This is a genomic window from Cupriavidus sp. FW216-B1 (assembly GCF_058789195.1).
Genome location: NZ_JBYTEL010000016.1, coordinates 56,529 through 142,789 on the forward strand (window position 1 = coordinate 56,529; position 86,261 = coordinate 142,789).

The window sequence follows — 86,261 nt, forward strand, 5'->3', positions numbered from 1 at the left end:
CCAGCGCACCGAACCCTTGCCCGAGTACACGCTGAAATGGTTCATCCAGAACCACGTCATCTGCTCGCGCAGTTGCGCTGGCGAGTAGAGCGCGCGCAGCAGATGGCGGCGGCTGGTGTCGAGCAGCACCTCGCTGCCGGCGCGGTTGAGCGCCTCGCGCGCCTTCTGCTTTTCGTCTTCGTCGGCGAGCGCGTTGATGCGCCGCTGCTCGGCGCGCACGCCGCTCAGGCGCTGCGCGCCGCTTTGCTGCGCGATGCTCAGCGCGCCGATGGCGGCGGCGAGCTCGCCGCCGTCCTGCGCCGGCGCCGCGATCTGCTCGTCGAGATAGCGCGCGCGGCCCAGCCTGCGCAGCCGCTCGATGCCGGCCTGGTCGGCGCCGAAGGTCACGCTGTTGAGCCAGTGCAGGTCGGCCGGCCCGAGCGCGGCGGCGGACGCGCCGCCGTCCCGCGGGCCGCCGCCCTGCGCGCAGGCGGCCAGCAGCGCGGCGGCCACGGCCAGGTACAACGTTGTCGTCAGGCGTGGAAAGCGAAGAGGCATGGCGGTCCTGTCTCGGCTCGCGCGAGCGCGTGGGTGACACCGCTCTGACGCGGACGGATGCGGTTCGGTTGACGCGAACGTGCCGTGATTTACCCGGACTTTACGCCCGGAAACGGATCCCGCTCCGCAAGGAAAACGAAAGCCCAGGCCGCCATCCGCGCTCCCCTGGCCGCCGCCAGCTCAGGGCTGGCCTGCCTGCGCGGGCATGGCGCGCAGCGTGAGCGCCCAGAAGACCAGCGCCGCCAGGCTGATGACCGCGCCCAGCACGCACACGCCGCTCCAGCCGGCCCGCGCGTAGACGTGGGTCGACGCGATGGCGCCGGCGCCGCTGCCCAGTGCGTAGAAGAGCATGTAGCAGCCCACCATGCGGCCGTGCGCCTCGGGCCGCACGCGGAACACCAGACTCTGGTTGGTGACGTGGATGGCCTGCCCGGCGAGGTCGAGCACCAGCACGCCGGCCACCAGCAGCCACAGCGACTGCGGCGCCAGCGCCAGGGGCAGCCAGCAGGCGAGCAGCAGCACCAGCGCCACGCCGGTGGTGTGCTGGCCCAGGCCGCGGTCGGCCAGCCGGCCGGTGCGCGCCGCGGCCAGCGCGCCGGCCGCGCCCACCAGGCCGAAAGCGCCGATGGCGGTGTGCGACATGGCATGCGGCGGCGCGCTCAGCGGCAGCACCAGCGTGGTCCAGAACGCGCTGAACGCGGCGAACATCAGCATGGCGAGCACGCCGCGGATCTGCAGCGTGCGCTCGCCGAGCAGCAGCACGAACATCGAGCCGAGCAGGCGCGCGTAACCCAGGCGCGCCGGCGCGATGGCCTGGCGCGGCAGGCGGCGCACCAGCACCGCGAACAGCAGCAGCGCCAGCACGGCCGAGGTGGCGTACACCGCGCGCCAGCCGGCCAGGTCGGCCAGCACGCCCGCCAGCGCGCGCGCCGCCAGCAGCCCCGTCACCACGCCGCCCTGCGCGGCGCCCACCACGCGCCCGCGCTCGTCGGGCGCCGCCAGCGTGGCGGCGAACGCGATCAGCCCCTGCGTCATGGCCGTGCCGAGCAGGCCCACGGCCAGCATGCCGGCCAGCAGCGCGGCGCGCGTGCCGGCCAGGCTGACCGCGCCGAGCGCCACGGCCAGCAGCAGCAGTTGCGCCAGGATCAGCCGGCGCCGGTCCATCAGGTCGCCCACCGGCACCAGCAGCAGCAGCGCCAGCGCGCAGCCGGCCTGGGTCGCCGTCACCACGATGCCCACGGCGCTCTCGGCGAAGCCGAACTCGCGCGCCACGGCGTCGAGCAGCGGCTGCGCGTAATAGACGTTGGCCACGCTGAGCCCGCAGGCCAGCGCGAACAGCCACACCAGCGCGGGGGCCATGCGGGCCGGCGCCGCGGCGGGAGCGCGCGCGCACGGCGCGGCGGCATTCATGGTCATGGAGACTCCATCTGGTTGCGTCAGAAAACCAGATGGAGTCTAGCCAACATGGTTTCCTTAAGCAACCAGATGATGCGCAATACACACGACGGCACGGGAAGTGCGGCAGAAAGCAAGGCAAGCAGCGGCGCAAGAAGCGAAGCGAAAAGCGGCGCAGGAGGCTCCCCAGCAAGGTTGCGATGTATATCGTATAGTTGCGATATTAATTTTGAGAGAAGCGGATATATGTTTCGGCAAAAGACGAAACAGGCCGTTTCCTCCATCAGCCAACCCGCCCCCAATGGACTCCGACGCCATCGACATCGACGCCATCCTCAAGGCCCTCGCCAACCCGCTGCGGCGCAACATCCTGTACTGGCTGAAAGACCCGGAAGCGAACTTCGCCATGCAGGACCACCCGCTCGACATCGGCGTGTGCGCGGGCCTGATCGATGCGCGCACCGGGCTGTCGCAGTCCACGGTCTCGGCGCACCTCGCCACGCTGCAGCGCGCGGGGCTGGTGACGTCGAAGCGGGTCGGCCAGTGGATCTTCTTCAAGCGCGACGAGCAGACCATCCAGGCTTTCCTGGCACGGATGCACCGCGATCTCTGAACCCCGGCGGCGCGCGAGCGCCGCAGTTTTTCCGCACCGATGGTGCCTGTCTACCCTGCTGTCTATCCTGATACCGGACCAATCATGACTACCCTTTTCGACCCGATCCGCATTGGCGACCTCGACCTGCCCAACCGCGTCATCATGGCGCCGCTGACGCGCTCGCGCGCGGTGGGCGACGGCCGCGTGCCCAACGCGCTGATGGCGCAGTACTACGTGCAGCGCGCCTCGGCCGGCCTGATCCTGAGCGAGGCCACCGCCGTCACCCCGCAAGGCGTGGGCTACGCCGACACCCCGGGCATCTGGTCCGACGAGCAGGTGGCCGGCTGGAAGGTCGTCACCGATGCCGTGCACGCCGCCGGCGGCCGCATCTTCCTGCAGCTCTGGCACGTGGGCCGCATCTCCGACCCGATCTTCCTCGACGGCGAACTGCCGGTGGCGCCGAGCGCCATCGCCGCCCAGGGCCACGTCAGCCTGGTGCGCCCGCAGCGCCCCTACGTCACGCCGCGCGCGCTGGAAACCGACGAGATCCCCGGCATCGTCGCCGCCTACCGCCACGGCGCCGAGAACGCCAAGGCCGCCGGCTTCGACGGCGTGGAAGTGCACGGCGCCAACGGCTACCTGCTCGACCAGTTCCTGCAGGACAGCACCAACAAGCGCACCGACGCCTACGGCGGCTCCATCGAGAACCGCGCGCGCCTGCTGCTGGAAGTGACCGACGCCTGCATCGAAGTGTGGGGCGCGTCGCGCGTGGGCATGCACCTGGCGCCGCGCGGCGACGCGCACACGATGGGCGACTCCGACCCGGCCGCCACCTTCGGCTACGTGGCGCGCGAGCTCGGCAAGCGCAAGATCGCCTTCATCTGCGCGCGCGAGGCGCTCGGCGACAACCGCCTGGGCCCGGCCCTGAAGCAGGCCTTCGGCGGCGTCTACATCGCCAACGAGCGCATGACCAAGGCCACGGCGCAGCACGTGCTGGAAGCCGGCGAAGCCGACGCGGTGGCCTTCGGCCAGTTGTTCATCGCCAACCCGGACCTGCCGCGCCGCCTGCAGACCGACGCGCCGCTCAACGCGCCGCAGCCGGAAACCTTCTACCACTCGGGCGCGGAAGGCTACATCGACTACCCCGCGCTCGCCTGAGCGCGGCGGGACTGGCGCCGTCCGGGCCTTGCCGGGCGGCGCCCGCCGGCCGCCGCTTCGCCATGCTCCGGCGGACTTCGCCGGGGCCGGCGCCACTGCGAGCCGGCAGCGGCATGCGGCCCGTCCCGGACAGGAGCGGGCCGCATGCCGTGATTCACCGATAGCCCCCTCCCCCCTGGGCATGGCGTTGCCAGACGCCGCCCCGTCGGCCTTCCCGATATCTCCCGGCAACACGCATGGCACGCCGCCGCGCGTGACACATCGGGGCCGATCTTCCCCGACCAGGGGAAACACCCCCGCGCGCCGCCATGCGCGCCCCCCCCCGCCTGTTCCGAAACCGGTCCGTCACGCCCTCCACACGCCATATTGTTAATGCAGATGGAACACTAATAATCATTGCCAGACAATTATTTTCCCCAAGGCAACCAATATCATGATCTCCGTAGTGCATCCCCCTGAACGAAAAGGAGCAAGAAACCATGTCCGACAAACAGAACGGTATCGCCCTGGTGACGGGCGCCTCGCGCGGCATCGGCGCCGCCATCGCCCGCCGCCTGGCCGCCGATGGCTTCTCGGTTGCCGTGAACTATGTGTCCAACCCCGGTGAGGCCGACAAGCTCGTCGCCGAACTGGCGCAGACCGGTGTCAAGGCCGTCGCCGTGCAGGCCGACGTGTCCAAGGTCGACCACGTGCGCCGCATGTTCGACGAGGTCGAGAGCAAGCTCGGCAAGATCGACGTGCTGGTCAACAACGCCGGCATCCTCAAGACCATGCCGTTCGCGCAGACCACCGACGAGGTGTTCGCCCAGACCTTCAGCATCAACGTGACCGGCGTGTTCAACACGCTGCGCGAAGCGACCGCGCGCCTGAACGACGGCGGCCGCATCATCAACCTGTCGAGCACGACGCTGGCGCTGAACCTGCCGGGCTACGCGATCTACAACGGCACCAAGGCCGCGGTGGAAGCGTTCTCGCGCGTGCTGGTCAAGGAACTGCGCGGGCGCCGCATCACGGTGAACTGCGTGGCGCCGGGCCCGGTGGCCACCGAGCTGTTCCTCAACGGCAAGACCGAAGAACAGATCCAGACCTTCTCCAAGATGCCCCCGCTGGAGCGCCTGGGCCAGCCCGAGGACATCGCCAGCGCGGTGGCTTTCCTGGCCGGCCCGGACGGTGCCTGGGTCAACGGCCAGGTGCTGCGCGCCAACGGCGGCCTGGCCTGAGCACGGCTGCGCGCCCCATGCCGGCAACCCGACACAACGGCGCACAGGCGAAGCCGTGGCGGCCGCGCCTGCGCGCCGCCGCCGCGGTACTGGCATCCGTGCTGTCGCTCGCGGCCTGCAGCCGCGCGCGCATTGCCGATGCGGAGAACAACATGACCATGCGCCCATCCGTTACCTACCTGCACCTGCTGCGGCACACGCCGTTCTTTACTTCGCTGTCGACCGACCAGCTGCAATGGGTCATCGACCACTCGCGCGAGTGGGAGGTCGACGCCGGCGCCGTGCTGTCCAGGCGCGGCCCGCAAGGCCCGACGGATACCGACTACTGGATCCTGCTCGACGGCGGATGGCGCGTCGAGCACGCCGGCAAGTCGTTCCCGAGCGGGCACGCGGACCCGGGCAAGTGGTTCAACACCCGCCAGACGCAGGACAAGCCCGGCGCCCTGGTCGCCACGGAGCATGGCTACGTCATGCGCATTCCCGAGGGCGAGATGCAGCTCATGCTCGACCGGGGCTTCGCCTTCGATGCCCATCTGGAACAGGGGCGGGCGTACTACCAGAAGATCTTCCGGCAGTAAGGCCGCCGCCGTTCCGCGCGGTCGCGCCCGGAACGGCGGCGGGCACGCGGAAGCCGTCTCTCCGGAGACGCTCCGGGAACGCGTCCGCGGCAACAGATAGTCCACTTTCCTGAATTTCCACTCCTAGGGAGACCCACATGTCGCAAATCATCCTCGTCACCGGCGCCTCGTCCGGCTTCGGCCTGATGACCGCCAGGGAGCTGGCGCAAGCCGGCCACACCGTCTATGCCTCGATGCGCGAGACCCAGGGCCGCAACGCCCCGCGCGTGGCGGAGATCGCCCAATGGTCCAGGGACAACAAGGCCGACCTGCGCACCGTCGAGCTGGACGTGCAGTCCGACACCTCGCCCGCGGCGGCGGTCGCCCACATCCTGCAGGATGCCGGCCGCCTGGACGTGATCGTGCACAACGCCGGCCACATGGTGTTCGGCCCGGCCGAGGCCTTCACGCCGGCACAGCTGATGCAGCAGTACGACGTCAACGTGCTGGGCACGCAGCGCGTGAACCGCGCCGCCCTGCCGCACCTGCGCAAGCAGGGCAAGGGGCTGCTGGTGTGGGTGGGCTCGTCGTCCACGCGCGGCGGCACGCCGCCGTTCCTGGCGCCGTACTTCGCCGCCAAGGCCGCGATGGACGCGCTGGCCGTGTCGTACTCCACCGAGCTGGCGCGCTGGGGCATCGAGACCACCATCATGGTGCCGGGCGCCTTCACCAAGGGCACCAACCACTTCGCGCACTCGGGCAAGCCGGCCGATACCGCGGTGGCCGCCGAATACGAGCAGGGCCCCTACGCCGACGTGCCCGGCAAGGCGCTCGAAGGCCTGAAGAGCCTGGAACCCGAGGACGCCGACCCCGCCGAAGTGGCGCGCGAGATCGTCCGCGTGGTGGGCCTGCCGTTCGGCAGGCGCCCGTTCCGCGTGCACGTCGATCCGTCGCAGGACGGCGCGGAAGTGGTCAACGCCGTGGCCGACCGCATGCGCCGCGAGATGTACCTCGCGATCGGCCTGCGGGACCTGCTCTCGCCCGCGGTCAAGGGCTAGCGGGCACGGCATGCCATCGTGCCGCCGTCGGCCAGCGGCACGATGGCGTGCGCGGGCGCGATCGGGAATGGCGCTGGCGGAGAAACAGCGCTCACTGCCAGCAGGAGCCGGGCCGGAGGGAGCCGGACCCGGAGCCGGAGTACGGCACGCCGGCGCCCGCATTTCCATATGTGCTTCGCTGCGTTGGCGCGTCGGCCCGGGCCGCCGTATGATGTGCGGCACCCACCCCCACAACATGGAGCGCCGCATGAACGCCGTCACCGAGCCGCTGCTGGCTTTGCAGGATCTCGAGCTTCCCTCGCTGCATTTCCCCGCCGTGCAGGCCGAAGTCTCGCCGCAGGAATGGGCGGTGCGCGTCGAACTGGCCGCGGCCTACCGGCTCGCCGCGCAGTTCCGCTGGACCGACCACATCTACACGCACTTCTCCGCGCGCGTGCCCGGCCCCGACGAGCATTTCCTGATCAACGCCTACGGCCTGACCTTCGACGAGATCGGCGCGTCCAACCTGGTCAAGGTCGACATCGACGGCGAGATCGTGCGCGACGATACCGGCCTGGGCATCAACCCGGCCGGCTATACCATCCACAGCGCGCTGCACGGCGCGCGCCACGACGTGGGCTGCGTGCTGCATACCCACACCGCGGCCGGCATCGGCGTGTCGGCGCAGCGCGACGGGCTGCTGATGATCTCGCAGCACGCCATGCGCTTCTTCGGGCGGGTCGCGTACCACGACTACGAAGGCATCGCGCTCGACCTCGACGAGCGCGTGCGCCTGGTGGCGGACCTCGGCGACAAGAACGTCTTCATCCTGCGCAACCACGGCCTGCTGACCTGCGCGCCGACCATCGCGCAGGCGTTCCAGGAACTGCACGTGCTGGAACGCGCGTGCGCGGCGCAGCTCGCCGCGCAGTCCGGCGGCGCGCCGCTGATCATCGCGCCGGACGCGGTGGCCCGCAAGGTGGCCGACGTGGCGATCCGCAACACCGGCGGCACGGTCACGCGCAAGCACTGGGCCGCGCTGCTGCGCCAGCTCGACCGCAGCGATCCGTCGTACCGTCAGTAGAAAAAAGCCCGCCAAGAGACGCTATCTAGATGAAGCGAAGCGGTTCTGGCCAGGCGCGCGGCCGCGGACAGTACAAGTAGTGCGGCAAGGCCGCGCAACGACGCCGGAATCATTTTGATGGCGTCTCTCAGCGCCGGTGGTCGAACCGGCGCGCGAGCCGCTCGCCGCCGAACTGCACCAGCGTCACCAGCGCGATCAGGATGGCGATGACGTTGAACATCACGGCGGTCTCGTAGCGCTCGTAGCCATAGCGGATGGCGAGGTCGCCGAGACCGCCGGCGCCGACCGCGCCGGCCATCGCCGACGAGCCGATCATGGCGATCACGCTGACCGTGGCGCCGCCCACGATGCCCGGCAGCGCCTCGGGCAGCAGCACGTGGCGCACGATGTGCCAGCGCCGGCAGCCCATCGCGCGCGCGGCCTCGACCAGCCCCGGGTCGATCTCGTTGAGGCTGACCTGGGCAATGCGCGCGAAGAACGGGATCAGATGCACGCTCAGCGGCACCACCGCCGCCCAGGTGCCCATCGTGGTGCCCACGATCAGCCGCGTGACCGGCAGCATGGCCACCAGCAGGATGATGAAGGGAATCGAGCGGAAGGTATTGACCAGCACCGACAGCACGCGGTGCAGGCGCGGCCGCGGGCTCAGCCCGCCCGGCGCGCTCAGCGTCAGCACGATCGCCAGCGCCATGCCGCACACGAACACCACCAGGCAGGCGGAACCGGTCATCAGCAGGGTCTCGCCCAGCGCCTTCACATACTTGTCAGCCAATGGCGGGAACATGGTCCGCTGCCTCCTCGTGATTGGCGCGCGCGCCGGCGCCGACCGCATTGGCCGCGGGCGCCGCGCCGCCGATGCCCGCCACGCTTGCCACACTCGCCACGCCGCTGGCCAGCCGCAGCGGACGCAGCAGCGCCAGCGTGGCGGCGGCCCGCGGCTGGGCGAACACCTGCTCCACGGTGCCGAGCTCCACCACGTGGCCGTGGTCGAGCACCAGCACGCGGTCGCAGGCCTGGCGGATCACCGCCATGTCGTGCGTGATCAGCACCACGGTCAGGCCAAGGCGGCGGTTGATGTCGCGCAGCAGCGCCAGGATCGATTCGGTGGTCTCCGGGTCCAGCGCCGAGGTGGCCTCGTCGCACAGCAGGATCTCGGGGCGCTGCACCAGCGCGCGCGCAATGCCCACGCGCTGCTTCTGCCCGCCGGACAGCATGGCCGGATAGACCTGCGCCTTGCCGGCCAGGCCCACCAGCTCGAGCAGCTCCGTCACGCGCGGCGCGATCTGCGCGCGCGGCACGCCGGCCACGCGCAGCGGCAGCGCCACGTTCTCGAACACGGTCTTGGCCGAGAGCAGGTTGAAATGCTGGAAGATCATGCCCACGCGCCGGCGCAGCGCCACCAGGCCGTCCTCGTCGAGCGTGCCCACGTCCACGCCGTCCACGCGCACGTGGCCGCCGCTCGGGCGCTCCAGCATGTTGATGGTGCGCAGCAGCGTGGACTTGCCGGCGCCGCTGCGGCCGATGATGCCGAAGATCTCGCCGCGCGCCACGGTGAACGACACCGCGGACAGCGCGGCGGACGGCGCGCCGGGATACTGCTTGCCGAGCTGCTCGAACACGATGTGCGGCAGCGCGGACGGCGCCGGGGAAGGCTGCGGGGGTGCCTGCGACACGGTGGATCCTCCTGGAACGGCAACGGCGGCAAGAGACCGCGGCGTCAGAACGCCGGGATCACCGAGCCCTGGTACTTGCTCAGGATGAACTTGCGCACGTCTTCCGACTGGTAGGCCTTGACCAGCGGCGCCACCCACGGCGCGGCCTTGTCGCGCTCGCGCACGGCGATCACGTTGACGTAGGGGTTGTGCTCCTTCTTCTCCACGGCGATGCCGTCGCGCGTGGCGATCAGGCCGGCCTGATAGGCGAAGGTGTTGATCACCGCGGCGGCGTCCACGTCCGGCAGCGAGCGCGCCAGCACCACCGAGGCGCTTTCCACCAGGTCCAGCTTCTTCGGGTTGGCGGTCACGTCGGCCAGCGTGGCGGTGCCGGTAAACGGATCGAAGCCGTCGCGCAACTTGATCAGGCCGTGGTCGCGCAGGATCACCAGCGCGCGGGTCTGGTTGCTCGGGTCGTTGGGAATGCCGATGCGCGCGCCGGCCGGCAGCGCCTCGAGCGACTTGTACTTCTTCGAGTAGAAGGCGATCGGCGAGATCAGCGTATCGGCCACCGCCACGATCTTGTAGCCGCGCTGCGTGACCTGGTCGCGCAGGAACGGCTTGTGCTGGAATGCGTTGGCGTCGAGGTCGCCGTTGTTGAGCGCCTCGTTGGGGCTGGCGGTGCCGGTGATGACGATGGGCTGCACGTTGAGGCCCTGCTTCCTGGCCACCTGCGTGACGACTTCCCAGATTTCTTCGTCGACACCGCCGCGCACGCCGACCTTGATGGTCTTGTCGGCGGCCAGCGCCGGCGCCGCGCCGATGGCGAATGCCGCCGAGGCGGCCAGGAGCGTGGAAAGGATCTTGCGCAGGGTCATGAGCGGTCTGCCTGGGTGCGGTTCGTGGGTGGCGGCGGCGCGCGCATGGCGCCGCGCGATGCCAGGGGATGCAGTCTAGGCAGCCGCCCGCATCCCGGTCCACGAATATTTCCGCACTAGCAAATCAGGAATTCACGCCCCCTGCGCGGGTGCGGCCCATCGCGCCGGCGACAGCGCGCGGACCGCGATCGTTCCCGCGTCAAGGCTGGTCGTAGACCCACACCGAGCCATCCGCGAGGCGCACAGCGACGCGCAGCTTGCCATTCGCATCGACCGCGCTCGCGAAATCCGCCCCGGTGCCGTTGCCCGGCAGCGCGAGCGTCGCCGGCGTATTGCTGTCCGTGTTGAGGACAGCCAGCGAAGACGCCGCGAGGCCCGTCACGAAATGCGGGATGGCGCTCAGTTTGAGCAGGGGCGGCACCCCGCCGGACACAGTCGCATAAGGGGTATTCGGTCCGGATGTGACAACGATGCCAGTGCCGCTCACGTAGCCGTAGATCGGCGCGTTTTCGTTGGTCGCGTCACCGGAGACAGCGCCAAGGCCAAGGGACGCCTGGGCGCCAAACCACAGGGTCTCGCCGCCACCTGGCGACATTGTGTTGCGCGATCCATTCGCCTGGACCGCCAGGCCGCCACCTGTGGAATACGGCCGCGCGTCCAGGACTGGCGCGTTCCTGAAACTATTCACTGTCGCGCCTCCCCCCACGGGTTGCCACCACCACACCCCTGACGTGACACACCAGCCCGTCGCGATGATGCCGGTGCCGCCGGTTGCCTTCACGAAGGCGCGCCCGGCCGTTGTACTGGCCGCATACTGCACGCAACCCGGCAACGAGAAATCCGTACGCGCTCCGGCGAGCTCCGCATCGACGCTGCCGAACGGCACGCTCGCGCCATCGGCGCCCAGTTGCACCACCACCGCCGAATTCGCCGGGTCCGTGTCCGCCGCCAGCCACACGCCTTGCGCTGCCACCGGCAGCGCCGTGGCGGGCTCGACCGGCCCTTCGCCGGCAGCACCGAAGCGCTCCAGCCGCGCCGGCTGGCTGCCGTTGGCGCTCAGCCGCCACACGCGCGTGCCGTCGATGGCCAGGCTGACGATCGACGGGCTGGCGATGGGCGCGTCCGGCAGGCGGCTCCACATGCCCGGGAACGTCAGCGGCAGCGTGCTGCTGTTGGTGCGGCCATCCGGGTAGGTCGCGGTCAGCGTCAGCGTCGCGGCATAGGTGCCGGTCTGCGCGGCATCGAGGCCGATCGTCACGCTGGTGCTGGTGGGCATGCTGACGATGGAGGCGGCCGTGCCGCTTTGCTGGATCGACCACGCCAGCGTCGCCCGGCCGGCGAGGTCGGCGCCCGGCGCATCGGTCAGCGTCGCCGTCACGGTGCCGGTGCGGCCCGGCTTCACGTACAGTGACGGCACCGAGAACGCGATCGACGGCAGCGCCACCAGCGGCCGCGCCAGCGCCGCGTTGGCGCACAGGCGGTCGCCCGCCGGCGTGCTCGCGCACGCGGTGAGCTGCCCCGTGCCCGCCAGCGTGCCCGTGGTGGAAACCTGCGCCGAATGGCTGTCCGCCGCCGGCGCGGCGGCGAACGTGGCGTTGTCGACCGCCCACGACCAGTTCGTGAGATCGGCCACGCCATCGACGCCGTCCGAACGCCGCACCACCGCGGTGACGACTTGCGCCGCTGCGCCGTAGTTGACCGTCAGCGTGGAGGGCGACAGCGTCAGCGCATAAGTCTTCGCGGGCGCGGCCTGCACCGTCAGGTGCGTGGTGCTGGTGGCCTGAGTACCGTCGGGCAGCGTCGCCGTGGCGACGATGTCGACCTCGCCCGGCGCCAGCATGCGCACCGACACATAGGTGCCCACCGGCTGCATCACGCTGGCCGCCGCCGGCGCCTGGTCGGAAGCCGACGCCACCACCGCGACTGCTTCGTTCGACGACGACCACGCGAACTTTGCGCCCTTGACCTCGAGACCGTCGGCGCCGAGCAAAGTCGCCTTCAGCGTCAGCGTGCTACCCTGCGCGGGCGCGGCCGTGCCGGTGTCGACGATGAGGCGGCTGCTGGGCGCCTGCGTGGTGGCGGGAGAAGAGGGGGCGTCGTCGCTGCCGCAGGCGGACAGCAAGCCCGCGGCGAGGACAAGCGAGAGCAGACCGGCCGCGCGAGACCGCGCGCCGGCATGAAGACCGTGGAACATGTGACCTGACCCGTTTTTATTTGTTGGCAAGCGCACGCCGCCGGCATGCCAGGGTCTGGTTCGGATTGCGGATGCGGCCCGGGCGCGAAGGGTATGCGCGGGCGACTGTAACAGCGGATTTTTGCCCTGTTCAATACCCCTTCGGGGCTATCAAGTTTTGGCATGTGCCGCATACCCGACGACGGCCCGCCCGCGACGGGGCAAGGCAGGCGCCTGTCATGAACCTGCGGCAGCCCGCGGCAACTCGCGGCAAGCGGCTAGACCGCGTTGTGGGTGGTCAGGTATTTCACCAGCCCGTCGATGCCGCCCTTGGCCACGATGTCGGCGAACTGGCGCCGGTACACCTCGATCAGCCAGGCACCGCTCATGTTGATGTCGTAGATGGCCCAGCCGGCCGGCCCGCGCTGAAGGCGGTAGTCGATCTGCACCTCGTCGCCCTTGTTGATGACGCTGGTCTCGATCACGGCATCGTTGCCGCTGGTGCGCGGCGGCTTGTAGCGGAACTTCAGGGCCTGGTCGCGCACCTGCGACAGCGACAGCGCGTAGCTGCGCACCAGCAGGGTCTGGAACTGCTCGTACAACTGTTTCTGCTGTTCCGGCGTCGCGGTGCGCCAGGCCGCGCCGACGGCCAGGCGCGTGGTGTGCTCGAAGTCCGTGTAGGGCAGGAACTGGCGCCGCACGACGGCGGTGATCTTGTCGAGATCGCCGTTGCGGGTGTCGGGATTGGCCTGGATGGTGGCCAGCACGCCTTCCACGGCGGCGCGCACCATGCGGTCCGGCGCGGAGCGGTCGACGGCCGGCGCGACGATGTCGGCGGCGGTGGCGGCCGGCGGCAGCCCCGCGGCCAGCACGAGCGCGACGCAGGCCGCGAGGGCGGCGGCGGGGAGGCCGGCGGCGGCAAGACCGCGGCGGCGAAGACGGCGATGCATCGCGAGTACCTCCCGATGTACGACCATGAACGGAGCGGCCGCGCCCGTCTCCCGGAGACAGGCCGCGACCGATATCTAATGCTAGTGCCTCGGGCACAAAAACCAAATGGCGCCGGCCGCGCGGTCCGGCGGCGCCATTGTCACTTTTACCGCGTCAGTTCCCGGAAGCCCTGCAGCAGGCGGTCGATGTCGTCCGGCCCGATGTTCCCCATCGTGGAGATGCGGAACAGTTCCGCGGACAAGCCGCCCTGGCCGGCGTAGATGACGAAGCCGCGCGCCTTCAGGCCGTCGTGCAGCTGCGCGTACGAAAGCCCGGCGGGCAGGTGGTAGGCGCGCAGCACCACCGACGATTGCGCGGCCGGCCACAGCGCCGGTATGCCCAGCGCCTCGAGCCCGGCGCGGGCGCGTTCGGCCAGCCCGGCATAGCGGGCGTGGCGCGCGCGCCAGCCGCCTTCGTCGGCCAGTTCGCGCAGCGCTTCCACCAGCGCGTAGTACACGTGCACGGCGGGCGTGAACGGCGTGTTGCGCTGGTCCTGCAGGCGCGCCAGGCGGCCCAGGTCGAGGTAGTAGGTGCGGCTCGCGGCCTGCGCCAGCGCGCTGCGCCGCACCATGACGAACGACACGCCGGGCACGCCGTGCAGGCACTTGTTGGCGGTGGCGGCCACGGCGTCGACGTTGCCGCCGAAGTCGATGGCCTCGGCGCCGAAGCTGCTGACGCCGTCCACCAGCAGCCGCACGCCGCGCGCGCGGCACAGCGCGTCGAGCGCCGGCAGGTCGTTGAGGCGGCCGGTGGTGGTCTCGTGGTGGATCACGGCCACGTGCGTGATGGCGGGATCGGCCTCGAGCGCGGCGGCGACGCGGTCCAGGTCGGGCGCCTGCTTCCAGTCATGCGCCACCACCTCATGGGCGATGCGGTATTGTGCGGCGATCTGCGCGATGCGCTCGCCGTAGACGCCGTTCTGCACCACCAGCAGCTTGCCGTTCGCGGGCACCAGCGCGGCGGTCATGCTTTCCATCGCGGCGGTGCCGGAGCCGGTCATCAGCACCGCGGTCCAGGCGGCGGGGTCGAGCCCGTACACGTCGAGCAGCCGCGCGCGCGCTTCGTCCTGCAGGTCGAAGAACTCGCTTTCGCGGTGGCACAGGTCGGGCTGCAGCAGGCTGCGGCGCACGCGCTCGCTCAGCGTGACGGGGCCGGGGTTGAGTAGCAGCATTTACTTGGCTCCTTGTGCGGCGGCGGTGTCGAGATCGGCGCCGATGTCCGCGCCGATATGGCGCGCCAGGCGGGTCCTGACCTCGACCGGGGTCACGGTCGGGCGCGGCAGGCCGTCCGGCGTGCCGGCGCTGATCGACAGCGCCACCAGGCGCGGGCCGGCGCCGGCGGCCGGCCGCGCCAGCACGTCTTCCAGCACGGCGAGGTCGTCGCCTTCGACGGCCTCGGCATAACCGCACGCGGCGGCCACGCCGGCGAACGAGACGTTGTGCGAGACGGTCGCCTGGCCGCCGGTGGAGTCGTGCGCGCCGTTGTCCAGCAGCACGTGGGTCAGGTTGGGCGGGCCGTAGGCGCCGAGCGTGGCGAACACGCCCATGCGCATCAGCGCCGCGCCGTCGCCGTCCACGGCGATCACGTCCAGGTCCGGGCGCGCCAGCGCCAGGCCGAGCGCGAACGGCGTCAGGCAGCCCATCGAGCCGACCATGTAGAGCTGGTTGGCGCGGTCATCGAGCGCGTACAGCTCGCGCCCGCAGAAGCCGGTGGAGGCCAGCACCACGGTCTTGCCCGGCGGCGAATGCGCGATCACGCGCTGCAGCGCCTCGCGGCGCGTGGGCAGCGTCGGCGCGCCGGCCAGCGCGGCGCGCGGCACGGCCTTCGGGCGCGGCGCGGGGCGCGCCTGTTCCTTGAGCGCGTAGGGCGCCACGCTGCCCTTCTGCATCACCAGCGCGTAGGGCCGGCCGGTGGCGTCCATGTGGGCCACCGCGCGGTCCAGCGCCGGACCGATCTCGGCCGGGTCGGTCGGGAAGGTCTCCCAGGGGATATCCATCATCTCCAGCATGGCCGGCGTGACCGGGCCCATCAGCGCGTGCTGCGGCTCGTCGGCCACGCCCGGCTGGCCGCGCCAGGTGACGATCAGCAACTGCGGCAGGCGGAAGGTCCAGGTCAGCGAGGTCAGCGGGCTGACCGCGTTGCCCAGGCCCGAGTTCTGCATCATGGTGATGCCGCGGCGGCCGCCGCGCGCGCCCAGCGTGACGCCCGCGATCAGCGCCACCGCGTCGCCTTCGTTGGCGGCCGAGACGTAGTGCAGCGTGGGGTCCTGCAGCACGTAGTTGATGAACGGCGTCAGGTAGGAACACGGCACGCCGGCATACCAGTCGAAACCGCGCGCGCGCGCGGCCTCGACGAACTGCGCCGCCTCGATCATCGGGCTTCCTCGCCGTCCGTGGTGCCGGCCGCGAACTGCGTCTGCGTGTGGGCGAAATCGCCCGCGCGGCGGAAGTCTTCCAGGTCGTTCACGCCGCGCCAGTGGCCGTGCACGTACTTGACCTCGATTTCCTCGCCGGCGGCCACCAGCGCGTTGAGCAGCGCGGGCAGGTCCAGCGTGTCGAAGTCGTCGCGCGCGCGCAGCTCGCCGATCAGCTTCTGCAGGCGCGCGCGCCCTTCGCCGCGCACGTTGAGCAGGCCGATCCAGCGGCCATTGGCCGGCTGCGCGGGCGCAGCGCCGGCCTGCTCGGCCTTGCTCGACACATGGCGCAGCAGGATCTTCTGGCCGAACAGGTCGCGGTCGTCGGGCGCCGAGCACCAGGCGAAGTCGTGCACGCTCTGGTTGGCCGGCGCGTTCTGCGAGGAATCCACCACCACGCTGAACGGCGCGTCGCTTTCCAGCAGGTCGCGCAGGATGTAGCTACGGAACAGCAGGTCGCCGTAGGCGATCACGGTGTCGGTCTGCAGGCCGTCCACCGCGCACGCCAGCGAGGCCAGCTCGCCGGTCTGGGCGTGGCGCTCGTTGACCACCAGCTTGATGCCGGCGGTGTCGATGGCGCCGGCCTGGTAGCCGCCGACCACGGTGATGTCGTTGATCGACTGCTTCTTGAACGCGTCCACCAGCCAGCGCAGCAGCGGCTTGCCGGCCACCGGCAGCATGATCTTGGGCTTGTCCTCGGTCAGCGCTTCCAGGCCCTTGCCGCGGCCGGCGGCCAGCACCACCGCCGCGCCCGGCACCTGCGCGCCGGACAGGTAGATCTTCTCGGCGGCCGAGTATTCGTCGGCGTCCTGCAGGCGGAAGATCTCGTTGACGGTGGCGATGCGGTCTTCCACGTTGACCAGCGTCTCGCTGTCGTGGATTTCCTTTGCCACGGCCTGCATCGACGAGGCCGCCACGCGGATCAGGTGGTTGGCCCAGATCACCAGGCTGATGCCGGCCTTGCGATACGCTTCGGTCGGCGTGCTGTAGTACTTGGTCGGCACGATCACCAGCGGGCCGCGGCCGGCCCACTCGCGCGCGAACGTGAGGATCTCGTCGGGCCTGGACAGCTTGCTGTGGATCAGGATGGCGTCGGCGCCGGCCTGGCGGTAGGCCTCGGCGCGGCGCAGCGCTTCATCCATGCCCCAGCCGGCGATCAGCGCTTCGACGCGGGCCACGATGGAGAAGTCGTCGTCGGCCTGCGAGTCCTTGCCGGCCTTGATCTTGCCGCAGAACTCGTCGATCTCGGCCAGCGGCTGGCGCTCGCCGTCGATGAAGCTGTTGGTCTTGGGGAACTGCTTGTCCTCGATGCACACGCCGGCGATGCCGCGCTGCTCGAGCTTGCGCACCAGGCGGCGCATGTTGTTGAAGTTGCCGTAGCCGGTGTCGCCGTCGAGCAGGATCGGCAGGTCGCTGGCGTCGGCCATGAACTCGAGGTTGTCGACCACCTGGGTCCAGCTCGCCTCGTTGTTGTCGCGCACGCCGAACTGCGCGGAGATCGCCAGGCCCGAGGCCCAGATGCCCTTGAAGCCGGCCTCGCGCACGATGCGCGCGGACAGGCCGTTGTGGGCTTCCATGATGAATTCGAGCTCTTTGCCGACCAGCATCTGGCGCAGGCGGGCGGCGCGCGTGGCGCGCGGGAAAATCGGGTCGATTGCGTTCATTGTGCTGCTCCCACGAGGCGCTGTAGTTCGGGCAGGACTTCGTCGCGCGCGCGCGCGACGTCGCCAGGAAAATCGATTTCGATCCAGGGCGCGCCGCTCACGTCGGCGGTGTCGAAGACGTGGCCGCCTTCGAGCAGCAGGTCGCGCACCGCTTCTTCGTGCGGCATGTTGGCGCGGCCGCCATCCACGTAGCCCTTGACGATCTCGGCCAGGCGGCGCGCGGTCTGTTCCTGGAAGCGGAAGAAGCCGACGGACTCGCCGATGGTGTCGTACTCCAGGCCCACCGCGAGCTGCTTGCGCAGCTCGACCGGCACGCCGTCCTTCAGGCACAGCTTGACGGGCTCGTCGCCGGCTTCGAAATCGCGGTCGATCAGCAGGCGGTTGGTGGTCTCGCCGGCCACCAGCGCGCGCAGGATGCGCTCGTCGTAGAGCACGTCGGCGTCCATCAGCAGCACGTCGCCGCCGCGGGTGAGCGCGTCGGCCACGGTATGCACGGTCAGCACGCTGCCCAGGTCGTAGCGCGGGTTCAGCACGATCTCCGGATACGGATCGCGGCCCAGGCGCCGCAGTTCGGCCTCCACCTGCTCGGGCTGGAAGCCGAGCGCCAGCACGATCTCGTCGACACCCGCCGCATCCAGCATGCGCAGGTGGCGCTCCAGCAGGGTCATCCCCTCAAAACGCAACAGGCACTTCGGGTATTGCTCCCCGGGCTGTTGCTGCAGTCGCAGGCCTAGGCCCGCGGCAAGAATGATTGCTCGCATTCTTTCTCCGCGCTCATCCAAATAGGTTCGATCAATCGGTAGTGGCCCGCACACTGGCCGCACTGGTGGTGCTGGCCGTGGCACGCCGTCGCTGGAAACGTCTTTCACTCAAATGCAGGTACAGCAACCCCGGCGCGCCGAGGCCGATCTCGCGCGCGCGCTTGGCCAGCGAAAGCGCCAGCGCCGCGTCCGGCGGCAGTCCCACGATGGGCGCCAGCAGCAGGTAGCCGCCTTCCTGCGCGCCCAGCGAGCCGGGAATCGCGAAGGCCGCGCCGCGGATGGCCTGCCCCACGCTTTCCAGCAGCAGGGCATCGAGCCAGCTCACCGGGTGGCCGAGGAAATGCAGCGCCAGCCAGACCTCGCCGGTGCCGACCACCCAGCCGGCCAGGCTCAGCGCGAAGGTCCTGGCGACCCTGGCGCGGTCGCGGTACAGCTCGTGCACGGCGGCGTCCACGGCGTCGGCGCGCGTGGTCAGGCCGCTCCAGTCGCGCTTGCCGAACAGCTTCGACAGCACGCGCAGCACGCGCCCGAACAGGCCGCGCTTCTGCACGTAATAGAACCCCACGATGCACAGCCCCAGCACCGCGGTGACGATCAGCGTGGGCGCGCGCAGGTCGGACAGCGCCTCGTGTCCGCCATACAGGCCGAACAGCGCCAGGCCGGCGAAGGCGAACACCAGCTGCGCCAGCGCCTGCATGGTGGTGCACACGGTGATGGCGGCCGCGGCGTCGCGCATGCGCACGCCGCGCTGCGACAGGAAGCGCACCATCAGCACCGGCCCGCCGATCTGGCCCGCCGGCAGCAGGCTGTTGACGGACTCGCCGGCCCAGCGCGCCAGCAGCGTGTCGCGCAGCGAGCAATGGTCGTCGCGGCCGAACAGCACGCGGATCGCGGCCGCGTCCACCGCCAGCGGCAACAGGTGGAACGCGGCCACCGCCACCAGGCCCCAGCCCGCCGACATGAACGTCGACGCGACCGAGCCGAAGCCCTGCCATGCCAGCAGCGCGACGAATAGCGCCACGCCGACCGACAGCAGGATCATGGCGGCACGGGTCATGCGCGAGGCTTCTTCTTGCCGGACGTCAGGTTCTTGAACACCTGGCGGAAACCGAAATAGGCCACCGCGTCCTTCATGTTGGAGATGAAGCGCAGCCACGGGCGCATGCCCGGATCGGTGACGTACTCGAACGTCAGCGACACGCGGAACTCGTCCTCGCCGGCGGGCGTGACGCGATGGCGCAGCTTGTCGCCGTCGAAGAACACCAGCCCGCCCGGCCCGATCCGCACCGAGCCCGCCTCGTCGGGCACGTCGGGGTTGCGCGTGTGCAGCTCGTAGTCGAGCAGGCAGGTCGACTCGTCGATCACGCCGAGCAGCAGCGTGTAGCGGCGGCCGTCGTAGTAGGAGGTGTCGTAGTGCCAGCCGATGTGGTCGCCCGGGCGCGTGTAGTAGTACAGCGCGTAGGCGTGCGGATCGCTTTGCGGCGACAGCAGCAGCTTGTCGCCGCTGATGCGTTCCAGCCACGAGATCAGCGCGCGCGAGCGGTACAGCTCGGCGATGAACGGCGCCTTCTCGTCGATGGTGTGGCGGCTGACGCTGCCGCCGGCCTTGTGGCCGGGCAGGTAGTTGCGGTTGATGTCCGGCACCAGCGCGCGGGCCGCGGCGATCAGTTGCGCGGTGACTTCCGGCGCGAGGAATTCCTGCAGGTTCAGGAAGGCGTCCTGGCGCTCGAAGTCGGCGCGCAGCTTCGCGCTGTCGAGCCCGGCGATGCGCCCGGCGACGCTGGCGTCCGGGTCGGGCCGCGCGGGCTGGCCCTGGCGCGGCGCGGAAGCGGGCGCCGCCTGCGGCGGCGCGTCCAGGGTGATGTCGTTGGCTGGTTCGCTCATCGTGTTCCTTGGATATTGGCGCGGGCCGTGCGCACCTTGCGCATCACGCGCCAGTAGTCGATCGCCACCAGCACCGCGAACAGCGGCGCGCCGATCGCGGCGGCGGTCAGGAACGGCGCGATGCCGTTGCTCAGCGTGACGATCGGCAGCAGGTACAGCACGTCCTCGGTCTCGAAGCCGGCGGCGGCGGCCTGTCTGGTGCCGCTCTTGCCCACCGCCGATTCGATGCGCATGCGCAAAAAGAAGATCAGCGCCACCGCCAGCCCGGCCAGCGTGCCCTGCAGCACCGGCGAAAAGCTGCCGGCCGCGGCCTGGCCCGCGATCGCCACGCCCATGCCGACGAACAGCAGCACGGTAATGAGCGCATCGCTGGCAAGGTCGTAGAAATGGCCGATCTTGCTGGTCTTGCCGCTGATCCGCGCCAGTTCGCCGTCGGTATGGTCGACGAAGTTGGACAGCACGATCAGGAACGCGCCGTAGTTGGTCCAGCCGTAGCCGCCCTGCATCAGGCAGGCGACGCCGGCCAGGCCGATCAGCAGCCGCACGGTGGTGAGATGGTTGGGAGTGACCCACGAGTCCTTCAGCGGGCGCACCAGCGCACGCGCGAGGCGGGCATCCCAGGTGCGTGGCGGGGGCGGCTCGCCGTGGGATTTCGTTGGAATGTCGTTCATCTGAAATAGATACAGGGCAAGCTACAGGGCCGGCGGGACCCCGGGACGGCTGCCGCGGCGCAGCCGCAAGGCCCGCATACTAGCGCCAGTCCGCGCGCCCTGCATTGCGGGAACGCAACCCGGTGGGGCGGCGCAGCCACGTCAGGTCGATGCGGATGCCGCCGGCCAAACCGATATGGTAAGCGATGTGACCCGCATCGGCACAATCGCCCCGCCGGCGGGAGGCCGGACGGGCGCCCGGGAGGCGAGGGCACCACAATAGTGCGTGCCGGGAGCATGGCCCCGAAGCAACGCCCCGCGGAGTGGGGCCGCCGCCGGCCCGGCGCCGCTCACCAGGCCCGGGTCTCGCCGAAGCGGTGCTGGCGGCCGGCTTCGCGCACCGCGTCCGTCAGCACCTGGGCGGCCGGCGCCCCTTCGCGCACGAAGGCGTAGAAGCGCGCCTTGGGCAGGGCCGGCATGCGGTCGCGGCCGTCCAGCACGCGCAGGCCCTCGCGCACCTGGCTGCGCGCCACCGGCGTGACCGCGAAGCCGGCGCGCACCGCGGACAGGCAGCCGGCCATGCTGCTGCTCTCGAACACCAGCCGCCAGGGCCGCCCGACGCGCGCCAGCGCCGCCACCGCCGACTCCCGGTACACGCACGGCTCGGGAAACGCCGCCAGCTGGACCTCGGCCTCGGGATCGAACGGCGCGTCGGCGGCGTGGACCCACACCAGTTCCTCCTCCCACAGCAGCTCGCCGCCCGTCGCGCGGGAGCACTGCTTGCCGAACACGATGTCGAAGCGCCCGCGCTCCTGCTGGCGCAGCAGGTCCGCCGAGGCGCCGACCTTCAGCTCGACCGACACGTCCGGATGCCAGCGCCGGAACGCCTGCAGCATGCGCGGCAGCCAGGTGCTGGCGAAGTCCTCCGAGCTGCCGACGCGCAGGCGCCCGCGCACGGGCGCGCCGCGCAGCCGCGCGCGCAGCTCGCGCTCCAACGCGACGATGTTGCGCGCATACGCATACAGCAGCTCGCCGTCCGGCGTCAGCGTGAAACTGCGCGTGGTGCGCTCCAGCAGCACCGCGCCGGCGCCCTGCTCCAGCCGCTTGACATGGCCGCTGATGGCCGACGGCGTCAGGCTGAGCGACTCGGCCGCCAGCGCGAAGCCGCCGCAATCCACCACGGCGAGGAACGTGCGCAGCAGGCCGATGTCGAGCGTGGCCGCCGAGGCCGGCATCGCATCCATGTCATGCCCTCCAGATTGATTTCGTAATCTTCACAATCATAGCCAATTCATCACGAATCGGAAATCGCGCGGGTGCTATCGTTTCAAGCTGACCAGGCCGGTCCCCCACTCAACCTGTTACCCACGAGGAGCGCCGCGCGATGACGGCATACCACTTTGCCAGTACCAGCGTGCTGGACATCGGCTACCTGGAATGGAACCCGCGCGGCGCGCGCACCGCGGTGCTCGTGCACGGCTGGCCGGACAGCCCGGAAAGCTGGCGCGGCGTGGCCGCGCTACTGGCCGGGGCCGGCTTCCGCGTGCTCTGCCCGGCGCTGCGCGGCTTCGGCCCGACGCGGTTCCGCGACGGCGCCACCATGCGCAGCGGCCAGCTCGCGGCGCTCGGGCGCGACCTGCTCGCCTTCCTCGACGCGCTGGCGCTGCGCGACCCGCTGCTGGTCGGCCATGACTGGGGCGCGCGCGCCGCCGCCAACGCCTTCGGGCTGCGGCCGCGCGCCGGCTCGCACCTGGTGATGCTGTCGGTCGGCTACGGCACCAACGACCCGCGCCAGGCCATCTCGCTGCAGCAGGCGCGCAACTACTGGTATCACTGGTACATGGCCACGCCGCGCGGCGAGCGCACCGTGGCGCAGGACCGGCGCGCCTTCGCGCGCCAGATGTGGGACACGTGGTCGCCGCTGGGCTGGTACGCGGAACAGGACTTCGACGAAGCCGCCGCGGCCTTCGACAACCCCGACTGGGCCGCCGTGGTACTGCATTCGTACCGGCACCGCTGGGGCTTCGCCGAAGGCGATCCCGCCTACGCCGCCGACGAGCGCGCGCTGTGCCCGGCGCCGGTGCTGGCCGCGCCCACGCTGGTCCTGCACGGCGGGCGCGACACGTGCAACCAGCCGGCCAGTTCCGAGGGCAAGGAAGGCTTTTTCTCCGGGCGCTACGCGCGCCAGGTGCTCGACGGCGTGGGCCACTTCCCGCAGCGCGAAGCGCCCGAGGCCGTGGCCGCCGCCATCCTGCGCTTCTGCGCCCAGCCGGGCTGACCGCATGGCGGGTGCCGCCGCGGGATGTCGGCGAGTACCGCATCATCTGCGCGGTAGCCGGCTAAGCACTCGCTGACGTGATGGTCATCGGCAAGCGCAACGACGATGACGTGTGCAAGCTCCGGGAGCGCATGAAGTAGCACCCACGCAAAGCCCGCAGGGCTTCTTGTCGTGCCCCCGCACTCTGCTCCAGAGCGGATCGTCCGATTGATCCCGGGGTCACAGACGCCGGCCGCTACTGCGCCTGCGCCGCGCCACCCTCGCTGACGCCGCCGTCATTCTGTGCCGGCGCGGGCACGGCGGGCGGCAAACCCGAGACTGGCGCGCCCGCCTGCGGCGCCGCGCCGGCCGGCGCGGGCACCGCGGCCGATGCCGGGGCATCGCCAGGGTACGGCGCGCCGCTGTCGCTGGCGGGCGGCGCCGGAGCAACCGCGCTGGCCTCGCTGGCGGCCGGCGCGCTGCTTTCGGTGGCGGCGGGCCGCGGCGCGCGCCGGGGCTGCGGCAGCGGCGCCTCCGGCTTCGGCGCGCTGCCGAACAGGCGCTGGTACCAGCCGCGCACGGTGCCGGCGATGGTGTCCCAGAAGCCGCTGTCTTCCTGCTCGGCGAAGCGGACGTTGGCGTCGATCAGCCGCGTGCGCAGCGCGCGCTGGAAGACGTCGCCCACCATCGGCAGCGCGCTGTGCGCGCCCTGGCCCCAGTAGTCGCTGCGCAGCGTGATGCGGCTGTCGTTGAAGCCGACCCACGCGCCGGCCACCAGTTGCGGGTGCATCAGGATGAACCAGCCGTCGGCGTTGTCCTGCGTGGTGCCGGTCTTGCCGGCGACGTCGGCGCGGATGCCGAAGCGGCTGCGGATGCTGCTGCCGGTGCCGCGGTCCACCACGCCGCGCATGACGTCGAGCAGCGTCTGCGCGGTGGCCACCGGCAGCGCCCGTTCGGGCGAGGCGTGGCGGAAGGTCTCCAGCACCTCGCCGTTGCGGTCTTCGATGCGCGTGACCATCACCGGCTCCAGGTAGGCGCCCTGGTTGGCGATGGTGCCGTAGGCCGTGACCATTTCCTTGAGCGTGACCGGGCTGGTGCCGAGCGCCAGCGACGGCACGATCTCGAGCTTGCTTTGCCGCACGCCCATGACCCGCGCCAGCCGGGCCACCTTGTCGGGCCCGACGGTCTGCATCAGTTGCGCGGTGATGGTGTTCTTGGAATACACCAGGCCGTCGCGCAGGCTCATGGCGCGCCCGCTGGGCGGGCCGTCGTCCGAGGGCCGCCACACTTCGCCGCCGGCCAGCGGGATTTCCACGGGCTGGTCGATGAAGGTGTCGTCGGGGCTGGCGCCCTGCTCGAAGGCCGCGCCGTAGACGAAGGGCTTGAAGGTGGAGCCGGGCTGGCGCTGGGCCTGCTGCACGTGGTCGAAGGCGTCCTGGGTGAAATCGCGGCTGCCGACCCAGGCCTTGATCTCGCCATTGCGCGGGTCGAGCGCGAGGAAACCGGCCTGGATGCGCGTCTTGGACTGGCGCAGCGCCTGCATGAAGGCGCGGTCCGCCAGCAGCGTCCTGAGGGCGTCCTCGGGCGACTGCCCGGCCTCGCGCGCGGCGCGGAACTCCGGCGTCTCGCGCACGAAGGCCCGCACCAGGTCGCTGCCGGCGGACCAGCCCGAGCGCTGCGACCACGCCGAGTCGGCGATGCCCTGGAGCTGGTTGCCCTGGCGCGCCACGGCCTGCGTGGCCAGCGCCTGCAGGCGCGAATCGATGGTGGTGCGCACCACCAGCCCGTCGGTGTAGATGTTGTAGTCGTTGCGGTCGGCCCAATTGATCAGCCACTTGCGCAGTTGCTGCGCGAAGTGCGGCGCCGGGCCGGGCGGCTCGGTCTGGCGCTCGAAATCGATGCGCAGCGGCCGCTTCTTCAGTTGCTCGAACCGGGCCGGCGCCAGCTTCTCGTACTTGACCATCTGCGCCAGCACGAGGTTGCGCCGCTGCAGCGCGCGCTCCGGGTTGATGACCGGGTTGTAGTAGCTGTTGCCCTTGAGCATGCCGATCAGCGTGGCGCTTTCCAGCACGTCGAGCTGGTCGGCGGACTTGTCGAAATACGTGCGCGCCGCCATCTCGATGCCGTAGGCGTTGTAGAGGAACGGCACCGTGTTGAGATAGGTCTCGAGGATCTCGTCCTTGGTGTAGAGCGCCTCGATCTTCAGCGCGGTGATCGCTTCCTTGAGCTTGCGCGTGAGCGTGGGCGCGCGGCCGATCTCGTCGGGGTAGAGATTGCGCGCGAGCTGCTGCGTGATGGTGGAGCCGCCCTGGCGGTCGCCCGAGAAGGTGCGCAGCGCGGCCGAGCCGAGCCGGCGCCAGTCCAGCCCGAAGTGCTGGTAGAAGCGGTGGTCCTCGGTGGCGATCAGCGCGGCGGTGACGTTGGGCGAGATGTCCGCCAGCCGGACCCATTCGCGGTTGGCCCACTTGTACACGGCCAGTTCCTTGCCGTCGGCCGAGAGCACCTGCGCGGGCTGGTCGGACTTGGCCTTGCGGATGTCGCGGATGCCCGGGGTGAACGGCACCAGCACCACCACGTACAGCAGGAACAGCAGCGGCACGGCGGCCACCGCCCTGAGCACGCCGCGGCGCGTGGGGCGCCGCAGGCGGGAGAGGAAGGCAAGGCGGCCGGCGGCGAAGGTCTTGATCTGTTCCAGATTCATGAAGCGAGCGGCGGACGGCGGCGCGGCCCGGCGCGCGGCCGGCCAGCCGTCAATGGAAAGGCCTGCATCCTACCAAAAACGCACCGCGGCGCAGCGGGGTGGCGCCGGCGCCGCCTAATCGAAGCGATGCTCGACCAGCATCAGGCTTTCGTCCGTCTTTTCCCAGCGCGTGGCATAGGTGGCATCGAAGCGCACCACGCGCCGCAGCTCGGGCGCGTACCACGCCACCGCCGTGTAGAGCACGGAACTCTGCGCGCCGCCGGAGGAAAAGCCGTAGAAGGGCCGCATCACATAACCCTTGTAGCTGATGCGCAGCACGCGAAAGCTGCCCGCCGGCACGGTGATGGTGGACTCGCCGGTGGCCTCGCCGCTGAGTTCGGTGCTCAGCTCGGAGCCGGGCTGCTTGTAGCTGTACTTCCAGCGCTGGCCCGGCTTGACGTTGTCGGGCACCCAGCCGTGCGGCGGCGAGGCGGCATCGAACTCGCCGCCGCTGGGCGTGACGAGCCGCTCCAGGCGGCCATCGCGGCTCTCGATGCGCGCGCCCTGGTTGAAGGTCACGCGCTCGCCGTCGATCCTGTCGACGCGGTAGACCACCTCGCGCCGCTTGCGGGTGAGCTTGTCGAGCAGGTCGTAGCGCCAGACCTCGCCCACCGCCGGCGACTGCTTGCCGGCCACGACGGCGCCCGCTTCGTCGGCGGCGGCCGGGGCCGACGAGGCTACCGGTCCCGGCGAAGCGGCGGGAGCGGCGGGCGGAGGCGACTGCCGGTAGCTGGCCATCGCCGCCACGCCGCGCTCCCTGGCCGCCGCGATCCAGCCCGCGGGCACGGCCTTGAGCAGCTTGTCGCCCGCATCGGCGCGCCCCGCGATCACGCCCACCAGCCGGCCGCTGTCGTCGAACACGCCGCCGCCGGACGAGGCCGGCATCTGCGCCGTGACCTCGATGCGGTCCAGCTTGCCGTCCGCGCCGGCATGCAGGCCCGCCACGCTGCCTTCCTGCAGCGCGACGCCCGCGGCGTCCGGGCTCGCGGCCGCCACCACCTTCTGGCCGAAGGACGGCGCCGCCGCCGTGGAGACGGCCACCGCCGGCGCGCTGAAATTGGCCACGCGCAGCAGGCACAGGTCGCGCTCGACGTCGGGCGCTTCCAGCGTGGCGTCATAGCTCACGTTGTCGCGGCGCACGGCGATGCCGCGCGCGCCGGCCAGCACGTGGCAGGACGTGACGAGCTGCCCGGCCCCGATCACCACGGCCGAGCCCGAGGACAGCGGCGCGTTGTTCTGGCCCGTGGTGCGCACCCCGTAGACGCTGGGGGCGAGCCTGACGAGCAGTTGCGCGCTGTCGAGCGCGTGGGCGCTGGCGGCGGCAAGCAGGAGCGCCGCGGGCGCGAGGGACAGCGCGGCGCGGCGCGGGGTGCGGGTCGTGATGGTCATGGGCGGGGAAAGAGAAAACCGTGGTCCCTGGATGGGAGAAGCGAAGCGCCGCCTCATCGGGCCGGCATCAGGTAGCGCAGGTCGTCCATGCGCACCGTGCCGGCGTCCGCCGGCGCGGAGGGCGCCGAGCGCGCGGGAACGACAGCGGCGGCGACCGGCGCCGTGACAGGCGCGCGGACAGGCGCCGGAATAGGCACCGAGACAGGCACAGAGACAGGCACCGGAACAGGCGCAGCGGGAACCGCAGCGGCAACGCCGGCCCCGGCCGTGCCGGCCGGCGCGGAGCCGGTGGCTGACATCGACACAGGCAGATCGCCCGTGTAAGCCAGGCTGGCCAGTTCCGCGCGCGCGCCGTCGGGATATTCCTCCCGCAGCACCACGTGGCCGGCGAACAGGCCAAAGTCGATCGAGGTGCGCAGATATTTGGTCTCGCCCGCGGCCAGCCGGAAAGACAATGTGGTTTCGACCTCGGTCGTGGCCGAAGCGACGAAGCTGCCGGGCTTGCGGTCGACGAAGAAGAAGCCGCCGGGACGGCTGCGCCCCACGACCTCTTCGTCGATGCGCAACTCCGGCTGGATGGCGGCGCCCATCATCGACGCGGAGCGCAGGAAGAAGTCCGGCCTTCGCCCGCGCGCAGGGGCGGCATGGCCTGTTGCACGTCCTGGAAAGACGGCCCCGAGGCGCAGCCCGACACCAGCCATGCAGCCGTGCCGGCCGCCAGCAATACCCCTTTGATACCCATGTCCCGATACCCGCCCGTCTGGTCTGGTTCTGCGTTTTTCGTTGTGGCCGTATTCTGCAGCGGCCATGCGGATTGGACAAGGGCGCGGCCGGCCGCGGCTGCCTCACTCCCCGGCGAAGGCGGCCTCGGCACGCTGCGCGAGATAGCCGCGCAGGTCGGCCGGCCACGGCGCGAGCAGCTGGTCGAAGCGCGCGCGGTCTCCCGCGAACAGGGCGCGCGCCACTTCCTCGAAATTAGCCTCGCCGCCGGCGGCCGCGGCCATGAAGCGATAGCCGGCCTCCTGGGCGTGGCGGATGCGGTCCTTGCCCGCGCCGGCGCGGCGCGCCTCGTCCACCAGCCTGCGCAGCACCACCGAGGCCCCGCCCGGCTGCGCGCCGAGCCATTCCCAATGGCGCGGCAGCAGCGTGACCTCGCGCGCCACCACGCCCAGCCGGGGACGGCCGGGGCCGCGCGGCGCGCCGGCTTCGTCCGCCGGCGCGACGGCGGTAACGGTGGTGGCGACAGCGGACGCGGCCTGCTCCGCGGCGGCGATGCGCGCGGCCACCTCGGCGGCGCTGCCGCGGAAATCGACTTCCGCCTGCTGGCAGTCGTCGTCGCAAAAGATCAGCACGCCGGCGACCGGCTGGTCCGCGAAACGTTGCCTGACCTGCCGCGCCACATGCGCAAGCGGGCCCGCGGCGATGCGCCGGCTGCCTTCGAAGGCGGTGTACTGGACTGGCTGGTTCTCACTCATGACGGACTGGCGTTGCCGCGGAAGATGGATGATGGCGCCAATATTACCCGGGTGAAATTGGATCGTCAATATTACCCGGGTAAAAATAGAGGGACGGCACGGGTACGCCAGGCCGCACAGGCGGCCACATTCAAATTACCTCAATGACTTGTTGATATTTCCGTCACGCACGCCCGCGCCATCTGCTTAAACTTGCTTTCACCGGCGGGCAACACAGCCAGCCGAAGCCAGATCCCGCAGTTCAAAATTTCGCAATCATCGAGGACATCGCCATGAGCGCCATCGCCACCAAGATCGCCATCGTCTACCACAGCGGCTACGGCCACACCGCCAGGCAAGCCCAGGCCGTCGCCCGCGGCGCCGCCGGCGTGGACGGCGTGGAAAGCCTGCTGATCAGCATCGACGACATCGACCAGCACTGGGACACGCTCGAAAACGTGGACGGCATCATCTTCGGCGCCCCGACCTACATGGGCAGCGCGTCGGCGCAGTTCAAGGGCTTCATGGACGCCACCTCGCGCAACGTCTTCGCCAAGGGCGGCAAGTGGGCCAACAAGGTATCGGCGGGCTTCACCAACTCGGCCTCGCGCTCGGGCGACAAGCTGGCCACGCTGCAGCAGTTGTCCATCTTCGCCGCGCAGCACGGCATGCACTGGGTCAACCTGGGCCTGCCCCCGGGCCACAACAACTCCAAGTCGACCGAGGACACGCTGAACCGCCACGGCTTCTTCCTCGGCGCCGCGGCGCAGTCGAACGCGGACGAGAGCGCGGACGTAGTGCCGCCGCTGGCCGACCTGCGCACCGCCGAACACCTGGGCGCGCGCGTGGCGGAAGTCGCGCGGCAACTGGCCGTCGGCCGGCGCGCGCTGGCGGCGGTCAAGCAGGCTGCCTGAACCTGACGCGCGGGCACCCGCGGGCACGCCACGGGCGCCGCCGCCGCGCATGGCGGCGGTGAAGGCAGGGGCCGGGCACCGGACAATACCGGTGCCCGGCCCCTTGTCCGTTCAGAACAGTTTCGAGAACAGCCAGAACAGGCAGCCCGACAGCAGGATCGCCGCCGGCAGCGTCAGCACCCAGGCCATCATCAGGTTGCGGATGGTGGACATCTGCAGGCCCGAGCGGTTGGCCGCCATCGTGCCGGCCACGCCCGACGACAGCACGTGGGTGGTGGATACCGGCAGGCCGAAGGCATCGGCCGCGCCGATGGTGGCCATCGCCACCAGTTCGGCGGACGCGCCCTGCGCGTAGGTCAGGTGAGTCTTGCCGATCTTCTCGCCCACGGTGACGACGATGCGTTTCCAGCCGACCATCGTGCCGAGGCCGAGCGCGATGGCGACGGCCACCTTGACCCACAGCGGGATGAATTTGGTCGCGGCGTCGATCTCCTGCTTGAACGCGGCCAGGTTTTCCCTGGTGGTGGCGTCGAACTTGACGGCACTTTCCTTCTCCAGCAGGCGGATGGCCTCGGAGGCGAGATACATCTCGTTGCGCACGTTGGCCACCGCGGCGGCCGGTACGCCCGCCAGGCTGTCGTGCGCGCGCACCTGGTCGCCGATCCCGCCGGCGACGACGGCCAGCGCCGGCACCACGCCGGCGTTGAACTCGTGGGTGCGCAGGTAGGTCGACAGCACGCCGCGCGGATCGGACGGCGCCGCCGCCGGCGCGGGCACGCTGTGCCGCAGGGCTTCGCTGGTGACCTGGGCCACGGCGGCGAAACGCGTCGTCTCGTCGACCGGCATGGCGCGGTTGAGCGCATACGACAGCGGCACGGTGCCGACCAGGATCAGCATGATGAGGCCCATGCCCTTCTGCCCGTCGTTGGAGCCGTGCGCGAACGACACGCCGGTGCAGGTGAGCACCAGCAGGCCGCGGATCCACAGCGGCGGCGCCTTGTTGGCGACCGGCTCGGCATACAGCTCGGGGCGCCGGACCAGCGCGCGCAGCAGCAACAGCAGGATGGCCGCGCAGCCGAAGCCGACCAGCGGCGAGAGCAGCAGCGAGTAGCCGACCTTGATCGCCTGCGGCCAGTCCACGCCGCTGGTGCCGTCGCGCCCGTGCATCAGCGCATTGGCCACGCCCACGCCGATGATCGAGCCGATCAGCGTGTGCGACGACGACGCCGGCAGCCCGAGCCACCACGTGCCGAGGTTCCAGATGATGGCGGCAATCAGCAGCGCGAACACCATCGCGAAGCCGGCCGCGGAACCCACCTGCAGGATCAGTTCCACCGGCAGCAGCGAGATCACGCCGAACGCCACCGCGCCGCTCGACACCAGCACGCCGAGGAAGTTGAACACCCCCGACCACATCACCGCAAACTGCGGCGGCAGCGAGTTGGTGTAGATCACCGTGGCCACGGCGTTGGCGGTATCGTGAAAGCCGTTGACGAACTCGAAACCCAGCGCGATCAGCAGGGCAACGCCGAGCAGCAGGAAGGGCAGCCACGTGGTCGGCATCGACGCCGCCGAGGACAGGTCGTGGACCAGGCTCATGCCGGTGTAGGCCACGCCCGCGGCAACCAGCAGCAGGAAGGCCAGGCCGGTGAGCTTGCCGGGCCGGTGGTCCAGGTTGGGGCGCATGCGCCCCGCATCGGCGATGGGCGCCGTTTCGATCGTGTTGCTCATGTTCCGCTCCCCCTTGCGCAAAGATGAAGCGCCATCCTCCTGCCGGAACATGACACTCCCATGACGCGCGTCTCATGCGCATCACAAAGGGGGCGGACTATTTCCAGGCGGAACCGGGTGCGCGGCCGGCCTGCGGCCGGCATTTCCGCGGCGGTTTCAGGGCGTGGGCCCGGGGCGGGCCAGCAGGCGGATCAGCCCGTCGATCTCGCCCGCGCAGGCCTTGGCGGCGCGCGCCTCGGCGGCGCGGTAGAGGCGGATCACTTCCTCGCCGACGGGCGTGAGCACCGTGCCGCCGCCCTGCGAGCCGCCGTGCTCGGAATCGACCGCCGGCTGGGCCAGCGAGCGGTTGATCTCGTTGAGCAGGTCCCACGCCCGCTTGTAGGACATGTCGAGGCGCTTGGCCGCGGCCGAGATGGAGCCGCAGGCGCGGATGGCTTCGAGCAGGGCGATCTTGCCGGGGCCGATGGCGATGGTATCGCCGAGCATGATGCGCATGCGCAGGAGCGCCTGCGGTGCGTCCGGGCTGACGGTGGTACGGGAGCGGGCTAGTTTGACCATGACGCGATGGTAACTCGGCGCGGCCCCGCGGCGGTATCGATGCGCACCCGGAACGCGCCCGCCGCCGTCCCGATATGTGCGCCGCGCGCTATGTTAGAGTCGACATAACGCCGGCCGCGCCCCCGCGAGCGCCGCGCCGGCAGCCGGGAACGCCGCCACGCGGCGCGCCCGCGGAACCACGGGAGGAATCCAGATGCGCAAGCCGAACGGTCCGCTGTCCGCATTGTTGCGCGCCGCCCTCGTGCCGCTGCTGCTGTCGGCATGCGGCGGCCCCAACATCCCCGGCGGCGCGGTGGCGCCACCGGCCCCGGCCGATGGCCAGTTGCAGGTGGCCGGCGCGCTCGACCGCCCGGCAACGCTCACGCTGCCCCGACTCCACGCGCTGCCCGCCGTCACCCAGACCGTCAGCTTCGCCAGCAGCCGCGGCACGCAGACCCATACCTACGTGGGCACGCCGCTGTGGAACCTGCTCGACGGCATGGGCATCCAGGCCGACCCGGCAGCCAGGAACGACGCGCTGGCGCGCTATGTGCTGGCCACCGGCGCGGACGGCTACCGGGTGGTCTTTTCCCTCGCGGAACTGAAGCCGGACTTCGGCAACCGCGCCAGCCTGGTGGCCTATGGCGAGACCGTGGACGGCGCGGCGGCGCCGCTGGCCGCCGGCGGCCCGCTGCGCGTGACCGCGCCCGGCGACGGCGAGGGCGGGCGCTACGTGGCCGGCCTGCGGCGGCTGGAAGTGCGCGCGTCCGGCTCCACGGTGGCCGCGGCGGACGGCGCCCCCTCGACCCGGATCGCGGTGAGCGGGGCGGTCAGGCAGCCCGGCAGCTTCGACCTCGCCGCGCTCAAGGCACTGCCGGCGGTAACGCGCACAGTCGGCGCCCACACCTATACCGGCGCGAGCTTGTGGGACCTGCTCGATGCCCGGGCCGGCCTGGCGCCCGGCGCGGCGAAGAACGGCATGCTGGCGATGTACGTGGTGGCCACCGGCAGCGACGGCTACAAGGCGCTGGTGGCGCTGGGCGAGATCGCGCCCGGCTTCGGCAACCAGCCGGACCTGATCGCCTACGAGATGGACGGCGCGCCGCTGGGCGCCGGCGGCTTTGCCCGGCTGGTGATTCCGGGCGACGGCAAGCCCGGCCGCCACGTCTCCAGGCTGGTCAGCCTGGAGGTGTTCGCGGCGCCGCCCGCCCGCTGAGCCCGCGCCGGGCTCAGGCGCGCACGGCCAGCAGCACGCTGGAGGCCTTGAAGATGGCGACGGCCGCGCCGCCCTGCTTCAGGCCGAGGCCGCCGACGCTCTCGTTGGTGATGATGGCCACGATCTCGCCGCCCTGCGGCAGGCCGATGGCGACCTCCGAATTGACGGCGCCGGTCTTGATGCCCGACACCGTGCCCACGAGCTGGTTGCGGGCCGACAGCAGCGTGCCCGGATCGGGCACGCCGACGATCACCGACGAGGCCTTGATCAGGGCAGTGGCGTCCTTGCCCACGGCCAGCCCCAGCCGCCTGGTGCTCTCGCCGGTGATGCTGGCGACGATGCGCACGCCGCCGGCAATCTCCAGGTCGATCTCGTCGTTGACCGCGCCCTGGCGGATGGCGCTTACCTTGCCGTCGAGCTTGTTTCTTGCGCTGATATTCATCTTCCCCTCGATTGGTCGATTGATCGATTGGTCGTTTCGGCGGCCATCACTCTGGCCGCAAGGACGCCGGCGCGCGCGCCGGCGGTGAGCCGGGCACCCAGCCAGCAGATATTACCGCCTTTGCGCGCGGCTTCCGCCGGTCCGGCGCGGCTCCGCACATCCGTTATATTCAATGGTATATTTCGACGAGACGGCGGGACCCCGCACCTGGCTGCCACGCGGCGCGGTGCCGGGCCTGCCCTTTTCCACGCGAGGTATCGCATGCACGCTCCACCGTTTCGCCTGGCCCGCGCCAACGGCATCGAGACGGCGCTCGGCAACCAGCCGGCGCCCCTGGCCTGCTGCGCGCCGGCGGCGCCGCAGGCACGCCCCGCGCGGCGCCGCGCGCGCCTGGCCGAGCTGGACTCGCACCTGCACTGCTCGATCATCGGCACGTGCATGACCACCGGCGAGCTGCGCAAGCTGGTGCCGCGCTTCGTGGCGCTGGACCGGCAGCGCGCCACCGACCTGGAAATCCACCACGAGGCGGTCAAGCTCGCCGGCGCGGGCGGCGACGGCTGCAAGGCCCTGCAGAAGGCGCTCGACGAGCGCTATGCGCAGGCCCTGCGCCACTTCAACGCGGCGCGCGACGCCGACGCCGTGCTCAAGCTCTGGCAGGAAGCGGTGGCCAGCGGCGACATCCCGCCGGCCTACTGGGCCGTGATGACCCATCCGGAAGCGAGCAGCCCGGTGCGCCAGGCCGCCTTCGGCGAGGTGCACATGCTGTCGCACCTGGTGGGCGCCGCCAACCGCGCCGACATCCGGCGGCTGATGGCGCTGGAGGAAGACAACGCCGCGCTGCGCGCCAAGCTCGAGCGGCAACAGGAACGCCTGCAGGAAATGAGCGCGCGGCATGACGCGCAGGCGCGCGAGCTCGCGGCGCTGGGCGAGCGGCTCGCCCACGCCAGCGCGCGCGCCGGCGCCGAGGGCACGCCGGCGCAGGCGGAGCTGCGCGCGCTGCGCGACGCGCTGGCCGAGCACGAGCGAGCCGCCGCGCTGCACGCGAGCCGCCGCGAGGCCGCGGAGCAGCATGCGCTGCGGGAGCAGGAAGCGGCGCAGGCGCTGCGCGCGCAGCGCGACGACGCGCTGGCGCAACTGGCCGCCAGCCACGCCGAGACGCGCGCGCTGGAACAGGCCGTGCTCGCGGCCGGCGGCCAGGACGGCGAGCCGCGCGGGCGCCATCCGGGGCTGCGCCACCTGGAGGGCAAGCGCATCGTGTACGTGGGCGGCCGCCCCGGCTCCAACAACGCGCTCAAGGCGCTGGTCGAATCGACCGGCGGCCACCTGGTGCTGCACGACGGCGGCATCGAGGACCGCAAGGGCCTGCTGGCCGCGACGGTGGCGCGCGCCGACATGGTGGTCTTCCCGGTGGACTGCATCGACCACGATTCGATGAACATGATCAAGCGCGTGTGCGAGCGCCACCAGGTCGCCTACCATCCGCTGCGCACGGCGAGCGTGGCCAGCTTCGTGGAGCTGGCGAGCCGCGTGGCCGTGCCGCCATCCGGCCACGCGGACACCACCGCCGCGCCGCGCGCCGTGGCGCTTGCCGGCGCGCGCGCACCGTGATGCGTCGCTCGCATCCTTGCTATCCTTTGGGCCGGCGCGCCATGCGCTTGTCCTCTCCGGCCGCGCCGGCGGCCTGAATCCGGCCGACATCCCGGGCCGGCGCGTGAACGCCCGCCTGCGGCCCGCCGCGCACCCGCTTCGCCACACCCGCCCGCGGCGCATGCATTGACGCGCGGCCGGCGCAGCTGGCCGGCGCGCGGCCCCGCCCTCCCCGCTCCGGCGCAGGCCATTCCGAATGGCATCGGCGCGGCGCGCGCCGCGCCGGAATGCGCGAGCTGCCTGCCGTTGGCGGAACGTCCCTCGCCGCGCGCACAGGCTGCAAACAGGGCCTTCGCATTGCGATTGGCCGACATGCCGCGCCGCTGCGCGAGCATCTCGGGAGATTCCTACAGCACAGCAATGTGATTGGGAATTTTCCCCTCCTACATTGGGAAATTTCCCAAAATCATGTCGGAAATGGCGGGATAAAGTCCTGCGTGTTATCGGCATGTTCCGCCCGGACCCGCTCGCGCGCCGTTCTGGCGACCCCACATGACAAGCCACCCGTCCTTGACCGCGCCGCGCAGCCGACAGGCATTGCGTGGGCTTCCGGCGTGCCTGTCCGCCGTCTTTCGCCGGCGAACGCACGAGCCGGCCTCCCACTCCAGGCCGCCGTCGCGCCACGGACGGCCCGGCGGACGTGGCCGGCACATTGCACTGCCCCGGCCACGCCATCGGCAATGACATGTGCTCACGAGGCGCCGTCAGCACAAGTACATAACCGCACCTGAAACAGCACATGCGCATTGACCGACGCTTCCGGCTGGTTGCCGCCTTCATCTTCGTGACCACGCTGGGTCTGGCGGGCTACCTGCTGCTGCTGGAATGGCGGACCTACAACGATGCGCAGGAGACCGGGCCGATGCTGAACCTGTTCCGCGCGGTGCTGGTCGCGGCCGAGAAGGCCTCGGCGGAGCGCGGCCCGTCCAACGCCGTGCTGGGCAGCGACACGCCCGCGCCGGAGAACAAGCTGCACGACCTCGAACGCGCGCGCGCCGAGACGGACAGCGCCATGATGGCAGCCATCGCGGGCCTCGAGGCTTCTCAGTGCGACCATTGCTCGGCCAGCGCCAGGCAGATGCGGCAGACGCACGCGCAACTGCGCGCCGCGCGCGCGCACGTCGACCGGCTGGTGCAACTGCCGCGCCCGGGGCGCTCCACCGACCGGCTGTGCACGGTGCTGAGCACCATGTTCACGGCCACCACCGACATCATGCAGATCTCCGACGAGGTCATGTTCGACCTGATCCGCGCCGAGCCGCTGACCGCCGAGCATGCCGGCATCGCGCGCCTGACCGCCGAGCTGCGCGAGCAGGCCGGCCGCGCCGGCTCCGTGTTCACCCCGGCGCTCACCGCGCGCCGGGCGCTGTCGGTCGACGAGCAGCGCGCGCTGTGGACGGAGACCGGCAGGATCCGCGCGCTGGGCGAGCTGGTGATGATGCGCACGCGCGACGACAAGGCCGCGCGCCGCGAATCGCTGCTGGCCATGCATGAAATGGGCTCGAGCTATTTCACCGATGGCCTGGCCTATCTCAACGAGATCGCCACGCTGCCGCCGCACGACCTGCGCTACCCGACCACCGCGGATTTCGCCGAGCGCTACGTGCCCACCATGAGCGCCATCATCCGCGTGCGCAATGCCGAGCTCGCCTCGGCCGAGCACATCATCCAGGCGCAGGACGCCATCGCCGGCAGCCGGCTGCGCGTGCTGTGCGGCGTCATCGGCATCGCGCTGCTGGCGCTGGCCGTCATCATCATGCTGTTCGCGTACCGCGTGATCCGCCCGCTGTCGGGCGCGACCGACGCCATCCGGCGCATCGCCGGCGGCGACTACAAGGTGTCGCTGCCGTCGGCGCGGCGCAGCACCCAGATCGGCGCGCTGCTGCATTCGGTGCAGGTGCTGCGGCGCGCGGCCATCGCCAAGGACGAGCTGGAGGCCGACCGCGACCTGCTGATCCGGCAGTTGCAGGAAGCCGCCGCGCAGGAGCGCGCACAGGCCGAGGCGCTGATGCAGGCGAGGGATGCCGCCGAGGCCGCGCTGCACGCCAAGGACAGCTTCCTGGCCATGATGAGCCACGAGATCCGCACGCCGATGCATGGCATGCTGGGCCTGCTGGAGATGCTGATCGACACCGGGCTGGACGAGCACCAGCGCCACCTCGCGCAGGTGGCCAACAGCTCGGGCGAGGCGCTGCTGCAGATCCTCAACGACATCCTCGACTACGCCAAGATCGGCGCCGGCAAGATGAAGATCGTCGAGGCCGAGACCGACATGCGCGAACTGGTCGAAGGCGCGGTGTTCCTGCTGTCCGGCAATGCCTACGAGAAGGGCCTGCGGATGAACATCTGCATCGACTCCGGCATCGCGGCGCGCTACCTCGCGGACACCGCGCGCATCCGCCAGATCCTGCTCAACCTGATCTCCAACGCCATCAAGTTCACCATGCAGGGCAGCATCAGCGTGAGCGCCACGCTGGTGGAGAGCGCCGGCGCGCACGAGACCATCGAGATCACCGTGAGTGACACCGGCATCGGCATTCCGGCCGAGTCGCTGCGCCGGCTGTTCGAGCCGTTCGAGCAGATCGACGGCCATTCCACGCGGCGCTTCAGCGGCACCGGCCTCGGGCTGACGATCTGCCGGCAACTGGCCGAACTGATGGGCGGCCAGCTCGAGATCAGCAGCAACGAGGGCAACGGCACCTCGGTGACGCTGCGGCTCGCCCTGAAGGTCGATTGCGGGCGCCATGCGTTCCCGCAACTGGCCGGCCGCGACATCGCCATCGACGTGAGCGACGCGGCCGCGGTGATGGCGCTCAAGCACTATGCCAGCGCGGCCGGCATGCGGCCGCTGCTGACGGGCGAGGCGGGCGCGCACGGCAAGCCGGATGGCCACGACGCGCCGCTGCGCATCGTGGCCGCCCGCGGCGCCCGCGCGCGCGCCGGCGACATCCTGCTGGCCCACCAGGGCAGCCAGCCGGCCGACGCGCCGGACGGCGGCCCGGTGGTGCTGCACGACAACCCCATCGCGTGGAGCGCCTTCGTCGCCGCGTGCCAGGAAGCGCTGCTGCGCGGCAAGGGCGGCAACGCGGTCGCCGCGGCGCCACCGGACAACGGGCCGGCGCCGTCGGACAAGAAGACCGCGCGCATCGTGGTGGCCGAGGACCATCGCGTCAACCAGTTGCTGCTCAAGATCCAGTTGCGGCAGCTCGGCTACGACAACGTGGTGATCTGCGACGACGGCGAAGGCGCCTGGAAGGCGCTGCACGCCGAGCCGGCGGACCTGCTCATCACCGACCTCTACATGCCCGGCATGGACGGCTTCGACCTCGCCCGGCAGGTGCGCGCCACCGAAGGCGGCAGGCACACGCCGATCATCGCGGTGTCCGCGTCCACGCTGGCCGAGGAGGAGCACCGCAGCCGCGCCGCCGGCATCGACATCTTCCTCGGCAAGCCGGCCTCGATGCAGGAGCTGAAGCAGGCGATCCGGCGCGCGCTCGCGCTGCACTGAGGCGACGCGCGCGCGTCATCGCCATCATCGCGCCGCCGTCCTTGCCTGCCCCGCCGCCCTGCCCGTCCCTCCCTATTCGGCCACCGCGCCCGAGAAGCGCGCCGGCATGATCCAGCGCTCCAGGCAGGCGCGCAGGACATGCAGTTGCGCGGGCTTGAACAGGCATTCGTCCATGCCGGCGTCCAGGCAGCGCTGCATTTCCTCCGCCTCGGTGCTGGCGGTGATGGCGACGATGGGCAGGTGGCGCCGCCCCTCCGCGTCGTCGCCCGCTTCGGCCGCTTCCTGCGCGCGCACCCGCCCCGCCAGTTCGTAGCCGTTCATGACCGGCATGTGGCAGTCGGTGATCAGCAGGGCGTAGCTGGTCCTGCCGAGCGCGGCCAGCGCCTCGCCGCCGTCGCCGACCGCGTCGCTGGCGTAGCCGAGCACCTTGAGCTGGCGCTGCAGCAGGATGCGGTTGGTGGGATGGTCCTCGGCGATCAGGATCAGCCGCCCCTGCGCCAGCGCCAGCTCGCGCGACACCGCGGGCACCTGCGCCGGCGCGGCGGCGGGCTCCGCGCCGCGCGCCGCCTGGCTGCCGACGGCGGCCAGCGAGGCCGCGCGCAGCGCGCGCCACGTCAGCGGATTGGCGCTCAGGCGCACGTCCGAGCGCGTGAGCCGGTAGCCGGCCAGCTTGGGCTTGTCGGTGATGCGGATGGCGCCAGACGCGGGCGCCTCCGTGCCGTCGTCCAGGAACAGCAGGTCGAAGCCCGGCTCGCCGGCGCCGTCCGCGCGCGCCGGCTGCCGCTGCTCCACGGTCTGCGCGCCGGCGGCGCGCAGCAGGTGCGCGATGCCGCGCGAGACCTGCGCATCGGCCACGCGGATCGCGGCGCGGCGCCCGGCCAGCGGGCGGACCGTATAGGCCATGTCCCTGACCGGCAGCGCGAGCCGGACTTCGGCCTGCGTGCCCGCGCCCGGCGCGCTGGCCAGCGTGATCTCGCCGTGCATCAGCGCCAACAGCCGGCGGCAGATCGACAGGCCCAGGCCGGTGCCGCCGAAACGCCGCGTGGTCGACGAGTCCGCCTGCATGAAGGGCTCGAACAGCCGCGCCTGCTTGTCCAGCTCGATGCCGACGCCGGTGTCGCTGATGCGGAACACCACGGTCTGCCTGCCGTCGCGCTCGCCGGCCGCCTCCACGGCAAGCGTGACGGTGCCGTGCTCGGTGAACTTGATGGCGTTGCTGAGCAGGTTGAAGAGGATCTGGCGCAGGCGCACGCTGTCGCCCAGCACCACCGCCGCCACGTCGTCGCTGACGTCCAGTCGCATCAGCAGGCCCTTGTCGTGCGCGCGCGTGGCGAGCAGGCCGAGGGCGTTGTCGCACAGCTCGCGCAGGTCCAGCGGCAGCCATTCGATGTCGATGCGGCCGGCCTCGATCTTGGAGTAGTCGAGGATATCGTCGAGGATCTGCAGCAGCGCGCCGGCGGAGTCCTCGATCATGCCGACCGTGGAAGCCTGCTCGCGGCTCAGCTCGGTGTGGCCGAGCAGTTCGACCAGCCCGAGCACGCCGCTCATGGGCGTGCGGATCTCGTGGCTCATCATGGCCAGGAAATTGTCCTTGGCGCGCGAGGCGGCCTCGGCGATGTCGCGCGCGCTCGCCAGCGCGGCGGCGCGCTCGTGCTCCTCGGTGGTGTCGGTCCAGTAGCCGTTCCACAGCGTGGTGCCGTCGTCCTCGCGGCGCGGCACGGCGTGCAGCCGGGCCCACTGGAAGCCGCCGCGGCCGCGCAGGCGGACCTCGTGGTTGACCGCCTGCAGCGCCGCGCCGGCGCGCGTGACCGCCGCGCGCAGCGGCTCGGCGTCGTCCGGATGGACGCAGGCGCGCACGCGCGCGCTGTCGGCCATCATGTCCTCGGCATCGAGCCCGAACAGTTCCTGCGTGTTGCCGCTGACCCAGACGAAGGCGAAATGCCCGTCGCGCGCCTGGCGCATCTGGAACACCGTGGCCGGCAGATGGCGCGTGACATCGGTCAGCCGCGCCTCGGCCTCGCGCGCCTTGAGCTCGGCGCGGCGGATCTCCGAGACCTCCACCGCCGAGAAGATGACGCCGCCCGCCTCGGACTCGTTCGGGGCGAACGGCTGCAGCCAGCACAGGAAGTGCCGCGCGTGCCCGGACGCGGCCTGGAAATCGAGCGCGATATGGTGCATCTCGCCGGCCTGCATGGCGTCGCGGATCGCCTGGTCCAGCGTGGCGCTGATGTCGGCGCCCCACACCGCGGCCTCGTTCTGCAGGCGGCCGACGAGGCGCTCGCGCGTCACGTCCAGCAGCGACAGGAAGGCCGCGTTGATCGCCAGGTAGCGCCCGTCCTTGTCCATGACCGCGATCGGCAGCGGCACGGCGTCGATCAGCGTCGACTGGAAGCGCTGCTGCACCGAGACCTTGCGCTCCACCGCGCGCCGGCCGGCTGCCTCCTTGCGCAGCAGGTACTGCGAGCGCAGCAGGACGGCGACGATGCACAGCAGCGCCGCGATCGGCAGCCCGGCGCGCTCCAGGATCTGCCGCCACGACGGCTCGAGCACGTAGCTGGCCGCCATGTAGCGCTTCTGGATGTCGAGCCGGCGCTGGTCCTGCAGCGCCGACAGCGCGCGGTTGACCAGCGGCAGCAGCCGCTCCGACAGTGTCGGCGACACCGCGAAGCCGATGTCCAGCAGGCGCTCGCCCGAGCCGATCACGCGCAGCTTGCCGGCGAAGCTGCGCTGCAGCTCGACGTCCGCCGAGGCAAGGTCGTCGACGTAGACGTCGGCGTCGCCGTCCGCCACGCTTTGCAGCGCGGCGTGCACGCTGGGCGCGGTGGACAGCAGCGCGCCCGGCACCCCGCGCCTGACCACCCCGCCGGCGCCGCCGGCCGCGGTGACAACCACGCGCAGGCCGGCGAGTTCCCGCAGATGCCCGACCGCGGGCGCCGACTGCCGCCCGACGATCACCACCGGGAACGCGGCGTAGGGCCGCGAGACCGGCAGCCGCCGCAGGCCGGGGTCGTTCGGGGCCGCCACCGCCATCAGGTCGAGCGCGCCGTCGTGCATGGCGTCCACGGTCTTGCCGAAGTTGCCGGACGGCACGCGCTGGAAGCGCAGGCCGAGCGCCTCGCCGAGATAGCTCAGGTAATCGAGCGCGATGCCGCTCGGGCGGCCGCTGTCGTCGAGATAGCTGTAGGGCGGCAGGCCCACGTCGAAGCCCACGCGCAGCGGCGGCAGCGCGTTGAGGAAGGCGCTTTCCTCGGGCGTGAGGAAGAACTGGTCGGCGTCGTCCTGCTGCACCAGGCGCGCGTTGATCCATTTCGCCAGCAGCATGAGGCGGCGCTCGCGCGGCACGCGCGCGAGCCCTTCGTCCACCCGGTCGCGCAGCGCGGTGGCCGCGGGCGGGAAGGCGAAGTGCACGGCGCTGCCCGGTTCGCGATAGGCGTTCACCACCGAGAGCGCGTCGAACTCGCGGCGGGCCAGCGCGTATTCCGCCACCGGCTGCACCGCCGAGTAGAAGTCCGCCTTGCCCGCCACCACCGCGCGCAGGCCGTCGGTGACGTCGCCCACCGGCACCAGCGTGGCGCCGGGATACCGCGCGCGCACCACGCTTTCCATGTAGAACCCCGGCTCGGCCGCGAAGCGGACGCCTTTCGAGCCCGGCGACAGCACGCCGGCCACGTGGTCGGCGGTGCGCCCCACCACCACGGTGTCGCCCTCGAAATACGGCGCGGAATAGAGCAGGCAGCGCGTGCGCGCATCCGTCTTCGCCATGCTGATCAGGAGGTCGATCTCGCCGGCGCAGGTGGCGGCGATCAGCGCCGGGATGTCGGGATAGGCGTGCTCGACCAGCTCGAGCGCCGGGTTGCCGAGCGCCTCGCGCAGCAGGTCGACGCCGTATCCGCTCGGCTGCGCGCCGCGCGCGAACAGGAAAGGCGGCAGGCCCTGCCTGACCGTGCCGATGCGGATGACGGCCGGCACCGGCCCGGGCGCCGCGGCCGGACCGGTCGCGCCAGCGGCCGCAGCCGCCGCGCCGAACGCCGGGCCGGCGCAGCACGCCAGCAAGACAAGATGAACCAGCCACCGCCGCCAGGCCTCGCCCGAGGTCCAGGTTTTTTCCATGAGTCGGTTGTCCTATGTCGCCGCGGCGCGTTGCGCTCCCGCGTGGCCGCCCGCTCCGTGCGCCGGGAGCCGCATGGCCGATGGCTTTGCATGATAGCGCCTCCGCCGCGCCGATGGCCGGGCTTCCCGGCACGGTACGAAGCCGCGCCGGCGCGCCGCGCGGACGCCGTTTGCGGCGGCGGCGGCGCCCGCGATCTGATCTTGCGCAAGGCGCGGGGAGAAAACCGAAGTATTCCGACTTGTTTGCGGAAATTTCCGGGCTCGGTACGAAGGCATTGACGCTACCTTGTACCTCGGCCGCCGGGCGTCATCGCGCATGCGACGCCGCGCGCGGGCCGACAGACTCAGAGGTTGTCTTATATGAAAGTCGCACTACTGGATGCCAACCCGGCAAGCTCGCAGCCGGTCGCCGAGCTGGTGACGGGCGCCGGATTTCCCTGCCACTGCTATGAAGAACGGGCCGCGCTGATCCGCGACCTGCGCGACCACGTCTTCGACATGATCCTGGTCGCCGGCGAGCTGCCGGACGGCAACGGCACCGAGGTCGTCAGGATGATCCGCTGCACCTTCGCCTTCCAGACGCCGGTGATCGTGGTCTCGCCCGGCGCCAGCCACCACGAGATCATGGAGACGTTCGCGGCAGGCGCCGACGACTACTGCTGCGCGTTGCGCCCGGCCGAGCTGCTGGCCCGCATGGTGTCGCACTACCGCCGCCACCACAGCGCGCAGCCCTCCCGCCAGCGCCTGATCCACCTCGGCGACTACGTGCTGAACATCGACCGGTACAGCGCCACGCTGCGCGGCAAGGACATCCGCCTGACGCCCAAGGAATTCGGCCTGGCGTGGCTGCTGTTCTCCTCGCCTTCGCAGGTGCTGCCGCGCAACCACATCGAGACGATGGTGTGGGGCCACGTGCTGCCCGCCATGTCGCGCGCGCTGGCGGCGCTGATCGCGCGCCTGCGCCGGGTGCTGGAACTGCGTTCCGCCAACGGCATCACCATCGCGTCGATCCACGCCCTGGGCTATCGCCTCGACGTCCAGGAGGCGGCTCCGGCCGGATGGCATCCGGCCGGGCGCGGCGCGCCCGGCGACGTGCCGGCGCGCATGCCGCCGCCGACGCCGGCGCCCGGGGAATACGCGCTGCCCGCCGGGCTCGGCGCGCCCGGGTAGCTGGCGCAGCGGCGCCGACAACCGGCGCGGGCGCGCGCCGGACAGAGTTTCTTAACCAAGGGAATCAGCGAGGAAATCAGGAAATGAAGAAGACAATCGTTGCGGCGGCGGCCGCGGTCCTGGCAAGCGGCGCGTGGGCGCAGAGCGCCGTCACGCTGTACGGGGTGGCCGATGCCGGCCTGGAGTTCGTCAACCGGCAGAACGGCAACGGCGACAAGGTCTACCGCCTGCAGTCCGGCAGCGCGCTGACCGGCTCGCGCTGGGGCCTGCGCGGCGCGGAAGACCTGGGCAGCGGGCTGAAGGGCATCTTCGTGCTGGAAAGCGGCTTCGACCTCGACGACGGCAGGGCCGGCGACCGCCTGTTCGGCCGGCAGGCCTACGTCGGGCTGGAGACCCCGCAGGGCACCGTCACGCTGGGCCGTCAGCAGACGCCGATGTACGACTTCGCGCTGCAGTACGACCCGATGGCCGCCGTCAGCAGCTATTCCATCTACGGCATGGACAGCGACTTCGGCTCGCGCGCCGACAACGCCATCAAGTACCGCGGCCAGTCCGGCGGACTGACCGTGTCGGGCCTCTACAGCTTCGGCTACGACGGCCAGGGCGGCACGAATGGCGAAGTCCCCGGCCACTGGAAGGTAGGCCGCGAGTATGCCTTCGGCCTCAACTATGCCGTGGGCCCGCTGGCCGCGGGCGCGGTCTTCGACCAGAAGAACGGCGACACCATCGCCTCGCGCAACCGCCACGACCAGCGCGCCACCATCGCCGCCAGCTATGCCTTCGGCCCGGCCAAGGTCTTCGCCGGCTACCGCTGGCAGCACCTCGGCTTCACCTCGGCGCTGGGCAACGGCACGGCTCACCTGGGCTGGGCCGGGGCCAGCTACCGGCTCACCCCCGCGGTTTCGTTCAGCGGCGCGGTGTACTACCAGGACAACCGCGGCACCAGCGCGGACCCGTGGCTGCTCTCCGCCGGGGGCAACTACGCCTTGTCCAAGCGCACCGACCTGTACCTGAACATGGCCTACGCGCTGAACAAGACCGACCGCTCGCGCGGTTTCATGTCGGACACCAGCGTCAACGGCAACGGCCAGGTCTCGCCGGGCGACAACCAGTTCGGCGCCAGCTTCGGCATGCGGCACCGCTTCTGACGGCACGGCCCCGGCCTGACGGATTGGCGGGGTTGCCGCGGACGCCCCGGTGCGATGCCACGGCATGCACCGGGGCGTGCGGCTTTCGGCGGTCCGGCGGCGGTATCGGCGCCGGCACGCGCAATGCGCGCAACATGCGCCAGCCATCACAGCGGCGGCGCGCGGCATGTGCGCCTTGTCGCCCCGCCCCCTTGCGCCCCCTATCGCTCCGCCAGGCAGTCGTTCATGTGCTCGATGGCCGGCTCGAACAGCGCCAGCAGGGCCAGCACGCCGTCGGCGTCGCGCCGGCGCGCGGCCGCTTCCAGGCGCGCGCAGAGCGACACCACCGCGCGGGACTCGAGGATGCGCGCCGAGCCCTTGAAACGATGCGCCAGCGAGGCGGCCTCGTCCCAGCGGGACGCGACGCAGGCATCGCGCAGCAGCACGAGGTCGTCGCGGTTGGTGTCGACCAGGCTTCTCACCAGCTCCGCGATCATGTCGGGGTCGCCATCGGACAGCGTCTCGATGGCCGGCCAGAATGCGGCCTCCTCCTCGGCGCTGATCGGCATGAGCCGATGCCGCACCAGTTGCCGCACGAGTTCGTGCTCGCGCACGGGTTCCGCCAGCGTGCCGCCGAAGCGCGGGTCGGCCGGCCCCGCCGACACCGCCAGCCACAGGGTCGGCCCGGCGCCGTCCGGGTCCGGCGCCACGCCGGCCGGCAGCGCGCCGTCGGCGGGCAGCCGCACCACCACCAGCCGCCACCCCTCGCCCAGCGGGCCGGGCGAGGACAGCGCATGCGCGGTCGCCTGGAAGCCCAGGCCCTCCATCAGGGTGGCGAGGCCGCTGTCTTCCGCCCAGTCCGTCGTGTCGCCGATTAGCAATGCGCGATGCATGATCCGTAGTCCTTGAAGCTGCGTCGATGAAATTCCGGCACCGTCACGGCACCACATGACAGCGCCGTGCGAAGTCTACCAACTCCACCAGCGTCGCGACACGCAGCTTGGCCATGATGTGGATCTTGTGGCTGCTCACGGTCTTGTTGCTGATGAACTGCAGCTTGCCGATGGCGGCATTCGACAGCCCCCGCGCCAGCAGTTGCAGGATGACGATCTCCTTGTCGGTCAGCTGCTTGAGCCGGTCGTTGTCGTCGCGCAGGTCGGGCGGCACGGCCTCGGCGTCGCCCACTTCCGGCGGGAACAGCGTGTAGCCGGCCATCACGGCATCGACGCAACGCATGATCTCGTCCACGTCCTGCAGCTTGCTGACGAACCCCTTGGCGCCGAGCTGCATGGCGCGCGGCGCGAACGTCAGCGAATCCTGGCCGGACAGCACCAGGATGCGCACGTGCGGATGCATCGCCCGCAGGCGCGGGATGACCTCCAGGCCGTTCACCTTGGGAATATCGAGGTCGAGAATCACAAGGTCGGCCGGGTACTCCTTCGCGATGTCCAGCGCGGACTGACCATTGTTGGCCTCCAGCACCCGGCTCACGCCCAGCACCTGCGAAAGCCGCGTGCGAATGACCATGCGCATCGCTGGATGATCGTCAACTATCAACACCGTTGTCATTGCGCAGTCTCCGTTCAGAAAAATTTGCGCTATCTGCCACGGAAGCACGCGGAATGCGTGATCCTTGTCTTCCGATTCTGCGATAAAGCGCCTGAGGCAAGTATGGGAAACCCCTGCTTTCGCTGCGGAAAGATCGCCATATGGCATGCGGCATGTCGCGTCCGCACGGACGGCGCAGCACTGCGCCGCAGCGGCGGCCGGAAAGCGCCGCATGCCGGCACGGCACCTTCGCCCTGGCCCGGCAGAATCCTCCCGCCTCTGTTCGGGAAATGTCCGAGCCCAGCTGCAAGGCCGCTGCGACATACTTCATCCCTCGACTTTTCACGGCCGCGGGGCGGCCCCATCGCGGCGGTCCCGCCGGACGCCAGACGGCCACCAGGGACGCGCGCACGCGCGGCATGCCCCGGGCCTTTCGAAACGACCGCCAAGGAGCCAGATGAAGAAAAGCAAATCTGCAGGGCCGGGAAACCACGGCGACCCGCTGCGCGCGACCCGCGGCAGCATCTCCGACCTGCGCATGGTGGTGACGCTGCGCCCCGACCAGGAAATGACCATCGACAGCCTGGCCGACGCCCTGCGCCACAACGGCGAGTGGCTGGCGCGCGCCAGCATCTGCCTGGCCGCGTTGCGCGAGGCGAGCGCCGTGCCCGTGCGCGCGGTGATCTCGGACGTAAGAAAAGGGGCCGTCGCGCTCGATTTCTACGTCAACGACGACATCGCCCACTGCGCGCGCCTGACGCGCTCGGTCCACGCCGTGCTGGCCAGGGAATTCAACCGCGTGCTGCCACCATCACTGCTGATCGCGGTGCGGCCCCTGCTGGACGCCGCGCCGGAGCGGCGCCGCGCGCGCAGCCGGCCGGACGAGCTCGCCGCCTCCGCGGTCATGCTGGCCGAATCCGCCTCGGAGGCGAACCGGCGCATGTCGGCCATCTGCGCCTACCTGGCCGCCTTCCACGAGGCCAGGCAGGTCGGCGAGATTGCGTGTCCCGAGCAGCAGAACCTGCTGGCCGACCACCACGAAGCGGTGGACTGGCGCCTGCGCCTGCACCAGTCGGAGCAGGCGCGCTCGCTGGCCGAGTCGCTGGCCTTCCTCCAGCGCACCTACAACGAGGCCGCTTTCGACCTCGACACGCCGTTCCGCGAATACCAGGCCCTGCTGCAGCGGGAAGTGATGCTGGCCTTCCGCGAGGACCTCGCCTCGTTCTCCGCCGGGCAGCGCGCGTAGCGGCGGCGCGGTTGCCGGGCGGCGCCTCTGCATGAGGGCGCCGGCATACGCAGCGCCGGCATTTGTTTCGTTATCGGCACGAAGATGAAATCATTGAGTTAGGAATTTCCCTCAATAACTAGGATAAATCCTATATTTCTAGTGCTTCCCGCAGCGCAATATTTTATTCACACGCATTGCGCATGCGACTTGCCAAATTTCTGCAATGGCTAGCTGAAATCGTTCGCCCCTTTTCCCCCGCCAGCATCCGCCCCTCCCGGGCGGATTTTTTTGAGATTTCCGTCCTTCCCATGACCGCATGGATGGCCTCCTATCCTGTCTCCTGGCGCCGTACGCGCTTTCTCTTGGTTCCGACTTCCGCCGAAATCGCCGCCCCGAAGGCAACGATCTGTCCCAACACAAACCCATCCCATATTTAGTACTTGTACTACGTTTAAAGTCCAAATCTCGTTCTGGTCAGATAGTTCGGAATATTGACTTATCCGAAAATTCATTCAGAGCACCGCAGCAGTACTACCTCTGTACCAAGCGGGGCTTTAACGGGTAGTTCCGGATCTTCCACTTTTCCCATTTCTTGTCATGAAAAATACCCTTCTTGCTTCTGCCATCGCCGCCGCAGCAGCAGCGGCTGCATTCGCCCCGGTCGCCAACGCCTACGACGGCACGATCGAAATCACCGGCAACATCGTCGCCACCACGTGCCAGATCAATGGCAGCAACGGCCCCACCGACGTGACGGTGCCGCTGCCCCCGGTATCGGCCAACGCGCTGTCGACCCAGGGCGCCACCGCCGGCCGCACGCCGTTCTCGATCACGCTCTCCGGCTGCCAGGGGGGTTCTGCCACCAAGGTTTCCACCAGCTTCGAAGCCGGCCCGACGGTCAACAGCACCGGCCGCCTGACCGTGGACGCAGGCGGCGCCAGCGGCGTCGAAATCCGCCTGCTGAATGCCACCCAGGGCGTGATCAACGCGGGCACCGCGCTGACCGGCCAGAACTCGCCGGCCGTGAACATCGTTGGCAATGGCGCCACGCTGAACTACTTCGCCGAATACTTCGCGACCGGCACCGGCACCGTCACGTCCGGCGCCGCGAACTCGCGTGTCCGGTACTCGCTGGTCTACGAGTGATCGACAGCCGGCCGGCGTTGCGCGGAAGACGGTCCGGCGCCTGACCCCGCCGCCGCAAGGCGAGGCCTTTCAAGCCGTCTCGGCAATGCCGAGACGGCTTCTGAGGAAACGTGTTGCCCAAGTAAGCAAATCAATCGGTAGCAAAGATGAAACCCTCCATTTTTCTCGGGCCTCTCATGGCGGCGGCCTTCACCGTGGCGGGCGGGCTGGCCACCCCGGCGCAGGCGAGCGTGGTCATCACCGGCACCCGCGTCATCTTTCCGGCGCAGGAGCGCGAGGTCACGGTCAGGCTCACCAACGACGGCAAGATCCCGGCGCTGGTGCAGAGCTGGATCGACACGGGCGACGCCGACGCCTCGCCCGACCAGATCGACGTGCCGTTCGTGCTGACGCCGGCGATGTTCCGGCTCGAGCCCGGCAAGGGCCAGACGCTGCGCGTGATCTATAGCAAGGAGCCGCTGCCGCAGGACAAGGAATCGCTGTTCTGGCTCAACGTGCTCGAAGTGCCGCCAAAGCCGGAGCTCGGTGAAAACACCAACCGCCTGCAACTGGCCTTCCGCACGCGCATCAAGATGATGTTCCGCCCGGCCGCGCTGGCCGGCAGCGCCGACGACGCGCCGGCGAAGGTCACATGGGAGCTCGTGCGCGGCGAAGGCGGCAAGGGATATGCGCTGAAAGCGACCAACCCGAGCCCGTATGTGGTGAACCTCGGCAGCATCTCGCTCCTGGCCGACGGCCGGGACCTCAACGCCGGCAAGGGCTACGTCCTGCCCGGCGGCTCGCGGACGTTCGCGGTCGAAGGCCTTGCGGCGCCGCCGGCCTCGGCCGTATCCGTCAACTACAGCGCCATCAACGACTGGGGCGGCGCCGTGCAGGGCAAGCAGCCGTCCGCGGTCAGGCTGGCGCAGTAGGCGCGGGCGGGCGGGGCTGGCAACCATGCCAGTCCCGCCGGGACCGCGCGGACCGTTCCCGCTTTCCAAACAGATCCAGTCCGTATCCGCCGCGTGCAGCCAGGGCTTTCGTGAACGGCCCGCACCGGCAGGCGGCGGCCAGGTCCCGGAGGACCCTGGCAAGCCCCGCTCGGCCGTGCATCCGGTCATGCCGGATGCCAACGGCTTTATCAAGGAGCAAGTAGTCATGACCCCCGCCCGCGATGGCGCCTTTCATTTCCGCCTCAAGCCATTGTGCGCGCTGGTGCTGTCGAGCCTGGCCGCGTGGCAGTCCGAGGCACTGGCCGAGGCGGGCGCGCCCGCGGCGAGGCAGGTCGCGCAGGTCGAGTTCGACAGCGGGTTCCTGGTGAAAGGCAACGCCCGGCACGTGGATCTGTCGCGCTTCGAGCACGGCAACGTCGTGCTGCCCGGCGTCTACAGCCTCGACATCTACGTCAACGGCAGCCGCGTGAGCCGCGCCGACGTGCCGTTCAGGCTCCTCGGCGACGGCGATCGCGACGCGCAGGCCTGCTTCGACCACAAGCTGCTGCAAGGCATCGGCATCGATTTCCGCAAGCTGTCGCCCGAAACGGCGTCGCGGCTCGCGGTCGCGGGCGCGTGCCTGCCGCTTGCCGAGGTAGTGCCCGACGCCAGCGTGAGCCTGGACTTCGGCGACCAGCGCCTGGACATCGGCGTGCCGCAGGTTTCGCTGAGCCGCAGCGCGCGCGGCTACGTGAGCCCCGACCTGCTCGACTCCGGCGTGACGACCGGCATGCTCGGCTACAACCTCAACGTCTACAGTTTCAAGAGCCGCGGCGCCAGCATGCAGACGCAGGGCTACCTCGGCCTGAACGCGGGCTTCAACGCGGGCAACTGGCATTTCCGCCACAACGGCTCCTACAACTGGGACGCGAACGGGCGCAGCGTCTACCAGAACGTCGCCACCTATGCCCAGCGCGACCTGACGAAGCTGGCTTCGCAACTGACCATCGGCGAGGCCTACACCAGCGGCGAACTGTTCGACTCGACCGCCTTCCGCGGCGTGCGCATCGCCACCGACGACCGCATGCTGCCCGATTCGCTGCGCGGCTACGCGCCGACGGTGCGCGGCGTCGCCAACAGCAATGCCCGGGTGACGATCCGCCAGAACGGCATGACGATTTATGAGACCACGGTCGCGCCCGGCGCGTTCGAGATCGACGATCTCTACGCCACCGGCTACGGCGGCGACCTGAACGTCGCCATCACCGAGGCGGATGGCTCGGTGCGCTCGTTCTCGGTGCCGTATGCCGCCGTGCCGCTGTCGCTGCGGCCCGGCGTCAACCGCTACAGCGTCGTGGCCGGCACGGTGCGCGACCCGTTGAGCTCGCGCAACCCGCTGTTCGCCCAGGCCACCTGGCAGCGCGGCATCAGCAACCTGCTGACCGGCTACGGCGGCGTGACGCTGGCGCAGGGCTACGGCTCGGCGATGCTGGGCGGGGCCTTCAACACGCCGTTCGGCGCGCTCGGCGCGGACGTGACGCAGGCGCTCACCTCGCTGCCCGGCCAGGGCCGCTTCAGCGGCACGAGCACGCGCATCAGCTATTCCAAGCTGGTGCCGAAGACCCGCACCGACGTGGCGATCGCCGCCTACCGCTACTCCACGGGCGGCTACTTCGGCCTCAACGAGGCCATGCTCGCGCGCACGCGCGCGGAGAACGGCCAGAGCATCGACAGCGTCTGGCGCCAGCGCAACCGCGCCTCGGTCACGCTCGGCCAGCAGCTCGGCGAGCGCGGCGGGCGGCTCAACCTGACCGCGTCGACCGCCAACTACTGGAACCGCAGCGGCTCGGACATCAATTATTCGGTCGGCTACGCCAACACCTACAGGAACATCGCCTTCGGCGTGTCGGCCATGCGCCAGCGCAGCGTGGACGGCCGCATGAGCACGATGTACTACGCCAACATCACGATCCCGCTGGGCAAACAGCGCCCGCTGACCGTGACGGGCAGCGTCTCGCACGACAGCCGCGGCAGCACGCAGGCGCAGACCACCGTGTCGGGCTCGGCCGGCGCCGACAGCAACTTCTCATATGGACTGAGCGTGAACCACAGCTCGGGCGCCGGGCAATCCAGCACCGACGGCAGCGCCAACATGCTGTACCGCAGCGCGTATGCGGATTTCAGCGGCAGCATGGGCGCCGGCGCCGATCGCCAGCAGGCCTCGCTCGGCGTGCGCGGCGCGGCGGTCCTGCACCGCGGCGGCATCACGCTGTCGCAACCGCTGTCCGACACCTTCGCGATCGTCGAGGCGCCCGCCGCCGAAGGCGCGCGCGTGGCCAATGCGCCCGGCGTGCGCATCGACAGCCGCGGCTACGCGGTGGTGCCGTACCTGACGCCGTACAGCATGAACACGGTGGCGCTCGACCCGAAGGGACTGTCCACCGACGTGGAACTGCGCGAGACCAGCCAGCAGGTCGCGCCGCGCGCCGGCGCGGTGCCGATGCTCAGGTTCGAGACCATTTCGGGGCGCTCGGCGCTGATCCGGGCGCTGCGCGACGGCAATGCGGCGCTGCCGTTCGGGGCGTCGGTGCGCGACGAGACCGGCCAGGAAGTCGGCGTGGTCGGCCAGGCCGGCAAGATCTTCGCGCGCGGGCTCCGGGACAAGGGCGTGCTGAAGGTCTCGTGGGGCAGCGGCGATGCGTCGGCCTGCCGCATCGACTACACGCTGCCGGAGCGCAAGAAGACGGACAGGGGCAGCAGCTATCAGCAGATCAAGGCCGGCTGCGCGTCCATCGCCACGGCGGCGGCCACCGTGACCACCGGCGCGCCGGTGGTACGCCGATGAGCGCGCCGTGCGCGGCGCGTGCCTCCTGACTGGCCATATCGAAACCTGGGCAAGGACATCATGAAAAGACTCTTCTTCTGGCTGGCGTTGCTGAGTTCCGCGCTGACGACGGTCGATGCAATGGCCGACTGCAATGTGATTCCGTCAACGGATCACAAGCCGTTCCGCTACAGGCTGAGCAACTTCAACCCGCCGGCCTTCAATCCGAACGTGGCGGACGGCACCCTGCTCTACTCGGGGACGCACGACTTCATCCCGGAAAACGGCGGACCGACCGGTTGGGCCTGCCAACTCCTGCGGGTCGATTACGGCGGCCAGGGAAGCCTGGGACCCTACGACACCTTGTCCACGCCGCTCAAGGGTATCGGCTTGCGGATGCGCTATGCCTTCGACCCCAGATGGTGGCCGTACTCTGAATCAAGCACGGCCAGCGGCCTCAGTGAAGGCTACACCTTGCAGTTGGTCGTCGAACTCGTCAAGGTCGGCCCGATCACCGCGGGTGGCACGCTGAACGGCGTGGTTGCGGCAAAATGGATTCATGACGGCACGGTGAAGGCCGCCGAATTCCTGATCAACGGTGCCCTCATCAGGCCGCTCGTGCCCACCTGCTCGCTGCAAGACAACCATATCCCGGTGTCGCTGGACAAGGTCGACATCAGTCGTTTCAAGGGCATCGGTTCGGCTTCGGACGACCAGCCATTCCACGTCAGGCTATCCTGCGCCGGCGGCAGTGCCGGGACCGAGACCAACATCCATGCGACGCTGACCGACGCGAACGATCTGGCCAACCGCGGAGATACGCTCAAGCTGTCGCCGGGATCGACGGCGAAAGGCGTGGGCATCCAGATACGCAAGGACGGCACCGTGCTCAAGTACGGCGCCGATTCCCGCGACCCGGCCAATCCGAACCAGTGGCCCGCCGGCCTGGCGGCGAACGGCCCGTTCGACATTGCCCTGACCGCACGCTACATACAGACCGAGGCCGAGGTCGGGGCGGGCACGGCAAACGGCCGGGCAACGATCACCATGAGCTATCAATGATGGCCACGCGGCACGGGCATTTGCCGCCGTATTGAAAGACGAATCCGATTGCTCCGGCCGCCCGGACGGACATGGCGCCCCAGGACCACGTTCCCGGCCCCACGGATTCGGCATCGCCCCGGCATCTTTTTCCTCCGGTGCCCGCCCCCTCGCACGGCGGACCTCTTCTCCCCCGGCTCCCCGGCTTGCGCCGGCGCACGTTTGCCGGTCCCGGTCATCCACCCGGCCCCACCATCGAACTTGTCCGAAATCGGTTCTTGCACAAAGCGCGCATAGCCATCGATTTCATACTCACCCTATATGGACGCCATAAATATCGTTCATGTCAGATAGAAAGGGAAACGTCATTGACCGAAACTCTGTGCTTGAGCCTGCCCTTGGCAACACGGCAGCCCTCCCCGTCGACAGGCGCTCTGGCCCGCTTCCGGACAGGCCTGGAACGCATGTCGCCGCCGTTGCCCGCGCGCGTTTGCGCCGGCATCGCCCGCGCAGGCAGCGCGCGCGGCCGGACCACTCATACCAAGAACGATCGATGAACCCTATGAAGCCACCACCCCTGACCGGCCTGCCCGCGCCGCCATTGCCGGCGCAGGGCCCATCCACGGAAACCGCGCCCTCGCCATGCGCCGCCGCCATGCCGGGCTGGACATCCATTCCATCTCACCACTGAGACACCGGCAATGCGTGAAGACTCCAGCTTTCCGCCGGAAGGACCTGCCGTGAAAACGCAACAACCCTTGACTGTGTATCGCGTGCTGCTCGAATTCTCCGACCTGAGCAAGGTGAATCAGCAGGTCTTCATCGAACTGATGAACGACTTCCTGATGATCTCGCCGCAGCGGCGCCGCGAATTCATCGAGCAATGGCGCGTGGCGCTGGACCGCCACGCCACAGCCGACACCGAACACAGCAATTGAATTGAGGATGGCGTCTCCCGCTGCGGCGGCGAGCCGCGCCATCCGGGACGCAAAGCAGCAGCCGGCCGGCAGCCAGGCTGCGCAGCACAGCCTGGCCAGCAAGAGAGCAACAAGAACATTCCTAAGCCAGCCGCCGCCAGAGCCGCGTCTCGCCCATCGATGAAACAATTTCTTGGACTCTTCCTTGATTGTTTCTCCTTTTAACCTTCGCACGGGGATGACCGCCGCCCCCGGAGGGAGCTTGCCAACGGTTTAGGGGAAATTCCCGTTAAACTCGTACAGTCATTTAGGATTTGTCAGACGGCTGCTCCCTCGGTCATCATGCGTCCGCCCTCGCGCCCGAAGTCAAACCCGCCATCATTGCCACGTTCCGCGCCGTGGCAGCCGGGGTCAAGGAGTGAAAACATGCAAGAATTTTCCATCAGAGTGATCGTCGCGGACGACCATCCGGCGGTGGCCCTGGGAATCAGTTATGAACTGCAGAAGATCGATGCCGCCAAGCTGGTGGCAACCGTGAGCAACTCGACCGAACTGATCGCCACGCTGGACGCGCATCCGTGCGACGTGCTCGTGACCGACTACGTCATGCCCGGCGGCAAGTACGGCGACGGCCTCGCGCTGGTGTCTTTCCTGCGGCGCCGCTACCCGGCGCTGCGGCTGGTGATCTTCACCATGATCGACAACCCCGGCGTCATCCGGGCCATCCTGCAGCAGGGCGTGAACTGCATCCTGAGCAAGTCCGACGCCATGTCCCACCTGCTCGCCGCGGTCCATGCGGCCCATGTGGAAGGCAAGTATTTCTCGCCCTCCATCAAGGAAATGCTGGAGGACGACCAGCCGGCCACGCAGTCGCGCCCGCTGACCCCGCGCGAAGCCGAGGTCGTGCGCCGCTTCGGCTCGGGGCAGACCATCAACGAGATCGCCGCCCAGTTGCATCGCAGCAAGCAGACGGTCAGCTCGCAGAAATCCAGCGCCATGCGCAAGCTCGGCATCAAGCGCGACGCCGACCTGATCCGCTACGCCACCGACGGCAACCTCGCCGCGTCGGAGAACTCGCTGGCGGGATAAGCGGCCGCGCCGCAACACCGCCCTCATGGGAAGGTAAACGTGAATTCCGCCGAGCCGCCGGCATACCCGGCCTTCATCTCGGCAACCGTGCCGGTGCGGAGGTATTGCGCCTGCAGTTGAATCGTCGCCGTATCGCCCGAGCGCGTCATCACGTACTTCGTGGCCACGTTCGGATTGTCGAAGGCGATGCGCGCACCGCTCGACCTGTTCGTCATGATGATGCCGAAGCCCTCGGCCAGGCTCTGCCCGCCGGGCGCGTAGAGCTGCAGGATGGTCTTGTCGGTGGTCGGCTTGTTGGACTTGTCGCGGAAGCTGATCGTGGGCTTGGCGTTTGCCGTGCAATTGTTCAGCGTGATGGCGAACGGCACCGGCGTCGAGGTGCTGTTGGCGTTCGGGAAATCCCTCACCGAAAAGGTACCCAGGTTGACCGGAATGATCTGGTTGGCCACCACGTCGCACTTGTTCGGAATCGGCGGCGGCGGGCCGCCGCCGAGGTTGACGATGCCCGTGCTGTCGTAGACACGCTCCAGACTGCAGGTGCCCGAAGTCGCCTGGCTGAGGTCGACGATGGTGCCAAGCGCCGGCGCCGCCGCGGTCAGGAAATCCCGGGCATAAAGCTTCACCTCCCGGTTATCCGCGATCCTGGTCACCTGGAGCGCACCCGGCGGCAGCAGATTCGCGGGCTTGGTCAGCACCAGGTATTGCCTGTAGCCGGAGAGACGCCCGGAGCTTCCAGAGCCCACCGCGTCATTTATCATCAACGCAAGTTTGTCGGCGGCCAACGCCGTCGGATACGAACTGAAGGGCAGCGGTGTCTCGCCAGCCCCCGATACCGTCATCCATTTGAGACCGATGCCGTCGATATTGGTCGGCGCAATGCTGTCCGATCCGAGCGGTCCCACCGACCAGTGCCCGGCAATGACGAGCGTGTGGGGCACGGTAGCCGGCTTGTAGGCAAATTCGGTATGCAAGCTGAAGTTCCGCGCCATCAGGGGGGTGCCGACCGGCGTGCTGCTGGTCAGCGGATTGACGATCGTCCATGGCTGCACCATGTCGTCGGAGAGCCGCGTAAGGCAACCGGTTGTCACGGCGTCCACCCATGCCGCCCGCACGTCCGCGCTGGCCACGCCCAATGCAACCCCGAGCGACAGCAGCGGCACGGCAGCGAGCCAGCGCGGTGACGGGGCGCGCCCGGCGCCCGGCAATTCGTTCCTGTTCATGCCATTCTCCATGGCCTCCTTACTGCGAGGCAATTTCAGGGGCCGGCGCGCCCGTCCGGCCTGCACCAGGCGGACAGGCGGCCGGCCAGCCTCGGCGCCTTACTCGATGGTGCCGAAGTTGCGGCCCGCCAGCGGCACCAGCGCGGCGTCACCGGAGACGGCGTTGTAGCTCATCCGGCCATAGTTCACGCCGACCAGCCCACCGCCGTTCTGGCCGTAGTAGGCCGTGGCGTTGACCTTGCCGCTCGCCTGCGAATACTCGACCACGCCGTTGTTCACGCCGACCAGCCCGCCCAGCGATGCATAACTGCCGCCCTTGACCGAGCCCGAGGCCGAGGCGCCGAGGATGCGGCCGTTGTTCTGGCCGACCAGGCCGCCTACCATGCTGTAGTTTTGGCCTGTGACGCTGCCGCTGGCCACGCCGGAAATCGCCATGGCGGTCGGGTCGAGGCTCGTGTTGTTGGTGCCGACCAGCCCGCCGACGTAGCTGTTGCTGCCGCTAGAGACATTGCCGCGGGCTTCCACCCCCTGCAAGTCGCCGGCGTTGTAGCCGACCAGGCCACCGACGTGGCTGTTGCTGCCGGACCAGACATTGCCAGTCGCCAGCGCGCCGACGATGGCACCACCATTGCTGCTGCCAACCAGCCCGCCCACGCGGGCGCCGCTGCCGCCGTAGACCTCGCCGGCGGCCTCGGCATTCAGGATGGTGCCGCCGTCATGCGTGCCAACCAGCCCGCCCACGCTGACGCCGCTGCGGTTCTCGACGACGCCGCTGGCCCGGACATCGGTCAGGTTGCCCGCCTGATTCCAGCCCACCAGGCCACCCACCGTGGCCGCGCCGGAACCGGTCACCCTGCCGCTGGCGTAGGAGCCGGTAATCGAGCCACCCTCATTGCGGCCGACCAGGCCACCGAGATAACCGCCGGTGGCGTTGACGGAGCCAGTGGCGAAGAAGCTGCTCGCGATGGTGCCGCCACGGTTGTAGCCGACCAGCCCGCCGTAATTGGCTCCGCCCGCGTAGTTGGTGATAGTGCCCAGGCTCGAGGAGTCGGCGATGAAACCAGCGGCACTGCCGCCCGTGCCGTCGCCGTTGTTGATCCCGACCAGTCCGCCCACGCTGCCGGACAGGTTGTGCGACATGCGGTTCATCAGGCTGACGTTGGTCTGACTGTTGATCACGCGGCCGAAGTTCTCGCCGACCAGACCGCCGACGGCCTGGCTGTAGTCGTTGCCCGACACGGTGCCTGCCACCTTGGCGGTGTCGATGGTGCCGAAATTCATCCCGACCAGGCCGCCCGTCGTGGCGCCGCTGCTGCCGTAGACGTTGCCGTCCACCTTCACGCCGGTGACGTTGACGTTGTTGATCTGGCCGAAGTTCGCGCCCGCCAGCCCGCCCACCAGCGCAATCCCGCCCGCGGGCCAGCCGGAGGGGCCGACGGCCGTAAGCGAAGCCAGGTTCAGGTTGCTGATGCGGCCGGACGAGATGCCGAACAGGCCGACATACGGCCCCGTGCCGCTCACCCTGATGTCGCTCAGCGTATGGCCCAGGCCCTCGAAGATGCCGGAGAAGACCTGGCTGGAACCGATCGGCGTCATGTAGGCACCGCGAAAATCGGTGCCGACCACGTAATAACCGCCCAGGTTGTTGTTGACGTTCTGCAACTGGGAGAAATTCTGGATCACGTCATAGAAGTAGCCGTTCGACTTGAACGAGGCACCGGTGCCGGACAACGTCACCACGGCGCCGTTGTTCAGCTTCAGGGCATTGCCCGCGCCATAGTTGATCTCCATGCCGGAGCCCGCGCCGCTGGCCGTCAGCGCGACGCCGTTGATGTTGACGTCGCCGGCCGCGGTCAGCGCCAGCTTGTTGCCGCTGCTCCAGGCCACGGGCGCGTAGACCGAGAGATTGCCAGTATTGCTGACCAACTCGACATTGGTGGTGCCCAGGCTGCGTGCCAGCGTGTCGGCCGTTACGGTGCTGCCGCCTGCGCTGCCCGTCTGCCTGACGCTGGCCTCGGCCGTGCCGATGCGCCAGGTGCCGGTCTGGCCATAGCTGGCCTGGGTACTGACCTGCGTACCCACCAGCACCTGCACGTCGGCGCCCTTGGTCTCGACGACGCCGCCGTTGCCCGGGCCGGACAGCGCGCTGGCGTTGAGGCTGCCGGCCACGCGCACGGTGCCGGCGTCGCCGCCGTCCAGCGTGATCCTGCCGGCGTAGCCGGCCAGGGTCTTGGCCTCGACGACGCCCGTGTTGTTGACCACCGCCTGCTGCAGGCTGCCGGCCGCCTGCGCCGTCATCAGTACCTGCCCGCCATTGGCGCGCAGCACGCCGCCGTTCTGCGCCACCGCGCTCAGCGCGGCGCCGTTGACCTGCAGGTTGAGCAGGCCGCTGCCATCGAAGCTGACGGTGAAGTCGTTGCCGGCGCCCAGCGCCACGCGGCCCAGCAGGGCCTGGATCGTGCCGGTGTTGTTGACGTTCGTGCCCAGCAGCGCCACGCTGCCGCCCGGCGCGGCATTGATCGTGCCGTAGTTCCATACCTGCGCGCCGGTGCTGCCCGCGAAGCGGTAATTGCCGTTGAGGAAGTCGGCGTCGCTGATGCCTTGCGCCGAGGCCACCAGCCCGCCGACGTTGACCTGGGCGGTCCGGCCGAACAGCATGCCGTTGGGATTGACCAGGAACACGCGGCCATTGGCATCCAGCGCGCCATCGATGTTGCTGGTGGCCGCCGTGACCACGCGGTTCAACACCACCGAGGTATTGGCGGGCTGGTTGAAGGCGACGCGTTCGGCCGCGCCGATGTTGAATTCGTTCCAGTTGACGATCAGCTTGTCGGACTGCTGATTGACCGTCATGTTCCTGCCGCCGTTGTAGACCTGCACGTCGCCGCTGCCGGACACGATCGACTGCCCGGTCGGCAACGCATGCGCCGTGGCCAGCGCCCCCAGCCCGAGCACCACGGCGGCCGCCGCGATGGCGCGCTTTGCGCTGCCCGGCTTGCCGTGGCGGCGCGTTCCTTCGCTGGCGACGTTCCAGCAACCCTGAGATTGGTTCCAGACCAATGCGTAGTTCTTGTTCATGACTTCTTCCTTGTTTGTCAGACACTGCCATCTGCCCGGCAGCATGGGTACGACATCGATGCCGCGCGGCGGACATCCGCCGCTCAAAAGTACTGCGCCCCCTGCACCCAGATCCGCGGGCTGCGCACCGGCCCGCCGCTTTCGTCGCGCTGGCCCACCGGCCACGCGAGCGCCACGCTGACCTGATGCCCGTCGCCGGTCCAGCCGGCACCGACTCCGGCGGCGGTCAGCCGGCGCTGGTTGTTCCCGGTGGACCAGGGATGGCGGTTGATGTCGACCTCGCTGCGGTCGACGAAGGCGCTGAACTGCCAGCCGGCAAAGGGCATGTAGCGCAGCTCCAGGCTGGCCTGCCAGCCCTGGTCGCCGGTGCCGGCGCCGAGCGCGTAGCCGCGCACGCCGTAGGGCCCGCCCATGCCGAATTTCTCGGAGCCGTCGAGATTGCCCGAGGCCCATTGCGCGTTGAACTGGCCATAAAGCTGGAAGCGCTGGCTCAGCCGCTGCAGCCGCGCGGCGTTCAGGCTCAGCTTGCTGAAGCGGCCGGCCGCATGGGCGGTGAAGCCGTCCACGTAACTCGTGTAGGGATCGTCCAGGCGCAGCCGCCCGCGGCTAACGCTCACCGACACCATGCTCTGCCCGCCGCCGAACAACCCGTCCTGGTTGTTGGCGTTCACGCCCAGCGTCCATGATTCGACGCGCTTGGGGTTGGTCACCTCGAACAGGTCCATGTCGTCGCGCAGCCGCTTGTCGTCGTATTGCAGTTGCGCGTTCACGTTGAACGCGCGGCCGCGCAGCAGCGGCTGGGTGATGAAGGCGCTGCGGATGCTGGCCTTGCCGTGCGCATCCAGCACCGCGAAATCCCGCGCCAGGTGGTAGCGCATCTCGGAGTACGCCACGCCCGCGCGCGTGAGCCAAGGGCCGAACGGCACCTGGTAGCCGGCGCGGTAGTAGCGCTGCCGCTTGTCGCTGCCCAGCACGCGCAGGCTCAACTGGTCGCCGAGCCGCAGCGGGCTGTTGAGATAGAGGCTGCCACCGAGGCGGTATTCGCCGGTGTAGTAGCCGCCGTAGTTGTCCGCCTCCACGCTGCCGCTGACCAGCGGCAGCGGTGCCGCGTCGACCACGAGGTCGGTGGCGCCGCGCTCGGCGCCGGGGCGCAGCGTGCCGCGCACCTGCACGCCAGGCAGGTCATTGAGCAGCAGCAGGCGGCTTTCCAGCGCGGCGGCCTGCACGGCGTCGCCGCCCCTGAGCGCCGCGAGCGGCTGGCGCAGCACGCCGTCGAGCACGCGCGACTGGTTCTGCAATTCGACCTGCCCGTAGCGGCCCTCCATCACTTCGATCAGGACCACGCCGTCCTCGATGTCCTGGCGCGGCAGGAACGCGCGCGCCAGCACGTAGCCGTGTTCGTGGTAGTACGCGGTGATGCGGTCGGCCGCGGCGCGCAGGCCGGCAAGGTCCTGCTCGCTGCCGTGCAGGTCGCGCAGCAGCACCAGTAGTTGCGCCGACGCGAACGCCTGGTTGCCGGTGATGCGGAAACCCTGCACCGTCATGCGCAGGCCCGGCTCGGCGGGCGCGGCCGGGCGCGCCGGCGCCTGGGGCATATCCAGTTCCAGGTCCGATGGCGCCGGCAGGCCGGGGCGCACCGTTTCCAGGTCGCGCATGGTCTGCCCGGCGTTGGGAATACTGGGTGCGTTTGGAGCACCGGGCGCCTGCGCCCACGCGGCCACCGGCAGCGCCAGCGCCGCGCCGAATGCGCACAGGCCCGGGATACCAATCATTTGTCTTGCTTTCACATTGACCATCGTCGATTCACCTGCGCCGCGCGGACCATCCGGGCGGACCTACGGCCTGGCGCTCGCGCTCCCGCCGACCAGTTCCCCACCGTCCTTCGCCACCTCGTAGCGCACCTGCGCTTCGCCGCTCCCCTTCAGGCCGGGCAGCGCGATGCGCGTGACGCCGAGCGGCGCCAGCGTCTGGCCGTCCAGTTCCACCGCGGCAGCGCCGCGCGTGACCGTCATCTGCGCGAGCGAGACGTAATACGGCGTGGGGTTGTCCGCCTCCAGTACCGCGTCGCCGGGCGCGGGCGCGCCGCCGAGGCGCCACGTCACGCGCGAGACCGCTTCGTCGGCGCTGCCGGGCAGGCCGGCGGGCCGGTACAGCAGCTTCATGCGCGAACGGTACGACAGCCGCAGCAGGTTGCGGCTGTCCTCGGGCAGCGTCGGCACTTCGAGGAAGTTGAGCCAGAACACCGATTCGCGGTCCCCCGGCAGCGGCTCGCCGGTATGCCTGAGGCGCAGCACGGACTTGTGCTCGGGGTCCAGCCGGAACATCGGCGGCGCCAGCACGAACGGCACGCTGAGCCTGGCGGGATCGGCATCGGGGTCGCCGCGGTCCAGCCAGGCCTGCACCAGGATCGGGCTGCGGCCCTTGTTGCCCACCTGCACGGTCAACTCCTTCGCGCCGGCGGGATAGATAAAGCGCGTTCCCACCACCGACAGCGCCGCCGCGGCCCAGCCCGGCGCCAGCAGCGACAGCGCCACCAGCACCGCCAGCACGTGCCGCCGCCGTATGCCTGTCTTCGTTCCTGTGTTCATCGCGCCTCCGGGTCCGTTGTCTGCCTACTGCCGTGCCGCGACCTTGCCGCCCTCGGCGCCGCCGGCCGGAATCGGCCTGCACTCGAGGTCCAGCGTTGCGTAGCCCTTGCCGGCGCTGGTTTCGCGCGCCGGCAGCGTGTAGTCGATGGCGCAGCGCTGGTCCGGCTTGCTGCCCCATTCGACGCGGATGGTGCCGTGGTCCTTCTCGCTGCGGATCACCAGGCGGCTGCCCTGGCCGACCGCGCCCACGGATGCGTTGGTCTCGGTGTCGATCACGCTGGCGGCGAACGGCAGCGGCTCGCCGCTGGGCGTGCGGCTGTCGATCAGCACGGCGCGCGCGCGGCGCGTCTCGTAGGAAAGCATCACCACCGCGCCGGCGCGCGGCGCCACGCTGCGCGAGGTGGTCTTCAGCTCCACATCGTCGGCCATGCCCTTCGGATCGAGGTCGACGCTGTTGAGCTGATAGGGCGTGAGGCTCGGCACGATCGCGTAGCCGCGCCCGTCGATGGTCGCGCCGCCGGAGTTGACCGTCGCGCCGGTGGCATCGGGCGCCTTCACCACGCCGATGGTCTCGCCCAGCGTCTGGGCCGCCGAAAGGCCGCCCGGGTGCAGGACCAGCGCGCCCATGGCATTGGCCGACGCCTGGCGGTAGCCTTGCCCCTGCGCGATGCTCGCGCCCACCGTGGCACGCGAGGCGCGGTAGCTGATGCTGGCGTTGCCCGAGGTCGCGTTGCGGTTGTTGTCGTAGGTGCCGGACACCGAATACGACGCCGTGCCACGCTCGTTGAGCGCGCCCGACACGCCGGTGGACACCTGGGCGCCGCGGTCGCTGTCGTGCGTGAAGAAGGTGTTCATGAGCGGCGTGGTGCGGGAGCCGCCGCGGCCGAGCGGAATCGAGAGATTCACACTGACCAGCGTGCTCTTGGGCGTGACGCTGGGACTCATGAAGCTGCCGCCGCCGGTGTAGGGCACGCTGGTGCCGGCCGACACGTTCTGCACGCGCTGCACGGACACCGAGTAGGTGATGCCGCGCCACTGGTTGCTGTAGCCGAGCGTGAAGCTCAGCGCCTGTCCGCGCTGGTTCCAGTACTGCAGCGAGGAGCCGTTGAGATAGACACTGCCGCCGCTGGTGCCGAGCTGCTGGCTGACGTTGGCGTCCATGCGCGCGCGCATGCGCGCGAACGAGTCGGTCGGCACGCCGCGCTCGGTCAGGTCGTGCAGGCTCAGCGCGTCGCGCAGGCCGAGATAACCGCCGGTGGAGTAGCGGTAGGCCGCCAGCGAGAAATTGGTGCCGCTGTTGGCGATGTTCTTGCTGTACGACAGCCGGAAGCTGGCGCCGCGCTTGCTTTCTCCGTTCGCCAGCCCGGTCCTGGCATAGGTCACGTCGGCGCCGAAACCGCCCAGCGGCGTGTTGAACGCCGCGCCCACCAGCCCGGACATGTAGTTGGTGGCGAAAGCCATGCCGCCGTAGCCGGTCACCATGTTGTTGATGCCGTGCTGCACCGTGCCCTGCACGATGTACTTGCCGCTGCCTTGCAGCGAGAGATCGCTGGCGCGGCCGGCGGTCACGCTGTAGCGCGTGGAGCCGGGGCGCAGCAGTTGCACGGTGGTGGCGAACGGCACCACGAACGTGCGCTCCTGCCCGTTGGCCTCGGTCACGGTGACGTTGAGGTCGCCGCCATAGCTGGCCACCTGCAGGTCGTCGATCTCGAACGGGCCGGGCGCCACGGTAGTCTCGTAGACCAGGTAGCCGCGCTGGTGGACCGAAACCTTGGCGTTGGAAGCCGCGGTGCCGCGCACCACCGGCGCGTAATAGCGCTGCGCCTCGGGCAGCATGCGGTCGTCGCTGAACAGCGACGCGCCGCGGAACGACACCGAATCGAACAGCTCGCCGCTGGTCGCGCTCTCGCCCACGAGCAGTTGCGAGCGCAGCGCGGTCACGTCGGTCTGGCCGTAGATGAAACCGCGCTGGTAGTGCGTGCCGGTCTGCGGCGACCACGTCACGGCGCCGTTGTGACGCACCCGCACCGGTCCCAGGTTCATGCCCAGGTTCACGCCCGCGTAGCCGTTGGTGGTGTTGTGCCCCTGGCTCTCGGTGGTGAAGACGTTGGTGTTGTAGTTCAGCAGCAGCGCGGGCACGCCGCTGTCCCACTGCTGCGGGTCGACGTAGTTGGTGAGCCCGGTCAGCCGCAGGAAGTATTGCGGCACGGTCAGGTAGGCGCGCTGCTCGGCCTGGTCGTAGCTCAATTCGGCGCCGGGGATGTAGCGCGAGATCTCGTCGCAGACCGCCCCTTCGGGCACCGGGTCCGGCACGTGCTGCGGATCCTGGCCGCGCGCCGCCTTGGCGAGGTCCACGCCGGCACGCGTCAGCAATTCGCGGCTGTAGCACGGCTGCGCGCTTTCCTTGCCGGGCACCTGTCTGAACTCGATGTCCTCGGTGCCGCGCCATTGGCCGTTGACCAGCAGCTCCGTGCGGTAGCGGCCGGGCGCCACGATGTCGGGCCGCTCGAAGCGGCTGGTGTCGATGGCGAAACCGTCGCCGCCCTGCACCAGCATGTAGGAATCGAACAGCACCGGCCTGGCGGCAAGCTGAAGCGCCGCGGTATCGGCCGTATCGGTGACGGCGGCGGCATCGCCGTCGCCGCGGTCCTGGCCGCGCTCCGCGCGCTCCTCGCGCGCCAGCCGCTCGCCCACCTGCGCGGTGGTGTCCACGGGCTGGCGCGGACCCACGCCCTGGCCCACCATCGTGGCCGCGGCCCATGCGGTCGGCGACATCGCGATCGCCGCCGCGGCGCTGACCAGGCGTGGCACGAAACGCTCGAGCCGCGACGGCGGCGGAGCGGCCACCGCGCGGGGCCGCTGGGGCCGGCGAGGAAGGACGATGTAGGCAGGACGGGGAGAATACATGGCCGACGGGACTTTCCTGGATTCGAATTGGGAGTCCGCCATGTTGCGCAAGCGGCGGAAGGAGCGGGGCGCGATAGCTTCAGTTCGCCAGGGTCCGCTCTTCTATCGAGCGGCCGCCATAGTCGTTGATGACCTCGAAGCGGACCGACGCTTTGGCATGATTGCCAGGCTTGGTATCGGGCAGGGCAATGGTCTGCGTGGCAAGCGGCGCGACCATGCCGCCGGGCACCAGCACGGACTTGCCGTCCAGCGTGGCTTCGACGAACCCGAACGAAACGTAATACGGCGTGGGATTGCTCGCTTGCACCGCAAGCTGCTTGCCGGACTTGCCGTCGGTCCGGTCCACGCTGGCCAGCTTCCAGGTGAGCCTGGCGGCGGCGGCGTCCACGTCCTTGAGCTGCACCGGCCGGAAGAACACCTTGATGCGGCTGCGGAAAGCGAACTGCAGCACGTTCTCCGCGCCCTCCTGTTTCGAAGGCACTTCCAGCACGTTGAGCCAGAACAGCGACTCGCGGTCCGCGGGCAGCGCCTCGCCCGTGTAGGAAATGCGCAAGACCATGCCCTTGCTCGGCTCCACGCGGGAAACGGACGGCGCGAGCACGAACGGCACCCGCACCTGCTCGGGCGGAACGTCCGCGTGGCCGTCGTCGACCCAGCTTTGCACCAGCACGGGCGCGGCGCTGGGATTGTTGATGCGCAGCGTGACTTCGCGGGAGTCCGCGGGGAACACTACGCGGGTCCCCTGGATGACAATGGCCGCCTGCGCCGGCGCGGCGAGGGCGGAGAGCGCCATGACGCCGGCTGCGGCGAGGCGGAAAGACAGGTGTGCGACCGACGTCATGGCGTTCACGGGATCAGGATCCTGACCCGGCTCAGTTGTAGACCATCGTGTAGCGGATGAACGTGTTGGCGGCGCCCGGCGTGATGGAGCCAGCCGTCTGCACGTACACGGCGCTGTAGGTCAGCGTGGCGGTGTTGCCCGAGATCGTGGCCGTCTGCGGCGTGGTCTGCGCCACGTTCAGCGGGATCTTGCCGGACGCGCCGTTGCCGGCATCGCTGACCTCGACCTGCACGCCCTTGGCCGCGCCGGTGCCCACCAGGATCAGGTTGCCTGTGTTGGGATCGATGTTGGACGAACCCGTATCGAAGGAGACCAGTGCCTTGCGGCCGTCGATGCAGTTCGTGCCGCCGCCCAGCGCCAGGCTGAACGGCACGGCGGTGCTGCGCGCATTCAGCCCGGTAAACACGTTCGGATTGATCGTACCCAGATCGACCAGGGTGTGATTGCCACCGCCCGGCTGATGGCCGTTGATGGTGCAGCTCACGTCCGTGATGCTGCCGGTGAAGTCGATCTGGCCGTCGAACGCGTGCGACAGCGACGGCGTCAGGGCGGCCAGGGCCACGCAGGTGGTGGCGAGGGATGCAACGATTGTGCGCTTCATGTGATTACCTTTTCAGGTTGAGGTGAGTGGAGCTATGACCGTCTTCGCCGCATCGCTCTCATGACCGCGCGGTGGCAACCGAACCGCTTCGCCGGCCATGGAAAATGGCCATGCCCGGTCTGGCATCTCGGCATTCGACGCTTCATTTCCGGGGAGATCCGCGGTGGCAACCACATCACTCTCCGGTAATGAAAATGTACTGTCCGGCGCGCATGAAGATTCCACGAAGCATCTCTTTGATATCGAGAAACGTCATTTTTTGATTGGTACTAATTCCAATGAATGCATAGGACGCGTACGACATAACGTGTCGATTCTTCTGAGACGCGCTTCGTAAACGTCTGTCTTTCTTGCGGCCGATGCGACCTTTACGTCGTCCTGTCTCACTGCTGCCAGTTGTCCTCGCGCCCAAAAGGAGACGACAGGCAGATATGCAGAAAATGGAAATCGAGATCAGAAGATTCACAGTGAAAAATCGAAACTTCCGAGTTATCCGCCGCATCGCCAAATTCATCATGCGTTGGCAGACTTCGGGCTCGCAGCGCGGCCCGGCGCGCTGCCCGACATGGAAAGACAACCAGGGGAAACAGGATGAAGACAGAAATGCTTGCCGCGGCGCTGTGCGCGCTGCTTGCCGCTCCCGCGGCATTCGCCGGACACGAGGCGCACTGGAGCTACTCGGGGCGCACCGGCGCCGAGCACTGGGCGGACCTCGACAAACGCTTTGCCGGCTGCCGCGGCGGCGCGGCGCAGTCGCCGGTGGACCTGGGCGGCGTGCAGGAAAAGGAAGACGGCGGCGAGGCGATGGCCTTCGCGTACCGCGGCGGCGCGGCGGAACTGGTCAACAACGGCCACACCATCCAGGCGAACCTGCGCGGCGCGGGCACGGCGCGCATCGACGGCGCGGCCTACCAGTTGCTACAGTTCCATTTCCATACGCCCAGCGAAACCACGTTCGACGGCAAGGCCTATCCGCTGGCCGCGCATCTGGTCCACAGGGATGCCGAGGGCCGGCTTGCGGTGGTGGCGGTGCTGTTCAGGCTGGGCGAGGAGAACGCGGCCCTGAAGCCGGTCTTCGCCAGCCTGCCCGCCCATAAGGGAGAAAAGCGGAAGCTGGCCGCGCTCGACCCGGCAGCGCTGCTGCCCGGCGCGCGCGGCTATTACGCCTACATGGGTTCGCTGACCACGCCGCCGTGCAGCGAAGGCGTGCGCTGGCGCGTGTTCAGGACGCCGCTGGAGATTTCCGCGGCGCAACTGGCGGCGTTCCGCGCGCTGTACCCAATGAACGCGCGCCCCGCGCAGCCGCTCAACGGACGCGAGATACGGTCCGGCGGCGCGGACTGAACGACAGCCCGCGCCGCCGAGGGGCGGGCCGGGCTAGCCCGCCAGCGCCCGTCCGACGATCAGCGGATCGGTCGGGCCGACCGCCTCGACGTCGCGGTTGGCATAGGGGAAACGCAGCAGCACGTGCCGCATCGCGTTCAGGCGCGCCCGCTTCTTGCAATCGGAGCGGATCACGGTCCACGGCGAATCGGCGGTGTCGGTGCGCGCGAACATCGTTTCCTTCGCTCGCGTGTAGGCGTCCCACTTGTCGAGCGAGGCGACGTCGACCGGGCTGAGCTTCCATTGCTTGAGCGGATGGATCTCGCGCTCGCGGAAGCGCCGGCGCTGCTCCTTCTGGCTGACCGAGAACCAGAACTTGAACAGGTGGATGCCGCTGCGCACCAGGTGCCGCTCGAACTCGGGCACCTGCATCAGGAAATCCTGGTATTCCTGCGGCGAGCAGAATCCCATCACGTGCTCCACGCCGGCGCGGTTGTACCAGGAGCGGTCGAACAGCACGATCTCGCCGGCCGAGGGCAGGTGCTGGACGTAGCGCTGGAAGTACCACTGGCCGCGCTCGGATTCGGTAGGCTTTTCCAGCGCCACCACGCGCGCGCCACGCGGGTTCAGGTGTTCCATGAAGCGTTTGATGGCGCCGCCCTTGCCGGCCGCGTCGCGCCCCTCGAACAGGATCACCACGCGCTGGCCGGTTTCCTTGACCCAGGCCTGCAGCTTCAGGAATTCCACCTGGAGCCGGTATTTCTGTTTCTCGTAATTGCGCCGCGACATCAGGTTCTGGTACGGATACAGGCCCTCGCGCCAGCCCGGCGACAGCTCGTGGTCTGGATGCCTGCGCTTGCCCACCTGCCAGGCGCCGGGATCGCCTTCGAGGATGAGGCTGCGCAGTTGCGCGGCTTCGTCGGGAGACATGCCGTCCATCAGCGTCCTGACCACGCCGAGCATGCCGTCCTCGCCCTCGGCGGTGGCCTGCGCGAGGATGTCCTGCATGCTGCTGGCCGCCAGTTGCGCGGCGGCGTCCACGGCGTCGATGACGGTGTTGCGCTCGGCCGAGCGCGGCGTGCGGGTCGGAATCACGTCGCCCTTGGCGACCGGACGCGCGTCGGCTGGCGGGTTGGCGGAATCGGGCTGGCCGGAGGGGGACGAATCGATGTTATGTACGTGTGCTGCCATAGCGGGTATCGGAAGGGTTGCGCGGTAGCGCGATGCCCGGGAACCCGGCAGCAACTCCGGCGGGAATCGGGAATCGCGAGTTTGATTATGCGCAAACACCGCCCGGCGGCTCTTGATGCAGATCATCAGCCGCCCCCAACGGCGCTCAGTCCGGCTGGATATGCGCCTCGGCGATGATCCTGGCGGCCTTGTCCATCTCCGACTTGATATGCGCGGCGAACTGCTCGGGCGTGCCGGCCACCACCTGCAGGCCGGCCTTCTCCAGCGTCTCGACCGACGACGGCTGGCGCAGCGCGGCCACGATCTCGGTGTTGAGCTTGGCCAGGATGTCCTTCGGCATGCCCGCCGGCCCGACGAAGCCGTACCACGACGATGCCGTGAAGCCCGGCACGCCGGCCGACGCCACCGTGGGCACGTCCGGCATCTGCGGCAGCGGCTTGTCGGCCGCCGTCGCCAGCGCAAGCAGCTTGCCGCTGCGGGTGTGCGGCGTGGCCGTGGGCAGCACGTCGAACTCGACCGAGACGCGCCCGCCGAGCAGGTCGGTATAGGAATTGGACGAGCCCTTGTAAGGCACGTGGACCATCTTGATGCCGGCCATGTACATGAACTGCTCCATCGCCAGGTGCTGGGACGAGCCGCTGCCACCCGAGGCGTAGCTGATGCTGTCCGGGTGCGCCTTGGCCAGCGCGATCAGCTCGCGCACGCTCTTGACCTTGAGCTGCGGGTTGGCCACCAGCAGCATCGGCGCGTTGACCGCCAGCGTGACCGGCGTGAAGTCGCGCACCGTGTCGTACGGCACGTTCTTGTAGAGGCTGGCATTGGCCGCGTGCGTGCCGGGCGAGGCGATGCCGAGCGTGTAGCCGTCCGGCGGCGCCTTGGCCACGAATTCCGTGCCGACCATGCCGTTGGCGCCCGGGCGGTTCTCCACCACCACCGGCTGGCCCCATTTCTCGGTCAGCTTCTGCCCGACCAGGCGCGCCAGCAGGTCGGTGCTGCCGCCGGCCACGTAGGGCACGATGATGCGGATCGGCTTGCGCGGGAAATCCTGCGCCGTGCCCTGCGCCGCGGCCAGCGGCGGCGCGGCCAGCGCGATGGCGGCCGCGGCCGCCAGTAGCGTCTTGATGTACATGTCTGTCTCCTGTCTGTAGTTATGTTGTCCTGCATTGCCGCGGCGGCGATCCGGCGCGGCTAGCCCGCTCCCCTACACATAGGCCGGCCCCTCGATCACCGGATGCGCGCGCAGGAAATCCTCGTCCACCTCGATGCCCAGCCCCGGCGCCTCGCCCGGCATGACGTTGCCATCCGCGTCGAGCCGGTCCGGCCGCGTGGTCAACTGGTCGCGGAACAGGTTTTCGCGAGCCACGTCGGCCTCGAAGTAACCGGGGTTCTCGATGGCCGACAGCAGGTGGATGCTGGCCGCCATGTTCAGCCCGCTGGCGGACGTGTGCGGATGGATGGCGAGCTTCTCGCCGGACGCCATCGCCGCGATGCGCAGGCCTTCGGTGATGCCGCCGGTCTTGGACAGGTCGGGCTGCAACACCTGCACCGATTCCTCGCGGATCAGGCGGTTGAACTCGAAGCGCGTGTAGTGGTTCTCGCCGGCGGCCAGCGGCACGCCGCCCAGCGCGGCGGCGTGGCGGTAGTCGCGATAGTCCTGCGGCGGGAACGGTTCCTCCAGCCACGCCACGTCCATCGCCACCAGCGCCGGCATCACGCGGCGCACGTCGTCGAGGCGGTAGCCGGTGTTGGCGTCCACCATGATCTTCAGCTCCGCGCCGAAGGCCCGGCGAATCGCCTCCAGCCGCTCCACGTCGCGCGCCACGCTGTCGCCGAAGCGCAGCTTCACCGCGCGGTAGCCCTGCGCGCGCAGCGCCGCCACCTCGTCCACCAGCGCCGCCGGCGGCTGGAAGCCGAGCGAGATGCCGCCGGCATAGGCCGGCACCGGCTTGCGGCTGCCGCCCAGCAGCTTGTACAGCGGCCAGCCCACCGCCTTGCCGCGGATGTCCCACAGCGCCTGGTCGATGCCGCTCATGGCCAGCGCGCACGCGGTGCCCATGCCGTGGCTGGCAAGCTGGCGCGCGTAGATGCGCGCCCACACGCCGACCACATCGTGCGCCTCCATGCCCGTCACCAGTTGGCGCAGCGTGGTGTTGATCAGCTGGGCGATCGCGCCGGGGCAGCGGCCGTGGTGCGATTCGCCCCAGCCCACCAGCCCGCCTTCGGTGATCACCTTGACGATCAGCGCGTCGCGCTTGACCGCGCGCCCGATGCCGAGCGTCACGCCCTGCCTGACCGGGAACGAGGTGGCAAACCCTTCCACGCTGACGATCTTCAGGCTCGATTGGGTATCAGGCACGTTGCACCTCCACGGCCCGGCGGCGGCTGGCATGGCCGTCCCAGACCTGCGGGTTGACCAGGAACTCGGGACGCTCGCCGGCAATGAGCTGCAGCAGCTGGCGCGCCGCGCCCGTGCTCATCTTCTCCGAACTCTCTTGCGTGAGCGACGCCGCGTGCGGGGTGAGCATTACGTTGTCGAGCGCCAGCAGCGGATGCGCGGGCGCCAGCGGCTGCCGCGCGAACACGTCGAGCGCGGCGCCGGCGATCCAGCCTTCGCCCAGCGCCCGCACCAGCGCGGCCTCGTCGACGACCTCGCCGCGCGCGGCGTTGACCAGGAACGCGCCCGGCTTCATCGCGCGCAGCCGCGCCGCGTCGAGCAGGTGATGGGTCTGCGGCGTCAGCGGGCAGTTCAACGAGACGAAATCGCTTCGCCGCAGCAGTTCGTCCAGCGTGACCCGCGAGACGAAGTCCGGCAGGCCGGCCTCGCCGGGCTGGCTGGCCAGCACGGTCATGCCGAACGCCCCGGCGCAGATGCGCGCGAGCCTGCCGCCGATATTGCCCAGGCCGACGATGCCAACCGTCTTGCCCGCCAGCTCGACGGTCGGCGCGCTGAGCGCGCGCGCCTCGGCCCAGCCCGCGCCGCGCAAAGCCGCGTCCATCATGCCGAAGCGCCGCGCCAGCGCGAGAAAGGCGCCGATGCAGTATTCGGCCACCGCCTGCGCGTTGGCGCCGGGCACGTTGGCCACCGGAATGCCGAGCGCGGTGGCGGCATCGACCGGAATCATGTCGAGCCCGGTGCCGTTGCGCACCACGCCCTTGAGCCGGGGCGCGCCGTCGAACAGGTCGGCGGGCAGGTGGCTGCGCACCAGCAGGTAGTCCGCGTCGCGCACCATGCGGCGCAGCGTGTCGGCGCCGGTGTCGGGCGCCACCACCAGTTCCGCCACCGGCGCCAGCAGGGCGGCGCCGGATGCGTGCATGGGCAGCGTGCAGAGAATGAGAGGTCGCGTCATGTGCGTTCTCCCGCTTCAGGCGACACGATATTTGCGCAGGACTTCGCGGTCGATCTCGATGCCCAGCCCCGGCCCGGTCGGCACCGCGACGATGCCGCGCGTGTGCGTGAGCGGCGTGGTGCTGAGCTCGTCGCGGAACGGGTTGAAGGTCTGCTCGTACTCCAGCATCGGATGCACCGGCACCAGGCAGGGCGGGCAGTTGGGCAGCGAGGCCAGGAAATGCATGGTGGCCGCCAGCCCGATGGCCGTGCCCCATGCGTGCGGCACGCACTGCACCGAATGCGCCTGCGCCAGCGTGGCGATCTTCTTGCACTCGGTGATGCCGCCGGCCGCGCACACGTCCGGCTGCACGATGTCCATCGCGCGCTTTTCCAGCAGATGGCGGAAGCTGAACTTGGTGAACTCGTTCTCGCCGCCGGCGATCGCCATGTCCAGCCGGCGCGACACCTCCACGTAGCCGTCCACGTCTTCCGGCGAGATCGGCTCCTCGAACCAGTGCACGTCGAGCTTCTCCAGCTCGCGGCCGATGTTGATGGCCTGCGGCACCGTGAAGCAGTGGTTGGCGTCCACCATCAACTGCACCTTGGGGCCGATGGCGTCGCGCACCGCGGCCACGCGCTCCAGGTCCTTGTGGATCGAGCCCAGGCCGATCTTCATCTTGATCGCGCCGAAGCCCTGCTCCACATAGCCCTGCGCTTCCTCCACGGCCTCTTCCACCAGGCGGTTCATGTCGCGGAAGTACAGGCCGGTGGCATAGGCCTGCAGCTCGGTGCGGAAGGCGCCGCCGATCAGCTTGTGGACGGGCTTGCCGCAGGCCTTGCCGATGATGTCCCACAGCGCGATGTCGATGCCGCTGATGGCCGAGATGTTCATCCCGGTCATGCCGTAGTCCTTGACCTTGTTGTACAGCTCCTCCCAGATCACCTCGACATCGAACGGGTCGCGCCCGATCACGGCGGCGCGCAGCACGGTCTCGACGATGGCGCGGTTCACCGCCGCCGGCCCGTAGCAATCGCCCCAGCCGACGATGCCCTCGTCGGTCACGATCTCCACCACCAGCGCGCCCTTGGTCTTGTAGTACCAGCCGCGCGAGGAGGTGAAGGGCTCGTCCACGTTCACCAGCAGCTGGTGCGTGATGACATCGGTAATTTTCATGTTCGCTTCGCTTCAGGACAGGTAGGCGGGCTCTCTGGCCCAGGGGGAAAACGCGGCCGGCACCAGGATCTTGTTCTCCTGGGTCAGCACCAGCGGCTGCACCTTGACGGCGTAGGCCTGCCACGCGGGATCGGCCAGCAGGCGCGCGCGCCGGGCGGCGCGGTCCTCGAGGTCCTGGTAGGCCCACAGGTGCACCACCTGGTTGAGCGGGCCCAGCTCGCTGGTGAAGTAGCCCAGCAGGTGGCCCAGGATGGGGCGCTGGATGGCGAGGCCCTCGGCCTCGTACATCCTCACGTAGGCCTGCGCCTTGCCGCAGTGGCAGGTGTAGACCCGCTCTTCCACAATCATCGTCGTCTCCTTTGTCTTCGCGTCGGTTCCTGGCGGTTCCCGGCAGTACCGCGCGAAGTCTATTTAAACTATAAACCTATATAGGACTACAGTGCTGCTAGTATAGACACGGAAACGAAACTGTCAAATGGCCATTGATGTGGCCGTTGATGGTTGCTTGAGACGAGGCGGTCCGGGCGCGGCAAGGCGCGCGCCGGCAGGATGGCCCGCAAGAAGAGGAAGAAAAGATGATGGAAGCACCTGGCGTGGATGCCATCGCGCAATGGCTGCCCGACACGCTGCGCGCGCGCGAGCGCTCCGGCCTGCCGAAATACCTGCAACTGCGCGACGCCGTGTCCGACGCGATCGACGACACGCGCCTGCGCGGCGGCGACAAGCTGCCGGCCGAGGAAACCCTGGCGCAGATCAGCGGCTTCAGCCTGGGCACCGTGCAGCGCGCGCTGGCCAGCCTCGCCGAGGACGGGCTGGTGGTGCGCCGGCAAGGCTCCGGCACCTTCGTGGCCGCCGGCGAGCGGCCCATGACGGCGCCCTTCTATCACTGCCGCTTCCTCGACGAAAGCAGCGGCGAGATCCTGCCGATCTTCTCGCACGCCATCGGCAAGCAGACCGTCACCGAGAGCGGCCCGTGGTCGGCGCACCTGCCCGGCGCCGCGTGGCACCGCGTGGACCGCATCTTCTCGGTCAACAACGAGTTCGACCTGTTCACCAGCTTCTACGTGGTGCAGGGCCGCTTTCCGGAACTGGAAGAGGAGCCGGTCGAGGCGCTCCAGGGCATCAACCTGAAGGAATTCCTCGCGCGCAAGGCGCGCCAGGCAGTCACGCACTTTGCCGAGACGCTGACGGTCGGCGTGTTCCCGCCGGCCGCGTGCCGCGCCATCGGCGTCAAGCCGGGCACCGCGGGCGCGACGCTGGAGATCCGCGCGTTCGACAAGCGCGGCGACGCGGTCTATTTCCAGACCATCGCGATCCCGCCCAATCCGCGCCGGCTGCTGCTATCCAACTGAGCGCCCGGCCACCGGCAGCTCGAAGCGGAATACCGCGCCCGCGCCTTCGCGCTCGAGCAGGCGGATCTGGCTGTGGTGCAGTTGCAGCATGCGCTGCACGATCAGCAGCCCCAGCCCGCCGCCGCGGTGCGCGCCCGCGCTGAAGGCGCGCTGGAACAAACGCTCGCGCAAGGCCGGCGCGATGCCGGGGCCGGTGTCGCTGACCGTGACCGACACCTTGCCGTCGCCCACGGCGAGGTCGACATCGACGGCGCCATGCGCGGGCGTGTGGCGGATGGCGTTGTCCAGCAGGTTGGTCAGCACGCGCTCGATCATGCCAAGGTCCGCCGTCACCGCGGGCAGCCGCGGCGGGATGCCGGCGCGCAACTGCACCTGGCGCGCCTCGGCCGGCAGCTCGAATTTCTGGAACACGTCCTGCAGCAGGTCCGCCAGCGAGAACGCTTCCAGCGCGGGCTGCACGATGCCGTGCTCCAGCCGCGCCAGCTCGAACAGCGACTGCGCCAGCCGCCCCACCTTCACGCTCTGCGCCAGCGCGATGGCGAGGTAGCGGCGGCGCTCGGCGTCGCCGAGCGTCTCGGCCTTGAGCGAGAGCGTTTCCAGATAGCCCTGCAGCGAGGTCAGCGGCGTGCGCAGGTCGTGCGAGATATTGGCCACCAGCTCGCGCCGCTCCTGGTCCTGCTTGGTCAGCGCGCGCCATTGCTCGGCGATGCGCCCGGCCATCTGCGCGAACGCGGCTTCGAGCGCGGCGATCTCGTCGCGGCTGCCCGCGGCGGACGCGCGCAACAGGCCCGGCTGCGCCGCGGGCGCGGTTTCCGGGTCGGCGTCGGCATTGAAGCGCCGCATGGCCTCGGTCAGCCGGCGCAGCGGCCGCGTGATCAGGCCGAACGCCACCAGCCCGGCCACGAGGCCCAGCGCCGCCACCAGCGCCATCGACCACAGCGTGGTGCGCAGCACCGAGCTGGCCGACACGCGCGCGGCCAGCTCGTCGTGCGTCTCGCCCAGCAGCACCACGTAGATATAGCCGCCCGAGCGCAGCGGCGCGGCGCTGAACACCTTGCGGCCGGTGGCGCTGCGCGGGTCGTCGCCGAGGATCGGCAGCGCGCCGCCGGCCAGCAGGCGGCGCACCGGCTGCAGGTCCACCTGCTCGCGCTGCAGGCGCCCGGCCGGCGCGTCGTGGCCCACGACATGCCCCTGGCCGTCGAGCAGGTAGACCTCCACGCTCGGGTTCACCACCATCAACTGGCCGAACAACTGGCGCAGCGCCTCGGGCTTGAGACCGTCGGCATCCATCAGCACGGCGTTGCGCGCGATGTGCGCGGCCAGCCCGCGCGAGAGATCCTGGATGACCTCCTTCTCGTGCATGTCGTTGGAGCGGACCTGCAGCCACGCCGAGGCGCCGCAGCAGGCCAGCAGCAGCACCGAGAACACCAGCGACAACCGCTGCGTGAGCGTGAGGCCGAAGCGCGGGCCGCGGCGCGCGGGCCGCTCCTGCGCGGCGCCGGTGGTTTCGGCCGCGCTCTCGGTGAGGGTGTTCATGTCGCGTCTCCCGGCGCGCCGGCGGGCCCGGCCGCCAGCTTGTAGCCGTGTCCCCACACCGTGAGGATGCGGCCGGGCTGCGCCGGATCGGCCTCGATCTTGGTGCGCAGCCGGTTGATGTGGGTGTTGACGGTGTGCTCGTAGCCTTCGTGCTGGTAGCCCCACACGGCGTTGAGCAGGTCCATGCGCGAGAACACCTTGCCCGGGTGGCGCGCGAAGAAATACAGCAGGTCGAACTCGCGCGGCGTCAGCTCGATGCGCCGGCCGTCCACGGTGGCCTCGCGCGCGATCGGGTCGATCGACAGCCCGCCCAGCACCAGGCTGCCCGCGTCCACGCGCAGGTCCTTCGCCAGCGCGTCCACCCGGCGCAGCAGCGCCTTGACGCGCGCCACCAGCTCCAGCACCGAGAACGGCTTGGCGAGGTAGTCGTCGGCGCCCAGCTCCAGCCCCAGGATGCGGTGCACCTCGCTGGAGCGCGCGCTGGTGATGATGATGGGGGTGTAGCGCGCCATCGCGCGGGCGCGCCGGCAGATCTCCAGCCCGTCCACGCCGGGCAGCATCAGGTCGAGGATCAGCGCGTCCCAGTTGCCCTGCTCGAGCAGGCGCAGGCCTTCGTTGCCGTCGGCGCTGTGCACGACTTCGTAGCGCTCGTCGCGCAGGTGCAGGCTGAGCACGTTGGCGATGTCGACGTCGTCTTCGACGATCAGGATGCGCTTGGGATGGTCCATTGGCGGCGATAGGAACGGTGAAAAGACGAAAAGGCGGATGGCGCCCGCGCAGCCATTGTGCAGAATTCCGCGCCGCCGAGTTATCACATTTAATTTAACCTTTCGTGAGGACTCCGGGATCGCGCCGGCCATAGGATGCGTCCATCGATTCGTGGAACCCACGCAAGGAGTACATCATGGGCAGCAGAAGGCGCTTTCTATTGTCGGGCGGTGCCGCCGTGGCGACCATCGCCGTGGCGGGCGGGTGGCGCGCCCTGGCGGCCGGCCCCGCCGGCGCGGGCAAGCCGGCCGAGGTCTTCGAGGTCATGAAGACCGACGCGCAGTGGCGCCAGCTGCTGACCCCGGCCCAGTACGAGGTGCTGCGCCAGGAAGGCACCGAGCGCCCCTACAGCAGCCCGCTCAACAACGAGCACCGCGCCGGCGTGTTCGCCTGCGCCGGCTGCCAGCTCGACCTGTTCTCCTCGCGCGCCAAGTTCGACAGCCATACCGGCTGGCCCAGCTTCTGGGCGCCGCTGGAGCACGCCGTGGGCACCACCGAGGACCGCAGCTTCGGCACCACGCGCACGGCGGTGCACTGCCGCCGCTGCGGCGGCCACCTCGGCCACGTGTTCGACGACGGCCCCAAGCCCACCGGCCTGCGCTACTGCATGAACGGCGTGGCGATGACCTTCCGCCCGCAGGCCGCCTGACGCGCCCGGCATACCACCACATCTGGACCACGCCATGTTTCTCATCGTACTCGCCTATCTCGGCGGCGCGCTCACCATCCTGAGCCCGTGCATCCTGCCCGTGCTGCCGTTCGTGTTCTCGCGCGCGGACCAGCCTTTCCTGCGCAGCGGCCTGCCGCTGCTGGCCGGCATGGGCCTGACCTTCGCCGCCGTGGCCACGCTGGCCGCGGTGGGCGGCGGCTGGGTGACGCAGGCCAACCAGTACGGCCGCTGGCTCGCCATCGCGCTGCTCGCCGTGTTCGGCCTGACGCTGCTGCTGCCGCGGCTGGCGGAGCGGCTGATGCACCCGCTGGTCAGCGCCGGCAGCCGCCTGTCGGCCTTCGCGCAGGCCGACGGGCAGGTGCGGCCCGGCTCGTCCTTCCTGCTCGGCATCGCCACCGGCCTGCTGTGGGCACCGTGCGCCGGCCCCATCCTCGGCCTCGTGCTGACCGGCGCCGCGCTGCGCGGCGCCAGCGCGGGCACCACGCTGCTGCTGGTGGCGTATGCGGCCGGCGCGGCCACCTCGCTGGCGGTGGCGCTGCTGATCGGCGGGCGCGTGTTCACCGCGATGAAGCGCTCGCTGGGCGCGGGCGAATGGCTGCGGCGCGGCATCGGCGCGGCCATGCTGCTGGGCGTGGTGGCGATCGGGCTGGGGCTGGACACCGGCGTGCTGGCGCGCGTGTCGACCGTGGCCACCGGCGGCATCGAGCAGCACCTGGTGGACCGGCTGGCGGGCAGCCCCGCGCCGGCGGCCGACACGGCTGGCGGCCCGGCCATGATGGCGGCCTCCAGCGCGATGATGCGCGCGGTCGGCGCAGACGCCGCCCCGGCGCTGCCGGTCGAAGGCCAGCTGCCCGCGCTGACGGGCGCCGTGCAGTGGCTGAACTCCCCGCCGCTCACCGCCGAAGCGCTGCGCGGCAAGGTGGTGCTGGTGGACTTCTGGACCTACTCCTGCATCAACTGCCTGCGCACCCTGCCCTACGTCAAGGCATGGGCGCAGAAGTACCGCGACCAGGGGCTGGTGGTGATCGGCGTGCACGCGCCGGAGTTCGCCTTCGAGCGCAACGTCGGCAATGTGCAGAAGGCCATGCGCGACCTCGGCATCGACTACCCGGTGGCCATCGACAACAACTACGCCATCTGGCGCGCCTTCAACAACCAGTACTGGCCGGCGCACTATTTCATCGATGCCAAGGGCCAGATCCGCTTCCACCATTTCGGCGAAGGCGAATACGCGCGCTCCGAGCAGGTGATCCGGCAACTGCTGGCCGAGGCCGGCCACGCCGGCGCGGCCACGGTCGCCACCGGCATCGGCGCGGCGTCCGAGCAAGGCGTGCAGATGGCTTCCGACAAGGCCGACGTGCGCTCGGGCGAAACCTACATCGGCTACGAGCGCGCCGAGCACTTCGCCTCGCCGGGCGGCCAGGCGCAGGACAAGCCGCGCACCTACGCCGCGCCGGCCCGGCCCGCGCTCAACGACTGGGGCCTGGCCGGCGACTGGACCGTCGGCGCGGAGCATGCCACGCTGGCCGGCAAGGACGGCCGCATCGTGTACCGCTTCCACGCGCGCGACCTGCACCTGGTGCTGGGCCCGGGCCAGGACGGCAAGCCGGTGCGCTTCCGCGTCAGCATAGACGGCACCGCGCCGGGCGACGCGCGCGGCATGGACGTGGCGGCGGACGGCAGCGGCACGGTCACGGAGCAGCGGCTGTACCAGCTCGTGCGCCAGCCCGGCACGGTCGCCGACCACACGTTTTCCATCGAATTCCTGGACCCGGGCGTGGAGGCGTATGCCTTTACGTTCGGCTGATTCCACCATGCAAACGCAGACGACACAGGCACGACTCACCGCATCACCGATGCGGCTCTGACTGCTGCCGGTTTGCTCCCCTCTCCCATGCAATGGGAGAGGGGCCGGGGGAGAGGGCAAGGGGCCCGCGTATGGCGAAGGCCATCACTTCGTGGCAGCGCCGACCCTCTCCCCCGCCCCTCTCCCGCAAGCGGGAGAGGGGAGAACACCAGCAGCAGGCAGACTTTCCGCCAGCAACCCGATCTCACCAAGGACAGACCATCATGCCCACGCAATCGACCACCTTCTTCTCCCGCCTGACGCGCTCGGCCGGAGCCAAGCTTGCCGGCGCGGCCATGCTCGCCGCGGGCCTGGTAGCCTGGCAAAGCGCCAACTCCGCCGAGGATGCCGTCAAGATCCCGCCGCCCGCGCAAGACGAAAAACCCGCCGCGCAGACCGAGACCGCGGTCTTCGCGGGCGGCTGCTTCTGGGGCGTGCAGGGCGTGTTCCAGCACGTGCGCGGCGTCAAGCAGGTCACTTCCGGCTACGCCGGCGGCGCGGCCGGCACGGCGCAGTACGAGACCGTGAGCGGCGGCAACACCGGCCATGCCGAATCGGTGCAAGTCACCTTCGATCCCGCCCAGGTCAGCTACGGCCGCCTGCTGCAGGTGTTCTTCTCGGTGGCGCACAACCCGACCCAGCTCGACTACCAGGGCCCGGACCACGGCACGCAATACCGCTCGGCGGTGTTCCCGCTCACCGCCGAGCAGCGCAGCGTGGCGCAGGCCTACATCGCCCAGCTTGGCAAGGCGCGCGTGTTCGGCGGCCCCATCGTCACCCGCGTGGAAGACTACAAGGCCTTCTACCCGGCCGAGGCCTACCACCAGAACTTCCTCACGCTGCATCCGGCCCATCCGTACATCGTGGTCAACGACCTGCCCAAGATCGGCTACCTCAAGCAGATGTTCCCGGACCTGTACCGCAACGACCCGGTGCTGCTGAAGGTGGCCGGCTCCTGACGCGCTGGCCGGTGCGCGCCGCCTTCAGCCCCGCGGCTGGAAGGCGGCCGCGCCCGCGTAGCGCGCCCGCGCGCCGAGCGCGCGCTCGATGCGGATCAGCTGGTTGTACTTGGCGGTGCGGTCCGAGCGCGAGACCGAGCCGGTCTTGATCTGCCCGCAGCCGGTCGCCACCGCCAGGTCGGCGATGCTGGTGTCCTCGGTCTCGCCGGAGCGGTGCGACATCACCGCCGCGTAGCCAGCCGCCCGCGCCACGCCCACGGTATCGAGCGTCTCGGTCAGCGTGCCGATCTGGTTGGCCTTGACCAGGATCGCATTGGCGACGCCGGCCTCGATGCCCTGCCGCAGCAGCGCGGCATTGGTGCAGAACACGTCGTCGCCCACCAGCTGGCAACGCCCGCCCAGCCGCGCGGTCAGCAGCTTCCAGCCGTCGAGGTCGTCCTCGGCCATGCCGTCCTCGATCGAGACGATCGGGTAGCGCGCCACCAGCCCCGCGAGGTAGTCCACCTGCGCCTCGGCGCTGCGCGTCACGCCCTCGCCGCGGTAGACGTAGCTGCCGTTCTCGTGGAACTCGCTGGCGGCGGGGTCGATGGCCAGCGCCACGTCCGTGCCGGCGCGGTAGCCGGCGCGCTCCACCGCGCGCAGGATGAAGTCCAGCGCCTCGTCCGCCGCGCGCAGGTCCGGCGCGAAGCCGCCCTCGTCGCCCACGTTGGTGTTGAAGCCCGCCGCCTTCAGGTCCAGCCGCAGCGTGTGGAAGACCTCCGAGGCCATGCGCACGCCTTCGGCAAAGTCCGGCGCGCCCACCGGCACGATCATGAATTCCTGGAAGTCGATGGCGTTGTCCGCATGCGCGCCGCCGCTGACGATGTTGATCATCGGCACCGGCAACACATGCGCCTGCGGCCCGCCGAGATGCGCGAACAACGCCTGCCGTCCCGACGCCGCCGCCGCGTGCGCCACCGCCAGCGACACGCCCAGCAGCGCGTTGGCGCCGAGCCTGCCCTTGTCCGGCGTGCCGTCCAGTGCGGTCATGATGCCGTCCACCCGCCGCTGGTCGCGCGCGTCCACGCCGGCCAGCGCCGCGCGCAGCTCGGTATTCACCGCCGCCACCGCGCGGCTCACGCCCTTGCCGAGATAACGCGCCGGGTCGCCGTCGCGCAGTTCCACCGCCTCGCGCGCGCCGGTGGATGCGCCCGAAGGCACCGTCGCCCGGCCTGTCGCGCCGTCGGCCAGCGTGACCTCCACCTCCACCGTGGGATTGCCACGGCTATCCAGCACCTCGTATCCCTGCACCTGACTGATCTCGCTCATCCTGCCGCTCCGTTGCCTGAAAGAAACCGCCTGCGGCGCCGCGGCTTCGTGAGCAATCTTCACGCTGACGGATGTTCCGCCGCGTGGGAGAAGCGCTCCTTCCCGCCACAACGCACTCGATGGATGGCATGTTAGGGAGAACAAGCCTCCGGCAAAACCAAGTTATTCTTCCCAATTCGTCAGTTTTTTGCATATTCACGCCATGCGGACCCTGCCCCCGATGTCCACGCTGCGCGCCTTCGAGGCCACCGCGCGCACCGGCTCCATCACCCGCGCGGCCGAGGAGCTGTGCCGCACGCACGGCGCCGTCAGCCGCCAGTTGCGCCAGTTGCAGGAACACGCCGGCACCACGCTGTTCGACAAGGACGGCACCGGCGTGCGCCTGAACGCGCGCGGCCAGGCCATGTACGACGTGGTGCGCGCCGTGTTCGACCAGCTCGAGCAGGGCTACGGCCGCCTGCTCGACCAGGCGCGCGGCCCCAGCCTGCACGTGGCCTGCAGCGCCACCTTCGCCATGCGCTGGCTGGTGCCGCACCTGGTGGACTTCTACCGGCTGCGGCCCGACATCCGCATCCGCCTGTCCATGACCTCCGCGCGCGAGATGCGCACCGAAGGCGCCGACGTGGTCATCGCCTGGGACCTCAGCGCCTACGCCGAGGCCGACCGCCGGCGCGCGCTCTACCTCGCGCCGGCCACCTTCGGCCCGGTGCGCGCGCCGGCGTACAAGACCCCGCTGCGCGCCGCCGTGCGCATCGCCCACGACTTCACCTCCAGCGCCTGGGACCAGTGGCAGCGGTTGTCCGGCAAGTCCATCGCGCACGGCGGCGAGCTCACCTTCCCGCACACCCACCTGTGCATCGAAGCCGCGCTCGCCGGCGCCGGCGTGGCGCTGGTCGAGCAACGCCTGATCCACAAGGAACTGCGCGACGGCCAGCTCGTCGCGCCGCACGGCTTCGTGCGCTTCGCGGGCGGGCTGATGGCGGTGCCCGCCGCGCGCGAACTGCCGCGGGACATGGATGTGTTCATCGGGTGGCTGCGGGGGACGTTGGGGGCGGAGGGGGAGGAAGGCGGATCATGAGGCTTCGAGCCGCGCGCCGGTTCGCTATATGATAGTCACCGTGTGCTGGCGCACCCGCGAAGCGGGTCCACTCTGGAAAACAGGTCTGCAAGCCATGAAACCCTCTCAGGCACTTGCCTCCCACCGCGAGGCGATCCGGCGCGTGGTGGAATCCCACCGGGCCCGCAATGCACGCGTCTTTGGTTCGGTCGTCCGCGGCGAAGATGCGGAAGGCAGCGACCTCGATATCCTGGTCGACCCGACACCGGAGACGACACTGTTCGATATCGGCGCCATCAGGCATGAATTGCTTCAACTGCTCGGCGTGCCCGTCGACGTGCTGACGCCGAAGGCGCTGCCCGAGAAATTCCGGGACATCGTGCTTGCCGAAGCGGTGCCGGTATGAGCCGGGACAAGCAACGGCTGGCCGATTATCTGGAGCACGTTCTGCAAGCCATCGACCGGATTGCCCGCTACACGAAGGGGATGGACGAGATGGCGTTCCTTGCGAACGAAATGGCGCAGGACGCGGTAGTCCGCAACATCGAGATCATCGGAGAAGCGAGCCACAACATCGAGGACCACTATCCGGAATTCGCGGCGGCGCACCCTGAGTTGCCGCTGGCCTTCGCCTATCAGATGCGCAATGCGGTGGCGCACGGCTATTTCGCGGTCGATCTGGAAATTGTGTGGAAAACCCTCCAGAACGACCTTCCCGGGCTGCGCCGGCAAGTGGAAATATCGCGCCAGTCTCTTCGCCAGGATATTGGCTGACCGGCTGCTCCTCGCCCACGGCCGCGAGCCGGACCGCGCGACCGCCCGCCCGACACCGCCATATTGCACTTCGGAACACCGCCCGGAACGCGGGAATGAGACAATGGCGCAGCCTTTTTCCGCTCTCATTCCAGCCGCCATGTTCCACCTCCCCACCGACGCCACCCCGCAATCCAAGTCCGCGCAATACCAGGAACTGGTGGCGCAGGCCCGCGCACTGCTGGCCGACGAGACCGACCGCATCGCCAATGCCGCGAATTTCTCGGCGCTGGTCTATCACTCGCTGCAAGACCTGAACTGGGCGGGCTTCTATTTCCATGACGGCCGGGAACTGGTGGTCGGGCCGTTCCAGGGCAAGCCGGCCTGCGTGCGCATCGCGCTGGGCCGGGGCGTGTGCGGCACCGCCGCGCAGACCCGCGCCACCCAGATCGTGCCGGACGTGCATGCGTTTGCCGGACATATCGCCTGCGACGCCGCCTCGCAATCGGAAATCGTGGTGCCGCTGGTTGCCGCCGACGGCACGCTGATCGGCGTGTGGGACGTGGACAGCCCGGTCGCGGGCCGCTTCGACAACGAGGACGCCGCCGGCATGGAAGCGCTGTGCCGGGTCTTCGTGGAACTGGGCTGGTCGCGCGCCTGACCCGCTGCCGGTAGCGGCGCGACCGGCCATGCTGGCCGCGCCGCCAAACAACAACAACAACAACAACAACAACAAGCACCGATCCGCCATCCATCCGTGACCACCCAAGCCGCCGGCACCCGCCACCCCGTCGCCGCGTTCTATCTGTACTACATCGCGCTGTACGCGCCGGTCGCCATCACCATCAGCTTCTTCCCGCTGTGGATCCGCGCGCAGGGCCTGGACGACCGGCAGACCGGGCTGGTGATGGCGCTCGGCGCCGCGCTGGCGGTGCTGGTCAATCCGGCGGTAGGCGCCATCGCCGACCAGTACCGCAGCCGCAAGGCCATCCTGCTGGCGCTGGTGGGCGGCTCGGTGCTCAGCGCCGGGCTGCTGTTCAGCGCCGAGGGCTTCGTCGGCGTGCTGCTGGTGTTCCTCGCCACCAAAGCCTTCTCGGCCAGCCTGATTCCGTTGAGCGAATCGATGGCGCTGGCCGGCGTGCCGCGCTACGGCCTCGATTTCGGCCGGCTGCGCAGCGCGGGCTCGATGTCGGTGGTGGCGGTGTCGGTGGCGCTGGGCTGGCTGGTGGACCGCGCCGGCACCGAAGTGATCGCGATCGCCTTCCTTGTGACCTATCTCGGGCAGGGCATCCTGGCGCTGATGCTGCCCAATGACGACATCGCCGTGCGCCACACGGTCAAGGGACCGCTGCTGCAGGTGCTGCAAGTGCCCGGCTTTTCGCTGTTCCTGGCCAGCGCGGCGGTCTCGCAGGCCTGCCACGGCTTCTTCTACAGCTACAGCGCGCTGTACTGGAAAAGCGTGGGATTTTCCGCCTCTACCATCGGCTACCTGTGGGCGCTCGGCGTGCTGGCCGAGATCACGGCGTTCACCTGCGGCTCGCTGCTGGCCGCGCGCATCTCGCCGCCGGCGCTAATCGCGCTGGCCTGCGCGGCGGGCGTGCTGCGCTGGTCGCTGACCGGCCTGGCGCAGACCCCCGGCGTGGCGATGCTCGCGCAGCTGCTGCAAGGCGCCACGCTCGGCTTCACGCAGCTTGGCGCGGCGCAGTACGTGCGCACGCGCGTGCCCGCGCAGGTGCTCTCCAGCGGCACGGGACTCTACGCCGCCTGCACCGGCCTGCTGACGGCGGCCTGCGTGTTCGCGGGCAGCTTCCTGTTCGCCAGCGTGGGCGGGCGGGCGTTCCTGCTCACGGCGGCGATGTGCGCGGTCGGGCTGGCGGCGGCGCTGGTGCTGCGGGCGCGGGAAGCACGCTTGATGGACGTGGCCGGCGCGGGCTGACCGCCTGGGCCTGGGTTTCTGGATTGGGCTAGTCTGCCTGGATTTGCGCTGATTTCGAAGATTCGGAAGCTTGGATTTGACGTCAACTGCTGAACGTCAAAGTCAACTTCTGAACGTCAACTTCTGAACGTCAAAGTCAAAGGCTTTCGCTCCCCCGGTGAACTGACCCCCTAAAGTTGGACGGTCGGTGACGCTAGGCGCCGAAGGGCTGGGTCCTGTATTGCACAGGAC

The 86,261-nt window shown here is 69.8% G+C and carries 71 protein-coding genes (1 of these 71 only partly in view); 30 read left to right on the top strand and 41 right to left on the bottom strand.

The window, feature by feature from the left end; all coding sequences use genetic code 11:
* Both AC3WXD_RS25755 and AC3WXD_RS25760 read right to left on the bottom strand, forming a co-directional pair.
* Positions 1–537: the 5' end (the start) of a DUF1800 domain-containing protein gene (locus AC3WXD_RS25755; protein ID WP_492324934.1), read on the bottom strand. The gene continues 1,041 nt to the left of window position 1, outside the view; only the first 537 of its 1,578 coding nucleotides appear in the window; the start codon lies at positions 535–537; the stop codon falls past the left edge of the window.
* A 180-nt stretch (positions 538–717) separates the two neighbouring features.
* Complete coding sequence (locus AC3WXD_RS25760) at positions 718–1,953, bottom strand: MFS transporter (protein ID WP_492324935.1); 1,236 nt, start codon at positions 1,951–1,953, stop codon at positions 718–720.
* A gap of 280 nt (positions 1,954–2,233) precedes the next feature.
* On the opposite strand from AC3WXD_RS25760, the gene AC3WXD_RS25765 reads away from it, so the two are divergent.
* From AC3WXD_RS25765 to AC3WXD_RS25790, 6 genes are all read left to right on the top strand, one after another.
* Entirely contained in the window at positions 2,234–2,545 is a 312-nt protein-coding gene (locus AC3WXD_RS25765) for an ArsR/SmtB family transcription factor (protein ID WP_020205049.1), read from the top strand.
* Positions 2,546–2,629: 84 nt separating this feature from the next.
* Complete coding sequence (locus AC3WXD_RS25770; protein ID WP_492324936.1) at positions 2,630–3,685, top strand: alkene reductase; 1,056 nt, start codon at positions 2,630–2,632, stop codon at positions 3,683–3,685.
* A 479-nt stretch (positions 3,686–4,164) separates the two neighbouring features.
* A complete protein-coding gene (locus AC3WXD_RS25775) occupies positions 4,165–4,905 on the top strand; it encodes an SDR family oxidoreductase (RefSeq protein WP_020205047.1) in 741 nt (246 codons plus the stop codon).
* A gap of 17 nt (positions 4,906–4,922) precedes the next feature.
* The gene (locus tag AC3WXD_RS25780) at positions 4,923–5,483 is read left to right on the top strand and encodes a hypothetical protein (protein WP_492324937.1); all 561 of its coding nucleotides are present in this window, start codon (positions 4,923–4,925) and stop codon (positions 5,481–5,483) included.
* Positions 5,484–5,620: 137 nt separating this feature from the next.
* On the top strand, positions 5,621–6,520 hold the full coding sequence (locus tag AC3WXD_RS25785; RefSeq protein ID WP_492324938.1) for an SDR family oxidoreductase: 900 nt from the start codon (positions 5,621–5,623) through the stop codon (positions 6,518–6,520).
* Positions 6,521–6,767: 247 nt separating this feature from the next.
* Complete coding sequence (locus tag AC3WXD_RS25790; protein ID WP_492324939.1) at positions 6,768–7,583, top strand: class II aldolase/adducin family protein; 816 nt, start codon at positions 6,768–6,770, stop codon at positions 7,581–7,583.
* 127 nt (positions 7,584–7,710) lie between these two features.
* Here the strand turns inward: AC3WXD_RS25790 and AC3WXD_RS25795 are convergent, their stop codons facing one another.
* The 13 genes from AC3WXD_RS25795 to AC3WXD_RS25855 all read right to left on the bottom strand — a co-directional run bounded on the left by AC3WXD_RS25795 (position 7,711) and on the right by AC3WXD_RS25855 (position 21,892).
* Entirely contained in the window at positions 7,711–8,367 is a 657-nt protein-coding gene (locus AC3WXD_RS25795; protein WP_492324940.1) for a methionine ABC transporter permease, read from the bottom strand.
* On the bottom strand, positions 8,348–9,256 hold the full coding sequence (locus AC3WXD_RS25800) for a methionine ABC transporter ATP-binding protein (protein ID WP_492324941.1): 909 nt from the start codon (positions 9,254–9,256) through the stop codon (positions 8,348–8,350). The genes AC3WXD_RS25795 and AC3WXD_RS25800 overlap by 20 nt, the downstream gene beginning before the upstream one ends.
* 44 nt (positions 9,257–9,300) lie before the next feature.
* Positions 9,301–10,113 carry a MetQ/NlpA family ABC transporter substrate-binding protein gene (locus tag AC3WXD_RS25805; protein WP_020205041.1) on the bottom strand — a complete coding sequence of 271 codons (813 nt, stop codon included), beginning with the start codon at positions 10,111–10,113 and terminating at the stop codon, positions 9,301–9,303.
* 199 nt (positions 10,114–10,312) lie between these two features.
* The gene (locus AC3WXD_RS25810) at positions 10,313–12,307 is read right to left on the bottom strand and encodes a hypothetical protein (RefSeq protein ID WP_492324942.1); all 1,995 of its coding nucleotides are present in this window, start codon (positions 12,305–12,307) and stop codon (positions 10,313–10,315) included.
* A 257-nt stretch (positions 12,308–12,564) separates the two neighbouring features.
* Complete coding sequence (locus AC3WXD_RS25815) at positions 12,565–13,236, bottom strand: MlaC/ttg2D family ABC transporter substrate-binding protein (RefSeq protein WP_492324943.1); 672 nt, start codon at positions 13,234–13,236, stop codon at positions 12,565–12,567.
* A 146-nt stretch (positions 13,237–13,382) separates the two neighbouring features.
* Positions 13,383–14,447 (bottom strand): 2-aminoethylphosphonate aminotransferase, encoded by a 1,065-nt coding sequence (locus tag AC3WXD_RS25820; protein ID WP_020202802.1) that lies wholly within the window; start codon positions 14,445–14,447, stop codon positions 13,383–13,385.
* On the bottom strand, positions 14,448–15,650 hold the full coding sequence (gene aepY, locus AC3WXD_RS25825) for a phosphonopyruvate decarboxylase (RefSeq protein WP_492324944.1): 1,203 nt from the start codon (positions 15,648–15,650) through the stop codon (positions 14,448–14,450). It lies immediately after the preceding gene.
* The gene (aepX, locus tag AC3WXD_RS25830; RefSeq protein WP_020202800.1) at positions 15,647–17,353 is read right to left on the bottom strand and encodes a phosphoenolpyruvate mutase; all 1,707 of its coding nucleotides are present in this window, start codon (positions 17,351–17,353) and stop codon (positions 15,647–15,649) included. Before aepX ends, aepY begins: the two co-directional genes overlap by 4 nt.
* A complete protein-coding gene (locus AC3WXD_RS25835; RefSeq protein ID WP_029043562.1) occupies positions 17,350–18,114 on the bottom strand; it encodes a phosphocholine cytidylyltransferase family protein in 765 nt (254 codons plus the stop codon). The genes aepX and AC3WXD_RS25835 overlap by 4 nt, the downstream gene beginning before the upstream one ends.
* Before the next feature lie 31 nt (positions 18,115–18,145).
* Positions 18,146–19,171: an HpnL family protein gene (locus AC3WXD_RS25840; RefSeq protein WP_492324945.1), complete on the bottom strand. Its 1,026-nt coding sequence runs from the start codon at positions 19,169–19,171 to the stop codon at positions 18,146–18,148.
* Positions 19,168–19,998, bottom strand: coding sequence for a HalD/BesD family halogenase (locus AC3WXD_RS25845; protein WP_020202797.1), 831 nt, complete (start codon positions 19,996–19,998; stop codon positions 19,168–19,170). The genes AC3WXD_RS25840 and AC3WXD_RS25845 overlap by 4 nt, the downstream gene beginning before the upstream one ends.
* Positions 19,995–20,669: a CDP-alcohol phosphatidyltransferase family protein gene (locus tag AC3WXD_RS25850; RefSeq protein WP_029043561.1), complete on the bottom strand. Its 675-nt coding sequence runs from the start codon at positions 20,667–20,669 to the stop codon at positions 19,995–19,997. The genes AC3WXD_RS25845 and AC3WXD_RS25850 overlap by 4 nt, the downstream gene beginning before the upstream one ends.
* Before the next feature lie 329 nt (positions 20,670–20,998).
* Entirely contained in the window at positions 20,999–21,892 is an 894-nt protein-coding gene (locus AC3WXD_RS25855; protein ID WP_492324946.1) for a LysR family transcriptional regulator, read from the bottom strand.
* Between the two features lie 140 nt (positions 21,893–22,032).
* Here AC3WXD_RS25855 and AC3WXD_RS25860 point away from each other — a divergent pair, with 140 nt between their 5' ends.
* Positions 22,033–22,926, top strand: a complete 894-nt coding sequence (locus AC3WXD_RS25860) for an alpha/beta fold hydrolase (RefSeq protein ID WP_492324947.1) — start codon at positions 22,033–22,035, stop codon at positions 22,924–22,926.
* Positions 22,927–23,161: 235 nt separating this feature from the next.
* Here the strand turns inward: AC3WXD_RS25860 and AC3WXD_RS25865 are convergent, their stop codons facing one another.
* The 4 genes from AC3WXD_RS25865 to AC3WXD_RS25880 all read right to left on the bottom strand — a co-directional run bounded on the left by AC3WXD_RS25865 (position 23,162) and on the right by AC3WXD_RS25880 (position 28,509).
* Positions 23,162–25,606: a penicillin-binding protein 1A gene (locus AC3WXD_RS25865; protein ID WP_492324948.1), complete on the bottom strand. Its 2,445-nt coding sequence runs from the start codon at positions 25,604–25,606 to the stop codon at positions 23,162–23,164.
* A gap of 114 nt (positions 25,607–25,720) precedes the next feature.
* A complete protein-coding gene (locus AC3WXD_RS25870; protein ID WP_492324949.1) occupies positions 25,721–27,034 on the bottom strand; it encodes a S1 family peptidase in 1,314 nt (437 codons plus the stop codon).
* 53 nt (positions 27,035–27,087) lie between these two features.
* Positions 27,088–27,735 (bottom strand): DUF2846 domain-containing protein, encoded by a 648-nt coding sequence (locus AC3WXD_RS25875; RefSeq protein ID WP_492324950.1) that lies wholly within the window; start codon positions 27,733–27,735, stop codon positions 27,088–27,090.
* Between the two features lie 144 nt (positions 27,736–27,879).
* Entirely contained in the window at positions 27,880–28,509 is a 630-nt protein-coding gene (locus AC3WXD_RS25880; RefSeq protein ID WP_492324951.1) for a DUF2239 family protein, read from the bottom strand.
* A 272-nt stretch (positions 28,510–28,781) separates the two neighbouring features.
* Between AC3WXD_RS25880 and AC3WXD_RS25885 the strand changes: the two genes are divergently transcribed.
* A complete protein-coding gene (locus tag AC3WXD_RS25885; RefSeq protein ID WP_020202787.1) occupies positions 28,782–29,402 on the top strand; it encodes a flavodoxin family protein in 621 nt (206 codons plus the stop codon).
* 111 nt (positions 29,403–29,513) lie between these two features.
* On the opposite strand, the gene AC3WXD_RS25890 is transcribed toward AC3WXD_RS25885, so the two are convergent.
* Together AC3WXD_RS25890 and AC3WXD_RS25895 are read right to left on the bottom strand one after the other, a co-directional pair.
* Positions 29,514–31,133: an inorganic phosphate transporter gene (locus tag AC3WXD_RS25890; RefSeq protein ID WP_492324952.1), complete on the bottom strand. Its 1,620-nt coding sequence runs from the start codon at positions 31,131–31,133 to the stop codon at positions 29,514–29,516.
* A gap of 156 nt (positions 31,134–31,289) precedes the next feature.
* Positions 31,290–31,691, bottom strand: a complete 402-nt coding sequence (locus AC3WXD_RS25895; protein WP_231401599.1) for a winged helix-turn-helix domain-containing protein — start codon at positions 31,689–31,691, stop codon at positions 31,290–31,292.
* A 193-nt stretch (positions 31,692–31,884) separates the two neighbouring features.
* On the opposite strand from AC3WXD_RS25895, the gene AC3WXD_RS25900 reads away from it, so the two are divergent.
* Entirely contained in the window at positions 31,885–32,886 is a 1,002-nt protein-coding gene (locus tag AC3WXD_RS25900; RefSeq protein WP_492324953.1) for a molybdopterin-dependent oxidoreductase, read from the top strand.
* A 13-nt stretch (positions 32,887–32,899) separates the two neighbouring features.
* Here AC3WXD_RS25900 and AC3WXD_RS25905 read toward each other — a convergent pair whose 3' ends face one another.
* Positions 32,900–33,328 carry a TOBE domain-containing protein gene (locus tag AC3WXD_RS25905; protein WP_020202783.1) on the bottom strand — a complete coding sequence of 143 codons (429 nt, stop codon included), beginning with the start codon at positions 33,326–33,328 and terminating at the stop codon, positions 32,900–32,902.
* A 261-nt stretch (positions 33,329–33,589) separates the two neighbouring features.
* On the opposite strand from AC3WXD_RS25905, the gene AC3WXD_RS25910 reads away from it, so the two are divergent.
* Together AC3WXD_RS25910 and AC3WXD_RS25915 are read left to right on the top strand one after the other, a co-directional pair.
* A complete protein-coding gene (locus tag AC3WXD_RS25910) occupies positions 33,590–34,936 on the top strand; it encodes a DUF2325 domain-containing protein (RefSeq protein WP_059412204.1) in 1,347 nt (448 codons plus the stop codon).
* A gap of 778 nt (positions 34,937–35,714) precedes the next feature.
* A complete protein-coding gene (locus AC3WXD_RS25915; protein WP_492324954.1) occupies positions 35,715–38,483 on the top strand; it encodes an ATP-binding protein in 2,769 nt (922 codons plus the stop codon).
* A gap of 72 nt (positions 38,484–38,555) precedes the next feature.
* Here the strand turns inward: AC3WXD_RS25915 and AC3WXD_RS25920 are convergent, their stop codons facing one another.
* Positions 38,556–42,593, bottom strand: a complete 4,038-nt coding sequence (locus AC3WXD_RS25920; protein ID WP_492324955.1) for an ATP-binding protein — start codon at positions 42,591–42,593, stop codon at positions 38,556–38,558.
* 360 nt (positions 42,594–42,953) lie between these two features.
* Here AC3WXD_RS25920 and AC3WXD_RS25925 point away from each other — a divergent pair, with 360 nt between their 5' ends.
* Together AC3WXD_RS25925 and AC3WXD_RS25930 are read left to right on the top strand one after the other, a co-directional pair.
* On the top strand, positions 42,954–43,763 hold the full coding sequence (locus AC3WXD_RS25925) for a response regulator transcription factor (protein WP_020202780.1): 810 nt from the start codon (positions 42,954–42,956) through the stop codon (positions 43,761–43,763).
* Between the two features lie 83 nt (positions 43,764–43,846).
* Entirely contained in the window at positions 43,847–44,911 is a 1,065-nt protein-coding gene (locus AC3WXD_RS25930; RefSeq protein WP_492324956.1) for a porin, read from the top strand.
* Positions 44,912–45,111: 200 nt separating this feature from the next.
* Here AC3WXD_RS25930 and AC3WXD_RS25935 read toward each other — a convergent pair whose 3' ends face one another.
* A complete protein-coding gene (locus AC3WXD_RS25935) occupies positions 45,112–45,783 on the bottom strand; it encodes an Hpt domain-containing protein (protein ID WP_196812866.1) in 672 nt (223 codons plus the stop codon).
* 43 nt (positions 45,784–45,826) lie between these two features.
* Positions 45,827–46,459, bottom strand: coding sequence for a response regulator transcription factor (locus AC3WXD_RS25940; protein WP_029043558.1), 633 nt, complete (start codon positions 46,457–46,459; stop codon positions 45,827–45,829).
* Positions 46,460–46,895: 436 nt separating this feature from the next.
* Here AC3WXD_RS25940 and AC3WXD_RS25945 point away from each other — a divergent pair, with 436 nt between their 5' ends.
* The 7 genes from AC3WXD_RS25945 (at position 46,896) to AC3WXD_RS25975 (ending at position 55,594) form a co-directional block, all read left to right on the top strand.
* A complete protein-coding gene (locus AC3WXD_RS25945; RefSeq protein ID WP_492324957.1) occupies positions 46,896–47,684 on the top strand; it encodes a hypothetical protein in 789 nt (262 codons plus the stop codon).
* A gap of 579 nt (positions 47,685–48,263) precedes the next feature.
* Positions 48,264–48,812 (top strand): fimbrial protein, encoded by a 549-nt coding sequence (locus AC3WXD_RS25950; RefSeq protein ID WP_020202775.1) that lies wholly within the window; start codon positions 48,264–48,266, stop codon positions 48,810–48,812.
* 146 nt (positions 48,813–48,958) lie between these two features.
* Positions 48,959–49,723, top strand: a complete 765-nt coding sequence (locus AC3WXD_RS25955) for a fimbrial biogenesis chaperone (protein ID WP_231401598.1) — start codon at positions 48,959–48,961, stop codon at positions 49,721–49,723.
* A 226-nt stretch (positions 49,724–49,949) separates the two neighbouring features.
* Positions 49,950–52,568, top strand: coding sequence for a fimbria/pilus outer membrane usher protein (locus AC3WXD_RS25960; RefSeq protein ID WP_492324958.1), 2,619 nt, complete (start codon positions 49,950–49,952; stop codon positions 52,566–52,568).
* Between the two features lie 60 nt (positions 52,569–52,628).
* Positions 52,629–53,609: a fimbrial protein gene (locus AC3WXD_RS25965; protein WP_492324959.1), complete on the top strand. Its 981-nt coding sequence runs from the start codon at positions 52,629–52,631 to the stop codon at positions 53,607–53,609.
* A gap of 719 nt (positions 53,610–54,328) precedes the next feature.
* The gene (locus AC3WXD_RS25970) at positions 54,329–54,526 is read left to right on the top strand and encodes a hypothetical protein (protein ID WP_029043556.1); all 198 of its coding nucleotides are present in this window, start codon (positions 54,329–54,331) and stop codon (positions 54,524–54,526) included.
* A gap of 405 nt (positions 54,527–54,931) precedes the next feature.
* On the top strand, positions 54,932–55,594 hold the full coding sequence (locus AC3WXD_RS25975) for a response regulator (RefSeq protein ID WP_020202770.1): 663 nt from the start codon (positions 54,932–54,934) through the stop codon (positions 55,592–55,594).
* A gap of 23 nt (positions 55,595–55,617) precedes the next feature.
* On the opposite strand, the gene AC3WXD_RS25980 is transcribed toward AC3WXD_RS25975, so the two are convergent.
* The 7 genes from AC3WXD_RS25980 to AC3WXD_RS26010 form a co-directional block, all read right to left on the bottom strand.
* On the bottom strand, positions 55,618–56,814 hold the full coding sequence (locus AC3WXD_RS25980) for a fimbrial protein (protein WP_492324960.1): 1,197 nt from the start codon (positions 56,812–56,814) through the stop codon (positions 55,618–55,620).
* A gap of 99 nt (positions 56,815–56,913) precedes the next feature.
* The gene (locus AC3WXD_RS25985; RefSeq protein WP_492324961.1) at positions 56,914–59,892 is read right to left on the bottom strand and encodes a two-partner secretion domain-containing protein; all 2,979 of its coding nucleotides are present in this window, start codon (positions 59,890–59,892) and stop codon (positions 56,914–56,916) included.
* Positions 59,893–59,975: 83 nt separating this feature from the next.
* On the bottom strand, positions 59,976–61,664 hold the full coding sequence (locus AC3WXD_RS25990) for a ShlB/FhaC/HecB family hemolysin secretion/activation protein (RefSeq protein WP_492324962.1): 1,689 nt from the start codon (positions 61,662–61,664) through the stop codon (positions 59,976–59,978).
* Positions 61,665–61,727: 63 nt separating this feature from the next.
* Positions 61,728–62,480, bottom strand: coding sequence for a fimbria/pilus periplasmic chaperone (locus AC3WXD_RS25995; protein WP_059412181.1), 753 nt, complete (start codon positions 62,478–62,480; stop codon positions 61,728–61,730).
* Between the two features lie 24 nt (positions 62,481–62,504).
* On the bottom strand, positions 62,505–65,291 hold the full coding sequence (locus AC3WXD_RS26000) for a fimbria/pilus outer membrane usher protein (RefSeq protein WP_492324963.1): 2,787 nt from the start codon (positions 65,289–65,291) through the stop codon (positions 62,505–62,507).
* A gap of 175 nt (positions 65,292–65,466) precedes the next feature.
* Positions 65,467–66,228: a fimbria/pilus periplasmic chaperone gene (locus AC3WXD_RS26005; RefSeq protein WP_492324964.1), complete on the bottom strand. Its 762-nt coding sequence runs from the start codon at positions 66,226–66,228 to the stop codon at positions 65,467–65,469.
* 31 nt (positions 66,229–66,259) lie between these two features.
* Positions 66,260–66,829, bottom strand: a complete 570-nt coding sequence (locus AC3WXD_RS26010; RefSeq protein ID WP_020202763.1) for a fimbrial protein — start codon at positions 66,827–66,829, stop codon at positions 66,260–66,262.
* A gap of 591 nt (positions 66,830–67,420) precedes the next feature.
* On the opposite strand from AC3WXD_RS26010, the gene AC3WXD_RS26015 reads away from it, so the two are divergent.
* Positions 67,421–68,173, top strand: coding sequence for a carbonic anhydrase (locus tag AC3WXD_RS26015; RefSeq protein ID WP_492324965.1), 753 nt, complete (start codon positions 67,421–67,423; stop codon positions 68,171–68,173).
* Between the two features lie 33 nt (positions 68,174–68,206).
* Here AC3WXD_RS26015 and ppk2 read toward each other — a convergent pair whose 3' ends face one another.
* The 6 genes from ppk2 to AC3WXD_RS26045 all read right to left on the bottom strand — a co-directional run bounded on the left by ppk2 (position 68,207) and on the right by AC3WXD_RS26045 (position 74,193).
* Positions 68,207–69,343 carry a polyphosphate kinase 2 gene (gene ppk2 / locus AC3WXD_RS26020; protein ID WP_492324966.1) on the bottom strand — a complete coding sequence of 379 codons (1,137 nt, stop codon included), beginning with the start codon at positions 69,341–69,343 and terminating at the stop codon, positions 68,207–68,209.
* Positions 69,344–69,488: 145 nt separating this feature from the next.
* The gene (locus AC3WXD_RS26025; protein ID WP_020202760.1) at positions 69,489–70,472 is read right to left on the bottom strand and encodes a Bug family tripartite tricarboxylate transporter substrate binding protein; all 984 of its coding nucleotides are present in this window, start codon (positions 70,470–70,472) and stop codon (positions 69,489–69,491) included.
* A 72-nt stretch (positions 70,473–70,544) separates the two neighbouring features.
* Entirely contained in the window at positions 70,545–71,699 is a 1,155-nt protein-coding gene (locus AC3WXD_RS26030) for a mandelate racemase/muconate lactonizing enzyme family protein (protein ID WP_492324967.1), read from the bottom strand.
* A complete protein-coding gene (locus AC3WXD_RS26035) occupies positions 71,692–72,690 on the bottom strand; it encodes a hydroxyacid dehydrogenase (RefSeq protein WP_492324968.1) in 999 nt (332 codons plus the stop codon). Before AC3WXD_RS26035 ends, AC3WXD_RS26030 begins: the two co-directional genes overlap by 8 nt.
* A 15-nt stretch (positions 72,691–72,705) precedes the next feature.
* Positions 72,706–73,845, bottom strand: coding sequence for a mandelate racemase/muconate lactonizing enzyme family protein (locus AC3WXD_RS26040; protein WP_020202757.1), 1,140 nt, complete (start codon positions 73,843–73,845; stop codon positions 72,706–72,708).
* A gap of 12 nt (positions 73,846–73,857) precedes the next feature.
* A complete protein-coding gene (locus AC3WXD_RS26045) occupies positions 73,858–74,193 on the bottom strand; it encodes an NIPSNAP family protein (RefSeq protein WP_020202756.1) in 336 nt (111 codons plus the stop codon).
* A gap of 227 nt (positions 74,194–74,420) precedes the next feature.
* On the opposite strand from AC3WXD_RS26045, the gene AC3WXD_RS26050 reads away from it, so the two are divergent.
* On the top strand, positions 74,421–75,197 hold the full coding sequence (locus AC3WXD_RS26050) for a GntR family transcriptional regulator (RefSeq protein ID WP_020202755.1): 777 nt from the start codon (positions 74,421–74,423) through the stop codon (positions 75,195–75,197).
* Here AC3WXD_RS26050 and AC3WXD_RS26055 read toward each other — a convergent pair.
* Positions 75,186–76,733, bottom strand: a complete 1,548-nt coding sequence (locus AC3WXD_RS26055; RefSeq protein ID WP_020202754.1) for a HAMP domain-containing sensor histidine kinase — start codon at positions 76,731–76,733, stop codon at positions 75,186–75,188. The two genes, AC3WXD_RS26050 and AC3WXD_RS26055, sit on opposite strands and share 12 nt — an antisense overlap.
* Complete coding sequence (locus AC3WXD_RS26060) at positions 76,730–77,461, bottom strand: response regulator transcription factor (RefSeq protein WP_020202753.1); 732 nt, start codon at positions 77,459–77,461, stop codon at positions 76,730–76,732. The genes AC3WXD_RS26055 and AC3WXD_RS26060 overlap by 4 nt, the downstream gene beginning before the upstream one ends.
* Before the next feature lie 176 nt (positions 77,462–77,637).
* Between AC3WXD_RS26060 and msrB the strand changes: the two genes are divergently transcribed.
* The 3 genes from msrB (at position 77,638) to msrA (ending at position 80,976) form a co-directional block, all read left to right on the top strand.
* Complete coding sequence (msrB, locus tag AC3WXD_RS26065; protein WP_029043549.1) at positions 77,638–78,150, top strand: peptide-methionine (R)-S-oxide reductase MsrB; 513 nt, start codon at positions 77,638–77,640, stop codon at positions 78,148–78,150.
* A 34-nt stretch (positions 78,151–78,184) separates the two neighbouring features.
* On the top strand, positions 78,185–79,978 hold the full coding sequence (locus AC3WXD_RS26070) for a cytochrome c biogenesis protein DipZ (RefSeq protein WP_492324969.1): 1,794 nt from the start codon (positions 78,185–78,187) through the stop codon (positions 79,976–79,978).
* Between the two features lie 263 nt (positions 79,979–80,241).
* Positions 80,242–80,976: a peptide-methionine (S)-S-oxide reductase MsrA gene (gene msrA / locus AC3WXD_RS26075; protein ID WP_020202750.1), complete on the top strand. Its 735-nt coding sequence runs from the start codon at positions 80,242–80,244 to the stop codon at positions 80,974–80,976.
* Positions 80,977–81,000: 24 nt separating this feature from the next.
* On the opposite strand, the gene eno is transcribed toward msrA, so the two are convergent.
* Positions 81,001–82,284, bottom strand: coding sequence for a phosphopyruvate hydratase (gene eno / locus AC3WXD_RS26080; protein ID WP_492324970.1), 1,284 nt, complete (start codon positions 82,282–82,284; stop codon positions 81,001–81,003).
* A gap of 202 nt (positions 82,285–82,486) precedes the next feature.
* Here eno and AC3WXD_RS26085 point away from each other — a divergent pair, with 202 nt between their 5' ends.
* From AC3WXD_RS26085 to AC3WXD_RS26105, 5 genes are all read left to right on the top strand, one after another.
* Positions 82,487–83,362 (top strand): LysR family transcriptional regulator, encoded by an 876-nt coding sequence (locus AC3WXD_RS26085; protein WP_059412155.1) that lies wholly within the window; start codon positions 82,487–82,489, stop codon positions 83,360–83,362.
* A 94-nt stretch (positions 83,363–83,456) separates the two neighbouring features.
* On the top strand, positions 83,457–83,747 hold the full coding sequence (locus AC3WXD_RS26090) for a nucleotidyltransferase family protein (RefSeq protein ID WP_059412153.1): 291 nt from the start codon (positions 83,457–83,459) through the stop codon (positions 83,745–83,747).
* Positions 83,744–84,115 carry a HepT-like ribonuclease domain-containing protein gene (locus AC3WXD_RS26095; protein WP_059412151.1) on the top strand — a complete coding sequence of 124 codons (372 nt, stop codon included), beginning with the start codon at positions 83,744–83,746 and terminating at the stop codon, positions 84,113–84,115. Before AC3WXD_RS26090 ends, AC3WXD_RS26095 begins: the two co-directional genes overlap by 4 nt.
* Positions 84,116–84,254: 139 nt before the next feature.
* On the top strand, positions 84,255–84,755 hold the full coding sequence (locus AC3WXD_RS26100) for a GAF domain-containing protein (RefSeq protein WP_059412149.1): 501 nt from the start codon (positions 84,255–84,257) through the stop codon (positions 84,753–84,755).
* 96 nt (positions 84,756–84,851) lie between these two features.
* Positions 84,852–86,030 (top strand): MFS transporter, encoded by a 1,179-nt coding sequence (locus AC3WXD_RS26105; RefSeq protein ID WP_492324971.1) that lies wholly within the window; start codon positions 84,852–84,854, stop codon positions 86,028–86,030.
* The last annotated feature ends 231 nt before the right edge of the window (positions 86,031–86,261 follow it).

Coding starts and splice junctions, on each gene's coding strand:
- msrA (WP_020202750.1), top strand. CDS start 80,242: ATGCCCACGCAATCGACCACCTTCTTCTCCCGCCTGACGCGCTCGGCC.
- AC3WXD_RS26060 (WP_020202753.1), bottom strand. CDS start 77,461: ATGGACCATCCCAAGCGCATCCTGATCGTCGAAGACGACGTCGACATC.
- AC3WXD_RS26010 (WP_020202763.1), bottom strand. CDS start 66,829: ATGAAGCGCACAATCGTTGCATCCCTCGCCACCACCTGCGTGGCCCTG.
- AC3WXD_RS25945 (WP_492324957.1), top strand. CDS start 46,896: ATGAAGAAAAGCAAATCTGCAGGGCCGGGAAACCACGGCGACCCGCTG.
- AC3WXD_RS25865 (WP_492324948.1), bottom strand. CDS start 25,606: ATGAATCTGGAACAGATCAAGACCTTCGCCGCCGGCCGCCTTGCCTTC.
- AC3WXD_RS25795 (WP_492324940.1), bottom strand. CDS start 8,367: ATGTTCCCGCCATTGGCTGACAAGTATGTGAAGGCGCTGGGCGAGACC.
- AC3WXD_RS26040 (WP_020202757.1), bottom strand. CDS start 73,845: ATGAAAATTACCGATGTCATCACGCACCAGCTGCTGGTGAACGTGGAC.
- AC3WXD_RS25765 (WP_020205049.1), top strand. CDS start 2,234: ATGGACTCCGACGCCATCGACATCGACGCCATCCTCAAGGCCCTCGCC.
- AC3WXD_RS25885 (WP_020202787.1), top strand. CDS start 28,782: ATGAGCGCCATCGCCACCAAGATCGCCATCGTCTACCACAGCGGCTAC.
- AC3WXD_RS25870 (WP_492324949.1), bottom strand. CDS start 27,034: ATGACCATCACGACCCGCACCCCGCGCCGCGCCGCGCTGTCCCTCGCG.
- aepY (WP_492324944.1), bottom strand. CDS start 15,650: ATGATCGAGGCGGCGCAGTTCGTCGAGGCCGCGCGCGCGCGCGGTTTC.
- AC3WXD_RS25965 (WP_492324959.1), top strand. CDS start 52,629: ATGAAAAGACTCTTCTTCTGGCTGGCGTTGCTGAGTTCCGCGCTGACG.
- AC3WXD_RS25810 (WP_492324942.1), bottom strand. CDS start 12,307: ATGTTCCACGGTCTTCATGCCGGCGCGCGGTCTCGCGCGGCCGGTCTG.
- AC3WXD_RS25950 (WP_020202775.1), top strand. CDS start 48,264: ATGAAAAATACCCTTCTTGCTTCTGCCATCGCCGCCGCAGCAGCAGCG.
- AC3WXD_RS25780 (WP_492324937.1), top strand. CDS start 4,923: ATGCCGGCAACCCGACACAACGGCGCACAGGCGAAGCCGTGGCGGCCG.
- AC3WXD_RS25855 (WP_492324946.1), bottom strand. CDS start 21,892: ATGGATGCGATGCCGGCCTCGGCGGCCACGCTCGACATCGGCCTGCTG.
- aepX (WP_020202800.1), bottom strand. CDS start 17,353: ATGAACGCAATCGACCCGATTTTCCCGCGCGCCACGCGCGCCGCCCGC.
- AC3WXD_RS25975 (WP_020202770.1), top strand. CDS start 54,932: ATGCAAGAATTTTCCATCAGAGTGATCGTCGCGGACGACCATCCGGCG.
- AC3WXD_RS25785 (WP_492324938.1), top strand. CDS start 5,621: ATGTCGCAAATCATCCTCGTCACCGGCGCCTCGTCCGGCTTCGGCCTG.
- AC3WXD_RS25995 (WP_059412181.1), bottom strand. CDS start 62,480: ATGAACACAGGAACGAAGACAGGCATACGGCGGCGGCACGTGCTGGCG.
- AC3WXD_RS26035 (WP_492324968.1), bottom strand. CDS start 72,690: ATGACGCGACCTCTCATTCTCTGCACGCTGCCCATGCACGCATCCGGC.
- AC3WXD_RS25890 (WP_492324952.1), bottom strand. CDS start 31,133: ATGAGCAACACGATCGAAACGGCGCCCATCGCCGATGCGGGGCGCATG.
- AC3WXD_RS26090 (WP_059412153.1), top strand. CDS start 83,457: ATGAAACCCTCTCAGGCACTTGCCTCCCACCGCGAGGCGATCCGGCGC.
- AC3WXD_RS25935 (WP_196812866.1), bottom strand. CDS start 45,783: ATGCATCGCGCATTGCTAATCGGCGACACGACGGACTGGGCGGAAGAC.
- AC3WXD_RS25760 (WP_492324935.1), bottom strand. CDS start 1,953: ATGACCATGAATGCCGCCGCGCCGTGCGCGCGCGCTCCCGCCGCGGCG.
- AC3WXD_RS25960 (WP_492324958.1), top strand. CDS start 49,950: ATGACCCCCGCCCGCGATGGCGCCTTTCATTTCCGCCTCAAGCCATTG.
- AC3WXD_RS26070 (WP_492324969.1), top strand. CDS start 78,185: ATGTTTCTCATCGTACTCGCCTATCTCGGCGGCGCGCTCACCATCCTG.
- AC3WXD_RS25980 (WP_492324960.1), bottom strand. CDS start 56,814: ATGAACAGGAACGAATTGCCGGGCGCCGGGCGCGCCCCGTCACCGCGC.
- AC3WXD_RS25860 (WP_492324947.1), top strand. CDS start 22,033: ATGACGGCATACCACTTTGCCAGTACCAGCGTGCTGGACATCGGCTAC.
- AC3WXD_RS25805 (WP_020205041.1), bottom strand. CDS start 10,113: ATGACCCTGCGCAAGATCCTTTCCACGCTCCTGGCCGCCTCGGCGGCA.
- AC3WXD_RS25920 (WP_492324955.1), bottom strand. CDS start 42,593: ATGGAAAAAACCTGGACCTCGGGCGAGGCCTGGCGGCGGTGGCTGGTT.
- AC3WXD_RS25840 (WP_492324945.1), bottom strand. CDS start 19,171: ATGACCCGTGCCGCCATGATCCTGCTGTCGGTCGGCGTGGCGCTATTC.
- AC3WXD_RS26055 (WP_020202754.1), bottom strand. CDS start 76,733: ATGAACACCCTCACCGAGAGCGCGGCCGAAACCACCGGCGCCGCGCAG.
- AC3WXD_RS25940 (WP_029043558.1), bottom strand. CDS start 46,459: ATGACAACGGTGTTGATAGTTGACGATCATCCAGCGATGCGCATGGTC.
- AC3WXD_RS25955 (WP_231401598.1), top strand. CDS start 48,959: ATGAAACCCTCCATTTTTCTCGGGCCTCTCATGGCGGCGGCCTTCACC.
- AC3WXD_RS25835 (WP_029043562.1), bottom strand. CDS start 18,114: ATGCGAGCAATCATTCTTGCCGCGGGCCTAGGCCTGCGACTGCAGCAA.
- AC3WXD_RS25925 (WP_020202780.1), top strand. CDS start 42,954: ATGAAAGTCGCACTACTGGATGCCAACCCGGCAAGCTCGCAGCCGGTC.
- AC3WXD_RS25815 (WP_492324943.1), bottom strand. CDS start 13,236: ATGCATCGCCGTCTTCGCCGCCGCGGTCTTGCCGCCGCCGGCCTCCCC.
- AC3WXD_RS25900 (WP_492324953.1), top strand. CDS start 31,885: ATGCGCAAGCCGAACGGTCCGCTGTCCGCATTGTTGCGCGCCGCCCTC.
- AC3WXD_RS25770 (WP_492324936.1), top strand. CDS start 2,630: ATGACTACCCTTTTCGACCCGATCCGCATTGGCGACCTCGACCTGCCC.
- AC3WXD_RS25930 (WP_492324956.1), top strand. CDS start 43,847: ATGAAGAAGACAATCGTTGCGGCGGCGGCCGCGGTCCTGGCAAGCGGC.
- AC3WXD_RS25875 (WP_492324950.1), bottom strand. CDS start 27,735: ATGGCTGGTGTCGGGCTGCGCCTCGGGGCCGTCTTTCCAGGACGTGCA.
- AC3WXD_RS25820 (WP_020202802.1), bottom strand. CDS start 14,447: ATGCTGCTACTCAACCCCGGCCCCGTCACGCTGAGCGAGCGCGTGCGC.
- AC3WXD_RS25990 (WP_492324962.1), bottom strand. CDS start 61,664: ATGATTGGTATCCCGGGCCTGTGCGCATTCGGCGCGGCGCTGGCGCTG.
- AC3WXD_RS25915 (WP_492324954.1), top strand. CDS start 35,715: ATGCGCATTGACCGACGCTTCCGGCTGGTTGCCGCCTTCATCTTCGTG.
- AC3WXD_RS25790 (WP_492324939.1), top strand. CDS start 6,768: ATGAACGCCGTCACCGAGCCGCTGCTGGCTTTGCAGGATCTCGAGCTT.
- AC3WXD_RS26025 (WP_020202760.1), bottom strand. CDS start 70,472: ATGTACATCAAGACGCTACTGGCGGCCGCGGCCGCCATCGCGCTGGCC.
- AC3WXD_RS26005 (WP_492324964.1), bottom strand. CDS start 66,228: ATGACGTCGGTCGCACACCTGTCTTTCCGCCTCGCCGCAGCCGGCGTC.
- AC3WXD_RS26100 (WP_059412149.1), top strand. CDS start 84,255: ATGTTCCACCTCCCCACCGACGCCACCCCGCAATCCAAGTCCGCGCAA.
- AC3WXD_RS25850 (WP_029043561.1), bottom strand. CDS start 20,669: ATGAACGACATTCCAACGAAATCCCACGGCGAGCCGCCCCCGCCACGC.
- AC3WXD_RS26050 (WP_020202755.1), top strand. CDS start 74,421: ATGATGGAAGCACCTGGCGTGGATGCCATCGCGCAATGGCTGCCCGAC.
- eno (WP_492324970.1), bottom strand. CDS start 82,284: ATGAGCGAGATCAGTCAGGTGCAGGGATACGAGGTGCTGGATAGCCGT.
- AC3WXD_RS25895 (WP_231401599.1), bottom strand. CDS start 31,691: ATGGTCAAACTAGCCCGCTCCCGTACCACCGTCAGCCCGGACGCACCG.
- AC3WXD_RS26085 (WP_059412155.1), top strand. CDS start 82,487: ATGCGGACCCTGCCCCCGATGTCCACGCTGCGCGCCTTCGAGGCCACC.
- AC3WXD_RS25910 (WP_059412204.1), top strand. CDS start 33,590: ATGCACGCTCCACCGTTTCGCCTGGCCCGCGCCAACGGCATCGAGACG.
- ppk2 (WP_492324966.1), bottom strand. CDS start 69,343: ATGGCAGCACACGTACATAACATCGATTCGTCCCCCTCCGGCCAGCCC.
- AC3WXD_RS26045 (WP_020202756.1), bottom strand. CDS start 74,193: ATGATTGTGGAAGAGCGGGTCTACACCTGCCACTGCGGCAAGGCGCAG.
- AC3WXD_RS25775 (WP_020205047.1), top strand. CDS start 4,165: ATGTCCGACAAACAGAACGGTATCGCCCTGGTGACGGGCGCCTCGCGC.
- AC3WXD_RS26095 (WP_059412151.1), top strand. CDS start 83,744: ATGAGCCGGGACAAGCAACGGCTGGCCGATTATCTGGAGCACGTTCTG.
- msrB (WP_029043549.1), top strand. CDS start 77,638: ATGGGCAGCAGAAGGCGCTTTCTATTGTCGGGCGGTGCCGCCGTGGCG.
- AC3WXD_RS25905 (WP_020202783.1), bottom strand. CDS start 33,328: ATGAATATCAGCGCAAGAAACAAGCTCGACGGCAAGGTAAGCGCCATC.
- AC3WXD_RS25880 (WP_492324951.1), bottom strand. CDS start 28,509: ATGAGTGAGAACCAGCCAGTCCAGTACACCGCCTTCGAAGGCAGCCGG.
- AC3WXD_RS25845 (WP_020202797.1), bottom strand. CDS start 19,998: ATGAGCGAACCAGCCAACGACATCACCCTGGACGCGCCGCCGCAGGCG.
- AC3WXD_RS26015 (WP_492324965.1), top strand. CDS start 67,421: ATGAAGACAGAAATGCTTGCCGCGGCGCTGTGCGCGCTGCTTGCCGCT.
- AC3WXD_RS25985 (WP_492324961.1), bottom strand. CDS start 59,892: ATGAACAAGAACTACGCATTGGTCTGGAACCAATCTCAGGGTTGCTGG.